The 115,343-nt window shown below is 65.8% G+C and carries 88 protein-coding genes, 1 tRNA gene and 2 pseudogenes (2 of these 91 only partly in view); 42 read left to right on the top strand and 49 right to left on the bottom strand.

Going from position 1 to position 115,343, the window contains the following annotated elements; translation table 11 throughout:
* Together JOF56_RS49560 and JOF56_RS49555 are read left to right on the top strand one after the other, a co-directional pair.
* A protein-coding gene (locus JOF56_RS49560; protein WP_209646403.1) for a trypsin-like serine peptidase crosses the window boundary here: on the top strand, positions 1-195 show its 3' end. 1,341 nt of this gene lie to the left of the window's left edge; the window shows 195 of its 1,536 coding nt (coding positions 1,342-1,536); its start codon lies beyond the left edge, outside the window; its stop codon occupies positions 193-195.
* A 227-nt stretch (positions 196-422) separates the two neighbouring features.
* A complete protein-coding gene (locus JOF56_RS49555; protein WP_209646402.1) occupies positions 423-1,379 on the top strand; it encodes a lactonase family protein in 957 nt (318 codons plus the stop codon).
* Positions 1,380-1,425: 46 nt separating this feature from the next.
* Here the strand turns inward: JOF56_RS49555 and JOF56_RS49550 are convergent, their stop codons facing one another.
* The 5 genes from JOF56_RS49550 to JOF56_RS49530 all read right to left on the bottom strand — a co-directional run bounded on the left by JOF56_RS49550 (position 1,426) and on the right by JOF56_RS49530 (position 8,764).
* Entirely contained in the window at positions 1,426-2,610 is a 1,185-nt protein-coding gene (locus tag JOF56_RS49550; protein ID WP_307855622.1) for an FAD-dependent monooxygenase, read from the bottom strand.
* The gene (locus tag JOF56_RS49545; RefSeq protein ID WP_209646401.1) at positions 2,603-4,126 is read right to left on the bottom strand and encodes a class I adenylate-forming enzyme family protein; all 1,524 of its coding nucleotides are present in this window, start codon (positions 4,124-4,126) and stop codon (positions 2,603-2,605) included. The genes JOF56_RS49550 and JOF56_RS49545 overlap by 8 nt, the downstream gene beginning before the upstream one ends.
* 29 nt (positions 4,127-4,155) lie before the next feature.
* Positions 4,156-5,631, bottom strand: coding sequence for an AMP-binding protein (locus JOF56_RS49540; protein WP_209646400.1), 1,476 nt, complete (start codon positions 5,629-5,631; stop codon positions 4,156-4,158).
* A complete protein-coding gene (gene pabB, locus JOF56_RS49535; protein ID WP_209646399.1) occupies positions 5,631-7,811 on the bottom strand; it encodes an aminodeoxychorismate synthase component I in 2,181 nt (726 codons plus the stop codon). The genes JOF56_RS49540 and pabB overlap by 1 nt, the downstream gene beginning before the upstream one ends.
* 62 nt (positions 7,812-7,873) lie before the next feature.
* Positions 7,874-8,764 (bottom strand): antibiotic biosynthesis monooxygenase, encoded by an 891-nt coding sequence (locus tag JOF56_RS49530; RefSeq protein ID WP_209646398.1) that lies wholly within the window; start codon positions 8,762-8,764, stop codon positions 7,874-7,876.
* Between the two features lie 331 nt (positions 8,765-9,095).
* Between JOF56_RS49530 and JOF56_RS49525 the strand changes: the two genes are divergently transcribed.
* On the top strand, positions 9,096-10,280 hold the full coding sequence (locus JOF56_RS49525) for a 3-deoxy-7-phosphoheptulonate synthase (RefSeq protein ID WP_307855621.1): 1,185 nt from the start codon (positions 9,096-9,098) through the stop codon (positions 10,278-10,280).
* A gap of 50 nt (positions 10,281-10,330) precedes the next feature.
* Here JOF56_RS49525 and JOF56_RS49520 read toward each other — a convergent pair whose 3' ends face one another.
* A complete protein-coding gene (locus JOF56_RS49520) occupies positions 10,331-11,674 on the bottom strand; it encodes a glycoside hydrolase family 10 protein (RefSeq protein WP_209646396.1) in 1,344 nt (447 codons plus the stop codon).
* Between the two features lie 330 nt (positions 11,675-12,004).
* On the opposite strand from JOF56_RS49520, the gene JOF56_RS49515 reads away from it, so the two are divergent.
* Complete coding sequence (locus tag JOF56_RS49515) at positions 12,005-13,006, top strand: DUF2278 family protein (protein ID WP_307855620.1); 1,002 nt, start codon at positions 12,005-12,007, stop codon at positions 13,004-13,006.
* A 52-nt stretch (positions 13,007-13,058) separates the two neighbouring features.
* On the opposite strand, the gene JOF56_RS49510 is transcribed toward JOF56_RS49515, so the two are convergent.
* Genes JOF56_RS49510 through JOF56_RS49500 form a run of 3 tightly spaced genes read right to left on the bottom strand, consistent with a single transcriptional unit; the run spans position 13,059 to position 14,867 of the window.
* Positions 13,059-13,718 carry an extensin family protein gene (locus JOF56_RS49510; protein ID WP_209646395.1) on the bottom strand — a complete coding sequence of 220 codons (660 nt, stop codon included), beginning with the start codon at positions 13,716-13,718 and terminating at the stop codon, positions 13,059-13,061.
* A 9-nt stretch (positions 13,719-13,727) separates the two neighbouring features.
* Positions 13,728-14,591 carry a hypothetical protein gene (locus JOF56_RS49505; RefSeq protein WP_209646394.1) on the bottom strand — a complete coding sequence of 288 codons (864 nt, stop codon included), beginning with the start codon at positions 14,589-14,591 and terminating at the stop codon, positions 13,728-13,730.
* Between the two features lie 15 nt (positions 14,592-14,606).
* Positions 14,607-14,867 carry a hypothetical protein gene (locus JOF56_RS49500; protein ID WP_209646393.1) on the bottom strand — a complete coding sequence of 87 codons (261 nt, stop codon included), beginning with the start codon at positions 14,865-14,867 and terminating at the stop codon, positions 14,607-14,609.
* Between JOF56_RS49500 and JOF56_RS49495 the strand changes: the two genes are divergently transcribed.
* Positions 14,851-15,426 carry a Rossmann-fold NAD(P)-binding domain-containing protein gene (locus JOF56_RS49495; RefSeq protein ID WP_209646392.1) on the top strand — a complete coding sequence of 192 codons (576 nt, stop codon included), beginning with the start codon at positions 14,851-14,853 and terminating at the stop codon, positions 15,424-15,426. The two genes, JOF56_RS49500 and JOF56_RS49495, sit on opposite strands and share 17 nt — an antisense overlap.
* Here JOF56_RS49495 and JOF56_RS49490 read toward each other — a convergent pair.
* Entirely contained in the window at positions 15,423-15,977 is a 555-nt protein-coding gene (locus tag JOF56_RS49490; protein WP_209646391.1) for a TetR/AcrR family transcriptional regulator, read from the bottom strand. The two genes, JOF56_RS49495 and JOF56_RS49490, sit on opposite strands and share 4 nt — an antisense overlap.
* A gap of 93 nt (positions 15,978-16,070) precedes the next feature.
* Between JOF56_RS49490 and JOF56_RS49485 the strand changes: the two genes are divergently transcribed.
* Positions 16,071-16,586 carry a VanZ family protein gene (locus JOF56_RS49485; protein ID WP_209646390.1) on the top strand — a complete coding sequence of 172 codons (516 nt, stop codon included), beginning with the start codon at positions 16,071-16,073 and terminating at the stop codon, positions 16,584-16,586.
* Here the strand turns inward: JOF56_RS49485 and JOF56_RS49480 are convergent.
* Positions 16,583-17,536 carry a helix-turn-helix domain-containing protein gene (locus JOF56_RS49480; RefSeq protein ID WP_209646389.1) on the bottom strand — a complete coding sequence of 318 codons (954 nt, stop codon included), beginning with the start codon at positions 17,534-17,536 and terminating at the stop codon, positions 16,583-16,585. The genes JOF56_RS49485 and JOF56_RS49480 overlap by 4 nt on opposite strands.
* 124 nt (positions 17,537-17,660) lie before the next feature.
* On the opposite strand from JOF56_RS49480, the gene JOF56_RS49475 reads away from it, so the two are divergent.
* On the top strand, positions 17,661-21,584 hold the full coding sequence (locus JOF56_RS49475) for a S8 family serine peptidase (RefSeq protein ID WP_209646388.1): 3,924 nt from the start codon (positions 17,661-17,663) through the stop codon (positions 21,582-21,584).
* A gap of 46 nt (positions 21,585-21,630) precedes the next feature.
* Here the strand turns inward: JOF56_RS49475 and JOF56_RS49470 are convergent, their stop codons facing one another.
* On the bottom strand, positions 21,631-22,662 hold the full coding sequence (locus JOF56_RS49470; protein ID WP_209646387.1) for a LacI family DNA-binding transcriptional regulator: 1,032 nt from the start codon (positions 22,660-22,662) through the stop codon (positions 21,631-21,633).
* Between the two features lie 196 nt (positions 22,663-22,858).
* Here JOF56_RS49470 and JOF56_RS49465 point away from each other — a divergent pair, with 196 nt between their 5' ends.
* From JOF56_RS49465 to JOF56_RS49440, 6 genes are all read left to right on the top strand, one after another.
* Entirely contained in the window at positions 22,859-23,806 is a 948-nt protein-coding gene (locus JOF56_RS49465) for a carbohydrate ABC transporter permease (protein ID WP_209646386.1), read from the top strand.
* Positions 23,803-24,624 (top strand): carbohydrate ABC transporter permease, encoded by an 822-nt coding sequence (locus JOF56_RS49460; RefSeq protein ID WP_209646385.1) that lies wholly within the window; start codon positions 23,803-23,805, stop codon positions 24,622-24,624. Before JOF56_RS49465 ends, JOF56_RS49460 begins: the two co-directional genes overlap by 4 nt.
* Positions 24,621-27,335, top strand: a complete 2,715-nt coding sequence (locus tag JOF56_RS49455; protein ID WP_209646384.1) for an alpha-L-rhamnosidase — start codon at positions 24,621-24,623, stop codon at positions 27,333-27,335. Before JOF56_RS49460 ends, JOF56_RS49455 begins: the two co-directional genes overlap by 4 nt.
* Positions 27,336-27,337: 2 nt before the next feature.
* Positions 27,338-28,597: an ABC transporter substrate-binding protein gene (locus JOF56_RS49450; RefSeq protein ID WP_209646383.1), complete on the top strand. Its 1,260-nt coding sequence runs from the start codon at positions 27,338-27,340 to the stop codon at positions 28,595-28,597.
* Between the two features lie 3 nt (positions 28,598-28,600).
* Positions 28,601-31,720, top strand: a complete 3,120-nt coding sequence (locus JOF56_RS49445) for an alpha-L-rhamnosidase (protein WP_209646382.1) — start codon at positions 28,601-28,603, stop codon at positions 31,718-31,720.
* A gap of 331 nt (positions 31,721-32,051) precedes the next feature.
* The gene (locus JOF56_RS49440) at positions 32,052-33,653 is read left to right on the top strand and encodes a PQQ-dependent sugar dehydrogenase (RefSeq protein ID WP_209646381.1); all 1,602 of its coding nucleotides are present in this window, start codon (positions 32,052-32,054) and stop codon (positions 33,651-33,653) included.
* A 45-nt stretch (positions 33,654-33,698) separates the two neighbouring features.
* Here the strand turns inward: JOF56_RS49440 and JOF56_RS49435 are convergent, their stop codons facing one another.
* The 3 genes from JOF56_RS49435 to JOF56_RS49425 are packed head-to-tail and all read right to left on the bottom strand — an operon-like array spanning position 33,699 to position 36,315.
* Positions 33,699-34,361 (bottom strand): methionine ABC transporter permease, encoded by a 663-nt coding sequence (locus tag JOF56_RS49435; protein WP_209646380.1) that lies wholly within the window; start codon positions 34,359-34,361, stop codon positions 33,699-33,701.
* Positions 34,361-35,371 (bottom strand): methionine ABC transporter ATP-binding protein, encoded by a 1,011-nt coding sequence (locus JOF56_RS49430; protein ID WP_209646379.1) that lies wholly within the window; start codon positions 35,369-35,371, stop codon positions 34,361-34,363. The genes JOF56_RS49435 and JOF56_RS49430 overlap by 1 nt, the downstream gene beginning before the upstream one ends.
* Positions 35,368-36,315: a MetQ/NlpA family ABC transporter substrate-binding protein gene (locus tag JOF56_RS49425; protein WP_209646378.1), complete on the bottom strand. Its 948-nt coding sequence runs from the start codon at positions 36,313-36,315 to the stop codon at positions 35,368-35,370. Before JOF56_RS49425 ends, JOF56_RS49430 begins: the two co-directional genes overlap by 4 nt.
* Before the next feature lie 274 nt (positions 36,316-36,589).
* Here JOF56_RS49425 and JOF56_RS49420 point away from each other — a divergent pair, with 274 nt between their 5' ends.
* From JOF56_RS49420 to JOF56_RS49410, 3 genes are all read left to right on the top strand, one after another.
* The gene (locus JOF56_RS49420) at positions 36,590-37,780 is read left to right on the top strand and encodes an acetyl-CoA C-acyltransferase (protein ID WP_209646377.1); all 1,191 of its coding nucleotides are present in this window, start codon (positions 36,590-36,592) and stop codon (positions 37,778-37,780) included.
* Positions 37,777-38,751, top strand: a complete 975-nt coding sequence (locus JOF56_RS49415) for an LLM class F420-dependent oxidoreductase (protein ID WP_209646376.1) — start codon at positions 37,777-37,779, stop codon at positions 38,749-38,751. Before JOF56_RS49420 ends, JOF56_RS49415 begins: the two co-directional genes overlap by 4 nt.
* A gap of 134 nt (positions 38,752-38,885) precedes the next feature.
* Complete coding sequence (locus JOF56_RS49410) at positions 38,886-39,779, top strand: M23 family metallopeptidase (protein WP_307855619.1); 894 nt, start codon at positions 38,886-38,888, stop codon at positions 39,777-39,779.
* A 53-nt stretch (positions 39,780-39,832) separates the two neighbouring features.
* Here the strand turns inward: JOF56_RS49410 and JOF56_RS49405 are convergent, their stop codons facing one another.
* A complete protein-coding gene (locus JOF56_RS49405) occupies positions 39,833-40,948 on the bottom strand; it encodes an acyl-CoA dehydrogenase family protein (protein ID WP_209646374.1) in 1,116 nt (371 codons plus the stop codon).
* An 88-nt stretch (positions 40,949-41,036) separates the two neighbouring features.
* Here JOF56_RS49405 and JOF56_RS49400 point away from each other — a divergent pair, with 88 nt between their 5' ends.
* Positions 41,037-42,251 (top strand): amidase, encoded by a 1,215-nt coding sequence (locus JOF56_RS49400; RefSeq protein ID WP_209646373.1) that lies wholly within the window; start codon positions 41,037-41,039, stop codon positions 42,249-42,251.
* A 13-nt stretch (positions 42,252-42,264) separates the two neighbouring features.
* On the opposite strand, the gene JOF56_RS49395 is transcribed toward JOF56_RS49400, so the two are convergent.
* Positions 42,265-42,630, bottom strand: a complete 366-nt coding sequence (locus JOF56_RS49395) for an RNA-binding S4 domain-containing protein (RefSeq protein ID WP_209646372.1) — start codon at positions 42,628-42,630, stop codon at positions 42,265-42,267.
* Entirely contained in the window at positions 42,630-43,964 is a 1,335-nt protein-coding gene (locus tag JOF56_RS49390) for a M20/M25/M40 family metallo-hydrolase (protein WP_307855618.1), read from the bottom strand. Before JOF56_RS49390 ends, JOF56_RS49395 begins: the two co-directional genes overlap by 1 nt.
* 84 nt (positions 43,965-44,048) lie before the next feature.
* Here JOF56_RS49390 and JOF56_RS49385 point away from each other — a divergent pair.
* The 3 genes from JOF56_RS49385 (at position 44,049) to JOF56_RS49375 (ending at position 45,197) form a co-directional block, all read left to right on the top strand.
* Positions 44,049-44,135, top strand: a tRNA-Leu gene (locus JOF56_RS49385).
* Positions 44,136-44,370: 235 nt separating this feature from the next.
* Positions 44,371-44,694 carry an AbrB/MazE/SpoVT family DNA-binding domain-containing protein gene (locus tag JOF56_RS49380; RefSeq protein ID WP_209646371.1) on the top strand — a complete coding sequence of 108 codons (324 nt, stop codon included), beginning with the start codon at positions 44,371-44,373 and terminating at the stop codon, positions 44,692-44,694.
* A complete protein-coding gene (locus JOF56_RS49375; protein WP_209646370.1) occupies positions 44,691-45,197 on the top strand; it encodes a hypothetical protein in 507 nt (168 codons plus the stop codon). Before JOF56_RS49380 ends, JOF56_RS49375 begins: the two co-directional genes overlap by 4 nt.
* Before the next feature lie 1,026 nt (positions 45,198-46,223).
* On the opposite strand, the gene JOF56_RS49370 is transcribed toward JOF56_RS49375, so the two are convergent.
* The 6 genes and pseudogenes from JOF56_RS49370 to JOF56_RS61040 form a co-directional block, all read right to left on the bottom strand.
* Positions 46,224-46,481 carry a Rieske (2Fe-2S) protein gene (locus JOF56_RS49370; protein WP_245378740.1) on the bottom strand — a complete coding sequence of 86 codons (258 nt, stop codon included), beginning with the start codon at positions 46,479-46,481 and terminating at the stop codon, positions 46,224-46,226.
* A complete protein-coding gene (locus JOF56_RS49365) occupies positions 46,478-47,320 on the bottom strand; it encodes an iron-containing redox enzyme family protein (protein WP_209646369.1) in 843 nt (280 codons plus the stop codon). The genes JOF56_RS49370 and JOF56_RS49365 overlap by 4 nt, the downstream gene beginning before the upstream one ends.
* Positions 47,320-48,105: a dihydrodipicolinate synthase family protein gene (locus JOF56_RS49360; RefSeq protein ID WP_245378739.1), complete on the bottom strand. Its 786-nt coding sequence runs from the start codon at positions 48,103-48,105 to the stop codon at positions 47,320-47,322. The genes JOF56_RS49365 and JOF56_RS49360 overlap by 1 nt, the downstream gene beginning before the upstream one ends.
* Position 48,106: 1 nt before the next feature.
* Entirely contained in the window at positions 48,107-48,607 is a 501-nt protein-coding gene (locus JOF56_RS49355; RefSeq protein WP_209646368.1) for a DUF6190 family protein, read from the bottom strand.
* Positions 48,597-49,796 carry an aminotransferase class I/II-fold pyridoxal phosphate-dependent enzyme gene (locus tag JOF56_RS49350; RefSeq protein WP_245378738.1) on the bottom strand — a complete coding sequence of 400 codons (1,200 nt, stop codon included), beginning with the start codon at positions 49,794-49,796 and terminating at the stop codon, positions 48,597-48,599. The genes JOF56_RS49355 and JOF56_RS49350 overlap by 11 nt, the downstream gene beginning before the upstream one ends.
* An 81-nt stretch (positions 49,797-49,877) precedes the next feature.
* Positions 49,878-49,982 (bottom strand): annotated as a pseudogene (locus tag JOF56_RS61040) (SSI family serine proteinase inhibitor); the annotation flags it as partial.
* Between the two features lie 1,179 nt (positions 49,983-51,161).
* Here JOF56_RS61040 and JOF56_RS59865 point away from each other — a divergent pair.
* From JOF56_RS59865 to JOF56_RS49330, 4 genes are all read left to right on the top strand, one after another.
* The gene (locus tag JOF56_RS59865) at positions 51,162-51,470 is read left to right on the top strand and encodes a response regulator transcription factor (protein ID WP_307855617.1); all 309 of its coding nucleotides are present in this window, start codon (positions 51,162-51,164) and stop codon (positions 51,468-51,470) included.
* Between the two features lie 324 nt (positions 51,471-51,794).
* The gene (locus JOF56_RS49340) at positions 51,795-52,268 is read left to right on the top strand and encodes a cupin domain-containing protein (protein ID WP_209646365.1); all 474 of its coding nucleotides are present in this window, start codon (positions 51,795-51,797) and stop codon (positions 52,266-52,268) included.
* A 139-nt stretch (positions 52,269-52,407) separates the two neighbouring features.
* Positions 52,408-52,953 carry a flavoprotein gene (locus JOF56_RS49335; RefSeq protein ID WP_209646364.1) on the top strand — a complete coding sequence of 182 codons (546 nt, stop codon included), beginning with the start codon at positions 52,408-52,410 and terminating at the stop codon, positions 52,951-52,953.
* Entirely contained in the window at positions 52,950-54,218 is a 1,269-nt protein-coding gene (locus tag JOF56_RS49330; protein WP_209646363.1) for an MFS transporter, read from the top strand. The genes JOF56_RS49335 and JOF56_RS49330 overlap by 4 nt, the downstream gene beginning before the upstream one ends.
* Positions 54,219-56,579: 2,361 nt before the next feature.
* On the opposite strand, the gene JOF56_RS49325 is transcribed toward JOF56_RS49330, so the two are convergent.
* Both JOF56_RS49325 and JOF56_RS49320 read right to left on the bottom strand, forming a co-directional pair.
* Positions 56,580-57,146 carry a hypothetical protein gene (locus JOF56_RS49325; protein WP_209646362.1) on the bottom strand — a complete coding sequence of 189 codons (567 nt, stop codon included), beginning with the start codon at positions 57,144-57,146 and terminating at the stop codon, positions 56,580-56,582.
* A gap of 1,055 nt (positions 57,147-58,201) precedes the next feature.
* Entirely contained in the window at positions 58,202-58,654 is a 453-nt protein-coding gene (locus JOF56_RS49320) for a DUF2867 domain-containing protein (protein ID WP_209646361.1), read from the bottom strand.
* Positions 58,655-59,246: 592 nt separating this feature from the next.
* On the opposite strand from JOF56_RS49320, the gene JOF56_RS49315 reads away from it, so the two are divergent.
* The 4 genes from JOF56_RS49315 (at position 59,247) to JOF56_RS49305 (ending at position 65,596) form a co-directional block, all read left to right on the top strand.
* Positions 59,247-60,338 carry an IS701 family transposase gene (locus JOF56_RS49315; RefSeq protein ID WP_209648948.1) on the top strand — a complete coding sequence of 364 codons (1,092 nt, stop codon included), beginning with the start codon at positions 59,247-59,249 and terminating at the stop codon, positions 60,336-60,338.
* Between the two features lie 858 nt (positions 60,339-61,196).
* Positions 61,197-64,205 carry a helix-turn-helix transcriptional regulator gene (locus JOF56_RS49310; protein WP_209646360.1) on the top strand — a complete coding sequence of 1,003 codons (3,009 nt, stop codon included), beginning with the start codon at positions 61,197-61,199 and terminating at the stop codon, positions 64,203-64,205.
* Between the two features lie 440 nt (positions 64,206-64,645).
* A complete protein-coding gene (locus JOF56_RS59860; protein ID WP_281065605.1) occupies positions 64,646-64,768 on the top strand; it encodes a hypothetical protein in 123 nt (40 codons plus the stop codon).
* Between the two features lie 171 nt (positions 64,769-64,939).
* Positions 64,940-65,596 carry a trypsin-like serine peptidase gene (locus JOF56_RS49305; protein WP_209646359.1) on the top strand — a complete coding sequence of 219 codons (657 nt, stop codon included), beginning with the start codon at positions 64,940-64,942 and terminating at the stop codon, positions 65,594-65,596.
* Here the strand turns inward: JOF56_RS49305 and JOF56_RS49300 are convergent.
* Positions 65,567-66,346: a transposase family protein gene (locus JOF56_RS49300; RefSeq protein ID WP_209642021.1), complete on the bottom strand. Its 780-nt coding sequence runs from the start codon at positions 66,344-66,346 to the stop codon at positions 65,567-65,569. The two genes, JOF56_RS49305 and JOF56_RS49300, sit on opposite strands and share 30 nt — an antisense overlap.
* 205 nt (positions 66,347-66,551) lie before the next feature.
* On the opposite strand from JOF56_RS49300, the gene JOF56_RS49295 reads away from it, so the two are divergent.
* From JOF56_RS49295 to JOF56_RS49285, 3 genes are all read left to right on the top strand, one after another.
* Complete coding sequence (locus tag JOF56_RS49295) at positions 66,552-66,920, top strand: trypsin-like serine peptidase (protein WP_209646358.1); 369 nt, start codon at positions 66,552-66,554, stop codon at positions 66,918-66,920.
* A gap of 829 nt (positions 66,921-67,749) precedes the next feature.
* A complete protein-coding gene (locus JOF56_RS49290; protein ID WP_209646357.1) occupies positions 67,750-69,846 on the top strand; it encodes a tetratricopeptide repeat protein in 2,097 nt (698 codons plus the stop codon).
* Entirely contained in the window at positions 69,843-70,316 is a 474-nt protein-coding gene (locus JOF56_RS49285) for an IS3 family transposase (protein WP_209646356.1), read from the top strand. The genes JOF56_RS49290 and JOF56_RS49285 overlap by 4 nt, the downstream gene beginning before the upstream one ends.
* Positions 70,317-71,036: 720 nt before the next feature.
* Here JOF56_RS49285 and JOF56_RS49280 read toward each other — a convergent pair.
* The 3 genes from JOF56_RS49280 to JOF56_RS61150 form a co-directional block, all read right to left on the bottom strand.
* Positions 71,037-72,269, bottom strand: coding sequence for a TrmH family RNA methyltransferase (locus JOF56_RS49280; RefSeq protein ID WP_209646355.1), 1,233 nt, complete (start codon positions 72,267-72,269; stop codon positions 71,037-71,039).
* Positions 72,270-72,282: 13 nt separating this feature from the next.
* Positions 72,283-72,723 (bottom strand): Tn3 family transposase, encoded by a 441-nt coding sequence (locus tag JOF56_RS59155; RefSeq protein WP_307855616.1) that lies wholly within the window; start codon positions 72,721-72,723, stop codon positions 72,283-72,285.
* A 151-nt stretch (positions 72,724-72,874) separates the two neighbouring features.
* Positions 72,875-73,423: a hypothetical protein gene (locus JOF56_RS61150; RefSeq protein WP_443667636.1), complete on the bottom strand. Its 549-nt coding sequence runs from the start codon at positions 73,421-73,423 to the stop codon at positions 72,875-72,877.
* Between JOF56_RS61150 and JOF56_RS49265 the strand changes: the two genes are divergently transcribed.
* From JOF56_RS49265 to JOF56_RS49245, 5 genes are all read left to right on the top strand, one after another.
* Positions 73,422-73,685, top strand: coding sequence for a hypothetical protein (locus JOF56_RS49265; protein WP_209646353.1), 264 nt, complete (start codon positions 73,422-73,424; stop codon positions 73,683-73,685). The genes JOF56_RS61150 and JOF56_RS49265 overlap by 2 nt on opposite strands.
* Before the next feature lie 238 nt (positions 73,686-73,923).
* Positions 73,924-74,115, top strand: a complete 192-nt coding sequence (locus JOF56_RS49260) for a hypothetical protein (protein WP_209646352.1) — start codon at positions 73,924-73,926, stop codon at positions 74,113-74,115.
* Between the two features lie 1,344 nt (positions 74,116-75,459).
* Positions 75,460-76,803 (top strand): IS630 family transposase, encoded by a 1,344-nt coding sequence (locus JOF56_RS49255; protein ID WP_209643729.1) that lies wholly within the window; start codon positions 75,460-75,462, stop codon positions 76,801-76,803.
* 1,191 nt (positions 76,804-77,994) lie between these two features.
* Positions 77,995-78,147, top strand: coding sequence for a hypothetical protein (locus JOF56_RS49250; protein ID WP_209646351.1), 153 nt, complete (start codon positions 77,995-77,997; stop codon positions 78,145-78,147).
* A gap of 763 nt (positions 78,148-78,910) precedes the next feature.
* On the top strand, positions 78,911-80,122 hold the full coding sequence (locus tag JOF56_RS49245; protein WP_209646350.1) for a hypothetical protein: 1,212 nt from the start codon (positions 78,911-78,913) through the stop codon (positions 80,120-80,122).
* A gap of 134 nt (positions 80,123-80,256) precedes the next feature.
* On the opposite strand, the gene JOF56_RS60535 is transcribed toward JOF56_RS49245, so the two are convergent.
* Positions 80,257-81,204: a GNAT family N-acetyltransferase gene (locus JOF56_RS60535; RefSeq protein ID WP_209646349.1), complete on the bottom strand. Its 948-nt coding sequence runs from the start codon at positions 81,202-81,204 to the stop codon at positions 80,257-80,259.
* Positions 81,205-81,224: 20 nt separating this feature from the next.
* Between JOF56_RS60535 and JOF56_RS49235 the strand changes: the two genes are divergently transcribed.
* Positions 81,225-81,914 carry a DUF1349 domain-containing protein gene (locus JOF56_RS49235; RefSeq protein WP_209648947.1) on the top strand — a complete coding sequence of 230 codons (690 nt, stop codon included), beginning with the start codon at positions 81,225-81,227 and terminating at the stop codon, positions 81,912-81,914.
* Here the strand turns inward: JOF56_RS49235 and JOF56_RS49230 are convergent.
* Positions 81,806-82,774: a phosphotransferase family protein gene (locus JOF56_RS49230; RefSeq protein WP_209646348.1), complete on the bottom strand. Its 969-nt coding sequence runs from the start codon at positions 82,772-82,774 to the stop codon at positions 81,806-81,808. The two genes, JOF56_RS49235 and JOF56_RS49230, sit on opposite strands and share 109 nt — an antisense overlap.
* Before the next feature lie 523 nt (positions 82,775-83,297).
* Complete coding sequence (locus JOF56_RS49225) at positions 83,298-83,915, bottom strand: WD40 repeat domain-containing protein (protein WP_209646347.1); 618 nt, start codon at positions 83,913-83,915, stop codon at positions 83,298-83,300.
* A 236-nt stretch (positions 83,916-84,151) separates the two neighbouring features.
* Here JOF56_RS49225 and JOF56_RS49220 point away from each other — a divergent pair, with 236 nt between their 5' ends.
* Positions 84,152-85,441, top strand: coding sequence for an IS256 family transposase (locus JOF56_RS49220; RefSeq protein WP_245378459.1), 1,290 nt, complete (start codon positions 84,152-84,154; stop codon positions 85,439-85,441).
* 616 nt (positions 85,442-86,057) lie between these two features.
* On the opposite strand, the gene JOF56_RS60530 is transcribed toward JOF56_RS49220, so the two are convergent.
* The 10 genes from JOF56_RS60530 to JOF56_RS49180 all read right to left on the bottom strand — a co-directional run bounded on the left by JOF56_RS60530 (position 86,058) and on the right by JOF56_RS49180 (position 94,079).
* Positions 86,058-86,486, bottom strand: a complete 429-nt coding sequence (locus tag JOF56_RS60530) for an integrase core domain-containing protein (protein ID WP_307855615.1) — start codon at positions 86,484-86,486, stop codon at positions 86,058-86,060.
* 159 nt (positions 86,487-86,645) lie between these two features.
* The gene (locus JOF56_RS49210; RefSeq protein ID WP_209646346.1) at positions 86,646-86,891 is read right to left on the bottom strand and encodes a helix-turn-helix domain-containing protein; all 246 of its coding nucleotides are present in this window, start codon (positions 86,889-86,891) and stop codon (positions 86,646-86,648) included.
* 179 nt (positions 86,892-87,070) lie between these two features.
* Complete coding sequence (locus JOF56_RS49205; RefSeq protein WP_209646345.1) at positions 87,071-90,688, bottom strand: nSTAND1 domain-containing NTPase; 3,618 nt, start codon at positions 90,686-90,688, stop codon at positions 87,071-87,073.
* A 367-nt stretch (positions 90,689-91,055) separates the two neighbouring features.
* Complete coding sequence (locus tag JOF56_RS49200) at positions 91,056-91,196, bottom strand: hypothetical protein (protein ID WP_209646344.1); 141 nt, start codon at positions 91,194-91,196, stop codon at positions 91,056-91,058.
* A gap of 200 nt (positions 91,197-91,396) precedes the next feature.
* Positions 91,397-91,876 carry an ASCH domain-containing protein gene (locus JOF56_RS49195; RefSeq protein ID WP_209646343.1) on the bottom strand — a complete coding sequence of 160 codons (480 nt, stop codon included), beginning with the start codon at positions 91,874-91,876 and terminating at the stop codon, positions 91,397-91,399.
* A gap of 205 nt (positions 91,877-92,081) precedes the next feature.
* The gene (locus JOF56_RS49190; RefSeq protein ID WP_245380939.1) at positions 92,082-92,378 is read right to left on the bottom strand and encodes a hypothetical protein; all 297 of its coding nucleotides are present in this window, start codon (positions 92,376-92,378) and stop codon (positions 92,082-92,084) included.
* A 189-nt stretch (positions 92,379-92,567) separates the two neighbouring features.
* Entirely contained in the window at positions 92,568-92,795 is a 228-nt protein-coding gene (locus JOF56_RS61035) for a transposase family protein (protein ID WP_372448408.1), read from the bottom strand.
* Entirely contained in the window at positions 92,746-92,973 is a 228-nt protein-coding gene (locus JOF56_RS61030) for a hypothetical protein (RefSeq protein WP_372448407.1), read from the bottom strand. The genes JOF56_RS61035 and JOF56_RS61030 overlap by 50 nt, the downstream gene beginning before the upstream one ends.
* Positions 92,927-93,238 (bottom strand): hypothetical protein, encoded by a 312-nt coding sequence (locus JOF56_RS61025; RefSeq protein ID WP_372448330.1) that lies wholly within the window; start codon positions 93,236-93,238, stop codon positions 92,927-92,929. Before JOF56_RS61025 ends, JOF56_RS61030 begins: the two co-directional genes overlap by 47 nt.
* A 253-nt stretch (positions 93,239-93,491) precedes the next feature.
* Positions 93,492-94,079, bottom strand: a complete 588-nt coding sequence (locus JOF56_RS49180) for a hypothetical protein (protein ID WP_209649144.1) — start codon at positions 94,077-94,079, stop codon at positions 93,492-93,494.
* A 1,470-nt stretch (positions 94,080-95,549) separates the two neighbouring features.
* Between JOF56_RS49180 and JOF56_RS49175 the strand changes: the two genes are divergently transcribed.
* The gene (locus JOF56_RS49175) at positions 95,550-97,394 is read left to right on the top strand and encodes a hypothetical protein (protein WP_209646342.1); all 1,845 of its coding nucleotides are present in this window, start codon (positions 95,550-95,552) and stop codon (positions 97,392-97,394) included.
* 706 nt (positions 97,395-98,100) lie between these two features.
* Here the strand turns inward: JOF56_RS49175 and JOF56_RS49170 are convergent.
* Entirely contained in the window at positions 98,101-98,688 is a 588-nt protein-coding gene (locus JOF56_RS49170) for a transposase (RefSeq protein ID WP_209646341.1), read from the bottom strand.
* 164 nt (positions 98,689-98,852) lie between these two features.
* Between JOF56_RS49170 and JOF56_RS49165 the strand changes: the two genes are divergently transcribed.
* Positions 98,853-100,334, top strand: coding sequence for a toll/interleukin-1 receptor domain-containing protein (locus tag JOF56_RS49165; protein ID WP_209646340.1), 1,482 nt, complete (start codon positions 98,853-98,855; stop codon positions 100,332-100,334).
* A 67-nt stretch (positions 100,335-100,401) separates the two neighbouring features.
* Here the strand turns inward: JOF56_RS49165 and JOF56_RS49160 are convergent, their stop codons facing one another.
* The 5 genes from JOF56_RS49160 to JOF56_RS59855 form a co-directional block, all read right to left on the bottom strand.
* Complete coding sequence (locus JOF56_RS49160) at positions 100,402-103,062, bottom strand: PKD domain-containing protein (RefSeq protein WP_209646339.1); 2,661 nt, start codon at positions 103,060-103,062, stop codon at positions 100,402-100,404.
* Positions 103,059-105,353 carry a transglutaminase TgpA family protein gene (locus JOF56_RS49155; RefSeq protein WP_209646338.1) on the bottom strand — a complete coding sequence of 765 codons (2,295 nt, stop codon included), beginning with the start codon at positions 105,351-105,353 and terminating at the stop codon, positions 103,059-103,061. Before JOF56_RS49155 ends, JOF56_RS49160 begins: the two co-directional genes overlap by 4 nt.
* Positions 105,350-106,516, bottom strand: a complete 1,167-nt coding sequence (locus JOF56_RS60525; protein ID WP_209646337.1) for a DUF58 domain-containing protein — start codon at positions 106,514-106,516, stop codon at positions 105,350-105,352. Before JOF56_RS60525 ends, JOF56_RS49155 begins: the two co-directional genes overlap by 4 nt.
* Positions 106,517-106,525: 9 nt before the next feature.
* Entirely contained in the window at positions 106,526-107,491 is a 966-nt protein-coding gene (locus JOF56_RS49145; protein ID WP_307855614.1) for an AAA family ATPase, read from the bottom strand.
* Positions 107,492-107,589: 98 nt separating this feature from the next.
* Positions 107,590-109,884, bottom strand: a complete 2,295-nt coding sequence (locus JOF56_RS59855) for an NsdA family TPR-like regulatory protein (RefSeq protein ID WP_209646336.1) — start codon at positions 109,882-109,884, stop codon at positions 107,590-107,592.
* 876 nt (positions 109,885-110,760) lie between these two features.
* On the opposite strand from JOF56_RS59855, the gene JOF56_RS49135 reads away from it, so the two are divergent.
* Together JOF56_RS49135 and JOF56_RS49130 are read left to right on the top strand one after the other, a co-directional pair.
* A complete protein-coding gene (locus tag JOF56_RS49135) occupies positions 110,761-114,375 on the top strand; it encodes a S8 family peptidase (protein WP_209646335.1) in 3,615 nt (1,204 codons plus the stop codon).
* A gap of 264 nt (positions 114,376-114,639) precedes the next feature.
* Positions 114,640-115,343, top strand: a pseudogene (locus JOF56_RS49130) (IS1634 family transposase) (its annotated part continues 320 nt past the right edge of the window); the annotation flags it as partial.

The raw sequence follows: 115,343 nt of genomic DNA, 5'->3' as shown, positions 1-115,343 counted from the left end.
ATCTACGGCGACGTTGCCACGGCGGGACTCGGCCAGGAACACCGAGTCCAGGCACCCAACGATCTCTGGACCCACGCGACCGTCACCGCCGGACGTGGCAACGCCATCATCGTCCGCTGGAGCGACGGTGAAGTCAGCCTCTACCCAGGCGTCGACGGGCAGCTGCACCGCGAGATCCAGCTCGTGGTGCCGTAAGGGGATGTGGGCGCTGCCCGACCGTCGGCTCCGACGAGGGTCTGCAATGTTCTTGCAATGCCCAGGCATAACGTCGACGGCACATATCGGGAACGGGGGTTCTCATGGTTCGTGTTGTTTCGACGGCTGTCCTGCTCGCCGGATTGATGGTGGTGCCAACGGCTTCAGCCAGCGCATCGGCCGCGCCCACCTTGTATGTCACGAATGGGGTCAGTAACAACATTTCCGTGTTCACGATCCGGCCGTCCGGTCTCCTCGACCCAGTGGGTGACCCGGTCCCGACACCGGCCCTGCCACGCGGCATCGTCCTCTCACCGAGAGGTGACGTCGCCTACGTGGTCAACGGCGGGGCACATAAAATCTCGTCGTACCGGGTCGGTGTCCGCGGTGAGCTGACGCCGCTCGGTCCGCCCGTCGACACCGTGGACGAACCGTTCGGGATCGCCGTCGCACCTGATAGTCGTGCGGTCTATGTGACGGCCTTCGACGCGACAGTGTCGGCGTTTGCCGTGCGGCGCGATGGCACGCTCGAGCCGATTGGCAAGCCGCTGCTCGTCGATGGGGGCAGGCTGACTGCCAGGGGCGTCACAGTGAGTCCGGACGGTAGGTACGTCTTCGTCAGCACCGGCGACATAGATGACCCCGCGCAGGGCGTGCTCGCGACGTATGCCGTGCGTGCTGATCACACGCTCGAACTGCTGCGCACGAAACAGATCGAGCCGGGCGCGTTCGACATCGGTGTGACGCCGGACGGCCGGTTTCTGTATGTGGCCTGCTCCGGCACGAACCACATCCTGCCGTTCCGAATCGGGCCGGGTGGTGTGCTGAGCCCGCTGGCGGCTGCCTCCGCACCGGAATTCCCGATCTCCGCTGTCATCCACGATCACCTGATGTTCGTCACGGCAGGCGGGGACGACGCCGGCGCAGGCAAGGGTGTGTGGGTCTTCGCGCTTGGCCCCGACGGCACACCGAGGCCGACGGGCAAAGCGCCGGCAGCGGCTGGGGAAGCACCGGTATGGCCGGCGTCCGACGGCCGCCATCTCTATGTGTCGAGCGAGGATCTCAGTGCCGAGTTGTTCGGGTTCGACGTGTCACGCACCGGAGCGTTGACACCGCTGGCTTCCTCGCCGTTCCCGGCCGGCGGCCAACGTTCCATGTACCAGTCGACCGCGATCCGGTACTAGCGGCTGACAGGTCCGGATCGGGCCGCACGGTCGGACGTGACCGAAGTCAGTAACCGGTGACCATTGTGGACACTGGACCGTAGGGGGCCCGCTCCAGCCACTCACCGAACCTGGGTACCACAGGAGCCAGGAGTGCGGCGGTGAGCTGGCGGCCGCGGGCGACGCTGCCGGAGGGGCGCATGTGTTTGAGCGCCGCTCCGGCAGCGGCACTGTTGGACATGGCAGCTGTTCGCCTGCGCTTGGAGAACTCGGAGATCGCGCTCGTGGCAAGCTCGCGCCTGGTATACGCGATCGCTGCGGCTGCCGCGTCCGCGTCGGCGAAGCCGCTGTTCATGCCTCGTGCGCCGAACGGCGGGAACAGATGCGCGGCTTCGCCGACGAGCAGGACGCGACCTGTTTCGTCGGCGAAGCTGTCGGCGATCAGCTGGCGGAACTTGTACACCGAGATCCAGGTGATGCGTTGCTCGTCCACGGCACCGATCACGCCGGGCAGCCACTCCCGCACCGCCTCGGGCGACGCCATGATGTCCGGCCGGTCGTCGGCCTTGCACTGCAGATCCACCTGGAACCCACCGGTGTACGGCACGGTCAGCACGTGCCGGCCGGCCATCGCCGGGTGCCGGTAGTGGAAAACCCGTTCCAGGCACTGTTCTTCGCCGTTGATGTCGATCACCACGTGGAATCCGGGCGAGGTCGAGCCCTGCAGCCCGATCCCGGCCTCCATCCGGATGACCGACCGGGCTCCGTCGGCGGCGACCACATGGCTTGCGGTCCACGAGGTTCCGTCCGCGGTGGAGACGGTCACGTCCGTCGCACGGGGAGCGACGGACGTGACCCTGGAATCCCACTGCACTGTGACTCCGGCCTGAACGCAGGCGTGCAGCAGGATCCGTTCGGTGTCGGCCTGCCGGAGGCTGGTGAACGGCGGCAGGCCGGTTTTCTTGTCGTACGGTGGATAAGTCCGGGCGTACACCTCACGCCCGCGGTACGTCGTGCGGCGCACGTTCCAGATGATTCCGTGTTCCGCCAAGCGTTTGCCGACGCCATCGCGCAGGGACTCGAGTAGTTTCAACGAATCGTGGTGCACGTACAGTGCCCGGCTGCCGGGCCGGACCCGGTCCTGCGAGTCGGCCTCCAGCAGCACCACCGGGATGTCCCGGGCACGCAGAGCCAGCGCCGTGGCCAGACCGACCGGGCCGGCGCCGGCGACGAGTACCGGCCCGTCATCCACCGGCCACCTCCTTCTCAGGGGTGAGCATGTGGGCCAGCGCGACCCGTTTGATCTTCCACGTCGAGGTCCTGGGCAGATCGTCGAAGTCCCACTGCCGCGGCTCGGCCATCTCCGGCAGGTCCGCGGTGGCCGTCCGCCAGCGCTGCGGATCCATCCGCTCCCCGGTCCGGGTGCAGATCACCGGCACGGGCGTACCGGCGAGGCCCGGGATCAGGATGATCTCCCTGAGCTCCTCCAGCCGGGACATCAGCACATCCTCGACCGCGAGGTTGCTGTCCACCGACTCGATCCGGTCGATCTCGCGGTCCACAAGCGACAGAGCGCCCCACTTGTCCTGGTAGCCGAGATCACCCATCCGCCACCACTGCCCGTTGAGCTGGGCGGCATAGCGGTCCTGAGCGCCCTGGTAGGTCAGGATCCGGCCACGAGTCCGGGCTTCGATGTGCCCGACCTCGCCCGGCCGGCACGGCCGGCCGGCGTCGTCGGTGATCCGGATCTTGGTGAATCCGGGGATGCCGAACCCGACCAGGCGCCCGTTGCCGCGGGCGGCGCTGCGCCGGGAGAACCAGCGGAAGGCGACCGGTCCCGTCTCGCTCTGCCCGTAAAGCTGGGAGAGCCACGGCATCGACCGGCGTGACGCGCCGAGCAGGCGTTGCACTGTCCGAGGGTGGATGGCGTCGAACGTGCTACCGAAGCAGCGCACGTTCGCCAGCGGTGACCCGTCGGCGTGCGCCAGATCCTCCCACAGGACAAAGGTGTTCGGGTGGGTCTCGACGACTCCGGGCTGCCACTCGGCGAACAACGGACCGACCGACGCGGGGTCATGGTCGACAAGAAGGAGCAACGGGCTGCCACCACTGAGGAACACGCCCAGCGCGTGATAGAACCGCGAGTGAACAAAGGACATACACAGCGCCGCGGTCTCACCGCGGACCGGCAATGCCATGATCTTCTGCGGGATCAGCCTGTTCCACAACGCTTCCGCGCAGTGCACAGCCAGCTTCGGCACGTCCGTGGTGCCCGAGCTGTGAGTGATGAGCGCGGGCTGCCGCGAGCCGCGCCACGTCGTGGACACCTTGGTCGTCGATGGGGCCGGCGCCAGCGGCACGGTCAGAACGCCTCGGGCGCGGCCGGTGGGGTCGGTCAGCCCGGCGAGTTTGTCCTTGTCAGTGACCAGCCATGGCCGTTCGAGCCTGGTCAGCAGCGTGTCCACCACCGACCCGTCCAGCCCTGGCGACAGCAGTACGGGTACCGCTCCGATGCGCGAGGCCGCACAGGCGAGCAACGCGATGTCGACGTTGTCCGTCTTGTGGATCGCCACCTGCTGGCGGGCGCGGACACCCGCTGTCCACAGCTGGTTGGCAAGGCGTTCGACGATCTCGGCGAACGAGGTGTAGGTGTGCCGCGTGCCTTCCTCGACCGCGACGTCCAGCGGCCGGTCCAGGATCACGGGAACGTCGCCGTGCTTGCCGGCGGCCTGGCGGAACATGTCACCGATGTGGAAGCCACGAGGCATGTCGAACTCCGTTCATCTGGGTTGAGGGGTCACCAGGAGCCGGTGCGCACGACGTGGCGGCGCAGCTTCCCGGACGGGGTACGCGGCAGCCCGGGCACCACCTGGACGCTTCTGGGCACCTTGAACGCGGGCAACTGGGAGCGGACCAGGGCGATCAGGTCGTCTGGCAGTTCGGGGGTGTCGGACGCGACCACGAACGCGCGCAGTTTGGTCGCCTGCCGGTGGTCGCGTACGGCCGCCACGGCCGCCTCACGGACCATCGGATGGGTGAGCAGAACCCGCTCGACTTCAAGGGGCGACAGGGAAATACCGCCGACCATCTCCATGTCGTCGGCCCGGCCGACATGCCGGTAGGCGCCGTCCTCACCAAGGACCGCCCGGTCATGGGTGGCAAGCCAGCCGTCGACAAGGGTCCGCGCGGTGGCTCTCGGCTGGTTGAGGTAGTGCGAGAACAGTGTGGGACCGCGGACCCACAGATCGCCCGCGGAGCCTGGTTCGGCCAGTCCGCCCGCCGGGTCCCGCAGTTGCAGCTCCCAGCCCGGAACGGGTTGTCCGATCGTGCCCGGCACGTTGTGGTCGATTGTGTTGGCGCAGAAGGCGTGCCCGGCCTCGGTCGAGCCGATCTGCTCCAGCGCGGTGAAACCCAGCGCGTCCGGTAGCCGTTCGGCCAACGGGAGCGGCATGGTCTCACCCGCGGACACCGCGGCTCGTACCGAGCGGAAACTGTTGCGTGCGTTGGTTTCGGCGAGCGCGGCATAGGCGGACGGAACTGAGTAGAGGACGCTCACACTGTGGCGTTCCACCAGCTCCGCGATTTCGTGAGCCGCGAGGCGGTGTCTGGAAAGGACACCGGCGGACCCGGAGAACAGGGGGAAGACCAGCGCGTTGCCGAACCCGTAGGCCCAGAACATCTTGGACACCGACAAACTGACGTCATCCGGATGGATGCGCAGCACATCGCCGCCCACGCAGGTGGCGTAGCTGATCGGATGGCCGTGCGCGTGCACCACGCCCTTCGGACGTCCTGTCGTACCGGACGTGTACTGGATGTAGAGGGGCGAGTTCGCACTGACATCGACGGCTTCGCAAGGTGCCGAGTCCGGTGCCTTGGAGCCGACCAGGTGGTCGACATCCAGCCATGTCCGCGAGGTGAACCGGTCGGCCAGAGCCGCCGTGGACAGACATAGCTTCGGATCGCAGTCGGCCAGCAACGTGTTGTGGTCGCCTGTGTTCAACTCCGGGTTCACCAGCACGGCGGTGGCGCCGAGCCGCGCGATCGCCAGGAAGGCCACGACCCACTCGATACTGTCCGGCGCTGCCAGCAGCACTCGGTCACCGGGACGGACGCCGCGTTCGGACAGGACAGTCGCGGTTCGCGCGGCGAGGTCGTGGACCTGGCCGTGGGTCCAGGAAATGTCGTCGGCGATGTAGGCGGTACGTCCCGACCAGTTGTTCTGCCGTGTTCTCGTGGCCAGCAGATCGGCGAAGTTCGATCGGTGTCTCATCAGCCTGCCTCGGTTCCGCTGAGAGTGGCGGCCGGGATGGCCGGACGACGAGGCCGGCGCAGACCCTGCCGACGTGGTTCGGAGGGGATCAGTGTCGTGGGCGGGTACGCGGCGGCTTCCCAGTACGCCCGCACCGGTGCGCCGAGCTTCAGCAACATCTCCCGGTACTCCTCGTCGGGATCGGAGTCCAGCACGATCGCGCCGCCCGCGCCGATGTGGACCTTGCCGCCGGCGAACACGGCCGTCCGGATCACGATGCTCAGGTCGGTGGAACCGTTGCAGCTCAGGAAACCCAGCGCACCGGAGTACACACCGCGGGCCTTGGGCTCCAGGCTGTCGATGATCTCCATGGTCCGTTCCTTCGGCGCGCCGGTCATGGAGCCGCCGGGGAAGCACGCCCGGATGCAGTCGAGCGCGTCCATGCCGGGCGCCAGTTCGCCGCGAACCGTCGACACCAGTTGGTGCACGGTGCTGTAGGTCTCTGTTTTCATCAGGCCCGGCACTTCGACCGTGCCTACCTGGCACACCTGGCCGAGGTCGTTGCGCAGCAGGTCGACGATCATCAGGTTCTCCGCGCGGGTCTTCGCGTCACTCGCGAGCCGGTCGCGCAACTCCGCGTCTTCTTCGGCGGTGGCGCCCCGGCGTGCCGTGCCCTTGATCGGCTTCGCCTCGACCACCCCGTCGGCACCGACCCGCAGGAACCTCTCCGGCGACGAGCCGGCCACGTCGACGTCACCGAACCGCAGGTACGCCGAATGCGGTGCGGGGTTCATCCGTCGCAGCACCCGGTAGTACTCGAACGAGTCGCACACTGCGGGGAACTCCACCGCGGTGGTCAGGCAGATCTCGTAGCTCTCCCCGGCCCGCAGCTCCTCCTGGCACTTCTCGATGTCCGCGCGGTAGCCGCCCGCGTCGCGCAGCAGCCAGCGCTCGGTCACGCCCGGCGCGTCAAGGTCCACTATGGACATCACGGGCTCGTCCAGTGGCATGGAGTGCAGGTTCTCGAGGGTGGCGTCGAGCCAGCCGATCGCCTCCGCCTCGGCGGCGGGGGAGTCCTCAGCCAGGCACAGCGCGTAGGCGGTCTGCTCGACCCGGTCGATGACGACCATGCGGTCGGCGAACAGCCAGCCCGCGTCGGGAGTGTCGCTGCGGTGCGCGGCCTGCCCGCCAAGGGCGGCCTTGAGCTCGTAGCCGAAATAGCCGACATAGCCACAGGTGAAGTCGAACGGCAGATCCGCAGTGGGGAACGCGCGGGCGGCCAGGCCCCGGCGCAGGTAGGTGAAGATGTCCTCCCGGACACGCTCGATCGGCTGGCCCGTGCGCTGCACCTCGATGATGCCGGTGTTCACGTCATAGCTGCAGAACTCGGCCAGCGGTCCAGTGTCGTCGCCCAGGTAGGAGAAGCGGGAGAGCTCGTCGTCGACACCCGCGCCGTCGAGCCAGAACGCTCGCGGTGAGGCCGTGAACAAGCTGGTGAACAACTGCTCCGGAGCAACAGGTCCATTGTGGACTGCATAGTGCAGGCGGTACCGAGGGAGTCGCGCGACTGGGGCAGGCGCCTGCTCGGCCGCCTGCGTGGTCACGACGATCGATGGACGGCTCACATCCTGCGACAGGGTCCGGAAGTTGCCGAGCAGCTCGGTTCCGTGTTCGGTGAGGATCGACTCCGGGTGGAACTGCACGCCCCAGTGCGGCCGCTGCCGGTGCCGCAGGCCCATCACGACGCCGTCCTCGGCCCAGGCCGTGGCCTCGAGGTTCGGCGGCAGTGGCTCCTCGACCGACAGGGAGTGATAGCGCACTGCCGTGAAACCCTGTGGCAGCCCGGCGAACAGCTCACGCCCGTCGTGGCGGACTGATGTCGGATGCCCATGGCGTGGAGCGGGGGCGGAGCCCACCGCCGCGCCGGCGTGCAGCCCGATCGCCTGATGGCCCAGGCAGACGCCGAGTAACGGGAGGTGTTCGTACTGCACGAAGCGGGCCGCGTGCCCCAGGTCCCTGGTGCGCCCCGGGTGACCGGGGCCTGGGGAGATCACCACGTTGTCGAACTCGTCGAAGGACACCCGGGCCAGTGCGGGGTCGTCGTTGCGCAGCACCACCGGCTCGGTCCCGTTCACCCCTGCGATGAGGTGAAAGAGGTTGTACGTGTACGAGTCGTGGTTGTCGATCAGAAGGGTACGCACAGGTCATGCTCCCGGTCTTCGTGAAATAGCGGTATTGCCTGCCACGGCGCTCATCTGCGGGCTCATCTGCGTCCGGAGGGCACCTGGCGGCCCGGCCTCGAGGGCGCGGGCTGGTTGCGGGCGCGATGGGCCGGGGCCCGGTGCCGGGGCCTGTTGGCAGGCAGCGCGGCGGGTGGTGGCATGGCGGGCGGCGGGGTGGGGGCGGGTAGCTGGATCGGGATGGGAATGGTGTCGTCGGATGGCGCCTCGCGGGGTTTGTCGTCCGTAGCCGCACGTGCCGGTTCTGAACGCACCGTTTCCTCGCGTTCGGGTTCCGTGCGGACCGGCTCAGGGGCGGGGACCGGGGCGTTCCCGCGTAGCCACGGACCTAGCAGTTTCATCAGTCGTGGCATGAGCACCCAGGTCATCAGGATGGTCACGATCACGCACAGCACGAATGTCCGGGGGATCAACGACAGGCCAGCGAACTGCGAGACGACGAGGACGTTCGTCCCGAGCACCGCGGGGAACACCGCGATCAGCGTGACCACGGCCATCTTCCAGCGTGGCGGCCCCGGCGGTTTTCCCGGTCCTGGCCCCGGCGCCGTTCTCGATCCTGTTCGGGATTCCGTTCTGGACGCTGCCCTGGCCGCCGGCCTCGGCTCTGATCTGGACCTCCGGTCCGGACCGGAGGTCCGCTGCACGAGGTGCTGCGCGCACTCGTCCAGGACTGTCGCCCACAGGGAGCGTGACGACTCGGCGCGCCAGGCGTCCGCGGCCTCGGCGGAGTCGAAGCGGTAGACGATCTGCCAGACCGAATCGTCCTCGTCGGATTTGCGTAGATCGCCACCGAGATAGCCCCGTGATCTGGCTGCCATGCTCAGCAGACTGTTGGCGGAAATCGTGAAAGTTTCCTTCTTTTCGGCCGTGACCCGGTGGCTGCTGGTGACAACGACAGGATCCTTGGTCGTCATCTAAGGGTCACCTCGTTTTCGCGCGTTTTACCTGCCGAGCAACGATGCGGGGGCGTGCTTCGGCGAGCCTCCGCACCGGACGTGGCAAAGGTGGCTCTCGCTGATCAATACGAGCACCCAGCAGGCTTGGTTCACAGGTCGGAGACAACTTTTTCCGGGCCGTTCGGCTCACGTGGAACACACGCGCGCCGGGTCATGGTTGAGCGGTCGTATTGCGCATCGTGTCGGCGCCATGAAAATTATTTGCCCCGAAAGAGCGGTGAGTAGAAAGATGCGCCCGCGAACAGCGGATATGTGCGGCAGAGATATGTGTTTACCAATCGGTGATGTTGTGCGTGGTGTCACGAATTCACCCCGGAAAGCGGCGCGGCAATGGCACCCGGCGAGCTGGCGAACCCGCTCGGCGGCCCAGCAACCGGACTGGCCGGATCCGTGTGAGCTGGCTCGCGTCCGCACCTTGCTGGGCGCCGCCCCAGCCCTGACCACCCCCGCTGAGGTGCGCGTTCTGCGCCGCGTACTCGCCGGCGTCGGCGAAGGCCGGGCATTCGTCATACAAGGCGGTGACTGTGCCGAACCTTTCGGCGAACAGACAGTGCACGCCGCCAGGGCGAAGCGGCACATCCTCAACATGCTCGCCGACGAGATCAGCCTGCGCCTGGGCGTTCCCGCAGTCGTCGTCGGCCGAGTCGCGGGGCAGTTCGCGAAGCCCCGCTCAGTCCTGTCGGAGGTCGTCGACGGCGAGGAGATGCCGGCGTTCCGGGGACTGGCGGTGAACTCGCCCGAACCGATCGCCAGCGCCCGCCGCGCCTCCCCAGAGCGGATGCTCGCGGCGTACTACTCCGCCCTGGCTGTGCGGACAGAGGTATCCGGTGGCTTGTGGACCAGCCACGAAGCGCTGCTGCTCGACTATGAGGAAGCCCTCGTCAGAACGGACCCACGAAACGACGAGTGGTACCTGTCCTCGGCGCACTTTCCGTGGATCGGCGACCGAACCCGCGAAGTCGGCGGCGCTCACGTGGAGTTCCTCTCCGGCGTGGCGAATCCGGTCGCATGCAAGATCGGTCCGACCGCGAAGCCCGACGGAATCGTCCAACTGTGCGGACGCCTCGACCCGCACCGCACCCCCGGCAAGCTGACCCTCATCTGCCGACTGGGCGCCGGCCAGGTCCGTGATCACCTGCCACGCCTGGTGAAAGCCGTCCGGCAGGCCGGTCACCCCGTCATCTGGCTCTGCGATCCCATGCACGGCAACACATACCGCACCCAACTCGGCCTGAAGACCCGTCAGCTGACCGACATCGTCAGCGAGATCACCGACTGCCGCGAAGTCCTCACCGGCATGGGAGAGTGGCTCGGCGGCCTGCACCTCGAGGTAGCAGGCGAAAACGTGACCGAATGCGTAGGCGAAGACGTCACAGAGGACGACCTCACGAAGCGATACACCTCGCTGTGCGATCCCCGCCTGAACGACAGCCAGGCCATGTCCCTGGTCTCACTCTTCGACAACGGTTTGTGAGGTTCAGCCGGCCGCGGATTGGCTGTGCGGCCGGCTGAGGTCGCTCAGGATCAGGCGGCTGCGCAGGTGGGGGTCAGGTCGCCGGCGGAACCTGTGCCCTGGAAGCCCCATTCGGTGTACTGGCCCGCGTTGAGGCGGCCGTTGTAGGCGACGTTCGTCCACTGGATGGCGCCTGTGGTGCCGCTACGGTTGACGTTCCACGAGTTGGTGACTGTGGCGCCGCTGGGCAATGTGAGTGACACGGTCCAGCTGTTGATGGCCGTGGAGCCCGCGGTGACACGGATTGTGGCGACAAAGCCGCCATTCCAAGCGTTCAATGAGACAGCTGCGGTACAACCGCCAGGCGGAGGTGGCGGTGGGGGCGGGGGAGTGGTGCCGCCGTTCAGTGCGCTGAGGACGGCGTCGTAGGCGGGTTTCTTGCCGCCGCTGTTGTTGAACAGCAAGGGGGTTTGGCTGGCGCGCCAGGAGTCGCTGTCGCGGATGCCCCAGACGGTGAGGCCGTTGCAGCGGGCTACGGCGAGGCAGTCTTTGACGACGTTGCCGTAGGTCGTGGGGGAGGCGCCTTCGATGTCGAGTTCGGTGATCTGCACATCGACGCCCAGCGCTGCTAAACTCGACAGGGTGGTGCGGTAGTTGGCTGGGTAGGGCGAGTTGTTGTTGAAGTGGGATTGCAGGCCTACGCAGTCGATGGGGACGCCGCGGGTTTTGAAGTCCTGTACGAGGCGGTAGACGGCCTGGGTTTTGGCGTGGCTCCAGTCGTCGGTGTTGTAGTCGTTGTAACAGAGTTTGGCATCGGGGTCTGCGGCGCGTGCGGCGCGGAAGGCGGCTTCGATCCAGTCGTTTCCGGTGCGTTGCAGGTTGGAGTCGCGGCGGGCGCCGCTGTTGCCGTCGGCGAAGGCTTCGTTGACGACGTCCCAGGAGTAGATCTTGCCGCGGTAGTAGGTCGCGACCTGGGTGATGTGGTTGAGCATGGCCTGGCGCAGGGCGCTGCCGCTCATGTTCTGCATCCAGCCTGGTTGCTGGGAGTGCCAGGCCAGGGTGTGGCCGCGCACCCGCATTCCTTGGGAGCGGGCGTGGTTGACGATGCGATCGGCGTTGCCGTACGAGAACTGGTTCTGGTTCGGTTCGGTGGCGTCGATCTTCATCTCGTTCTCGGGCGTCACCATGTTGAATTCACGATTCAATATGCCCGTGTAGACCGAATCGCTCAGCTTGTAGGCCGCGACCGCGGCGCCGAAGTACCGGCCGCTCTCCGCCGCCGAAGCGCCCAACGTGGTACCGGCACTGGCAACACCCGGAAATGCGACGGCGGTCGCACACAGTAACCCGGCCATGACCAAGGCCCTACTTCGGTTCACCGTCCTGCCGGCGACGGTGACAGCAGTTCTGGACATCACTTCCTCCAACTCGACTTTCTTCGGCGCGGACAGAGCCGCGCGGCAGGGGTTCGAAAGTTTCGAGATAATCTGTGACGCTTTCGTAAGGTATGACGCAGGCGGTGACCCGTCAAGAACGATGCCAGGAGTTATCCAGTTCGAAAGTATCGGCGATGTCTGGCAGTGTCTGTCCTGTCAGGACTGTGATCAGCCGTGGCGTCCACTTCGGACGGCCGCAATTTCGCTGTTTTGGAAACCGGCGAACCACTCGAGGACGCTAATGCCGGATGGTTTCTGGCCGATTTTCCTGCCAGGGGACGTCGTCCCCGGAGTGGGGAGGGCCGAGCTGTGCCGTTGAAATCGTATGGAGTGCTGTCCGGGCGCGTGGTGAACACCCGCCGGGAGGGAAGCACGGACACGCCGCACTATCAGATAGAAGTCGTCGACGACGATGCGGTCCACTACCGCGTGGCCGTGAACGTCCGGTCCCAGCAGATGCCGTCCGAGCTGCTTTACCATGTGGCAGACGACTTCCGGCATCCCATCACGGACGCACTGCCCGAGCCCGGTTCCGGATGGACGGTTCTGCCGTCCAAGCCCGGCGGTGCCAGCCTCGACTTCATCAGAGGCAATCTCTTCGACCCCAAGACGTTAAGACTGCTCCCGCCGGATCTGGCCGGCCCGGACAACGATCTGGCCGACCTGTTCGATCACTACGTTCAGCGAGCGCAGCAGGACCCGAACGCGCACCTGTACGTCTTCGGCGAACGATGGGGCCCCGAGAACAACGTGCCGGACAAGATCTTCGGCTTCCGTCCGGGCAACGGCGTGCACGACATCCACATGAACCAGGGCAACAGCGCCCAGTTCCGCCGCGACAACGGAGTCTGGCAGGACGGCGGCCTGCTGATCCGCTTCGGCGGGGAGTCTCGCTGGGTGGCGATGTTCCTCGCCTTCCAAAGCCAGTCCTGGCACACGGACGACCGCACAGGCCATGCCCTCGACGGCGAACCCGACCGCTCGGCAAGAGAGATCGTCCGAATCGTCGGCGCCCTGGTCAACCCGGTCGGCCCCGCCCCCGAAACCGAGACCGTGACGTTGATCAACGCCTCCCCTGCCCCGGTCGACCTCACCGGCTGGCAGCTGGTGGACAGGGCAAAGACCGCAAGCCCGATCCCATCTCAAACTCTCGCACCCGGCGTCACACTGAAGGTCGAACTCACCAACGGAATGAAGCTCGGCAACAACGGCGGCGCAATCACGCTCCTCGACGCCAAAGGCATCAAGATCCACGGCGTCTCCTACACCGCCGACCAAAGTCATGACGAAGGCTGGACCGTAGTCTTCTAGTGACTGCGATCCCCGCCCGTCGGCTCGTCCAGCCGACGGGCGGGGTTCCGGGTCAGAATGTGGTGTTGGCGAATCCGTGCTTGGCTATCGCGGACAGCATTTGCTGGTACGGGGCGGCGCCGCTGGTGGGGTCGCCGGTGATGCCCAGTGCTGACTTGGCGGAGTTGTACGCGGATTGGGTCAACGGGCCCCAGTCGCCGTCGATTGTCAGGCCTGCGTCGCGGAAGTTGTTGCACATGGCCTGGATGAACTTGGTGTCGCTGTTCGAACCGGTGACCAGGCGGATCGGTGTGCCGCCGAAGTCGCCGTGGATGTGGTCGGCGTGGTCGGCGTTGTACCAGCCGTCGAGGACGTATCGGAACCTGCGGCGGGTGACGGCCTCGAGTGCGAGATATCGCCTGCGCAGCGCGGCATTGGTTGAGGCGTGATGCTTGTCCAGGGGTGTGCAGACGGTTCCGCTGCTCCACTGGATGTGGTCGATGTCCACGGCTGTGCCCTCGCCGTGTTCGCCGGGCTTGTTGACGTAGAACCCGGCGGAGACCATATAGGACACAGTGCCGTACGCAGTGGACAGTGACCGTAAGTCTCGGATCCAGAGTACGAGACGGTCGTAGAATTCCTGGGTGCACTGCCAGTTGCGGGTCGTGGTGTTGGGGCGGTTCGATCGCCAGTAGTAGACCGGCGTGCCGTCGATCGCGCTGAAAGTGATCACTGGGCCTCCTCAGATCTTCGCCGTGACGAGGCGGCCGTCGACAAGCCAGTACGAGAGCGGACCGCGCCGGGTCCACACCGCGCCCACCGCGTGCGCGTCCTGCCGCACGGACACCGGTTGACGCCCAGCGCCGACTGTTCCTGTGATCGCTGCGGAGCCACCGATCGTGTTGGCGACCCAGCGAATGCCGTTCGGCTCCAGCAACAGGCCCTGGACTGCGGCGTCCTCAAGCAACGTGCTTTCGGTACTCCACGCCGAGCCGTCGGGGGAGCGGTACAAAGTGGTGCCCTCCTGCGTGATCGCGGCGGCGACCCAGCCGGAACGGTTGCCCGACACCGTGGTGATCGCCTGCTCGGCGGTCTGCTCAAGCCCGGTGACCGGAATCTCGGTCCATATGCGCTGCCATCGGCGGGCGGCGATCGTCCCCTTGGGCGCCCGTTCTTCCGAGAGGGCCGAACCCAGCGCCATCGCGGTACCCGGACCGAACCCAACGCCGGTGAACTCAGTGTTCGTACCCGTCAGTCGCATGACCTCACGCCACGCGACGCCGTCAGCCGACTGCCAGATCGTCGCCTCGGTATACGGCGGCGCCGGCCGCGAACCGACTGCCAGGACACCCCGGTCGTCAGCGGCGACGTCGATGACGTTGGCGCCCTCCAACCCGGTTGTCGGATAGGTCGTACCGTCCTCATCGACCAGGACCCAGCTGGTGTCGAGCAGGCATAACGCCTTCGCAGCCTGCCCAAGGACGGCCACGCCCGCTGCCTTGGAAAGAGTTTGTTGTGCTGTGGCGGTGCCGACGGTGGTGAAGGCAAGCCCGGCCACCCCCAGAACGAAACCTCGTCGGCCTAACTGACCTGCACTGTCGTCCATTCGATCTCCGTCCAGTCATGACTTCTGCAGCAAACCGTTGGTTTTTCCTTTACTGGAGCGAAAGCGAGTGTATGAGCCACAAGCCTGTCCGGATACGTCCATTCCGCCTAAACGATGATCAGGTACTACTTGATTCATGACTACTTTCGCAGTTAATATCAAAGTGACGAAAGTACGATAATCAACAACGGCTGGGGAGGATGCTGTATTGTCGATTTCATTAGCCGGACGGCTAATGAAATCTGGAAGGGCCGCTGTGATGATGGTTCTGATCACCGGCGGGACGGGGTATGTCGCGGGCTGGTGTGTCGCGGAGCTGCTCAAGCGCGGGTTTCGCGTGCGGGCAACGATACGGTCAAAGTCCAAAGAGGACATAGTGCGTCAGGCGGTGGCGACCGAGACGGACCCGGGGAATCGGCTGAGTTTCGTTCTCGCCGACCTCAAAGGCATGCCTGGCACACCGCGGATCGGCTTCGAGGTGGTCGACGTGCGCGATCTCGTCGACATCCACATCCGGGCGATGACGGCACCCGAAGCTGCGGGGCAACGATTTCTTGCCACCGGTGAGTTCATGTGGATGAGCGAGGCCGCGAACGCCTTGCGCGACGGGGTCGGCGACGCGGCCGGAAAGGTGCCCACGAGGAACCTGCCGGACTTCGTGGTTCGGGTCAGCGGTGTCTTCGACCGTTCGCTACGGGAGATCATGCCCGCGTTGGGCCGTCGTCACCGCCACAGCACCGCCAAAGCGAAGGAACTACTCGGCTGGCAGGCGCGGCCTGCCGCGGAAACCGTTGTCGCCTGCGCGAAAAGTCTCATTGAGCACAACGCTGTCTAGACCCGGAGCATGTGCATGCAGAGTCGCTTGAGCACAGCGCGCATCTCGTCGTCGGGCAGGTCGTTCAGGCGTCGCATGGCCGGTCCGAGGTCGTTGAGCATGGCGTAGGCGGCTTGCTGGTCGAGTGTTGGGTTGTCGCCGAACAGCAGTCGCATGCCTCGTTCGGACAGCTCGTCAAGCCTCTGGCTGATGCCCTCGTGGCGGCGGATGATCGGGTCCGTACGGTTCATCGGCGCGAGGGTGCGGTGCGCGGTCACGACCTGGTCGACGAAGCCCTCGGCCAGGAACTCCGTCCGGGCACGCTTGCCCTGGATCGTCTCGGCCTTGTCGAGCAGGTCTGCAAGCCCCGTGACACTGCCCTCGAACAGGGCTTCCAGTATCTCGATCTTGGTCCGGAAGTAGTAGTAGACGTTGGCCTTGGTCACGCCCATGGTGTCGGCGATCAGCTGGAGCGATGTCGCGTCGAACCCATGCTCGACGAACAGCCGGCGCGCGGTCTGCAGAACGGCCGACTTCGTCTTCTCCGCCTGTTCGGCCCGAGTCGGCGACATGCCTGGATGCTATCCCAACGGGTGGTCAGGACCGGGCTGGTGCAACACCGGCCGCCCTCGGGCCGATCGATGGGCAGGAGGTGTTTCTGCCCGATGGAGCTGCTGGGGACGCATGTCCCGATCTCGTGGTCGAGCCTGCTCGTGCTGCTGTGCGGAATGCTGCTCAGCCATCCGGTCGGGCGCTGGCTGGCCAGGTCGCTGGGGTGGCGTCGCCGGGCAAGCGTCGTGGCCTGGGCAGGGCTCAGTGCTGTCGTGGCGCTCACGGTCACTCCGGACGGGGTACTACCGGGTGATCAGGGACATTGCTCGCCCGGTGAGATAGCCCAGTTGTGGAGCGAGCCGCTGCACGGGAGCGGAGGTATCGGCGGCGGCATGCTGAACGTCCTGCTGTTCATGCCGCTTGGAGCCGCGTTGGTGGTGGCGTCTGGACGGGCCTGGATCGCGGCGAGCGTCGTTGTCGTCCTTCCTGTGGCCATTGAGGTCGCGCAGCGGTCCATACCCGGCCGGATGTGCAGTTTCTCGGACTATCTGACCAATACCGCGGGCGGTTTGCTGGGCATTGTGCTCGGGGTTCTGGTGTTCACGCGGCGTTCCACAGTGGACCATTAGATCCAGCCCTTGTCCCGCGCGGCGAGGGCGAGCTGGAAGCGGGTGACGACGTTGAGTTCCCGCATGAGGTCGTGGATCCGGCGCTGAACAGTGCGCAGGCCGACGTCCTGAGCGCGGGCGATGCTCTCATCTGTGAGACCGGCTGCGAGCAGCCCCAACAACGTTCTGGTGGCCCGGTCCTGGTGCGCTGTGGGGGTGCGGATGGGTGTGGCGCGGCGCCATTCCGACTCGAACAGCGCGATGACGGCGTCGAGCAGCGTGGACGGGTGCAGCACGAAGGCCGCATCGATCGTGTATGTGTCGCTGCGCATCGGGAGCAGCGCGCTGGTGTCGTCGGCTATCCACACCTTCAACGGAGCGTCGGTCACCGCGCGGGCCTGTTCGCCGCAGCGGATGGAGCCTTCGATCTCCTCGAACTTTTCCGGCATGCCGACCACCGCGCGGTCGTAGATGACCCGGTATTCGATGCCGTCGGCGAGGCGGCGCTGCTCGTTGGCTGTGTTGGCGTAGGAGCCGATCATGAGGTGCGGCAGTTTGTCGATGCCGCGAATGCTGACCTTCGCGCTCTCCTGGAGGGCGAAGACCCGGCTCAGAATGTTGTCGGCACCGGTGACGACCTCGACCTGTTCGGCCGGATGGGTGTATCGCGACGCCCGGCGGAACATCTGAGCCAGCTCGTGCACGGCCGTACGCACCTGGTGCAGTTCCTCCTCCCGCCTGCCGAGCAACGGCTGGAGGGCGATGTCCGGCGCGACCGCGAGGTAACTCGACGGCCGCCCAGGTAACCGGCTGGCCATCCCCTTACGCACGAACAACGCGAGCGCGCGAGCGGCCTGTGTCGTGGAGACTTCGCAGTGCAGCGCGAGTTCCGCGGCAGACGAGCGCGGGTGCTGGATGAGCGTCACATACAGGCGGCTCTCCAGTTCGGACAGACCTACGGGCTCCAGCACGGCAAGTCCTCCTTGTGGCGGGATACCGCCAGGTGGCGGGTATCAGCCTCGTTGGCGTACTTGTGTGACGGATCACGCCACCAGCAAGGTTAGGCCGGTTGATCAACTCTTTCTGGAGGACGCCTTGCGCTTACCCCGTCCCCTCAGACCCCGGCGGCTCGTGGTCATCCCGGTCGCCCTGGCCGCCACGATGGCCGTCGTGCCGCCGGTCGTCGCACCTGCCGCCGCCGCGCCGGCCGGGTTCCAGGCCACCCGCCCGGTCGCGCCCACCACGATCACGCTGATCACGGGCGACACCGTGACTTTCTCGAAGGATGCTGCCGGCCGAGCCTCGGTCAACGTGCAGCTACGGCCTGGAAACGACGCTCTCACCTACACCACCGAGCAGAGCGGCGACAAGTACTTCCTGATTCCCGACGAGGCCGCGCCGCAGGTGGCGTCGGGACTGCTGGACCGGCAGCTGTTCGACCTGAACTACTTGGCGGTCAACGGCTACGGCGACGACAGGACGAAGGCCGTTCCGGTCATCGTGCAGTACCACCAGAAGCTGACTGCCACCCAACTCGACCTTGAAGCAGGAACGATCCCCGGCAACACCGACCGGCGGACCCTGCCGAGCATCAACGGCGCCGCCCTTGAGGTGGGCAAGGACCAGGCTCGAGCGTTCTGGGAGAAGGTCCGCGGCCCCGCCGCGAACACGCTCGGAGCCGGTCTGACCAAGGTATGGCTGGACGCCAAAGTCAAGGCCCTCGACGACGTCAGCAACGCACAGATCGGCGCCCCGACCGCATGGGCTGCCGGGTACGACGGAACTGGCGCCACCGTCGGCGTCATCGACTCCGGTGTGGACGCCACCCATCCTGACCTGGCGGGCCGGATCGCGGTGGCACGCAACTTCGTCGAGGCCGGCTCTCCTGGCGGAGGCAACCCGGAGGACGTCACGGACCGGCACGGCCACGGCACCCACGTGGCCTCCACTGTCGCTGGATCCGGTGCCGCGTCAAACGGTCGCTACAAGGGAGCCGCGCCCGGCGCGAAACTGTCGATCGCCAAGGCACTCGACGACGCCGGCTACGGCACCAACTCCGCGATCATCGCGGCGATGGAGTGGCAGGTGACAACCGGGCACGCCGACGTTGTGAGCATGAGCCTCGGCGGCGGTCCCACCGACGGCACCGACCCGCTCAGCCAGGCCGTCAACGAACTCACCGCCCGGTACGGCACGCTGTTCGTGATCGCTGCGGGCAACGCGGGCCCTGGCCAGTTCACCGTCGCCGCACCAGGTGCCGCCTCCTCCGCGCTCACCGTCGGCGCGGTGGACGCCAACGACCGGATGGCCGACTTCTCCAGCCGCGGTCCGCGGGTGGGTGACCTGGCGATCAAGCCGGAGATCACCGCGCCCGGGGTCGGCATCGTCGCTGCCCGTGCCGCGGGTACGAAGATGGGCCAGCCCTTGAACGATCGGTACACCGCCGCGTCCGGTACGTCGATGGCCACGCCACACGTCGCCGCTGCTGCGGGCATCCTGGCTGCGAAGCACGCGGACTGGACTCCGGAGCAGCTGAAGGCCGCGCTTGTGGGCACGGCGAAGGACGGCGGTTTCAGCGTCTACGAACAGGGTTCCGGCCGGCTCGACATCGGGCGGGCGGTGACCCAACCTGTTGTCGACGACGTTGCCGCGGTTTCGGCGAGGGTCACCTACCCGTACGAAGGCCAAGCCCTGACCAAGACGGTGAACTACCGCAACACCGGGTCGGCCCCAGTCGCGCTGGACCTGTCGGTGAAGCTGACCCACAACGGATCCGCGGCCCCGGCAGGGATGGCCAAGGTCAGTCGCCCGTCGCTGACCGTCGAACCGGGGGCCACCGCGAGCATCGACGTCACCCTCGACCCGACCGTGGCCCAGGCAGGCTGGTACGACGGCAAACTGACCGCGACCGGTGGAACCAGCACACTTACCGTGCCCATCGCCTTGTGGCTGCAGGCCGAGCAGGACACTGTGACTGTCCAACTTGTCGGCGACCCCGGCTGGCTGAACATGACCAGCACCTTCGTGAACGCGGTACTGCTCAGTGACACGGACATCCGGTTCGCCGGCGAGCCCAGCACCCGGGTGATGAACTGGAAGGCCACCGGCAAGCCCAACACCCTGGAAGCGAAGATCTCGCTGGCCCGCGGGGCGACCTACTCGCTGAGCTCGTCGCTGTTCTGGTCGAAGGCGGACCGCCAGATCCAGTACGGCCTGCTGTTCGAACCTGAGTTCACTGTGGACGGTGCCGGGACGGTCGTGCTCGACGCGACAAAGATGGCGCGAGTCGACATCGGCACGCAACAGCCGTCCGAAGCGGTGATCGCCAGCTACTTCCACTACCGGTCGAGCGCGGCCGGCCAGCTCTACACCGGTGGCTCGGTGTTCGGCTACCCAGCCGTCGCACCCGGTGGCTTCTGGGTCTCGCCGACCAAGAAGACCGCGCGCATCGGCATGGTGGGCTTCATCGCCGACCAGACCCGGATCGCGCCGCAGGTGACGCTTACTGTGCCGGGATATTCGCTGCATCCCCGGTATGTCAGCGACCGCCACGAACTCGTCCCGAAGTTCGACCGTGACCGGTTGGCAGGCTTCGCGAGCGAGCAGGATCTGCGCGGTGGCAAGGATGTCCGTGGCAAGCTGGTCTTCCTCACCCCGGCACCGCTGCAGACTTTCCTCGCGGACATGGATTCGGCGATCGCCCAGGGTGCTGCCGGGGTGCTGACCAACAACCACCTCGCCTGGGTCATGCACGCGGACGCCTACGTCAAGCACATGAAGATCCCGTTGCTGTGGCTGGACAGTGCCGAGGCCGCGCAGCTGGCCAGGCAACTCCCGCGGTGGCCGGCTGTCCTGCAGGCCAAGCCGACCACGCCGTACGAGTACAAGGCGGTCTACTACCTGCGTGACCGCATCCCTGACCGGATCAACCTGTTCTCGTACGACCGGGACACGGCACAGGTCGACACCACCTACCACGCCCGGTTCACGCCCAAGCAGGGCAAATGGGGACCGGTCTCGGCCTTCACCGAGGTCCAGCACACTTTTATCCCCGGGCAGACGCTGAGCATCCGGGCATCCCACGAGTTCACCGCACCCGACACCAGAACGGAGTACTACACCGTTCCCGGCAACGACGTGCTGTGGAGCCGTGCCTACCGGTTCACCGACCCCGCATCGGGTGCGTCCCGGCACGGAACCTCCTCGCGTGGTTTCACCCGTGGCGCCAAGGAGACCGAGGACTGGAACGAGGCCGTCCTGCCGATGCAGGCGCTGTCCGGAAAGGACACACCGGCGAACGGGCTGGCACTGTACGCCTGCGACAACTGCCGGCAGGGTGACCGGCTGCGGCTGCGTTCGCTCAGCCCGGTCGGAATCGGCCAGTTCGCCGACGCCTCTGACCCGAACCATCAGTACACGGGCGAACCTGGCACTGAGGAAGTCCGATTGTACCGCGACGGAAAGGAAGTCCCGCCCGAGTACGACTCGTTTGGCGCGCGTTACCACTCGGTTCCGGCCGACGCGGGTACGTATCGGCTGACTGACGTCTACACCAATGGTTTCGGTGCACCACACGGCGCAACAACCGTGACAACCGACTGGACTTTCCGTTCCAGCCGGCCTGCCGCGAGCACCGTGAGCGATCCGTACACCTGCGTGGACACAGCATTGTTCAACGACAAGCAGCCGTGCGCCTGGCAGCCGCTCATCCAGTTGGCGTACCAGCTGGACGTGGCCGGCGACGACACCACGCGGGCCGGTCGCCCGTTCACTTTCACCATGACAGCGCGAACCAGCTCGGCCAAGCCGATCGCACTACGCGACCTGCGGGTATGGACCTCCGCTGACGGCGGCAAGAACTGGACCAAGGCCCTGGTGACGCGGTGGACAGGTAATGCGCACTATGTCTCGGTCATCAACCCGCGTAACGCCGGGCCAGTCACGATCAAGGCTGAGGCCACTGATCGGGACGGCAACTCGGTCAGCCAGGTGATCGTCGACGCCTACCAGGTGAAGTAGGCACATCCACGGGCTGGTGGGCACTGGCTCACCAGCCCGTCTGGCTTTACTGGGGCGGGGGAGCGGTGGTGCTGCGGGCGATCAGCGTGGGGGAGAGCTTGATCTGCGCCGACGGCGTGTGCCGGTCTGCGATCCGGTCCAGCAGCAGCCGTGCGGCGTTGCTGCCGATCTGCCGCCCGGCCTGATCCACGCTGGTGAGCGAGATCGGGCCGAGGGCGGCGAACGTGGTGTTGTCGTAACCCGCGACGGAAATGTCGCCGGGGACAGTGAGACCGGCCTCGGCGACCGCCTGCAGCACGCCCATGGCGACGATGTCCGCGCCGGCGAAGATCGCCGTGGGCCGGTTGGTGCGGGCGAGCAGTTGCTTCGCGCCGTCGTATCCCCCTTGCTGTGTATAGGAAGTGGACACGATGTCGGCTTCGAGGCCGTGGGCGCGCATAGCCTGCCGGTAGCCCTGTGCCCGGATCGCGTTGGGCATCTCCGCGAGCCTGGCGGAGTCGGTCTCGTGGTGCTCGATGTGCGCGATCCGGCTGTGCCCAAGCCCGGCCAGATGATCGACCACGAGTCTGGCGCCCGTGATGTCGTCGTCCACGACCGTGTCGTACACGGCGGAATGCCCGTGCCGGCCGATGACCACGGTCGGCACGATGCCGGCGACCTTGTCGAGGCGGGATCGCGGTGCCATCGGGGCGACCAGGATCAGCCCGTCCATGCCGCGATCGATCATCGCGTCGGTGACCTCGGCCTCCGCCTGTTCGCCTTCGCATCCGCCAGGCCCCAGCAGCACGTGGTAGTCGGTGTCACGCAGCCGCTCGGTCACCCCGTCGAGGATCTCGGGGAAGAACGGGTTGCGGATGTCGGGCAGCACCACGCCGATGGTGTACGTCTGGCCGCGCATCCCCCTGGCGGCAGCCGAAGGCCGGTACCCCAGTTCGGCGATCGCCTGCTGGACCTTGGCCCGCGCGGTGGGGCTGGCCCCGTAGGCGTTGCGGAGCACCTTCGACACGGTCGTGGTGGACACCTGGGCGTGCCGTGCGACGTCCACAATGGTGACTCGCCGGGGTGCTGAGGGACTCATCCAGCCTTCCTTCGGGTCACAAATGGGAAACGTTACCTACGGATCATAGGTGATCAGGCCTGCGTCACGTCCAGTGAAACATCCGACATCTTGACGTAATGCCACGACGGCTCCTAGGGTCGTCCGCACCATTTAGGAAACGTTACCCATTGCGCACAGCTGTCGAGTGAAACGTTTCAAGAAGGTGGGCCGGTCAATGGTGATAGCCCCGAACGACCAGCTTGCAGGCCGGGCACGAGCCGTGCCCGGCGGCGAGATCCCCGTACGTGGTCGCCGCCGCGCGGCCGCGCCCTGGTGGTTCGCGGTGCCCGCCATGCTGTTGTTCGCCTTTGTGGTCCTGGTGCCCAGCGCCCGTGGCGTGTACTACGCCTTCACCGACTGGGACGGCCTCGATCCGAACTTCTCCTTCGTCGGGATGGGTAACTTCGTCGAAATGTTCGGCGATCCCGTTGCCGCCCAGGCGATCTGGCATACGTTGCTGATCGCGGTGGCGGTCACGGTCATCCAGAACGGGTTCGGGCTGCTGCTCGCGCTCGGGGTCAATTCGATGATCAAGTCGCGCAACGTCCTGCGGGTGTTCCTGTTCGCCCCGGCGGTGATCACCCCGATCGTCACCGCGTACCTGTGGCGCAACCTGTTGAGCCCGAACGGCGCGGTCAACAGCCTGCTGGCGAGCGTGGGCCTGGAGTCGTGGCAGCAGGACTGGCTGGGTGACCCGGACCTGGCGCTCTGGTCCGTGGTCGCCGTGGTGGTGTGGCAGTTCGGCGGTTACTCCATGGTCATCTTCCTGGCCGGCCTGCAGTCGGTGCCCAAGGAGATCTACGAGGCCGCGGCGATGGACGGCTGCGGGCCGGTACGCCGGTTCTGGTCGGTCACGCGGCCGTTGCTGGCACCGGCGTTCACCATCAACCTGATGCTGTCGATCATCGGCGGGATCAAGCTGTTCGACCAGGTGTACGCGCTGACCGGCGGCGGGCCGGGACACGCCACCGACACCATCTCGACGCTGATCTACCAGGAGGGCTTCACGCTGGGCGAGTTCGGGTACAGCATCGCGCTCGCGGTGGTGCTCACGATCATCGTGGCGGTCTTCTCCTCCGGGCAGTACTTCGTGTTGTCCCGCAACGAAAGGGCTGCCTCGTGAACCGCTACCGCTGGCGCACGTTCGGCCTGGAACTGGTGATGGTCGCCATCGCCCTGGTGGTCGGCTTCCCGCTGTACGTGCTGATCAACCTCGCGGTCCGGCCGCCGTCGGACACGTCCTCGCCGATCACGCCCACCCTGTCGCCGACCTGGGACAACTTCACAGAGGCCTGGCAACAGGGCGCTCTGGGCGGCGCGCTGATGAACAGTCTCCTGGTCACAGCGGGCAGCGTGGTCATCGTGCTGGCCGTCTCGGCACTCGCGGCGTACCCACTGGCCCGCGTCACCGCGCGGTGGTCGAAGTGGACGTTCCTGCTGATCCTGCTGGGCCTGGTGCTGCCGTTCCAGCTCGCTGCTCTGCCGCTCTACCAGACCATGCGCGATCTCGGCCTGCTCGGCTCCGCGTGGGCATTGATCCTGTTCTACTCGGGCCTGCAGGTTCCGTTCACCACGTTCCTCTACGTCGGCTTCATGCGCGCGATGCCCGGCGAGTTCGAGGACGCGGCGGTCATCGACGGCTGCTCGCCGTTGCAGGTCTTCAGGTATGTCGTGTTCCCGATGCTCAAGCCGGTCACGGTGACCGCGCTTGTGCTGAACGCGGTCGCGGTGTGGAACGACTTCTTCACGCCGTTGCTGTACCTCAGCGGCAGCGCGCAGCAGACCATGCCGGTCGCGGTGGCCGGCTTCGTCGGTCAGTACGTCTCCGACTGGAACCTGATCTTCGCGGCCCTGCTGATCAGCGTGGTGCCGGTCCTGATCGTCTACTTCGCACTGCAACGCAGCATCATCAACGGTTTTGCCGGAGGACTGAAGGGATGACGCAGTTGTCCTTGATACGGCTGTACGGACTGCAGACCGAGCAGCGACACGAACCTTTGGGAGTAGGTGAACCGCGCCCCCGGCTGTCGTGGCGACTCGACAGTGCCCGGCGCGGGGCGGCCCAAAGCGCCTATCGGATCACCGCGGCCGAGCGCACGGCGGATCTCGACGACAACAGCCGTCTGCTGTGGGACAGTGGCCGGCGCGAGTCCGGTGACAGCCTGCTTGTGCCTTGGGACGGACCGGTTCTGCGATCGGCCACGCGCTACTACTGGCGGATCGAGATCTGGGACGAGACAGGGGCCCCGGCAGCGGTGGCGCAGAGCTGGTTCGAGACAGCCCTGTTGCATCGGGACGACTGGGAAGCGGTGTGGATCGGCCGCGATCCACACGGTCTGCCGCTCGTCGACCCGCCCAGCGACGAAGATCCGCATGACGGCCCGCCGCCGTTGCACCTTCGCCGCGAGTTCACTGTGGAGCGTCAGCCGGTGCGAGCCCGGTTGTATGCCACGGCTCGGGGAATCTACGAACCAAGGCTCAACGGCTTCAAGGTCGGCGACATCGAGCTTGCGCCGGGCTGGACGGAGTACCACCACAGGCTGCAGTACCAGACCTATGACGTCACCGAGCTGTTGCAGGAAGGCCCCAATGTTCTTGGCGCGACCGTCGCCGACGGCTGGTGGAGCGGGTACGTCGGGTTCGACGCACGCCGTCCGGCCAAGCACTACGGGGACGACACCGCGTTGCTGGCCCAGCTGGTGGTCGACTTCGCCGACGGCTCCCGGCAGGTGGTGGCCACCGACGCCACCTGGGCTGAGGGCCCCGGCGCGGTCCAGTCCGCCGATCTGCTGATGGGCCAAGGTGTCGACGCGCGACGACAGGTGTCCGGATGGGACACTGCGCGCATATCAGGCGAGGAGTTCCAGCCTGTCGCGGTGCTCGACACAGACCCCGGACCGCTGGTCGCCGAGCCGGATCATCCCGTACGCGTCACCCGGGACGTGGCGCCGATCAGTGTGCGGCAGGCCGAAGCGGGCCGATTCATTGTCGACTTCGGACAGAACCTGACCGGCCGGGTACGGCTCACCGTGCGGCAGGCCGAGTCCGGGCAGCGGATCGTTCTGCGGCACGCCGAGATCCTGGCCGACGGCGAGCTGTACGTGGACAATCTGCGTAGCGCCAAGGCCACAGATGTGTACATCACCTGTGGTGACAAGCGTGAGGTATTCGAGCCGCAGTTCACCTTCCACGGCTTTCGGTATGTCGAGGTCGCCAACTACCCCGGCGACCTGGACGCCGCCGACGTCGCGGCACAGGTGATACACAACGACACGCCCTGGACTGGTCACTTCGAGTGCTCGGACCCGATGGTCAACCAGCTGCAGTCCAACATCACGTGGGGACAGCGAGGCAACTTCGTCGCGGTGCCCACCGACTGTCCCCAGCGCGACGAACGCCTTGGCTGGCTGGCAGACGCCCAGATCTTCGCCCCGACAGCCACGCGCAACGCGGACGTCTCAGCGTTCTTCGCGCGGTGGATGCTCGACGTGCTGGACGGCCAGGACGCCGACGGAGCTTTCCGCGATGTCTCCCCGGTGATCACCATGCGTCGTGAGGCCGCACCGGCCTGGGGCGACGGCGGAGTGATCATTCCCTGGGTGCTGTGGCGTACCTACGGCGATTCACGTGTGCTGCGACGTTGCTTCGGCGGGATGGCGGCCTGGATCGAGCACATCCGCAGGCACAATCCCGATCTGCGGTGGCGTCATCGCACAGGAAATTCGTACGGCGACTGGCTGCAGGTCGACGCGGTCACGCCACGAGACGTGCTGTCGACCGCGTACTTCGCCCGCAGCACCCAGATCGTGGCCGAGGCGGCCGAGGTCCTGGGACTGCGGTCCAAGGCGGCCGAATACCGGGACCTGCACACCGCGATCCGGGCGGCGTTCGTCGAGGCATACGTCGGTGAGGACGGCACGGTCGAAGGAGGAACCCAGACCGGCTACCTGCTGGCACTGGCGTTCGGCCTGCTTCCCGAGGACTTGGTGGCAGGCGCGGTCGAGCATCTGGCGGCCGACATCGAGAAGCGCGGGACCCGGCTGACGACCGGGTTCGTGGGCGTGGCCCTGCTCTGCCCGGTGCTGGCCGACCACGGCCGGGCCGATCTGGCCTACGCCCTGTTGCACCAGGAGGAGTTTCCGTCCTGGGGCTACTCCATCCGGCACGGCGCCACCACGATCTGGGAGCGCTGGGACGGGTGGACCGATCACGGCGGGTTCCAGTCCGCCGCGATGAACTCGTTCAACCACTACAGCCTCGGCAGCGTGGGGGACTGGCTCTTCGGGCGGGTGGCCGGTATCGACCAGACGCCTGCTTCGGTGGCGTACAGCGAACTGCTGCTGCGCCCGCTGCCCGGCGGCACGCTCACATGGGCCCGGGCAGTGCAGGACACCGTGCGCGGACGTATCGCGTGTGGATGGTCGCTTGCCGATGGCCGGATCACGGTGACCGCGACGGTGCCGCCAGGGTGCACCGCCGTGCTGGAGGTACCCACCGCAGAGCCGGACAGCGTGCTCGAGAACGACCTGCCGGTGGCCGATCAGCCAGGGGTTCTGAAAGCCGAGACGTCGGCTGGGGGTGTGACGTTGCGGCTGGCATCAGGCCGTTACGTCTTCAGCGCTGTCGCACCGATCCCTTCTATGCGGGAGTAGTCATGAAGTCCTCAGTAGTACGAGTCCTGGCGGCCGTCCTTCTGCTGGCTGGTTGCAGCGGTGGCACCAATGCCGGCACCGGTGGCAATACCGCCGAACCCAGCGTCCTGACCGTCGCCTCGGTGGACCAGGGGTCGGTCGAGGACGTGGTGAAGGCGTTCGAGGCGGCCAACCCCGGCGTCACGGTACGTCTCAGCACGAGCGGCGCCGACCAGTACCAGCAGCAGATCCGGACCCAGCTCGCCTCCGGCACCGGACCGGACGTGATGTCGGTCTGGCCGGGCAACGGCAACCCAGGCGCGACCTATGTCCTGGCCAAGCCCGGGTACTTACTCGATCTGTCCGGCCAGCCCTGGGCCGCGAAGTACCCGGAGTCGGTCAAGACGGTGACCCAGTACGAAGGCAAGACCTACAACGCGGTCTTCGGCCTCAACGCCATCGGTGCCGTCTACAACCAGCAAGCCATGGAGAAGGCCGCTCTCACCCCGCCGACGACCTACACCGAACTGCTGGCTTTCTGCCGTGCGGCCGCCGCGAAGGGAACTCCGGCATTCGCACTGGGCATCCAGGACAAGTGGGTGACCCAGTTGGTGCTGTACAGCTTCGTCGCCACGACCGTCTACGGCGACGACAAGAACTTCGACAAGAAGATGCAGGACGGCCAGGCCACTTTCGCGGGCTCGGCCTGGAACACCGCCCTGGCCAAGTACATCGAGATGGACAAGACCGGGTGCTTCCAGCAGAACCCGCTCGGCACCAGCTACGAGGCCAGCCAGCAACTGGCCGCGACCGGCAAGACGCTGGGCATGATCCAGGGCAACTGGGTGATCGCCCTGCTCAAGAAGCAGAACCCGGCCGGCACGTTCACCATCAAGGCACTTCCGGCCACGGACGACGCCTCCAAGGCCCTTATGCCCGCAGCGGCCGGCGCCGGTTACGGCGTCAACGCCAAGACGAAGAACAAGGACCTCGCGCTGAAGTTCGTGAACTTCGTGATGTCCCCGCAGGGAATGAACCTGTTCGTCACCAAGCAGGGTGGGTTGCCTGCCCTGACCGACACCGGCTTTGGCGCCGACCCGTCGCTGGCCGAGGTCGGCAAGTTCATCAACGACAACCGTACTGTCCCGTTCATGGATCAGCTGTGGCCCAACGCGAAGGTGCAGCAGACGATGCTCACCGGGCTGCAGGAGATCTTCAGTGGACAGTCGACCCCGGACAAGATGCTCGTCGCGATGGACGCCGACTACAAGGCAGGAGCATGAACCATGTCAAGGCATCTCGCTGCCGGACTGGGATTGTCACTCGCGTTACTTCTTCCTGCCGCACCGGCCATGGCATCAGGTAGATCCGATGTGGACGTGACCGCTCTGCGGGTCAACGACCGGCACGACGAACCGCTGGGCATCGACGACGGCAACCCCTTGCTGTCATGGCAGATGGTCGCCGCGCATCCTTGCCGGCAACGGGTGTGTCCCGCCGACCGGCAGACCGCGTACCAGATCCAAGCCGCGTCCACCGAGTTGGACCTGAAGAAGGGGCGGCTCATCTGGGACACGGGCAGGGTCAAGTCCGCGACCCAGTCCGGAGTTCGTTATTCGGGCCGGAAACTCGGTTCGCGGGACCGGGTCGTGTGGCGCGTGCGAGTCTGGGATGCCGACTCGCGGGCGTCGGACTGGAGCCGGTCGGCCGCATGGGAAATGGGGCTGCTCCAGCAGAGCGACTGGGGAGCGGCCCGGTGGATCGAGTACCCGGGCCGGACCGAGGGCCAGCCGATGCCGATCTTCGCCCGGCAGTTCACCGTGGGCCGGAACGTCAGCCAGGCCCGGCTGTATCTGTCCGGCGTCGGGTTGCAGCTGCCGACGCTCAACGGAAACAAGCTCACTGACGAGGTACTCGCGCCAGGGAACTCGAACTACCAGCTCTCCAGCGAGTACCGGACCTACGACATCACAGATCGCTTGAACAAGGGAGACAACACACTCGGCGTTCAACTCGGGAACGGTCCCGCGTACGTCCGGCGAAGCGTCACCAACGCGGCTGTCGGTAGGAATTCTCCGTACTCGTGGTGGCAGAGCCAGCTCAAAGGCAGCGGAGTGCTCGCTGCCGATGCTGCGGCTGGTACCACCGTCGTGCAGCTGGACAACGTCGCCAACTACCATGTCGGCGGCACGGTCAACATCGACACCGGCAATGGCGGCGAGAACCTGGAATCCCGCACCATCACCGGAATCGAAGGCAGCGGCATCACATTCACTCCCGCACTGTCCAAACCGCACACAACAGGTGCGGCGGTGACTGGTTCGGGCAACAACATCGCCGCGAGTGACCCCAGTGCCGGTGCCGCGGTCACGCCGCGGTTGATCGCGCGGCTGGAGATCTCGTACGCCAACGGCAAGAACGACGTCATCGTCTCGGATCGGTCCTGGCACACCGCGCTCGGATCGCTCGTCACCGACGCCTGGTACTCCGGAGCGGACTACGACGCCCGCCGCGAACAGCCGGGCTGGGATCTACCGAGGTCCGACCTCTCGGCGACCGCGAAGCGCCGGGACGGATCAGCTATGTCATGGGGCGCGGCCGGTTTCGCGCCGCCGCCGAATCTCGCCACCAAACTCGTGGCCAGGACGGCCGAGCCGGTCAAGATCGCTGAGACGTTCACGCCGGTCTCGGTGACCAACCCGGTGCCGGGCACATGGGTGTTCGATTTCGGACAGAACATGGTCGGCTGGCCTCAGCTGAATCCCGACAGGCGAATCCCGGCGGGGACGACCATCCGCGTCGCGCCAGCCGAGTCCCTTGCCGCGAACGGGACTGTGGACCAGACGTCGCTGATGGGTGGAGGTGGTAGTCGGGGCACCGACCTGTTCAATACTTACACCACAGCCGGTTCCGCGCGGGAGAGCTGGCATCCGGAGTTCAGTTACTTCGGTATGCAGTGGGTTCAGGTGACTGGTCTGCCCGAGGGATTCGTACCCACCAAGGACCTGGTCAAGGGTATTCGGTTGCAGGCGGCCACACCTGTGGCGGGCGAGGTTTCCACGTCCAACGCCCGCATCAACCGTATTCACACGATGGCCAGGTATTCGTTCGCGTCGAACATGATGTCGGTGTTCACCGACTGTCCGGGGCGGGAAAAGCTGTCCTACCCGGCCGACTACACCATGCCGATGGGCGCCATCCACCGCAACTTCGAGCTCGGCGCGTACCTCCGGACAACAATGCGCCATCTCGTGGAAGGCCAGTCGATGGCTGACACGCCGATGCGTGGCAACGTGGCTCTGAAGACTCCCGTCTACGACTGGGGCTACAGTGGACGCTTCGGTGATGAGATCAACTGGGGTAACGCGATTGTTCTTGTCCCCTCGATGTTGTACGAGATGTACGGCGACACCGAGACAATGACGCGATACTACGACCAGATGGTGGCGTTCGCGGACTACATTCAGCGGCAGAAAGCGAGCCCGGCGCACATCGTCGACGCCGCCCTCGCCGACTGGATCTCCGCCGAGCAGACCTCAGGCCGGATCACCGGGACGTGGGGCTACTACGTCATGATCAGCAAACTCGCGACGATGGCGGAGCTGACCGGCCACCAGGCCGACGCCCGGAAATACCGGACACTGGCCCAGGACATCAAAACGTCTTTCAACGCCGCCTTCTACAACACCACCCTCCGCCGGTATACAGCTGACGGAAACGCAGGAACAGTTGGTGCGACGCAGGCTGCGCAAGCGTTGGCCCTGGATGCTGGGCTGGTGCCGGACAGTGAGCGGCAGGCTGTCCTTGCCGCGCTCGTTGAGCTCGTGTACGCGTTCCACCCCAACGGGGATGGGCCGCATTTCAGTGGCGGGACAATCGGGATGGCTTCGACTGTCCGTGCGCTTGCCGCTGGTGGCCGTGACGACGTGTTGTGGGAGTTGCTGCAGGAAGACGACCAGCCCAGTTATGGGTACTTCATGCAGTCGACTACTGCTAATCCCGGCGGGATGACCACCATCGGTGAGAACTGGGGTCGTGGGGCTTCGAAGAACCACATGATCCTTGCTCAGATTGAGGAGTGGTTCCATACCGGGTTGGCTGGGATTCGTGTTGAAGGTCCCCAGTTGGTGGTTATTCAGCCCAAGGTTGTTGGTGACCTTACTCATGTGAAGGGTAGCTTCCAGACGAGGCAGGGTGCTGTTGGCTCTGAATGGTTCCGGTCGGGTCGTTCGTTCCGGCTGACAGTGGATGTTCCGGCTAATACTGTTGGTGAGGTTTGGGTTCCGGTGCAGGCTGGGGAGAAGGTTCGGAAACCTGACCGGGCTGAGTTCCTGCGTGTTGAGGGCGGGTATTCGGTTTATCGGACCGGGGCTGGGTCTTTCGCCTTTACCGTTGTTCCGGGCTGATTGTTCTTGCGAGCTGTTCGCAGAGCGCGCCACCCTGCGAACAGCTCGCATCCCGGCTTTGGTGTCTGTGGCTGGGACGGCTCGATTTGACACGAAGCCTCTGAGGCGGCCACGTCAGGACTAAAGGGCAGGCCCATGGATCAAGGTGGGGTTCTCGGTCAGAGCCATGAGGGGCCTGCCGCTGTCGTTCACCCAGGACGACATCCGGTCGCAGGGCTCTGCCTTGCCTCTGTCGTCGGCGTCTGCATCGGGTCTGGTGTCTGACTTCTGTCCGGGCAGGTGATGTGGTATGCCTGTGTTCGCCGCCGCAACGGCCTTTTAGGAGAGGTTTGTGATCCGTCGGATCAGCGTTGCGGCTGTGGCCGCCTGCATGCTCCTGACTGTTGTGCCGGGTGCTTCGGCGTCAGCGCCGCCCTCTGCGCCGGTGAACCTGCGTGTTGTGGATGTGACGCAGACGAGTGTCACCTTGGCGTGGGATGCGGCTACTGATGATGTTGGTGTGTTCTCGTATGAGATCAACCAGCGCGGCAGTATGTCCAGGATTGTTGGGGGGCGGACCACTACCAAGGTTGTGGACAACCTGCAGCCTAACCGTGAGTACCGCTGGACTGTGCTGGCCAGGGATACTGATCGGGCGCTTTCCTTACCCAGCAACGAAGTGGTCATGACTACTGCGGTTCGTGCGCCGGATGTCACGCCGCCGACTGTGCCTGCCAATGTGCGAGTTGTCCGGGCTGGGGCCAACAATATTGAGCTGGCTTGGGATGCCTCGGCTGATGATGTCGGGGTGACTGGGTATGAGGTTCGGCTGGGGGACAAGAGGGTGGCTATGTCCACCGGCACGACTGGGTCGGTCAATGGGCTGCCTGACCGGACGAGTTTCGATTTTACTGTGGTGGCCAAGGATGTTGGCGGCCACTTCTCGGCTCCGGCGGCGATCTCGGCTCGCACCAGGCCGGGGGCGGACCCCGTGGGCCGGGCTGACCGGCTTGCCGTGAGTGACGATATTCCGTGGGGGCTGACGTTTCTGCCTGATGGGTCGGCTCTTTTCAGCGAGCGGGATGCGTTCAAGATCTATCATCTGACGCCTTCGGGGACGAAAACCCTGGTTGCCGTAGTGCCGGATGTCGCGGGTACGACGGGGGAGGGCGGCCTGATGGGCCTGGCGTACCGGTCAGGCTGGTTGTACGTCATGCACACCACGCTCACCGACAACCGGGTTGTCCGGTTCAAGTACGCGAACCAGACCCTTGATCTTGAGTCTCGGCAGGTCCTGGTGTCCGGCATCGCACGCAGCAAGTTCCACAATGGTGGGCGCCTGCGGTTCGGGCCGGATGGCAAGCTTTATGCCTCAACCGGTGATGCCCAGAACAGTGCGAATGCCCAGGATCTCAACTCGCTCAACGGAAAGATCCTGCGGATGAACCCGGACGGCACTGTCCCCGCGGACAATCCGTTCCCTGGCAAGTACATCTGGAGTTACGGTCATCGGAACCCGCAGGGTCTGGCGTTCGACTCCCGGGGACGCCTTTGGCAGTCCGAGTTCGGCAATTCCGAGCAGGACGAACTGAACCTGATCCGTAAGGGCGGCAACTACGGCTGGCCATACTGCGAAGGTCCATGTGGCGCGCACGACCGCAACCTGATCGACCCGGTCCAGACCTGGCGCACCTTCAATGCCTCACCCAGCGGCCTGACCATCGTGAACGACACAATCTACCTCGCCGGTGAGGCAGGGCAACGCCTGTACCGCATGCACATCGTCGGCGACCGGACTACCGCCCCGCAGACCTATTTCTTCGGTGCCTTCGGTCGTCTTCGCACCGTCGAAGCAACCCGCGACGGCAATCTCTGGCTGACAGCAACCAACGGCGACAAGGACAACACTCCCGGCAACGACGCCAACCAGGTCCTTCACATCGCTCTCTGCTGACCTGACAAAAGCCCTGCGCTTAACCGAAGCGCAGGGCTTTGTCGGTTAGCGGCGCATCACGCGCTGTGCCAGGCGGTTGCCGGCGAACTGCGCTACCTGGACCAGCACGATGATGATCGCGACTGCGACTGCTGTGACTGTCCAGTTGAATCGCTGGTAGCCGTAGACGATCGCGAAGTCGCCCAGCCCGCCGCCGCCGATTGCGCCCGCGACCGCGGACATGTCGACGACCGCGACGAAAACGAATGTGTAGCCCAGGATCAGCGGCCCGAGTGCCTCGGGTACGAGCAGGGTGGTGATGATCCGGAGTGGACTCGCGCCCATCGCGCGGGCCGCTTCGATCACGCCTGGGTCGATGGTGACCAGGTTCTGCTCCACGATTCGTGAGATGCCGAATGTGGCCGCCGAGATCAGGGCGAACGTCGCCGCGCCGGTGCCGAGCTGGGTGCCGACCACGGCGATGGTGACCGGTCCGATCGCTGTGATGAAGATGATGAACGGGATCGGCCGGACGATGTTGACCGCCACGTTCAGCACAGTGTGCACCGGCCGGTTGGCCAGGATGCCGCCGGGCCGCGTGCTGTAGAGCGCGATGCCGAGCAGCAGTCCCAGAAATCCGCCCACCACAAGGGTCGCGGCCACCATCCACAGTGTCTGGCCGATGGCGTCGAACAGCAGCGGCCGCAACGTCTCCCAGTTGGTGCCCATCAGGCCAGCTCCTCCACGTCCGTGGCCGCGCGCAGGTCGGCGATCAGCTTGTCCACCGACGCGTCCTCGCCGACCAGTTCCAGCGTGAGGCTGCCGAACGAGGTGCTGCCCAGTTCCTTGACACCGCCGTGGACCACCTCGAACCGTACGTCGTAACGACTCTGTGCCTCCGAGAGCACCGCGCCGATTCTCCGGTCGTCGCTGATTCGCGCGGTGACCAGCCGTCCAGGGTGCCGTTGCCGGATTCGTTCCAGGTCACCGGGTTCGGGCCGGGCACGCAGCACAGTTTCGACGAATCGTTTGGTGGTCTGTTCCCGTGGTGCGGCGAACACCTCCCGCACTGGACCGTGCTCGATGACTCGCCCGTCTTGCAGCACGGCGACGCGGTCGGCGATCTCCCGGACGACCTCCATCTCGTGGGTGATCACCACAATCGTCACGCCGAACTCCTGGTTGACGCGCTGCAGCAGGCGAAGGACCTCGCCGGTGGTCTCCGGGTCGAGCGCGCTGGTGGACTCGTCGGCCAGCAGGATCTTCGGGTTGGTGGCCAGCGCGCGAGCGATGCCCACGCGCTGTTTCTGCCCGCCGGAGAGCTGATCCGGGTAGTGCCAGGCGCGGTCGGTGATGCCGACGAAGTTCAGTAGTTCGGTGACCCGCTTCTCCCGGTCGGCCTTGGTCCAGCCGGCGACTTTCAGGGGGTACGCGACATTGCCGAACACCGTACGCGAGCGCAGCAGGTTGAACTGCTGGAACACCATGCCGATGCCCAGCCGCACCTGCCGTAGCCGCCGCTCCGGCAGGTTGGTGATGTCGGTCCCGTCGACCAGGACGTTCCCGGACGTGGCGCGTTCCAAGGCGTTCATCAGCCGTACCAGGGTGCTCTTGCCGGCGCCGGAATGGCCGATCACGGCGTAGATCTCGCCGGCCTCGATGCTGAGATCCACGCCGTCCAGCGCGGTGACACCGCCAAAGGTCTTGCCGACGCCGCGGAACTCGATCAGCGTGGTCACGACCGGGTCGAGCGGATCGTGCCGGACAGCCGGGTGAGGATCGCGGTCAGATCGGCCGGCTTGCGGTCCACGAGCACGGAGGTGTTCTTGGCCTCCGCACGGACCTTCTCGGCCACTCGTGGGTCCTTGTAGATCTGCGCGACCTTGGCGTACACGGGGTTGTCCTTGTCGGCTGCCCTAGCGACGATCGCGTTGATGTACGGCTCGGCCGCCGGATCCGCGGGATTGTCAGCGAACAACGCCTTTGACGGGTCCAGACCACCGTTGAGCGCGAAGTTGTTGTTCACGATCGAACCGTCCACAGAGGGCAGTGAGGCCACGGTCTGCGCCGCGTCCACCGGGGTGACGGTCACCTTGGAGCGTCCCTTGTCGATCTCTGCCGGGGTGGAGAGAACGTTGCCGCCGCCCTTGAGCGTGACCAGGCCCGCCTTCTGCAGTACCAACAAAGCGCGCGCTTGGTTGGTCGGGTCGTTCGGGATGGCGACCGTGCCGCCTGCCGGGAATTCGGCCACAGCGCTGTGCTTGCGCGAGTACAGCGACAGCGGGACGACATAGGTGGACGCGATCGGCGTCAGCGTGTCGTTGTTGGCCACGTTGTAGTTGGCCAGGAACAGCAAGTGCTGGAACAGGTTCAGGTCGATCCGGCTCTGCGACAGGGCCGGGTTGGCCTGGGTGTAGTCACTGAAGCTGACCACCTGCAGGTCGATGTTCTCCTGGGCGGCCAGATCGCGGAAGGTCGTCCAGTACGCCGCACCTGCCTCGGTCGTGCCGATCCGCACTGTCGTCCTGCCGGCTGCCGCGTCGTCCGACCCGCGAGTCGTGAACACGATCACTGCCGCGATGGCGACGACGACAACGACCGCGATTCCAACGGGAAGCCCGCGATTGCGCTTCGGCCGCTCCGGGAGCGCGGTGACGTCTCCGGAGGTGTTCTGCTCAGCCATGACTGCCTTTCACTCCGAGGAGGGGATGACCCGGCGGTCACTGTCCATTCGGGGTACCGGCTGATCCAAATCGTTCCACCATCCGGTCAGGGCGTCCGCGCGATTGGAAATCGCATTCTTCTCGTGCTACAGAAAGGATGGTGACGAGACCGCGATCACATTCCTGCGGTACTTACCAAGCGATAGGCATCGCCACCATGGTTCGGACGGAGAAACCGCCCTTCCAGCTGACTTTCGCTATGATAGTTTGTAGGTCGCCTGGGAAGGGATGCCGATGACACGCGCCTACCTCTATGAAGCGATCCGTACCGGGCGTGGCAAGGCCAAGCCTGGTGGTGGGCTGGCCCAGCACACGCCATTGCAGCTGCTGACCGCCCTGTTGACGGAGATCTCGGCGCGGCACGGCCTTTCGGGCGACGCGGTGGACGACGTCCTGATCGGCACGGCGACGCAGACCGGTGCACAGGGCGGCAACATCGCCCGGACTGCGGCGATCCTGGCAGGATGGGGCGAAACAACACCGGGTATGACGCTGAATCGGTTCTGCGCGTCGGGGATCGATGCGATCAACACCGCTGCGGCGTACACAAATGCCGCTATGGCCGAGCTGATCGTCGCCGGGGGAGTGGAGTCGGTCTCGCACACGCCGATGTACTCCGACCACGCCCCACTGTTCGAGGACCCGGATGTCGTGGAACGTACCGGCTCGGTCGCCATGGGCATCGCCGCGGACCTAATCGCGACGCTTGAAGGCTTCGACCGGCCCGAACTCGATGCATACGGAGTCCGTACGCAGCGCCTGGCGGCGGAGGCCTGGCAGGCCGGACGGTTCGACGGCGATGTCGTCCGGATCGGTGATTTCGCGTCGGACGAGGCGATCCGGCCGGCTACGACACTGGAGTCCGTCGCCCAGTTGCCGGCGTTGTTCGCCCAGTTCGGTGCCGACGGCCAGGACGATCTGGTCCGGCGTCACCATCCGGACGTGGGCGAGATCCGGCACGTGCACACCGTGGCCACATCACCGACCATTGTGGACGCCGCAGCGATCACGCTGATCGGCGGCGAGGCCGCCGGTGCTCGACACGGCCTTCGGCCCCGGGCCCGGATCGTGTCCGCCGCCAGCGTCGCGGGGAACCCGGTCATCATGCTCACTGCCGCTCAACAGGCCGTATTGACCGCTCTTGAACGGGCCGGCCTGCATCCGGATGACGTCGCGGTATTCGAAGTCGCCGAGGCGTTCGCGGCGAGTTGCCTGAAATTCCAGCGAGATCTCAAAGTGACGGGCGACCGCTTCAATCCGAATGGCGGCACCATCGCGATGGGGCACGCTTTCGGAGCGACCGGGGCGATCCTCGCGGCCAACTGTGTCGGGGAACTCGAGCGGCGCGGCGAACGTTATAGCGTGATCGCGGTCAGCGGCGCCGCCGGCCTGGGCAGCGCCACCGTTCTGGAGAGGGTGGTATGAACCCGTCCCTTGCTGTGTCGCTAGGTTTCTGGCAGGACCGTCCGCCGTCCGAAGCTCTGCTCACCGCACGCCTGGCAGACGAGACGGGCTACCGTCGCTTGTGGATCGGGGAGATGGCGACGTACGACTCGTTCGCCCTCGCCACAAGGATTGCGACAACTACGACGAACTTGCACCTGACCATCGGGCCACTGCCGGTCGCGGTCCGTGACCCGATGCTCATCGCCCGTGGTGTCGCCTCGGTCGCTGATCTGTCCGGAAAGGACATTGACGTCGCCCTGGGAACGTCCAGCACGCTTGTGGTCCGTGACTGGCATGGCCGCGAATGGTCCGGCAGAGCGCTCCGGGAATCCGTCCAGGCGGTGCGATCACTGCTCAGCGGGCAGAAGACGGTTTTCGAAGGAAAGGCCGTCAGCACAAAAGGCTATCGGCTGCGCCTCGACCCACCGAAGTCCGCCATCGCTGTCGCGGCCTTCGGTCCTGCCGCGGTGCGAACGGCGGCCCAATTCGGGGATCGGATGGTCCTCAACCTCATCACGCCCCGTTCCGCCGCGGCCCTCGTCGAACAGATGCGGCACGACGCAGCGGAAGCCGGCCGCGAACCACCGAAAGTGACCGCATGGGTGATCGCCGCGGTGGACTCGGCGCCGGACGCGATCGAACAGTTCCGCCGCGGCGTCGTGGGCTATCTCGCCGCTCCGGGGTACGGCGAAATGTTCAATGAGGCGGGTTTCGAAGACCTGGTCACCTTCGCCCGCACCCGTCCCCACCCTGCCGAACTGCTCGCCGCGATCCCCGAGGAGCTGATCCACTCCATCGGCCTGACCGGTGATGCGGCGAGCATCAAAGCGCAGCTTGCCGCCTATGCCGCCGCAGGTATCGACGAAATCGCCGTCGTTCCAGCCAGCGTCGACTCCGATCCCGGCGGTCGTCGTACCCTCACGGCTCTCCAGCGGATCACCGGGGAGTGAACGCCCTCCGGTTTGTACGTGTCTTGTAGGTGGGGTTGTCAGCATGTCCGCGGCTTCGACGATCGATCACGGGCCCGTCATCGATGGCGGGAGAAGCGAGGTGGGCGATGACATCACCAGGCAGGACTTGGATCGTGAGAGGGTTGTCCGCGGCCCTCGGCGCCGTGCTCATGGTCGCCTTCGTCCCGGGCGCCTCACAGGCGCAGACCGAGGATGTCGGCATCATGGCGGCGCACAAGAGCCCGTTCAACTGCGGCAAGACCTTCTACGCCAACAACTGGACGCCCGGCCACAACCCGTCGGGCTCAATCGACTGGCAGAGCTACGGCAGTGACGCGATCAGCGGCGAGACAGTCCGCGCGACGGCGGGCGGCACCGCCCGGTTCTACTCGACCCTCGCGGCGGCCGACGAGATCGGCATCATGGCGTACGGAAACTACGTGGTCATCACCCACAGCGACGGCACCAAAACCCGGTACGCGCACCTCGCCAGCATGGTGCGGAGCGCAGGGTCGTCGCTGACGGTGAGCCAGGGCACCGTGATCGGCACAGTCGGCGGAACCGGCGGCGACTACCCGCCGCATCTGCACTACGAGCAGATCACCTCAGGCGGCGCCATCGACAGCAGCCCTACGGTCGAGGGCGTCACCGTCTCGCTCGGTCAGAAGAAGACCATCACCAGCACCAACGCCTGCAGCGGCGGCAGCAACCCGTACACACCTGAGGAGGTCTGCGGCAGCGGCTACAGCGTCATCGACTCGTCGGCACTCACAGGCGGCACCGTCTACCTGCTCTACAACTCAAGCAACAGCACCAACTGCGTCGTGACGCTCAAATCCACAAACCTCGGCACACCAACGGCAGTCTCGGCATTCGTCGAGCCAGAGGGCGGCGTCAGAACTACTGATTCAGGCAACTACGGCCACTACGCCGGCCCCGTACGCAAATCCGCACCAAACGTCTGCGTGCGGTGGGGCGGCTCAGTCGGCAGCAGCGCCTACACCAGTCCCTTTGAACACTGCGACTGAAGCAACCGGCGGGTGTGGTGCATCGCGTCACACCCGTCACCGCTTCCAGTTGTTCAGCGGAAACCAGGAGAGGTAGGCGGAAGTCCCATCAGCACGGCGCCGGCCGCGTCGAACATCGCCGGGCCGAGGAACGCGTGCTGTTTGGGGACAAGGGCGTCGCCGAACAACAGCTGCAACGGATGATTGTTGCCGATCGGTGCGGCGCCGGAGATCTCGACGAGCTGTCCGACGACGTCCGACGCAGTCCTTGCCAAATGGGCAGAGGCGAGCCGCAGGTGCGCGTTCTGCTTGTCCGTGGCAGGATTCCCCGCCACGACGGTTGCCCAGACTTCGTGGCTGAGCTCGTAGAACCAAGCCCTTGCCGAACGCAACGCGGCCTCGGCGGCAGCGATCCCGGTCCGGTAGTAAGGCCGGTCAGCCAGCTTCGGGGCGCCGGTCACACCGGTGTATTCCGCGCCCACTTCCTCCGCATAGTTCAAGGCGGCCCGCGCAACACCGGCTCCGACGACAGCGAGCACCTGTGAGGCGTACGCGATGGTCGGATAACGGTAGAGCGGTTCGTCCACTGTGGGCTGTCCGCCGCGGATGAACGTCCACTCCCGGGGGACCTCGACATCCCGGACCGCAAGATCGAATGAGCCGGTACCGCGCATGCCGACGACGTCCCAGTCGTCGATGATCTCGACCTGATCCGGGCGCAGCACGGCGACCCGCGGCTTGCCCGCCGACGACTCGTCACCGGCGATGCCGACGCCGAGCATGTCGGCCCCCATACAGCCGCTGGCGTACTTCCATCGGCCGTTGACCACGAACCCGCGCTCGGTGGGAACGACTGCCTGGACCGGAAAGAGCCCGCCCGCGAACACTACGTCCGGCCCGTCCTTGTACAGCGCCGCCTGGGTCTCCAGCGGCAGCGCGGCGAGGTAGATCAGCGCGGAGCCGAAACTGGCCACCCAGCCGGTGGATCCGTCGACCATCGAGATCCGCTCGATCTTCTCGAGAAACTCGGCCGGCGGCAGCGGCTCGCCGCCGAACTTGGCGGGTGCGGTGGCCCGGTAGAGCCCGGTCTGCTTGAGCCGGGTGACGAAGTCCTTCGGAACATAGCGCTGCTCGCGGAACTCCGCCCGCCGCTCGGCCAGCTCCGCCAGCACATCGTCGAACGTGACCATTCGTGCTCCTCGTGGGTCCGGGATACCTACGACGTTACGGAGCGTGCCAAGGGCGCGGAATCCGGGAGCGGCATGGACTATGGGAACCATGAATTTTTGGCAGCCGTGGTCGCTGCGTGAACTCGTCTCCGGGAACTCGGCGCTGGAACGCTCGTGGGCCAGGATCGCTGAGACCGAACCCGAATTGCGCGCCTGGGTGGTGGACATTCCCACGCCGGAGGTCACCGCGGGACCTTTGGGCGGCGTTCCGTTGGGAGTCAAGGACATCATCGATGTCGCCGGCATCCCGTCGAAGTGCGGAACGCGACTACGCGCCGGCGCCGCGCCCGCAGAGGCAGACGCCGCGATCGTGTCCGCGTGGCGCCGCGCTGGGGCAGTACCGGTCGGGAAGACCGTCACCACCGAATTCGCCTATTTCTCGCCCGGCCCAACGCGTAACCCGGCTGCCCCCGGCCACACTCCAGGCGGCTCGTCCAGCGGATCTGCCGCCGCCGTCGCCTCCGGCCAGGTACCCCTCGCGCTCGGAACACAGACCGCGGGATCAGTCACACGGCCGGCGTCGTTCTGCGGCGTCGCGTCGCTCGTGATGACCCACGGCCGGTTCCCGATGGACGGAGTCGTAGGCCTGAGCCCGAGCCTCGACAGTCACGGCGTGTACACGGCGACTGTCGATGACCTGGCGCTCGCTTGGTCCGCGCTCACCGGTGAGCCGGATCCCGCGTTGGCCCAGCAGCGCCCACCACGCCTACTCGCGCTGACCGCGACACCTGCCGGTCCCGAAATGGCCGGAGCGCTGGAAGAAGCCCGGAAACGGCTCGCCGTCGCGGGCGCCGTGGTCGAGGACTTCCCGCTTGAGGAGGTCGTTGCCGACATTGCAGCGGCCCATCGCGTGGTGATGGCCTACGAGGCCGCCCGGGAACGTGCCGCAGAACTGGCCGTCGCGCCGCAGCTGAGCCCACAACTGACCGAGTTGCTGCGGACCGGGGCGGAAACTCCGGAACACGACTACGTGGCTGCCCAGGAAACGGTGGCTGCGGCAGGCACACGTGTGACGGAACTGCTAGCGACCTACGACGCCGTGTTGAGCCCAGCCGCCCCAGGCCCAGCGCCGCACGGGCTCGACAGCACTGGAGATCCGATCCTCAGCCGTCCGTGGCAAGCGCTCGGGCTGCCCGCAGTGACCGTGCCCGGTCTACGCGACGAGGCCGGACTCCCGCTCGGAATCCAGCTGATCGGCCCCGCACAGGCAGAGGCCGCGCTGCTCACAGTCGGCTGCTGGGTCGAGGCCGCGCTCAGACTGTGACCTGGCGCACGCCTCAAGCCTGGCCGGTGCGGAACTTGTCGAGGACGCGGCGCTCCCGTTTCGTGGGACGGCCGGCGCCGCGGTCCCGCCGGGCGACCGGAATCATCGACTCAGGGGGAGGAGCGGGAGTGCGATCGATGAAGCACGTGGCCGCGTCGGCGGCACCGACCCGTTTCTGGATGACCCGCATCACTTCAACGGTCTTGGTCGTGTCATAGACGCGGGCACGAACCTCGTCGCCCGGCACGACGGTCGTCGCCGGTTTCGCCGGGCGGCCGTTGATCCGCACATGGCCGGCCCGGCACGCGGCCGCGGCGTCCGGCCGGGTCTTGGCCAGCCGGACCGCCCACAGCCAACGGTCGATACGGGTCGATTCCATCAGCAGTTACGCAGGAACCGGTCGAGGACGCGGGTGCCGAACTTCAACGCGTCCACCGGGACCCGTTCGTCCACGCCGTGGAAAAGGGCAGAGAAGTCCAGGTCTGCCGGCAGCTGCAGCGGGGCGAACCCGAAACACCGGATTCCCAGCTGTGCGAACGACTTCGCGTCCGTACCGCCGGACAGCATGTACGGCAGAGTCTTCGCGGCGGGATCCTCGGCGATGATCGAAGCAGTCATGTGGTCGACCAAGGGGCCGTCGAACGTGGTCTCCAGCGGCGGCAGCCCCACCCATTCCCGCTCGACGTCCGGCCCCAGGATCTCGTCCAGCTCGCGCTCGAACGCCTCCTGCCGCCCAGGCAGGATCCGGCAGTCGACGGTGGCCTCGGCCAGTGAAGGGATGACGTTCGACTTGTACCCGGCGTTCAGCATCGTCGGGTTGGCCGTGTCCCGGAGGGTCGCGCCGATCATCCGGGCGATGTTGCCCAGCTTGGCGACAGACCCCTCGAGGTCGTCCTCCTCGAACTGGATGCCGGTCAGCTCGGAGATCCCGGCAAGAAACTCACGCACCGAATCGGTCAGCACCAGCGGGAACCTGTGCCGACCCAGGCGTGCGACAGCCTCGGTGAGCTTGGTGACAGCGTTGTCCTCGTGGATCATCGACCCATGCCCGGCCCGGCCCCGGACCCGGAGGGTCATCCACGCGATGCCCTTCTCGGCGGTCTCGATGAGGTAGGCCCGCACGCCGTCCTTCACGGTGATCGAGAAGCCCCCGACCTCGCTGATCGCCTCCGTGGCACCCTCGAAGAGGTCAGGCCGGTTCTCCACCAGCCACTGGGCCCCGTAGTGGCCGCCGGCCTCCTCATCAGCGAGGAAGGCGAAGATGATGTCCCGCTTCGGCGTGATGCCGTCCCGCTTGAGCCGGCGGGCCAGAGCCAGGGACATGGCGACCATGTCCTTCATGTCGACGGCGCCGCGCCCCCACACATACCCATCCTGCACAGCCCCGGAGAAAGGATGGACCGACCACTCCGAAGCATCAGCCGGCACAACATCAAGATGCCCATGCACCAGCAAAGCGCCCCGACCCGGATCACTCCCGGCCAGCCGGGCGACGACATTGCCCCGCCCAGGAGCCCCGGACTCGACATAAGTGGTCTCATACCCAACCTCAGCCAGCTTCGCGGCCACATACTCGGCGGCCGCCCGCTCCCCGACCACAGTCTCCGGATCCCCGGTGTTGGTGGTGTCGATCCGAATCAGCTCAGACGCAAGACCGACCACCTCCTCCTCAGCAACCCCAGTGTCCGGAATGTCCCGCGCGCGCTCAGTCACAAGCTCTTCCTATCACTCCCGACCCCCGATTTGGGATGATCATCGACCATCCGCTACGCTATGCGCACTGCAGAAACAACGCAGGTCCGGGTGGCGGAATGGCAGACGCGCTAGCTTGAGGTGCTAGTGCCCTTAACGGGCGTGGGGGTTCAAGTCCCCCCTCGGACACCAGAAACGGTGAGATTTCCCCAGCAGCGACTGGTACTTGAACACCTTAATGGTGACGTCGCCACAGGCTGGATGCAAGCCCTCTCTTGGGGCGGCCATGATCAATCATGTCGTGGCCCCTGTTATCCCCACGTCGGTCGTCAGGACCTCTCGGTCCGCCGATCCGGCCAGGTCCCAGGCTCTCCCTCTGGCGACTCCGTCGGCGCCTCCAACTGCGCCAGCGCATGTGATCTACGGCATGGGCCGGATCGACGCCTCGGGCCGAGTCTCCGACCGTGTCGTTACGCAGGCCCGGGGCTGGAAACTTGGTGACCGGCTCACCCTGTCCGGCACGTCTGGCGTCGTCCTCGCTCGCCGCGACCCGGCTGGCATGCTCGCCTTCGGCCAGAAGCCGTACATCACTATCCCCGCTGTGCTTCGCACCCGCTGCGGCCTGCAGGCGGGAGATCGGGTGCTGCTGGCCGCCGCCCTGGATGAGGACCTGCTGACGGTCTACCCGCTGAGCACCCTGCACCAGGCCATCTGCGAGAACCGACCGGCTGAGGGCGGTGCGTCACGATGACCACCACCTCTCCCGACACAGCCGCAGGACGGCAAGCCGCGCTCGACGCCGCGAGGCTCGTACTGGCCGGGATGGGCCTGTCCGCACAGGACCTGCTCACCGAACCCGACACCCGCTCGCCGGCCGCGCTCTGGTCCAGGGTGCGCCAGCGCTGGTCGAGGTCGGTCAGCCGGCGGATCAGTTCGCCGAGCGGGATCCCGGCCAGGGCGAGGGTGTCGTCGCGCAGCGCGACCAGGTCGGCCAGCGGCTCGGTCGCGGCCAGCCGTTCACCGGCCTTGCGGCGCCGGGAGGCCTCGTCGGCGTGCGGCTTGGCGCAGTACTTCTTCCCGCCCTGCTTGCCCTTCGGGAACCAGTTCGGGCACTCGGGCAGGGCGCATGGCTGCAGTCCGGCGTCGCGGCGCTCGTCGTCGGTCCACCGCGGGTCGGCCGGGCCCTCCTGCGGCCCGGATCCGCCCGGCCCGGCTGGGTCCGGTGTGTCCGCAGCTCGCGGTCCGTCGTCCTGACTCACTCGCGCTGTGTAGCATCTCGCTTATCGCGTACGCGATATGAAAAACGCGTACGCGATAAGCGAGATAAGCATTCATGGTGGTTGTGGAGATAATGTCTCTTATCCTCACCACCGGCCCGCGGCCTGGGACACCCCCGCCGGGCCGCCGGACGGCGCGGCCCGGCGCGCGGACCTGGCCGGAAACTGGGAGGTCGTCACCGTGACGAAACCCGACCGGGTCTGGGGGCCGGGCCATACCGTGATGTGACGCGCAGCCGTTCGGTCTCGGCGAACGCAGGAAACTCAGTGCTCGCGCAGCGAAGTGTCAGCTGTCGCCCACGGAAGTGTCAGTGAACGATTCAGACGCCCGGTTGTCAGCGGCTGACCTGCGGCGATGCCCGGAGACGGCCGATCGCGGGACGCGGTAGGCGGACACCACGGGACTGGTGAGCGGCCGCTCTGAGAGGCCTCTCAGACGGTTTCGCCTGGTCAACGCGTGGTTTGCCGGCCGGCCTGCCGGTGCGCGGCTTGGGCCAGTCGGGCCGGTGGCTGCCAGGGAGTGGGGCAAGGTTGCGATGGTCGAGAGGCGCTGCCACGTCGGCGGCGAGCGGTCACGGTGCCCGCGGCTCTTTCCCGATCAGGTGTCCTTCAGCAAGATCATGGTCTCAGGCCGCTGCGGGCACCCCTCACATCCCAGCCGGGCTCGACACGCCGATGTCGCCATCACCCCACACACGCAAGGTGATCACCCCGTCTGTAACACATAGTCACTGACGATCATGCAATCCCGACCAAGTTTGAAGAGCCCCTTAAGCGTGCTCCGCAGCCATCCCAGTAGATCAACATTCCCCGATCGGAAATAGTCCGGCGGACGTAATGAGCCGCCTCCCGGAGCAATACCGCACGAACCCCTGGCCAAGCGTGATCTTCGCGAGCGGGAGTCCAACGATGTCGAAGATCCGGTCACGGCCACGGCGGCGCCCCCGGCCTTGAGCACCGTCCGCCTCTTGTGTTCCTGACTCGGTAGTCGAGAGTAATCCGGTCATCTGTATCCCACCGTCTCATCATCCACAATGGACACGCGAAGTCCGCCGCAGGCAGGGCCGCTGAGCTTGCGGCCGGTTCGCAGGTCGAATGTCGAGTGATGCAGCGGGCACGTGATGGTCATGCGCCGTGGGTTCACCATGCCGAACCGCAGCTTGCCCTTGCGGTGCGGGCACTCGGCCTGCGTGATCACCTTGGTGGAACCTAGTTCCACAAGGATCTCGTCCTCGCTGACCGGCTTGATTACCGGCGTCATGCCGACACCATGGCCCGCGCCCGGCCGATGGCTGCCTTAGTGGCCTCCGCGACCACCGTGCTGGTCAGCTCCACACCGGTCCAGACCTTCGCGAGGTCAACCGGGCGATGCCGCTCCAGCGCACTGATCGATCCCCGCATCTGCTTGCTGTGGTAGGCATCTATGTAGAGATGCTCGGTGTAGTACTTGTCATTGACTATGCCGAGCCGCTTGCTCGCCTTGGCGTAGCTCCGGAACGCGTACAGCACACTCGACTCGAAGTACGCGTACGCGCCGAGGAAGTACTCGGGTGCCGATGCCCGGTCGGCGAACCAGTGGAACAAGTTGACGTAGGCGAAGCACTCCTCTGGCGCCACGCCGACGTAGTACTCTAGCTCGGTCGGCATGCCCAGCTCAGTCACCAGCCTGGTGTACAGTTGGGCGTGTTCTTGGTCGTCGTTGCCACAGCCGAACTCGTCGATCAGCACCCGCAGCACTGTGGTACGCGCCTTGGCCGGCAGCCGCCGGATGATTCCCAGGTGTGACTGGGACTCCACCAGACCGTCCACCGCGAAGTCCGCGACCACCGACTTGAACTGGTCCAACGTGGCCTGTTCGGCGAGGAACCGCTCGTCGTCGCTCGGCCCGCTGCGTTCCTCCTCCTCTAACCGGGCACGCAGCGCCTCAAGCACTTCCTCGCGGGAGGAGAACCTCGGCGCTCGCGCCTCGTGCTCCGCAGCCAGCCGCACCGCCCAGTCCCGCTCGGTCTCGAGCATCTCGGCGTAGTCATCGTCGTCGGGCACCGTGCGATTGTGGATGTAGAGCCGCTTCTGCGGGCCGTCCCCGGCTGAGACCCTCATCAGTCCTCCTTGGCTACGACGTCGGTGCTGATCACCTTGCGCTTGCAGAGCTCCTGCTTGACCTGCCGGTACCAGTCGTCCTCGAGCACGCCGTAATGCAGGCAGGCATCATCGACCTCGGCTTGGCGTTCCGGCGTCGGGTCGACAAGCATCGCGTTGCACAGCTGCGGTTCCAGGTTCGCCAGCGGGCCGATGAAACCGGCGATGCCGTGCGCCTCCAGCAGCAGGTTCTCCCAACCTTCGAACACAGGCACCAAATGATCGGTCCGCACGATCCGCCGGGTCAACTCGGCGGACCCGCTGGACTCCTTGATGCCCACGACGTCAGGCAGCTCGAAGATTCGCAGCAGCGCGTCCAGTCCGATGGTGTTGCCGGACACCGCTTCCTCGTTGTACACGAACAGCGGAATGTCCACAGCGGACCGCAGCGAGCGGTAGTGCTCGTAGATCTCATCTTGGCTAATCTCGACCCGGAACGGTGTCGTGACCACAACAGCGTTCGCGCCAAGCTCCTTGGCCATCTGGGCACGCTCGATGACCTGCGCGGTCTCCGGCAACTGAATTCCGACCAGCACGTCAAGACCGCGAGAGTGCTTCCTGGCCGCGGCCACCATGTCGCGCCACTGCCGCTCGGTGAGCTTCCAGCCTTCCCCAGAGCTCAGCGTCGGCATCAGCGCGGTGACGTCCTGGTGTACCGACTCGATCAGCCGGTCCACGCTCGCCTCGTCCACCGCGCGGTCCAAGTCGAGCGGGGTGACTAGCGGAACGATCGTCCCCGAGTACATGTCAAAGATCCTTTCCGGGCACGCGGAGCGCGAGAGACCGCTCGTAACGCCATTCCAGATAGCACGGGAAATGCCGCTCGGTTCCCCCTTTGGGCCTGCGCACCGGCAAGTCGTCGCGGCCCGCCAGCCGGGGGTTCACGGTGACCAGTTCACCGCCGCGGTTGAGCACCATGCCCAGGGTCAGCCGGTCGGTCAGCTCGAGGCCCGCCAGGCTTGAAGCCGTCAGTGCCGCCTTGATGTCCTGCTCCTCGTACGGGATCCGGCCCATGGCCATATCAGTGTGCAGGACGTCCATGAACGGGTAGTAGCTGTCCTGCTCGTCGCGGCCGCACCGCCCCCAGATCAGTGCGTCGCACCGGCCGACCTGCTCGAGGCTCATCACAACCGCGTCGCCGCCGGACAGCCGGTCGACGAAGAAGTTCTTGCACGCCACGCGGACCGCGTCGTCATCGGCGTGCATCCCCATGAACAGCGCGGCGTCGACGTACACGTCAGCGGGCATCGTTCAGCAGCACCTTCCGCATCGCCGTCATCGCGTCGGCGAACTCCTCCGGCCTGCGGGCCAAGGCGATCCGGACGTACTCCTCGCCCTTTTCCTTGTCGTCCCAGTAGAAGTAGGTGCCGGGCAGGACGTAGATCTCGTTCTCGAACAACTTGGCCTGCAACTGGGTGGCGGTCAACCCAGGCTTGACGATCTTGAACCACGCCACGCTGGTGTCCACGACGGGCGGCACATACTCCAAGATCCTGCCTTCCAGCGCCTCCCGCGCGGACGCCCGGTTCTCCGTGATCACGTCGCGCACTGAAGCGAAACCGTCCGCAATGGAGTCCTCGACGTAGCGGGTCAGGAAGCTCAGCACGAACGGCGAGACGTTCAGCAGGACCGCAGTGTGGATATTGTAGACGTCCTCGTGTATATCCTCGCTCGCGGTGATCATCGCGCATTTCGCGTCCTGCACCGGCCAGGTTTTGCCGGTGTCCTCGATCACCATGTAGGTGACGCCGGACTCCTCGAGCATCTGGTAGATGTCCACCCGATCTATGCCTTCCGAGCACAGCACGAAAGACGCGAAGCAGAAATCCATGATCAGCAGCTTGCTGGTTTCCTTGCACATCCTCAGCAGTTCGGCGAAGCCGCTCCTGCCATCCTTGAGCAGTGTGAACCCGGTCGGGTTGTTCGGGTCGACGAGATAGATGGCGTCGGTGCCGACCTGCGACATCCGCTCGTGGATTCGGGCCACGTCGTGCAGCCACTCCTCCGGGAACGAGGCCAGCTCGACCCTCATGTGCCGCAGCAGGTCGACCAGATTGTCGAAGCACGGCGTGACCAGCGAGACCGACATGTTCCGCTGCTGTAGGTACATCGCGGCGACCATCGTGGAAACGCTGGCCGAGTACGATAACAACGTCTTGTTCATCGCGGCCGCAGTCGGCTGCTCGTGCAGCCGGAAGAATGCGTCCAGGAATCGCTGTTCCAGGTGCGACTGCAGGTTGTCCTCGGAGTAGTGCCAGAGGTCCGACAGGTCGGTGACGATGCGCTCCTGCCTGGGCGACTGCCGCTGGTGGGTGTGCGCATCTGCCAGGTTGTACCTGGTCTTCAGCGCCTGGATCTCGTGTTGCGTGAGGTCGACGAACTTGCTGACGTCCGGGACGGCTGACTCGCCCTCGGCGATGACGTCATCGTTGATCATCTGCGGATCTCCTTTCAGAGGCGTAGCGGTATACGAGTGACCAGAAAGCAGGGGCGGAGAGGCAACGCCGGTCGTAAAGCTGATGAGGCGGCCTTGCCAGGTCCCGTCTGTGGTCGCAGTGACCGGCGCCCAGACCGCTGGGCATCCATCGGTGCTCCTGCGCAACGTCGTGAAGTCGCCATCCACTTTCCTTGGCCTGTACAGGTCTGGGTGGCGTGCGGATGACGACCGCCGTCGGGATTACACCGCAGCATTACAGTCGCATCCGGGGTCTCTTGACGGTTTCGCCGTTGCTGATTGTCAGGACATGTACCAAACCCGTGACGACGCTGGGGGAATCCGTGTTCCTGTGCCCGATGGTGGAGGTATTCACGCCTATACCGCTGATCATGATGGCCGCGACGACGGCAAGGTGACGACGGCAAGAAGTATTTGGACATCACCTGTTTCATGATTTTCCTCCAATTCGCGTGACGACGGGAGATCTACACCTCTTTGTCTTCCTTGTCGCGCGCGAGTTGTTCGCTACATAATCGAATCGTTCGGTTAAAGACGGACGTGAGGCAGTGTTGAACCAGACAAGTAACTCCGGGCCGGTGCGTTTGCCGAACACGTGGCGTGCCGTGGTTTCCGTCCGTTGCGCTGAGGATCCAGTCCGCCGCCGCTCCCACGTCCGTGCTCCGCGCGTCCGATGCGACTACCCAGGAACGGGGGGCGGCGGGTACGCGCCGAGCTATCAAAGTAGCGATCCGCAACCAGCCCGCCTTCGTGCACACCTACCTCCAAAAGGGAGTACTGCCGCCCCGACGGTCGTCGTATGCGCATTTGCAGCTCGGGGATTCCTTCCGCTGTATCCGTAATCATGCCTACATAAGTACATATGTCACGACCTATAACTGTCAGCGCTTGCCGGGGCCGCAGAAGCGATCCCCCACCGCGAGCAGGATCACCATCCAGTCCACCTCGACCGGCGCCGTGCCGCAGCTGCAGTCGGACGTGTCCCCATTCTTTTCCTGCACCGCGCACCACAGCGTCAGGGCAATCCCTTATTTCTAGCCCTTATTTCTGACCCTTATTTCTGATTCGTGATCGCCTTGGTTGCGGTGTAGAGAGGGGTGCTGGCTTGCCCGCGTGCGACTGGATCACCAAGGAGATCGCCGCTGCGCTGTTCGTCAGCCCGCCACGGTCGAGATGAGCTGCGACAGCACTTTGATGTCGGCGGCGGCCTATGGTTCTTCGGCTTGAACAGCGGCAGCAGCGGCTGGGGCAACGGTCACGCCTCCTACACGTGGAACAACCGGCCCTATTTCGGAGATGCGGCGCAAGATCTGTACCTCCAGGTCGGCACCTTGCGGTATTGGGAGGGTGAACACGTACGGGCGGGTTATGACCGCATTTCTTTGCAATGGCAGCTCACGGCGGTCCAGGGAACATGCGATCCTCTGCCGGGCGGGGCGACCCGTCAAGATCGCCCCGCCCGGGGAGTTGACCCGCCGAGAGTTCGAGATCGCACGACTGATCGACACCGGCATGACCAACCGTGAAATCGCCAAACACCTGCATGTGAGCCACAAGACCGTGGAAGTACATCTCTCCCGCATCCTTGCCAAGCTTGGTGTTCCCACTCGCTCCGCGGTGGAAAGTGCGCTGGCGCGGGCCGACAACGGCGGCTGAGAAGATGATGGCGCCGACCTCGAGCCAGAAAAATAGGGGATTGCCCTGACGCTGTGGTCGGCGGTGCCGCAACAGGATAAGGGCCATGTCTGATGCACCGTGTCCGCGCCGCTCTCCGTTGGACGCGCATTGTTGGCTCGGAATTCGGAAAGGAGGAAATGGTCGGGGCGCCACACGCCCGGAGTCTCGTAGTTTGCTATGCCGGCTCCCGCGGTCCGTGGCGTCCTCGACCAGGGTTCGCCTGCCGTGGAAGCGATGTTCGCTGGCAATGAGAGAGACATGGTTGTCGGCATCCGGCAGCCACACCAGTCCGAGGGGGAAGCCATGTCCCGACCAGTCCCACGTATTGCCGCCTGCGCCGCGGCGGTCGCCATGGTGGTGACCTTCGGCGCGTTGATGATGCCTGCCGCGCAGGCGACACCGAACGTCGGCGTGACCGGCAAAGTGCTCAGCAAAGTGCTGGTCGATGGACGGATGCACCTCAACACGCACGGGCCGTCCGACCTCCAGCTGACTGTGCTGACTGTCGCGCCGCACGGCCAGATCGGCTGGCACTCGCACAACGGCAACGCGCTCGTGTCGGTCGTCGAAGGCATCGCCACCCGGTACATGGCCATGGATCGGCGTTGCCGTCCGGAGCACTTCGGCCCCGGCCAGGGATGGGTCGAGGTACCGCACCACGTGCACACGGTCCACAACGAGACCGACCAGCCGCTGATCCTCAACGTCGTCCTGATCACCCCCACCGGCCAGGCGCCGGGTGTGGACGAACCGGACCCCGGCAACTGCCGGTTCTGAACCCAGCGTTTCATCAGGCGAGAGGAGGTGCGCCATGATCACGGTCATCGACCCCGGCAACACCTGCTGAGTCGCGGGGACCGCCCGCGTACACCGGGCGGTCCCTTGCCCGTGTCCGTCGACAAACCGAGGGGGAGCGATGCGCGAGGACGCACTGGTCGTGGTCGCAGGAGGATCGAGCGCTTCGCTCGTGCTGGCCGCCTATCTGTCCGAGCTCAGACGAACGGTCGATGACGAGATCGTCGTGTTGCTGACCAAGAGTGCCGAACGGTTCATGCCGTCACAGGTCGCGGGCTGGTTGGCCGACGAGGTACTGACTGCCGACCTCCCGGACCTCAACCCGGTCGAGGTGGCGTTGAAGGCGAAGGCGATGGTCGTGCTCCCGGCGACCGCCCATCTGCTGGCGTGCGCCGCGCTGGGCCTGGCGTCAACGCCCGCCACCACGGCGCTGCTCGCGTCACCGAGGCCCGCACTGTGGTTCCCTCACATGAACAAGGCCATGTGGGGCAAGCCAGTGATCCAACGACACGTCGCGGACCTGCGCGAGTCGGGGGAGACGGTGGTGGAGCCGGAAACCCGCGAGGTGTACGAGATCTGGCGGGGCGAGCGTAGCCCAGGCGTGTCGATGATCGGGCCTGACAAGGCGGCCGCCGTGGTCCGTGACTGGCTGGGCGTACAGACATGATCATCGCGTTGCTGCGGCAACGGGACTTCGGGCTGCTGTTCTTCGGCCAGACCGCCTCGATGGCAGGTGACGCGCCCGCCGCACTGGCAACGGCGTTCGCCGTGCTGGAGATCGGCGGGTCACCGACCGCACTCGGCGTGGTGCTCGCCGCACGATATCTCCCGCTCGCGGCGTTGCTGCTGCTCGGCGGTGTGCTCGCCGACCGGTTTCCGCGCCGCGGGCTGATGATCGCTTCGGATGTCGTGCGTGCCAGTACGCAGGCTGTGCTGGCCGCGATGCTGTTCGTCGGCGATGCCGAGTTGTGGCTGTTCATCGTGGTACAGATCGTCTATGGCGGTGCGGAAGCCTTGTTCCGGCCCGCGTTGGCCGGACATCTGCCCCATATCGTTCCCCGCGAGTCGCTGCGGGAAGCGAACGCGCTCGTCGCCATGTCGGCCAACCTGTTGCGGATCACCGGCCCGGGCTTGGGCGCGGTGGCGATCAGCGCGCTGGGGCCGGGTGCGGTACTAGCGATGGACGCGGTGACATTTGGCGTCAGCGCGCTGCTGCTGGCCGCGATGCGCCATCGGCCGGAAGCCGCGCGGACGGTTCCAGAGCGGCTATTGCCCGCCTTGCGCACCGGTTGGCGTGAGGTGCGGTCGCGGACCTGGTTGTGGGCGTCGATCCTCAACTTCACCGTGTTCGGCGCGGTGACCGTGCCGGCCATGCTCGTGCTCGGCCCGGAAGTCGCACGGTTGGAACTCGGTGGCGCCGACGGCTGGGCAGTGATCATGGCGACCTACGCCGCAGGCGCGCTTGCGGGCAGCGTCATCGCGATGCGGGTGCCAGTGGCCCGGCCTGCCGCTGCCTGTGCGGTACTGCTCGTAGTCGCCGCGGCCCGCCCCGCCGTGCTCCTCAGCGGGCTGGGCCTGGCTGTACTCGGCGTCTACAGCCTGCTCTCCGGCGCTGCGGTGGCGATGACCTATGTGTACTGGCGGACGGTGCTGCAGCAGCGGGTTCCGGCGACCGCGTTGTCGCGGGTCAGTTCCATCGACGACTTCGGCACGATGCTGCTCACCCCCGTCGGCTATCTCGGCGCCGGCCCGCTGGCTGCGGCCGTCGGCATGCATGGCGCCATGGTGTTACTGGCCGCGGTGCCGGTGGCGGCGAGTCTCGTGACGTTCGCAGTGCCAGGTGTGCGTGCCGTCCGTGCGGCAGAGGAGCAGTCACCCATGAGCAGCGGCGTGACGACACCAGCGGCAACCAGTCGCGCACCTTCACGTTGACCGAGAAGAAAGGGGATCGACCGTGCCGCAGAAGGATCAGCCGGACACCAAACCCGGGGTCTCGGTGGAGTCGTCGCCTACTGTGGCCAGGATTTATCCTGCTCGGCATCCAGGCCATCGTGATCATGCAGTTCAGCAGCGAGTCGGCGCTGTCGTTCGGGAGGGTCGATGGGGTTCCCCCTTGCTGCTGGGAGTCGCCACGGTCATTCCCACCATCACGACGGCCTTACTCATCGCGGGTTTCATCAGTCTCGTTCTGGAACGTCACGACAAGGAATAGGTCCGTCATCCGCGCGGGGCAGTTCGAGTCTCGATGAGAACCTGGGTCAGCCCAAAGAAAGTGAACGGAGGGGGCCGTCGACGGGCCTCCCTAGAGGGTTCGCGCGGTTTGCCGGGACGTTGGACGGAGACGGCGATGCCGCGGGCAGTATCCGCGTCCGCCTGTTGGGCCTGGCGGAGATGGTGTGCACATTCGCCAGTGACGCACACTGGCCACGGCTCCGGACAGGTCTACTAGGGGCTCGTAGTCCTGATCTGCGGTGAGGCCGATCGACCGGAGCGACTCGGACGCGCAGTGTCAGGCGCGTCGTTTGAAGAACAACGTGTAAACCACGCCGGCTACTGAGCCTGGCCGTCCCCAGTCGCCACGCGGATGGGTGGTAACGCTTACCAGCTCCCAACCCTGCCGTCCCAGGAGTTCGCAGCCGTCGCGCAGGGAGGCATCCTCAGGAACCTGCGCCTGCGCTGGGCAGTCCCACCGACACCAGGACGGTTCGTGAGCGTTCCCCAACCACTGGGGGTCATTAAGTGCCGACATGTAGACCACCGCGTAGTCCCACACATTCGTGATGGTAGTGGTTGTTCGAAGATTCACGTTGTGAAGATTCCTCCCCGGCGCCCGCCCTGGTCTCCGTGTCCTGCCGCGCGTCTGCTGGGCGAACGGGCGGTCAACCGCCTGCGGCGACTGATCATCGGCGTTGTTTGTCCTGTGGTGTCGTTTTGGGCCGGCCGGTCGACCGAAGTGTGTCAGGTGCCGCAGTTACGCCAGCAGATCGGCACTTCCTGTGTCGGGGTAGACGTGGGCCTGTCATCGAGATCGCAGTCCTCGCTTGCGAAGATGGTTGTTGTATATGCTACCACTTACGAATCCGATCCCGACGGCCGCCATTGTTACGGGCAATTGCAGCTGTGGGTACGGTATCGCCCAGGGGAGGCCGAGGATCAGCAACCAGCCGATACTGTTGATTGTCATGCGCACATCTTCGGGCATGACTCTGTCACGTCCTGGTTCTTCCGCGTCTTCGAACTCAGTCACTTATTATCTCTCCGTCGAAACAGCTTTACGGCAACACGTGCAATTTCGTCCGCGAAAACGACCAGGCAGGTTCCCGTCGTTATGAGACCGACGTCCATCGCGATGAGAAGCGCAATGGTGTTCATGTCTCGGCTCCACTTAAATGACGGTGCGGCCGAAACCTTCCAGGCTCATGTGACAGACGCGTCCACGGCTGTGCAATATTGTATGGTGCCCGTCTTTCTTGAATGAAAGTCCTTTTGTCACGCTGCCGGGTACGTTGGCCACTGTGTGGGGAGATTGCCCGAGTGGCTTATATCCGGTCCGCGGCGTTGGGCATCGTCCAGCCCGCATGGATATCTGTCGTCGCGTGGTGGCGGCTGGTCATCCACCAGAGTCCCGGGGCGAGGACGGCCCGAATGCCGACCAGCGCTGTCGCGATGAACCGCACCCGTCCTTTGTTTCCCCAGTGCCGGCATGACGTCGGTCACGAATACCCCCTTCGGTTGCGCGCCCTTGCGTCCCACTCCTGGCGAGCAGGCGGTCGAAAGAGCGGTAGAGATCGCGCGGCAAATAAATCCCCTAATCACCACACGCTGCCCCCTAGCATGGACGACATGCAACCATGGCTACCGAGCTGCCGGAACAAATTCCGCTGGCACATAAGCGACATCGACACGCTTTGGCCACCTCAAGTGGCCCCTAGCGGTAGTTTGTTAACTTCACGGGGGGTATGTAGAGGTTGGTGCCCTGTCCTTGTGCGAGGGTGTCGAGTAGTTGGTGCAGGTCATTGGGCGGGGGCCTGTCTGACCATGCTCTCCACCAGCGCTGCAGCAGTAGCCATGGGGTCAGCTAGGGCCGGACGGCGCGTAGGGGCCTTGGGCCAACAGGAAAGTCGTGCTGGCTGGAGAGGTTGGGTGCCCCCTCTCTCCGGGGTCGTCGGCAGACGGCCCCGGAGACAGCGCATCCAGACTGTCGCGTGTAGACAGTTGATCGAACCATGTGTTCCAGCAGACTGGAGCATGATCTACATCTTGCGACCGGTATGCCCCAGCTGGAACGTCGCGTCAATCGCGACAACGTTGCGCGGTCTGGAAGAAGGCGGCGGAAACCGGAAGCCAGAGCAGCACGGCGGTGGACAAACACACGATGAGCGCGAACACGGTGAGCAGCCACTGTGCGGGCCCAGCCAGAGTCACCCAGCCACTGCTTGCCGCAAGCAGGATCACCACGCTGCCGATCGCCCCGAATGCAGTCAGCACCACAAGCACCACCCGCGCCCAGTTTCGTCCTGCCCTCATCTTGACCAGCACCAGGACGCCCAGCGCTACCAGGCCCAGGAAAAGCACGGAAATCCTGACGGTAAGGAGTGATGTCCACTCCACGAACCCGTCCGGCAACAATCCAGCTTCTAAATACTGCCGCTTGTCGACCGGTTTGCCGAAAAATTGGAATCCTATATATACTCGCGGTCGTTCTGGGGTGCCGAAGAATCTGGACTCTCGTATCGACCATAGCACTGCTATCCAGGCGAACAGCAGTTCTATCCAGACCAGGACGCTTAGCGCCACAATGGTGCTGTTAAGCCAGAACGCGATTCGAATCGGCAGCGGTGGCCGAAGTGACCCATCCACCCCTCCGTACGTCCGGTCTAGTGTATCAGGATTTGGGGGGTTAGTCATAACCTCGACACTAGCGGCTGTACGGGGATAACGTCGCACAATAACCGCCTGAATGACTGTCCAACAAGTGACAGTGGTGACTCGCGGCCACGTGGGTAGTTCCTCTTCCTTTGAATGTTGATTAGCATCGCTGATCCCGCCTTCGATTCTCACGGCTCGCGTTTCGCGCACCATCTCGAACCCGGGGGTGACGACCTTCCAAGGGGGAGGGTCTCACCGCTCTACCTCTATCAAAGCCTGGAGTGATCTGCGGACCGCCCGCTCAAGGTTTGGTGGTCAGCGACGACGTTAACCCCTCCTGGGGTGCACCGCGAAGCAGGACTTCGTCGAGTTACGTAGCGTTTAACATTCCCGGTGTTCGGACATGTCAACCCGTTGGCCGGGCTCGCGCCCGGGGTCGTCAGCACCTCGCACGCACTACAGCTGAAGAGGGCCGGCAGTAATATGCGACCCTCGTCAGCTAGGCGGCATTGCTAGTTATTAACAACGCCCTCATGGGGAGGGTCCCCGGGCACCAGTGGGGGCGACACGGCTCCGGCGGGCACCAGTCGGGGAGACACGGCATCGGAATCGGAGGCCATGTTGCCGGCTCTGCCTGATCAGTCACGAACTTGTGAACCGCTGGCGATCCAGTTAGATCTCCTGTTGCGGCATTAGCAATCTGCGTCGGGCGATTGCGTAACCGAGAATGGCAATGATGCCAGCAGTCACGGCCGTGATCCAACGCAGATACTTCTGTCGTTGTTCCGTCATGTTTCTGGCCTTCCAATTGCGTAACTGGTCAGGTGGGGTCAATGGGGGATGACTCGCTGCCAGAAGAACGTCCCTTGATATCGAACCAATCGACATCGTGACACTGGCGGTCGCGCCATGATTTCGTTATGGCCCCTGGCGGCAAAGAGGAGGATGCCGCCGGTCGAGGCGGGAGAGTCCGGGGAGGCTCGTGTGTCGCCGTCGGTCTCTCGACATGATTCTGACCTCACTTTGAGTCAGCGGCTTGGTCGGTGTCATGTGATGGCTGGGTGCGCTGCGGCTTGATGGAGCATGGTGTGGATGATCAAGGCGTGGAGGGGGCGGACTGGCAGGAAGTACAGCCGGCCGAAGAGGTTGTGGAAGTGCACTACGGTGCCGATGGTGAGCTGCACGCCGTCGTCCGTTTCTTCGACGTGTATACAGGACCGGAAGTCTAGATGGCGGTCATCGAAACCGCGGATGACTTCCCGCTCGGTGTGGGCCTGTTCCGGAAAGGGCATTGCCGCCTTGTTGTTGGCCATGCGCCCGGCAGCCTTGAGCCCGACGACGCTGACGAGTCGGTCGCGGAGAACCATTGCGCGGTGGACCCATCGGGGCGTGTTCGCGAAGAGGCGCTGTGCCCATTCTCGCGGATCGGTGCTGGTGTCGGGTGGTAGCCGTACGGCGTAGGCGTCGGCGAAGTCGGTTCGTGTCAGCTGGGTGGGCAACCGTGAGTCGGCCGGGATTGGTACTGCACGAACGTGGATATGGGCCATGCGGGCTTCCTTCGAACGCATCTCGAGTTGCTCTGGACGGCGAGCGACGCGGAGGTGCGCTCGGACGTGTCCCCGATTCTTTTCCAGCGCCGTGCACCACAGCGTCAGGGCAATCCCTTATTTCTGGCTCTTATTTCTGGTTCGTGACCGACGTGATCGTCTTGGTTGCGGTGTAGAGAGGGGTGCTGGCTTGCCCGCGGGCGGCTGGATCACCGAGGAGATCGCCGCTGCGCTGTTCGTTACCCCCGCACGGTCGAGATGGGCTGCGGCAGCACCTGGTGTCAGCGGCGGCCTATGGTTCTTCGGCTTCAACAGCGGCAGCAGCGGCTGGGTCAACGGTCAGGCCTCCTACACGTGGAGTAACCGGCGCTGGCTAGTACGGCAACCGCACAGTGTGATCATCTGCGGTGGGTCGTGATCAAGAAGACGGCCACCGCGTGATCAACTTCAAGGTGTGTTGGATCTCGAAGAAGACGCGGCGGTGGCCGCGTCATGGACTGTAGTTGATGATCGTCTGGCCCGGTGGCGGGCCGGGTTCGATGACATGTTCGCGCTGGTCGCGGGTCGTTTCGCGCAGGCCGACTCGCGGCGGCGGGCCCGGATGTACCTGCTGGGGCTGCTCTCGGGTGCCGAGCGCAAGAACTCCTGGACGTTGGCCGAGCAGGCCGGTGACCTGACTCCCGACGGGATGCAGCGGTTGCTGAACTTTTACCGTTGGGACGCCGAGGCGGTGCGCGACGATCTGCGCTCCTATGTGCTGGACCACCTCGCTGATCCCAGCGGGGTCTTTGTGGCCGACGAGACCGGTTTTCTCAAGAAGGGCACCAAGTCTGCCGGGGTCCAACGCCAATATTCCGGCACCGCCGGGCGGATCGAGAACTGTCAACTCGGCGTGTTCCTGGCCTACGTTTCCGCCCGTGGCCGGGCGTTGATCGACCGGGAACTCTACTTACCGGCGTCCTGGACCGAGGATCGGGAACGCTGTGCGCAGGCCGGCATCGGTGCCGAGGTCGGGTTCGCGACCAAACCCGTGCTGGCCCAGCGGATGCTCGAACGTGTGCTGGACGCCGGTGTCGAGCTGGGCTGGTTCACCGCCGATGAGGCCTACGGCGACAACCCGGGATTGCGGGCATGGCTGGAAGACAACGGCCTCAACTACGTCATGGCGGTGTCCTGTGACCAGCGGTTGGCCACCCCGAAAGGATCTGCGCGGGCTGATGAGCTGGCTCGCAGTGCACCTCGCAAGGGCTGGCAGCGCCTCTCGGCCGGACGGGGCAGCAAGGGCCATCGCCTCTATGACTGGCTGCTGATCGATCCCGGCGCCGATGAGCACCTGCTGCTGGTGCGGCGGTCGATCAGCAAGCCCACCGAACTGGCCTACTACATCTGTCACACCCGCCACCCGGTGCCGCTGGCCGAACTGGTCCGCATCGCCGGATCCCGGTGGGCCGTCGAGGAAACGTTCCAGTTCGCCAAGAACGAGACCGGGCTGGATCACTATCAGGTTCGCAAGTACGACGCGTGGTACCGGCATATCACTCTGTCCATGCTCGCGGCGGCGTTCCTCGCTGTCACCGCCCACGCTGAACGTGTCCGTGAGGAAAAAGGGGCACCAGCGGTCAGGGAAGCGATCTGATCGCCCTGTCCTGCAACGAAATCAGACGACTCTGGGCCAACCTGACCCGTCCCGCGCACCCCCGGGCACACACCGATCACTGGTCAGACTGGCGACGACGCCACCAAACCCGAGCCCGCCACAGCCACTACCAGCGACAACGCATCAAACATCCCAGACTGCTGCTGCCGCACTAGGCCCTTGTTCTCGCCCTATTTCGGAGACGCGGCGCAAGGTCTGTACCTCCAGGCCGGCGCCTTGCGGTATTGGCAGGGTGAACTCGTACGGGCGGGGCGGTCTTGACGGGTCGCTCGTTCCGGCGAGGGGACCGCATGTTCCCTGGACCGCCGTTAGCTGCCATACAAAGAAACGCGGTCATTATGACCCGGTTGGTGTCGTGGTCACGCAACGACGTGGCCAGATCGTGCCGGTGGCGATGCTGCGCCGTGCTCGTTCCTTGCATCAGGGAGATAATGGGCGGAATCTGGGGGCGGGTGCTTGATGGGGCTGGCGCATGCCCGTTTACTACGCTGGTAAGCCGGGGGGGGGGGCTTGGCCAGTCATCGTGGACGGTTTTGAGGTAGTTCTCCCGACGTATTGCCTCTCATCGCTACCTAACGTCATGTCTGCAGACGGCAGTTTCCCATACGGTGCTGCCTGGTCAAGGAGCGTCGACGGTCAGTACGACGAGGTCGTCTGGTTTCGATGCTAGGGGGAAGGTTCTCGTGCAATGAGCACAGCCGTTCAACTCGCCTGATTAGTTACCTGCGGGGTGAAACAGCAATTTCATCAGGCGACGCTGCGGGGTGTTGCGCGCCTGTTGCCCTTTTCGCCGTTTCGGCGTCGGGCGTACGAATACATGTTTTGGGGAGGAACATCATGGGAGCTGCCGCGGGGCAGCAGTCACCTGGGGATGCGATGGGTACCGAGGGGGCGGTCTGGGCTGGGTGTGAGGGGTGCTTGGTCGGGCGGCGCGAGGAGGTGGACCGGCTGCGGCGGCTACTGATGTGGCCGTCGGGGCAGGGGGCCGCACGCTTTGCCCAGGTGGCGGGCGAGCCGGGGATCGGTAAGACCCGGTTGTTGGAGGAGGTCGCTGGGCTCGCTCGGCACGTGGGTGTCCCGGTGTTGTGGGGGCGTGCGGCCGAGTTCGAGCGAGACCTTCCGTTCGGCGTATTCGTTGATGCTGTCGCGGACCACCTGCCCGAGGTGTCGGCGGAGCGGCTGGCGCAACTGGGCGAGGAGTCTCTGGGTTTGCTACGCGCGGTTTATCCCTTGCGTAGGGGATCGGCGCGCGACCAGGCTGTGATGGATGTCGAGCGGTACCGCCTGCATCGGGCCGCGCGAGCGCTGTTGGAGGTGCTGGCCGCGCCAGAGGGTCTGCTGCTGGTGCTGGATGATCTGCATTGGGCCGATGACGGCTCGATCGAACTGCTGGATCATCTGATCCGACATCCGCCCGCGGCCCGTGTCGTGTTGGCCGTGGCCTACCGCCAGCGGCAGGCATCCACGCGGCTGAGCGCCAGCCTGTCGCAGGCGATGCGTCGTGACGACACCGAGTTGATCGAGGTTGGCCCCCTCACCGTCGGTGAGGCCGAGCAGCTGCTCGGCCAGGACGGGCACAGCCACGGCATCACCCCAGGCCGATGGACGCGGCTGTATCAGGCCAGCGGCGGAAACCCCCTGTACCTGCAAGCGCTGGCCCGAGACAGCAGCGGGGAACACGGCATCGATGAACACGATCGCATCGACCCGGCACAGGACATTCCCACCCCGGTGCGGGCCGCCCTGTCGGCCGAGCTGACCGCCGTGGCGTCCACCGAACTGCGGGTCGCGCACGCGGCAGCGGTCGCCGGCGAGGAGTTCGACCCCCCTTTGGTGGCGGCGATCGCCAAGTGCGAGCTGGATGAGGCCTTGGCCGCCTTCGATCGGCTCGTGGAGCGTGATCTGCTGCGCCCGGCCCGCATAGCTGGTCATTTCCGCTACCGGCACCCGCTGGTGCGCAATGTCGCCTACCAGAGCGCCGGGGCAGGCTGGCGGGTGGCTGCACACGCCCGCGCGGCAACAGCGCTGCAGCAGCGCGCGGCCCCCGCAACCGCACGCGCGCACCACGTGGAACGTTCGGCGGCCTACGGTGACCGGCAGGCCGTCGATGTGCTGCTGGAGGCCGCGTCCACGACCCTGAACACCGCCCCTGCCACGGCAGCGCACTGGCTGGCGGTGGCGCTGCGCCTGCTGCCGGATGAGGTCGAGCTGGAGCCCATGCGGCTGAGCCTGCTCAGCATGCGCGCCAAGGCCCTGGGTGTCACCGGACGGTTGGCTGACAGCCGGGATCTGCAACACGAAGTACTCCGCCTGCTGCCAGCCGAGCCCGCCGAGCAGCGCGCCCGGGTCGTGGGTTTCTGCGCGGTGATCGACCGCCTGCTTGGCCACCACGCCGAAGCCCGCGCCCTGCTCCTGCACGAGTTGGACGGCCTGGCGGACCCGGACAGTGTCGCGGCGGCGCTGCTCAAGCTGGAACTCGCCTCGGGCCGCCTCACACGCGGTGAGTTCACGACACACCACACCTGGGCGCGGGAGGCCCTCGCGATCGCACGCCACCAGACGGATCGGGCCCTGCTGGCCACCGCGCTGGGCATGTGCGTGCTGAACGACCTGCTCGACGGAACCGTCAACGCGGACACCTTCACCATGCTCGATCAGACCAGTGCCGTGGTGGATGCCCTGCCGGACGGCGATCTCTCGAGGCACCTGGAGGCCACGGTCTGGCTCGGCCTGAGCGAAATGTTCCTCGAGCGGCCGGCCGAGGCGTTGCGGCACTTCGATCGTGGCCTGCGTCTGGCCCGCACGACCGGGCAGATCCTCTTGGTGGCCTACCTACGCCAGGGCCAAGGCGCCACATACAGACTGCTGGGACGCCTTCAGGACGCCGCTGACTGCCTTGACGACGCGCTGGAAGCGGCACTACTGACCGGCAGCGACGAACTACGCACCTTCGCCCTGGCTCAGCAATGCTGGATCACCACGTGGCGAGGAGACATCCCCCGAGCGCTGCAACTGGGCGAACAAGCCGTCGCCACGGCGGGAGCCGTCAAGGACTGGCCCGCGGCCGTCGCACACGCCCTGCTCGCGCAGGCCCACTTGTATGCCGACGATCCACACGCCTGCATCCAGACCCTGCTTCAGGCGGGCGGCGGACCAGCACTACCCAACCTCGACCCACTGTCCCGCGCCTGCTGGTTCGAACTGCTTGCCGCCGCCGAGGCAGCCCTCAACCGCACCGACCGAGCTACGGAATGGGCCGACCACGCAGAAGCGCTCGCCACCACACTGGGGCTATCGACGCGCACCGGATTCGCGCACCTCGCCCGGGCTCACGCGCTACGGTCGACCGACCCGGCAGAAGCCGTCGCACACGCCACGGCCGCCGCCGAGTCCTTCGCCCAGGCAGGCGACCGACTGGACGCGGGGCGGTCACATCTGCTGGCCGGTGTCCTGCTCGATACCTGTGGCCACACCGAACTGGCCGGCAAGCAACTGGCCAGCGCGCATGCACTGTTCACCGCATGCGGAGCGGGCCTGTTCCAGGCCTGGACACTGCGGGCGCAACGACGCGTCAACGCGCGAGGACCCCGCAATTCCCGCCACTCCGACCGGACCGGGGACTTGACCCGCCGAGAGCTCGAGATCGCACGACTGATCGGCACCGGCATGACCAACCGTGAAATCGCCAAACACCTGCATGTGAGCCACAAGACCGTCGAAGTACACCTCTCCCGCATCCTCGCCAAGCTTGGCGTTCCCACCCGCTCCGCAGTGGCAAATGCGCTGGCGCGGGCCGACAACGGCAGCAGAGACGACGATTGCGCCGACCTCGAGCCAGAAAAGTAAGGGATTGCCCTGACGCTGTGGTCGGCGGTGCTGCAACAGGATAAGGGCCATATCTGACGCACCATGCCCCACGCCGCACTCCGTCGCACATTGCTGGTTCGGACTCGGAAAGGAGGAACGGTCGTGGCACCACACGCCCCGACTCTTGCAGTTTGCTATGCCAGCTCCCGTGGTCCGTCGCGTCCTCGACCAAGGGGCGCGCCTACCGTCGAAGCGATGTCCGCTGGCAATGCGGTTGAGACCGGTTATCCGTGAGACCAATGCTGACAGGGCATGCGCCCCACTCGGGAATCTCGCTACATAGGGCCAGTAGAACCCTCAGCGTGACAAAGGGACCCTTGTTCGCAACCGATGGTGCTACACAATGCTGAGGTCGGGACCGCTTTCACAATGAGTCGGGAAGGTTTTCGCTCATGTCATTACCTAAATGGAGTCGCGACGTGAATCTGATTGTACTTCTCGTTGCGATCGGTGTCGGCTTCATTGCGGTAGGAACCTGCCTGGTGGTCTTCGCCGATGAAATTGAAAATGTTGTCGTAACAACTTTTTTGACGGGCATATGACACGCGTGAATGAACCTCATTATCGCCCTGTCACCCCGTGGCCTGACAGGTTCATAACGCTCAGGAGGGGCCCGGACGATGTGCCACTCCTCGAATCTCGAAACGTGGCAACAGAATGGTCGGTACACGATTTTGAATAGCTTCCAGAGGTTTGCATATATACTCGCGATATTGTCCGTCCTCGGCCTGACAATATCGCTCTCTGCTGATTCGCTGCCGCTGGGCGGTGCCGCAGCGACGGGGCGGCACGGTCATGGCGAATCGGTCGACAGACATTCCGTCGGAACAACGGAAGCGAATCGGGCAGGTGACTATTGGACACCGGATCGCATGCGGGCGGCGGTGGACGCCACCAAGCCGGCGGTGCCGAACTCCGCACCGACGTCACCCGTCGCGCAGCCCTCACCAACAGGCAAACCGTATAGTGTCGCGGGCGCTCCTCCCGTGGGCCGCCGAGTGCGTCACGCACAGCCGGACATGGCCTCGCGATCGCATGCTGACCGTCCCTATCCGTTCACGGCGTGGAACCCTGATTCGACGGCCTGGCCTTACTCGACCGTGGGTCGGCTGTTCTTCACAGGAAAAGATGAGCGTGGCGTCGAACGTGAATTCTTCTGCTCGGGATCCGCGGTGGTGAGCGCCAACAAGAGCACAGTGGACACTGCGGGCCACTGCCTGTACGACCGTAAACACAAGGAATGGCGTAAAGACTGGAAGTTTTGCCCCGCATACCACAACGGCAACTGTCCGCATGGAACCTGGGTATCCAAGGCTGTGTTTGCCCACAGCGAGCCTTTTTCATCCTGCGGTGACCTCGTAGTTCTGTAGGACGTGGATGGCCTTGGCGAGTCGGCCGATGCGATGCGGGCTGACACGGACTTTGTGCAGGATGCGCCAGTACTTGAGCTGGGCGTTGGCGCGTTCGCCGGGGCCGCGCAGCCGAGCGTGAGCGCGGTTGGCATCCTTCTGCGACTCGGGTTTGTTCTTGCCCTTGTACGGGGTGATCACCTGTTGGCTGGTCTCGTCGTAGCCGTGGTAGCCCTTGTCACCCAACGCGATCAGCCCCGCATCGCGCAGCGCGGCGAGGATGTTCCAGATCCGGGCGGCCGCGGTGTCGTGCGTGCTGCCCGGCAACTCGCCGGACACCCACAGGATCGTCCCATCCGGAGACGCGATCACCTGCAAGTTCACCCCATGGCGCTTGTGCTTGCCGGAGTAGAACGGCCGGTCGACGGCGATCCGGTCGATCGGGATCAGCGTGCCGTCGATGATCACGTACGCCATCTTCTCGCGTTTGGCCTTCCGCAACGCCGCCCGGAGCTTGGGCGCCCGAGCAGCCAGCAACTCGACGGTTTCGTTGACATACCGCCAGCAGGTCGCGGTGGAGATGTCGAACCCGGCGCCGACCTGCGCGAACGGTTCACCCTTACGCAGATACACCAGCACCGACAGCGCCTGCTGGCCTGGGTTGAGCTTGCGCCACGCCGAGCCCAGCTCTCGGCGGTGAGCGCGGATGAGATCGGACACGAAGGTCAGGGTCTGACGTGACAACGGCAGCGCGGCACGGTAAAACAGCATCTGAAGCCCTTGGTTGTACGGACATGGATCTTGGTCGATTGCTGTCCTACCAAGGGCTTCGTCACGTCCGCGGTAACGACACGCCGATGAACATCACCTTGTCACCTCGGATCCCTTACCCACCAACATATCCACACCAGGATGAAAAGCGCTCAGCGAGTGGATCAACAACGGGCGGTGGGAATTCGACCTCGGCGACATCGTCATGCGACACAACGAGCGCGGTCCGCTGACCGACATCGTGGGCAGCGCGGGCGTTGCCTGGAACTTTCCTCGAAACCAGAACTTTCAGGCACTGGGCTACCCGACCGGGCCGCCGTTCAACGGACAGCACCTGCTTGAGTGTGATGCCCCGTACGCGGCCAGTGAGGGCGCTGCTCCGCAGAGGATGAGCATCGGCTGTGACAGCACGTCCGGAGTCAGCGGAGGCCCATGGTTCTTCGGCTTCACCAGTGACAGCAGCGGCTGGGTCAACGGTCACTCGTCCTACAACTATCTAAGCAAACCCAACACGATTTACTCTCCCTATTTTGGCGACGCGGCACACGATCTGTACATGCAGGCAAGCACCTGAAGGGACGCGGACGGAAGCAGGTATGACGGCGACTTCGGTGTCGAGCATGCTGGCACTAGTGACAATCCGCACAGGCTGGCAAGCCATCTCCCGATCTTCTGGTCCGGCGTGAAGTTGTCGTTGTCAGCCCGCCCATGGCCCGGTGTGGGGAATCCGAGACGTGTTCTCAGTGCGGAGCATCTATTTCGTCGCCTTCGTTGCCTGATCGCGTGCCACCTCAACCTTCGCGTGCACCTCGTTCACTCGGCCCGGTGTCCAGTGCTGACACGCCGCCGTGGCGCTTTGGCGCCAGCAGTACGGAGTCGCCGGCCTATGCCCTTTTCGGTCTCGCGTCGGTGGACGGGCTTAGCAGGGATCTGGTCCTGTGGCTGGCAGTTGGTGTCCGCGGCGGAATATGCGTCCGTGGGTTCTCGTCCCCGCGGGAATGCGCGGACATGACATCATTCAGGGGCTTGGGGCTGTCCCGATGGGCAGATCAGTTGAGCGTGTTGCCTCGGCCGGCCGAGCCCGTCAGGGAGGACGCCTGAGCTGGCTCACAGGTCGAGTCTTGATCAGCCTCAGTTGGATCAGTCCTCGGACAACAAACCCGCAAGGGAGCGGCCGGCAGAGAACGGCCTATGGGTTGCGACAGGCTCCTTCCTCATGCGCGAGCCGTGAGACTTCATGTCCGCGCTGATGCCCCCCGCTAGATAGAGAAGCCAGGTGAAACCGTGTCTGAACAGGAGCTTACGCCGGTGCTGGAGGAAGGTTCTGGCCGCTATGAGCGCTGGTCTGGACGACGTGGAGGAGAAGGTCGAGACAGCGGCTTTCGTCGTGAGGTGGTAACGCGGTGAAGCCCGAAGTTTCACGTGTGGCTGCAGCGGGCCGCTGGAAGCGTTTACCGGTCGGCCGCAGTTCGCCACTCGACCCGATCGCAGTGGGCACACCGAATCGACCCGTTGGGGACGATATGACGGGGAAAATCAGCACTGCGCTGCCGTTGGTGCCGTCCGACGAAGAAATCATGTTTCCCGGCCGGCAGCACCCAGCCTTTGTGATCGCGGCCGGTGTGCGGGGGCGAGACGCCGACAATGCGATGTGGGAAATCATCCGAACGGCCGCACCGAATGCGCAGCGTATGTCGCCGGTCGGCCCCGGGTTTCTTACTCTAGATGCTATTTCCCAGGTGTGCGCCGCGCTGCTGCCGACGGTGCGGCGGGAAGCGCCGGAACTGCTCACCGACGAGCGCCTGCCCGAGGGGCTGTTCGCGATCGACCCGTACCGGGTGCGGCAGATCGGGGTTGGCCACCTGGCCGAGGCGGTCACCTTCGCGGTGACGCGTCGCATCAGCCGCGAGTCGCACCACGCCGCGCTGGTGATCGACCGGATCGCGCGCACCATCCTGGAGATCCGCCGACGCTGCGCTTCCTTCGCGGACGGGCTGACGCTGGTGATCCCCGGCCTGGAACGCTGGGACCGGCCCTCCCTGCGTTGCCTCTACCGCGTCGTGTTGCTCGCCGAGCCCGACGACCGACTGTCGGTGGTGGCCACCGCCGGACCGGCCAGCGTTGACGCGACCGAGGACGATCCGCTGGCCCGCATCGGTCCGGCGCGGGAGCGGTTCTTCGCCCGCCTCACGGCCACCGGCATGGTGCGCGCCACCGACCTTCCGCTGCCCGCCGAGCCCGCCGAGCCCGAGCAGGCCCCGGATCTGCCGGACGAGCACCGCGAGCTCCTGCTGGCTATGGGCGACGCCCTGGTGTTTCAGAACTACGAGCGGGTCTACTACCTGGCCTGGCACGCGCTGGACCGGGCGGCGGACGCGGAGGAGCGGGCGCAGGCGCACCGGTTGATCGGCATCGCCGACGCCCAGCTCGACGAGTTCGCCTCTGCCGCACGCGAGCTGGCGCTGGCCGCCGGGCTCACCGGCGACCCGGCGTTCAAAGCGCACCTGCACTACCTGCGCGGCCTGATCGACACCAAGCGCAACTACAACCTCGACGGCGCGGACGCCCACTACGCCAACGGTCTCGCCGTGCTCGACGCGGACGGCGCGGAATCCGTAGAGCGCGAGGTGGAACGGGCCTGGCTGCACACCGGACAGGCGTTGGTCAACACGCTGCGCGCTAAGGCGGCGACCGACCCGACCGAGCGACAAAGGCTGCTCGCCGACGCCTTCGCCCTAGAGATCCTCGCTTTCGCGCTGGTGCGCGAGACCCCGGGTGCCGCCCCGGCGTACCTGCGGCACAACCTGATGGCGAACCTGACGTTCCTGCTGGAGATCTCGAAACGGTTCCGTGATGCGGTGGGGTTCTGGCGCCGGGCATTCGAGCCGTATCTGGCCGGCGACAGCAAGGAGTTCCGCACCTCCTTCGACGCCCGCATGGGCGTGCTGCTGGCCAAGGCCGGTGAACGGGACCGCAGCGCCGCCGTGCTGGAGGAGGCCCGCACCCGGTGCCAGGCCAGCGGCGACCGCTTCGGCGAGGAAGAGCTCTGCCTCAAGCTGGGTTTCGTCTACGCCGCCGCGGGGGAATTGGAACGGGCGTATCACGCCTACCGCGACGGGCTACGGATCGCGCACGGGCTGCGCGAGGCCGACATCTGTCTTGAGGCCCTCTCCGGGATGCTGTGGAGCCTGGCGGAACTGGGCGCGACCGAGGAGTTCGACGCCCTGCGCTGCGCGGTCCTGCGCGCGCTGCCCGGCACAACCGTCGCCAAGCGCCTCGGCGCCATCACCGACGGCGAAGCGCTGACGCAAGCCCTCGCCACGGCGGGGATCGCCCGGCCTGTGCCCTCGCCCACGCTGCGCGCCTACATCCCCGGGGTGGACCTGGAGGGCACACCCACCCAGGACTTTAACCGCTATCTCATATGGAGCGAAGGCGCCCTGCCCGCCGCGCTCTGCGGACACCGAGACCAGCCGATGAACTCCAGGGGCTGCCCATGACCCACCCCCGTACTTTCTCGCCATCTGCGGCAGCCGCCAGCTACTACGCCTGGCGCGACCGCGCCCCCAGTGAACGCGAGCGGGCTGACCAGGGCCTGGTCGCGGTGATCACGCAGGTGTACGAACGGCTGCGCGGCAACCCTGGCGTGCGGCGCGTGCACGCCGAGCTGATCACGCTCGGGCACCCGGTCTCCCCGAAGCGAGTCTGGTGGCTGATGAAGGCCGCGGGCCTGCAAGGACGTCACCCCAAACCGTGGAAACGCACCGCCATCGCAGGTCAGGCACCAGTGCCGGCGCCGGATCTGATCGGCCGCGACTTCACCGCCGAGGCAGTCGACCAGCGCTGGTGCGGCGACATCGAGCGCCACGAGGCGCCAGTGCGCCGTGAGGCGCTGAGGCCCGAAGGAGGTGTGAGACCTTCTCGCCGGGCTGTCGCAGCAGCCTGGTGGAAGCTGAGCGCAGTCGACTGACCCGGGAGACGCCGGGGAGGGCGGGAAGCGGCTGGGGGATGGCACCCTTATCGGCCGCACTACCCCGGTACCAGTGTGCGCGGTCGGAGAAACCGCCCCGTGCAGCCGCCTCCTTTCCGGGGTCACGAAAATCGCCGCAGGTCTTCGCCGTAGCCTTGCCGTCGTTGGATAGGACGACGACAGCCTGGCCGTGCGCTTGCCGAAGATGTCATCCGTGCGGGTCAAGCTGCGTGGTGGTATTCGTTGAGGATGCCGCCCAAACGTGGGCGTCGGTGGACATCGAGACGGGTGATCCAGGCCTGCTTGGTGAGCGGCGTCGGCAATGGTTGTAGTGGTCGCGGACGTTGGCGATACCTTGGTGCGGCCTGTGAAAGTTGTGGTACTGCTTGTTGCCGACGCTTAGTCCAAAGTGACCAGAGCTGATCGTTGAAAGTGACCATCCCGGGCGACTCGCCGATGGAGATCCATCAGAAGTTGGCGGACCCCTTCCGTGGCCCGGCAAACGTGCTCGGCGTTGCCGCGTGGATGCTGCACTCTGATGCCGGCTGTGCAAGGCAATGTCGGCCGAGTTGTTCTGACCGTGCGGTTCGCGACCGGCTCTCCTGCTGCGTAGAGCGACGCAAGGGAGCATGGGGCATGTGGACGTGATCAACCCAGCGTGCGGTCTCACCGAAACAACGGCTTCCCGTGAAGGCACGGGCCAAACAGATGTCGCTCTCTTCATATTTGCTTGGATTCCAGGGGCACAGCGGTGTCACCGACCCGGATCGCGTTGTCTTGGATCCTGCGCAGCAGCGACCGCAGTTGGTGCCGTTCTTGTTCGGAGAATCCGGCGTATAGCTCCTCCTCGACGCGCTCTTGCACCGTCCACAGCGCGGCGATGGCCTGCTCGCCGTGCGCGGTGATCATGGCCTGGCTCGCGTCGATGGTGAGGTATCCACGTTGAGCCATCGGGGCCAAGGCGGCGTCCAGGTCCTGCACATCGACTCCAACATCCTTGCGTAGTTGAGTCAACGCGGTCGTTCGCTCGCAGGCCAGCACCATCAGCAGCACAACCTGGGTGCTGTCCAGATCGCCGACCTCGCGCAGGCGCGCGTCGAACGCCCTGCGCACCAGCTTGCCGGCAACGCCCAGGTCACGTCCCAGCGTGTTCCGGATCCGGTCGGTCAACATGGCCAGGACCATCCTCATGCGCAACTCGTAAATGCTGATGCCGGTCGCCACCCCGACGTTGAGCGACTCGACGGCGCCGGCCATCGGGATCTGCACCACCAGGTCGGCGGCAGCGACCGTGGCCTCATCCACCCCGTCGGTTTCGTTGCCGACCACCAGGGCCACCTTGCCGCCACGCAACGGCGCCAGCGACTGAAGATGGGGTCCACGAGGACTGGTCACCACGACCTGGAACCCGGCCCCCTGCAACGACTTCACCGCGTGCAACGGATCGGCGAAGCGCCGCACGCGCGCACCGAGAACAGCGCCACGGGCCGCGTCCAGCACCCGGCGTGATCCCAGATCGGTCGACTCGTCGGTCAGCACGATGTCCCGCACACCCAGGGCACGCGCGGTGCGCACTATCGTGCCGAGGTTGCCCGGGTCGGCCACCTTGTCGCACACCAGAGCGAAGTCCCCGTACGGTTCGCTGCGCCCGACCTCAGGAGGCAGCACTGCCACAGCCAGCCAGCTGACCGGCTTAGCGCTACCGATGACTTTGCGCAGCAAGCCTTCGCGCGCAACGTGCACCGGCACCCCGGCGCTGAGTAGTTCCGCACGAAGGTCGGTGTCTTCCTCGGCGTGCAGCGCGTAGCACAGGCTGGCGCCTGCGTCCAGTACCTGCCTTATGAGGCTGGCGCCTTCGATCAGGCAGCGACCGGCGGCGAGCCGTCCCGCCCGGGTACTCAACGCGCGGGCTGCGGCGATGCGCTCGTCTTTGATCGAGTCAATAGTGTGCATAGCGACTACCAGATTAGGCGACCGACGCACTCCGACCGCGGCGCTGGTCGGTACCGGAAGGACGTTTGCTCACCGCGCCTGCATGCGGCCTGGTTGAGGTCGAGGCGGCTATCGAGGTCGAGCCGGAATTTCCGTACGGGTTCACATTTGTCCAGAACAACGCGTTGAGCCCGCGGCGGTCGTCCTCAGTCAGCTTGTTCGCCCACGTCGGATCGACCAGGACCCGTTGCAGCAGCGGGGTGTTGATGTAGACCAGGCATGACTGGAGCAGGTGGAGTGCGAGCATCGAGACTTCGATGGTCTCCCGGTCGGGGCCGGTGAGTTTGCCGTCCTTGCCGTAGAAGGCGACCTCGTTGGCCGAGTTCCAGTTCTCCACCACCTGCAGGCCGGAGTGGATCTTCCGGCGCCGTGCCTTCTTGGCCGGAAAGTCGCTGGCGAAGATCGTGCGTATCACCCGGCCGAGTTTTTTCCATCGCCAGGTAGGCGGGGCTTTTCGGGCCGCCGCCCTTGGTGGACCGGCGCAGCAACTGCTCGGCCTCGGTCGTGCCCCGCCGCAGCGCGGTGGCGTACTTGACCATCTGGTCGTACTGTTCGGTGATCTTGTCCTAGTCGATCGGCCGGTTCACGATCACGTCTTTCAGCTTCTTCAAGGTGTTCGGGCTCTCGTCTGGGCTGCAGAGCTTGATCGCGCCGATGTTCTTCAACCGGGCCAGCAGCCGGACCCCAGCAATTCGGTGAACGCGAGACCGACCACTAACGCCCCGTGCGTGTCGGTGTAGTTCGCCTCGCTCCGCGCGTCCGGGCAACGCCGCAACAGGCCCTGGATCATGGCCGCGACCTCGGACAATGAGCAGCTCTTGACCTGAAAATAGATGCACACGCGGCTCATTTCCATGTGCCAGTGGATCATGATCCCGTTCGAGCCGTACCGGGCGTGAAATTGGGTCAGCGAATTCGAGTCCCACGAACCGAAACGTTTCGAGTCGCTGGCGGTGGTGGTCGCCTTGCCCCACCACTTTGGGGTCCCGCGCGGCCAGGGTCTCGTTGATCACCTTCACGATCGCGCGACGCAGGTTTTCCCGGGTGATATGCGAGACCCGGACCCGGACGCGGCGCAGCGCGGCCTCCCGGTTGTCCTCGAAGGTCCCGGGCATGTCTTGCTCGGTCCCACCACACCCCGGCGACCTGGCCACCCACACGGTGGGGACCGGCATGTTCCTCATTCTGGTCGCCCGCGCGTCCGCGACCGTGTGGGAGGTCCACCGCTCTGCCCGAGGCGCGATCCGCAACCTGACCAAGAAGTACGCGTTCGTCACCCACTCGCCCCACATCAGCCGGGACTACGAGACCCTCCGCATCGACATGCAGAGCTTGTTCGGCCACCTCGGCATCACCACGAAGGCGGCCGCCGCATAGACAATCTTTTGTCGACCGGACTCCGCAAGTCGCTACATAGCGCAATACCGTGACGCGGGGTCCATCGCCGACTCGCGCAGGAAAAGGGGTGTGGCCAAACAATTGGCCCCTTGTTTGAAGACGTTATCTTAGATAACTCTGATACTGGTCGAGAGTAAGGACTGACGCAGTCCCTGCTTGAACGGTGGTCGAGAATTGCACTGTTTTCGTCGTCGCTGAAAGTTGCAGGAGGATCGTCATGACCACACCCGATGGGGCAGGCTTGACTTCCGATCTTGGCTTGATCGGCCCCTATATCAGCTTTCCGGGAATTCGACACCTGGTGTCCGGGATGCCTCCTGCGGAGATTATTCCCGTTCCTGACTCGCAACTAATAGATATTGAACAGCGAGAACTGCCAACGTATGAGCAGTTGTGGCCCATGCTGTGAATCCGAAGGCCGGTCAAAGTTGAAACAGGAGTGATGAATAATGAGTAGGTGGGCTACATTTGTCGACAGTCCTCATGAGCTGCGTACGCGAAGTAGCGACAACCGGGACATCGTATTTTTGACAGGCACGGCCGGTGTAGATATGCAGGGAACCGGCCCCGATTGGCTACACGATGACCTGCTTATCCCAGTGGGACCTCGGTGGAATCGAATCGACAGTGTGGCTCCGGCAGCAAGTTTGGCCGCCATATCTAACGCCGGCGCGGCCAATAATGCCGGGTGGGCTGTAGACAATTGTCGATGGGCTACCTTCAATAATCAGGTCCTTCTCGTTGCGGCACTGGCGGTGAATGATAGTGACGGATTTATACACAGGGTGTCCTTCCAGGTGACCGTTATAGGTGTTTTGGGGTGATAATTCATCCTGTGGGTTCCGAAACTGTGCACTGCGGCCTTGGCTGCGGTGATCGCAAGCATGTGCATTAGGGCATGATTGTGGGATGTGTGGTTGCGGCTGCTGTATTTGATATTCGTTCGGCTGGGTGGTCGGCTGGTTCTGCTCGGGCGCTCCACGGCGTCGAAGGATTTGGAGTTGCCGGTGTTGCGGCATGAGGTCGTGGTGCTGCGTCGGAAGAATCGTCGTCCCCGCCTGGACTGGTCGATCGTGCCGTGCTTGCCGCTTTGGCACGGCGATTGTCGGCCGTGTTACGCCGACACGATTGGTCACGCTGGCCACGCTGCTGCGATGGCATCGGCGTCTGGTGGTCAGGAAGTGGATCTACCCAGATCGGCCTGGCTGCCCGTCGGTTGACGCGGAGGTCGTCGCGTTGATCCGGCGTATGGCAAGGGAGAACCGAGGTGGGGTCACCGAATGATCCAGGATGAGCTGCTCAAACTCGGTCACCGGGTCGGTGCCCCGACCATCCGGTGGGTGCTCAAGCGTTTGCGGATACCGTCAGTCCGGACTCAAGCCTCGGGCACGTCATGGCGCCAGTTCTTGCGTGCTCCGGCGTCCACCATGCGTGCGATGTCTTTTATGTGGACTGCGCGGTGACGCTCCAATCGCCGGAATGGCGCAGTTTCCGCGTTTGGCCCAGCGGGTCCCCGGACGAGCTGGCGACGGAGCGGGGTGCACTGACCTTCGGTCCCCGTTGCCGGTACTGTCCGGCTTGTCCATCAGATGTTGCCACAGCTTGCGTAGGGCTACGTGAGGTGGCCAAAGAGCGTCACTGTCGCTTATCTGCCAACGAATTTGTTCTCGGCAGCTCGGTAGCCATGGTTGGCTGTCGTTTAAACTAGTGTCCTGCGCCTGAAATCTTGAGTGTAGTTCTGTAGGGTGTTTCTATGTCGCATCGTGGTCCGCGGGCTATGGAGATCGTGTTGTCCGATGTGGAGCGTTCGGAGTTGCTGCGCTGGGCGGAGGATGAGGCCCGGCCACGTTTGACCGAGCGAGCGCGGATAGTTCTGGCGTGTGCTGGCGGGGCATCGAATACCGCGGTGGCCGCCGGTTTGGGGTTGACCACGATGACGGTGGGCAAGTGGCGGTCCCGGTTCGCGGCTGATCGGTTGGCGGGCCTGGCCGATCAGCCACGGCCGGGCCGGCAGAAACCCGATTTGGTGCTCAGCGAGGCCGAACACGCGCAGTTGACGCGCTGGGCGCGGCGAGCCAAGACCACGCAGTCGTTGGCGATGCGCGCGAAGATCGTGCTGGCCTGCGCGCGGGGCGGGACGAATAAACAGGTCGCCGCCGAGTTGAGGGTGGGCCAGTCGACGGTCAACCGCTGGCGCTCCCGGTTTGTCGCCACCCGCCTGGAGGGTCTGCTCGACGAGCCTCGTCCGGGGCGGCCACCGTCCATCCTGCTTGATCGGGTGGAGGATGTCGTGGTGGCGACGTTGGAGTCCACGCCGGGCCGCGACACGCACTGGTCGCGCGCGTCGATGGCTGCCCGCACCGGGTTGTCCAAGTCCACGATCGGGCGGATCTGGCGCAAGTTCGATCTCAAGCCGCATCTGCAGGACTCGTTCAAGCTGTCGACCGATCCGCAGTTCGTGGAGAAAGTCGTGGATGTCGTTGGCCTGTATCACAATCCGCCGGAGCGGGCGGTGGTGTTGTGTGTCGATGAGAAGGCGCAGATCCAGGCGCTGGACCGCTCCCAGCCGGTCCTGCCGATGATGCCCGGCACACCCGAGCGCCGCACCCACGACTACCTGCGGCACGGCATCACCAGCCTGTTCGCCGCGTTCAACATCACCGACGGCACCGTCATCAGCGAACTGCACCGCCGCCACCGCGCGGTGGAATTCAAGAAGTTCCTCATCACCATCGACAAGGCCGTGCCAGCCGAACTCGAGGTGCATCTGGTGTGTGACAACTACGGCACGCACAACACCCCTGAGATCAAGACCTGGCTGAGCAAACACCCCCGGTTCCGCATCCACTTCACCCCGACCGGTTCCTCGTGGATGAACCAAGTAGAGCGCTGGTTCGGCCTGCTGACCGACAAACTCATCCGCCGCGGCGTGCACACCTCCGTCGCAGCCCTGGAAAAAGCCATCAAGGAATGGATCGACACCTGGAACCAGGACCCGAAACCGTTCACCTGGACCAAGACCGCCGACGAGATCCTCAACTCCCTCGCCGACTACCTCGCCAAGATCACTCCACCTACCCACACCAAAACAACATAACTACTTAAACTCGAAACCTCAGGCGCGGCACACTAGGGGCGGCATGTGACGATTAGGGGATCACTCACCGCACGATCTTTACCGCTCGTTCGACTGTCTGCTCCCAGGAGTGGGACGCAAAGGCGTGCAACCGAAGACGGATGATCCCAGACAGGGAAACGGCCACATCACCCCGGCGCATCGTGCGTGCAACCCGTGACGACGTGCGGCACAACAGGGACGACCTCCGGACGAGGAGCTCGCTGAGGATGCGGCGGTACCCTCTTTGCCAGGCGCAGGACCAGGACTCGCACAGACCAGATGGTGCGGGGCCGTCCGGGACGTTTCGGTTGGAACACTGCGGCGTGGCGTTCGTGGTGAGCATGTTCCGGTGCCAGTGCCGGATGGTGTCCGGGCGCACCAGCAGACGGGGTCTGTGCAACGTTTGGCGTGGTAGTCGGTGCAGGAGCGCGGCGGGCAATGCCCGGTCAGCCGGAGCGAACCGTACCTTGGTGTCACCGAGTTGCTGTTGCAGTACTGCGATCTGGTGGCGCAGTGCGAGGATCTCGAGGTTTTGTCGCGGTTGCTCATGGGGAGCAGGCAAAGCAGGGCGAAGGTGTTTGTCAGGCCAAGGTAGGCCAGTCGCTGCAGCACGGCCGGCCATCCTGCCGTGGTGGCTGCGTGGGCTGGAAGGCGGCCGGAGTCGATGTCGGTAACACGGTCTGACCAGCACGGATGAGGTTTTCGGCAAGCGCAGGCGGGACACTGGTCGTATCGGTCGGGCGCGGAATGGTTGTGGGGACGTGGATTATTCCCGTGCCGCGCCACGGGAATCGGCCGGAGGACAAGGTCGACGTGGTGATCGCGGTCAGTCAGCTGGCCCGTCTGATGGTGCCAAACCATGGGGTCGCCTATCACCGATTCCCCGCACTACCCGCAACGGTCTCAACCGTCGGCTCGACAGCGGCTGACAACGCGGTCACGAACCCATCTCGTTCACACCAGAGATCATATTCACCGACCGCTGTCCCTTTCGGACAATGGCCACTATTGGACACAGCGTGCGAGGCGGCAGTCAGCTGGCTGGGGCACGATCGCAACATGAGGATTCTCGTGGCGGAGCGGGACGCGCAGGCGTCCCATGCCTGCACAAGGCGGGGAAAGTTCGGGTGGCCTCGCTTGCGGGTTCGGCGAGGGTGATCAGCTGTGTCCATGAAGCGGATTGTCATCGCTGTCGGCGGGACCCTGGGATTCGTGGTTGGTGCGACAGTCGTGGAGTACAGCCTGCGGCCAGTCCGTGACGAGCGGCCGATCGAGCTGAGCGCGGCGAACGCCTTGTTCGACGAGACAGTGCGGCGGGCATGATCCGGCGACTTCGATGGCATCTGCCGGGACCTGGCCGACGTCAGCGCTATGTGCCGGTTTTGCTGGCCGATACTTATCGGCGGGGTGGCGGCCAGGACCAGCGAAGGCCTGGAATCGTTGGCGTAAGCCGCTATCAAGAGGGCACCGGCCCGATGCTGGTCCTGCGCATCGTAGGTGTTCGTGCGGACGGAAGCAGGTATGACAGCGGCTTCGGCGTAGTCCGCACCAACATCGGAGACGATCGGGACAGGCTGGTAAGCCGGACCCCGATCTTCTGGTCCGGTGTGAACTTGTGGTCGTCGGCCCGCCCATGCCCCGCTGGTGGGAACTTTGACGTGTGTTTTCGGTCGAGGAGTCGATTCCGCCGACTTCGTAGCCTGATCGCGTGCTACCTCACCGTTGCGTGTACCTCGTCTGATCGGTCTGGTTCCAGTGCCGACACGCCGTCTCAGCGCCTCTCACACAGGTCGGCGCGGCGGTTGTCCTCCCTGTTGGCGGTGTTTCGAACTTGGCGTCCACCAGAGGGCTTCGACTGGATTGCTCCGATGTGGACAGACCAGGGGGTTCAGTTGACTCGAATCCTGTCGTACCGTTGTCACTTGACCTTGACCGAGCAGTCGACTGACACATGGTTCGGTTCACACCGGGATTTTCGGAAGGAGCGGCCACTTGGCGGGGGGTGGGCCGAGCAGTACCTTGCTCAAGTGGATCCCAGTCGGGCCGCGGTGCCCGCGCCCCACTGTGGATCAGTGCTGGAGGACGCATGACGACGACGGATCGGGAACGTTATGCGGCGGAGCAATGGTTCTGGCGTAGAGGGTTGCCGACGGTGGTCCGGGGCAGGCCGACGACGCAGGTGCTGGTCCGTGGGGTTGGGGCGGTGGCGTTCCTGGCGGTGTGGGAACTTATCACCGATGTCCTGATCGTGATCGATGGTTCCTCGGATCAGGAATTCGAGCGGTTGATGGACAATGATCTGTTCGCGCTCGGCTACAACGGTCTGCTCGTGGGGTTGGTGGTGCTACCGCCGCTCGCGGCCTGGCTGGGGGTGAGGTGGTCGCGGCGGCACACGACCGATGGCCGGGATACGAGCCTGCCCGCCCAGGTGGTCGCCGTCACGGCTTTCGCCGGGTATGTCGTGGTGTGGCCGGTGATCGGGTACCTCATCGACTCCGCTGACGACATCGCGTCCGGCGTGTTGACCAACCTGGGCCTGGTCGTGGCGATTTTGGTGGTGACATTCGCCGGTGGCGGTTCGATCGTGTGCTGGGCTGTCCGGGCGGCGTTCCGGCAGGTCCGTACGCTGGGGACAATGACCAGCCGGGCGGCGCTGTCGTTTCTGCTCCTGGTTACCATCTTCGGGTTCTTCACCGCGGAGATCTGGCAGGCGAACTCCGCGCTGGCGCGTCACCAGATGTGGCTGGTGGTCGGCTTCTTCGCGGCACTGTCGGTGTGGTTGCTGTCGGCGATGATGTCGGACGAGCTGCATGAACTGATCGGGTCCCGGCCACCGGAAGCCGGTGCGGACAAGCTGCGCGGCAGCCCGTTCGAGACCTATGTAGACGATCCGCTCGTTGTCGGGCGCGAGCATGTTCCGCTGCGCCCGGTCGAACGGGTCAACATGGTGCTGGTGTTGCTGCTCGCGCAGGCGTTCCAGGCGTTGGTCTTCGCGGTGCTGATGTTCGGCTTCTTCGTGACCTTCGGCATGCTCGCTGTGCGCCCCGAGATCATGAAGGCATGGAGCGGCCGTGATCCCTCGGTCGGCGAGCTGTTCGGCATCCAGGTGCCCGTGCCCAACGAGTTGCTGCAGGTGTCGATCTTCCTGGCCGCGTTTTCCGCGTTGTACATCGTCGCGTCCACGGCCACCGACGCACGGTACAGGCAGGCGTTCTTCCAACCGCTGGCTGAGCACATGGCGGTGAGCCTGTCGGCCCGGCACATCTACCTCACCCGCTGGGGCGGGGCAACCCGGTAGGCCGACGAAGCGGCGACGTCGACCCCGCCGGCTGATGTCGGCCCACACGCGCTACTTCACCCGTTGCGCGATGATCAGCACGTACGGTTTTAGCTTGGTCGGCCGGAGCGCCAGCAGTGGTGAATGACTGAGCGCTATATGGTACGCACGACGCTGTATCCAGTCGGTCGAAACCCGACGCCGAGCCAGAATGGCCGAGACAGCGAGTTGGCGGGCTCGAAATCAACCGATACCCATCGATGGCCTTGGCTGTGCGCCCAGTCGAGTGCCACGTCGACGAGTGCGTGACCTACGCCGCGCCCCCGGGCCTCTGGCAGGGTCGCGGTGGGGCCGATGAACGGCTCAGCCTCCGGGCACAGCCGCGGCGCCGGCGACGTCGCCTCGATGGTAAGCAGCCCAACGTCTCGTGCGTCGAGACTGGCGATGAGGTGTCTGGCCCCTCGCTCACGTAGCGCAAGGTGGTCCTTCACCAGATCGTCGGGGGACCGGCCGTCCGGCGCGCCGAAAATGGGCGGCGCGGCACGGTGGGCGTTCATGACCTGCGTGAGGCGGGCGATGGTGTCGAAATCCGCGAGTCCGGCCGCGCGGACCTGGACATGCGTCGGACGGGGCCTGGGCGCGGCTGGTCGTACCGCGTAGACGTTGCCGCGTCGGAACCCGAGATTTGTCAACACCTCGTGCAGCGGCGGCAAGGCCACATGTTCCAGGTAGTGCCGCAACACGCCCGCACCGACGAACTCCCGCACAAACTCGCCATAAAGCAGGGCGAGCACCGGAGTCGCATCCTCCAGATCTGGGTCGACAGCGAACCCGTCGGCAGGCAGACGCAGGTAGCCACCGAGCACACGCCCCGCGTCCATGGTCCCGGCTATCACTGCACGCAGGCGGCCGTCCTCAACCACCACGATGCCGCTGTGGCCGCTGTCGCGAAGCTGTTGCAGTGCAGACGTGCACACCGCCGCGTCAGCAAAGGATTCCGGCAGTCCGCCAAGCAACCGGTGGGCAGCGGCGTGCTCGCGCGCCACCAACGCGCCGGCAGACTCAACAGTGGTGTCGTCGAGCTGCGCAACCGTGAACACCACGACCGCTCCCATCCACCCCGCTGCCTGGCCGTTTACTTGATGCTACGGAGCGGGACGGCATCTGGCTGAACCGGCCGCCGGACGCCCGGTTCGAGGGCGCGGAACTGCTGGTCACCACGGCCAGGGAGAGCGACTTCTGGCGCACCACCAGCTACGGGTTCGTCCGGGACAGCGGCCACGCACTGCTCACCCCGTTCCCGGTCGGCAGCACGGTCGAGGTCGGCTTCGTGGCCGCGTTCGAGGAACTGTACGACCAGGCCGGCCTGTTCATCCGGGTCGACCCGAGGACATGGCTGAAGGCCGGGATCGAACAGACCGACGGCGCCCCGCACCTGGGCGCGGTGGTCACCCACGGCCAGTCCGACTGGTCGCTGGCGCCAGTCCAGGACTGGGCGGGCCGCCCAGTCACCGTGCGGGCCAGCCGGACCGGCGACGCGGTCACCATCAGGGCGCGGGTGGCGCGGGAACCGTGGCGCACCATCCGGTTGACGCCGCTGGCCCCGGACGCGGTCGCCACGGCAGGCCGGTTCGCCTGCTCCCCGCAGCGGGCCGGCCTGCCGTGCGCTTCACCCGCTTCGCCGTCAGCCCGGCCGACGCGGCCCTACACACCGAACCACTGGTCGGCCAGTTCGTCCATCGTGGACGCCTGCGGGGCGGGAATGGCGCGCAGGTACCAGGGCAGGTTGCACTGCTGGTGGATCAGCGTATAGCCGAGCAGGCGGCGGGACAGGTCGTGGTCGAGGTCGGCGGGCCGGTAGCCGTAGCCGGTGAGCACGGCGCGCAACAACTCGGCGTCCCCCATACTGCCGAACAACCCGACCGCGACGAACTCGTACTCGGCCGCGCCGAACATGGCCGGCTCGAAGTCGAACAGCCCGGACAGCGACCAGGCGGGGCCGTCGGTCACCAGCAGGTGCTGGCGCATCACCTCGGTGTGCAGCAGGACGGGCGTGGTGGTCGTGGGCAGATCGACGGCGTTTAGGAAGGCGGGAAGCTGGCCCAGCCAGTGCGGGTCCAGGCCCAGTTCCTGTTGCGCGGCAACACAGTTGACCCGCTGGGTGGCCAGGAAGGTGGGCCAGTCCGGGATCGGCAGCGGGCTCTGCCGGGAGGGAGTGATGGCGTGCAGCTCGGCCAGCGCCTCGCCCAGTTCGGAGGCCAGGCGGAGGTGCGTGGCGCGGTCGATGCGCGGCCACGCGGTGGCCAGGGATTCGCCGGGCAGGCGGGACATGAGCAGGTACTGCCAGCCCGGATCGCCGGGCACCGGGCCGGCATCGTGTACGCGCGGCGTCGGGATCGGCAGGCGGTCGGCGATGGCGTTCAGCGCCGCCGTTTCCAGGTCGCATTCGTGCCGGTAGAGATGCGGATAGAGCTTGAGCACGTGGCCCGCGCCGAGCGCGTACACGGGCAGCGACCCGTCCGCGAACCGGGTGACGGAGTCGTTGGCGAAGCCGAGTGCGGCGGCAAGGCCGAGCACCCCGGGCCGCAGCAGCTCCTCGTCACGGCGGACGGCCTCGTAGCGCTCCTCGGTGTCCACCACGGGCAACCGCACGTCGCCGGGTCGGCTCGTCATGCGCCCTCTGTAGCAGGGCAGCCGGGTCGCTGGCGAGCGCATTTCGGGCGGCGGCCCCCGGGCCCCACTTCGAACGAAACCACAAGCCGGCCGGGGACACCGGTGTGGCCGACCCGTTTGGGTCGGCCACACCATGGGCTGGCAGCTCAGTGGTAGGTCTTGCTGGCCTGGGTGGCGAATTCCGTTGTGTAGGTCTGACCCAGGCTGCGGATGTCGAAGTTCCGGAAGCCGTGGGGAAGTGGCTCGCCTCGATGTTCGCATAGGAGTTGGTTGTGGAAGCACAGGCACTACGAAGTCAGGGTTGGTCGATCAGCGATCGCGCGGCATGTGGGCGTGGCCCGGGTGACGGTGCGCGGCTATCTGTCCGGGAAACGGACCCCGGGCGTGCGGGCCCGGGTCGGTGCCGGATGCGTTCGAGGAGTTCGCTGACTTGTGAAACCCACACGTCTGGGTGTGGGTGGGTACAGGTTCGTGTTGATGGACTCGAACGGGCATCGTGTCGGTGCCCGTTCGAGGTTTCGGGTCAGCGGCACGTGGGCGGTATAGGCGCGACCGATGCGAAGCCGTTGGTGAGGGTGTCGCACAGACGGCGAGCCGCCTGGTCGGGCCGGACCATCCATGGGGTGATTGCCTGGTCCTGGCTGCCGGTCAAGAGAACGCTGCCGTCGGGACCGAAGCTCGCGCTGGTGACCGGCGCGGTGTGACCGGAGAGTGTCGCCCACCGGGTGCCTGTCGCGACGTCCCACAGGGTGACATTGTTGTCCTCGTCGCCAGCTGTGGCCAGCAGGTGTCCATCGGGACTGAGCGCCATGGCCGCGATCTGTCCCCTGTGTCCAGTGAATGTGTTGATCAACGACCTGGTGGACACATCCCAGACGAAAACGGATCCTCGTCGGTCGGCTGTGACCACTCGGTTCCCGTCGGCACTGAATGCCATCGCGTCAAGAGACGAGGAAGAGGAACCGCCGCGAATCTCAGCGATGCGGGCATGGGTGGCCAGATCCCACAACGTCACGCCATCTGCCCTAGCTCCGGCGAGATATCGGCCGTCGGGGCTGAACGTGATGGCGGAAAGCTGCAACCCGCGTGTATTCAGCTCGCCCACCGGCTGACGTCGGCCCGTGTCCCACAGGGTGGTCATTTCCCTGTTGTCGAGGGTGGCCAGCGTTCGACCATTAGTACTCAAACTCAGCTTGAACAGTCCGGTCTCGTGAGCGGCGATCTCGCCAATGCGGGTGCCACCAGAGCAATGATCAGAACCTGTGGATGGTTCTCGGCGAGGTGACCTGGATGGGCGCACCTTCCCGAGGATGATCTGAAAGGTCTGGAGTTCTGATCAGGGCCAGCGTTGGCGCGCTGGCTCGGGAAGGTACGCCCATGCTCACCGTAGTCCCTGGCCCCGCATCCGGTGACGATGACCGGCCGCCGGTAGGCGATTCGGCATCGTTGATCGACCAGATCGTTCGGGAGGGCGCCCGCCGGATGCTGGCCGAAGCTCTGCAAGCCGAGGTCGATGCCTACATCGCCGTCTACGCCGGCCAGTGCGACGAGCACGGCCACCGCCTGGTGGTGCGCAACGGCTACCACGAACCGCGCGAGGTGCTCACCAGCGCGGGTGCGGTAGAGGTGACCGCGCCGCGCGTGAATGACAAGCGCGTCGACCCCGACACCGGCGAGCGGCAACGATTCTCCTCGGCGATCCTGCCGCCCTGGGCGCGCAAGACCCCGAAGATCACCGAGGTGCTGCCGCTGCTGTACCTGCATGGCCTGTCTACTGGGGACTTCGTGCCCGCGCTGGGCCAGTTCCTCGGCTCAGCGAAGGGCTTGTCCGCGCCGGTGATCACGAAGCTGACCGAGCAGTGGAAAGCCGAACAGCGCGCGTTCTGCGAGCGCGATCTGTCCACTGTGGATTTCGTGTATCTGTGGGCGGACGGGATCCACGTCAACATCCGTCTGGAGGAACACAAACTCTGCCTGCTCGTGATGATCGGAGTGCGCGCTGACGGCCGCAAGGAGCTCGTCGCGCTGACCGACGGGTACCGCGAATCGGCCGAGTCGTGGGCGGATCTGCTGCGGGACTGCAAGCGCCGCGGGATGCGCGCCCCGATCCTCGCGGCCGGCGACGGCGCGCTCGGGTTCTGGAGCGCGCTACGTGAGGTCTTCCCCGAAACCGCCGAGCAGCGCTGCTGGTTCCACAAAATCGCCAACGTCCTCGCCGCGCTACCCAAATCCGCCCATCCCGGCGCGAAGAAGGCCCTCGCCGAGATCTGGAACGCCGAAGACCGTCGCCACGCCCTCGACGCCGTGACCGCGTTCAAAGCCTTGTACGGCGCGAAATTCCCCAAGGCCGTCGCGAAGATCACCGACGATGTCGAGGAACTGCTCACGTTCTACGACTACCCGGCCGAGCACTGGATCCACCTGCGCACCACCAACCCGATCGAGTCGACCTTCGCCACCGTGCGCCACCGCACAAAGGTCACCAAGGGCCCCGGCTCGGCCGCCGCAGGCCTCGCCATGGCCTTCAAGCTCATCGAGTCAGCACAGGCCCGCTGGCGCGCCGTGAACGCACCCCACCTCGTCGCGCTCGTCCGCGCCGGAAGCCGCTTCGACAACGGCAAACTCGTCGAACGACCCGACGACCACGCCCCACCCACCGCCGCCTAACGATCTTCATCCACAGGTCTTGACAATTTCTCGTGCCACCAGCGACATCCCATAGCACGGCTCTGTCACTGTCACTCTCACTCCTGAGTAGGAGCGCTAGCTCCCGTCCGTCGCGACTGAGCGATGACTCGGTATTCACCTGACTTCCGGGCGGTAAGTCCACCGAGACCCGGACTGTCCGGCGCTCCGTGTCCCAGGTCATGGTGCCCGAGATCATGAGAACATCGGGGGTGCCTGTCGATGTCACGGAGCGCCCGTCAGTGCTCCATGCCACGCCTCCGACCGGGCCGATATGGCCCAAGTAGGGCAGCCGCGCCCGCTCCCACAGGAGGACGGTGGATTCGCCGATTGGTTCCGTGTTGATCGCGGCAATGACACTGCCGTCGGGGCTGACGGCCACCTTTCTCAACCCTGTTTGTTCACTGATCGGGATGCTCATGAGGCGAGCGTGATGCGGGACGTCCCAGATAATGAGGTGTGTGCCTGCCGAGACGAGGCGCTGTCCACTGTGGTCGATGGCAAGCATATCCCCACCGAGGGAGAAGAAGGTCCCTTTCTCGTCGCCGGGCTGCACTGTACTGGTCGGAAACTGGGTTACCGGTTCTGGCCTGGACCTTCATGCGGCGGGTCGGTACTCGTTGAGCAGTCCGCCGAGACACTGCCGGCGTCGGATCGTGTCGATTTTGGCCGGGAACGGGATCGGGTTCGGTTTGTCGTCGGGAGCATGTAGAAGCATTCCGTGGCCTTGGTGGCTGCGCCCGGCGTTGTGGTGGACGACGTAGACGTCGAGCACGTCGTGTAGGTGTCTTTGTCCGGTAATGAGGATCCGGTCGGTGCATTCTCGACGGGCGGAGCCGATCCAGCGTTCGGCGAAGGCGTTCATCTGCGGGGCTTGCGGTGTGGTGAGCACGATCTGGATGCCGATAGAGGCGAAGACTGCGTCGAAGGCGGTACCGAACTTCGTGTCCCGGTCGCGAATGAGGTGTGTGAATCGGTGGCCGGCGTCCTCTAGGTCGCTGGCAAGTCCGCGGGCTAGCTGAGCCACCCGGTCTGTGGTCGGATGATCGGTAATGCCGAGTAGGTGGACCCTACGTGTCTTGATTTCGATGATGAACGCGACATATAGCCTCTTCAGCGTCACGGTGTCGACGTGGAAAAGGTCGATCGCGAGGAGGCTGTGGGCTTGGGCTCGCAGGAAGGTGCGTCAGGTGTCATCACGGCGTGTCGATGGCGGGATCCCGCTGGCGCGCAGGATTTTGCGGATGGTCGAGGCGGCGACTCGGTGGCCGAGGCGACGTAACTCGCCCTGGATACGCACCACGCCCCAGGTCCGGTTTTCCCTCGCTAGGCGCACGATCAGAGCGGTCAGTTCGTCACCGATCGGCGGACGACCTGGCGGCTTCGGCTGTCGCCACCGCGCGGCGATCAGCCTGCGGTGCCAGCGCAACAACGTTGCGGGTGTGACTATCCGGGGGCGCGCAGGGCCTTCGCAGATCGTCGGACGTCACGATCGACCAGGTCAAACCGGTTGGCGGCATTCTCGACCGGGACAGCCCTACAGGGGCGTTGTCACACCTGTGGACTGTCGACTACGTAATAGTTCATCGGCGATTCAGGAGCAAGTGGGATTCAGGAGCAAGTGGGATGGTAGGGCAGTTCGGGCATGAGCTGTTCCCATCGGGCTTGGGTGACGGTCCCGATCAGCCGGCAGTTGCGGGCAGTGACACGAGCTGGGTCCGGATCCCACAGCCGTATCGTGCCGTCCTTGCCGGCAGTGGCCAGGGTGTGGCCGTCGGGACTGAACGCCACCGCCAAGACTTCGCTGGTGTGGCCGGTTAGGGTGGCGATCAGGTTGTGGTTGGCCACGTCCCACAGCCGCACCGTCTGATCCCGGCTAGTGGTGGCCAGGGTGTGGCCGTCGGGACTGAACGCCACCGCCAAGACTTCGCTGGTGTGGCCGGTTAGGGTGGCGATCAGGTTGTGGTTGGCCACGTCCCACAGCCGCACCGTCTGATCCCGGCTAGTGGTGGCCAGGGTGTGGCCGTCGGGACTGAACGCCACCGCCAAGACTTCGCTGGTGTGGCCGGTTAGGGTGGCGATCAGGTTGTGGTTGGCCACGTCCCACAGCCGCACCGTCTGATCCGCGCTGGCGGTGGCCAGGGTGTGGCCGTCGGGACTGAACGCCACCCCGTACACCTCGCTGGTGTGGCCGGTCAGGGTGGCGATCAGGTTGTGGTTGGCCACGTCCCACAGCCGCACCGTCTGATCCCGGCTAGTGGTGGCCAGGGTGTGGCCGTCGGGACTGAACGCCACCCCGTACACCTCGCTGGTGTGGCCGGTCAGGGTGGCGATCAGGTTGTGGTTGGCCACGTCCCACAGCCGCACCGTCTGATCCGCGCTGGCGGTGGCCAGGGTGTGGCCGTCGGGACTGAACGCCACGTCGGAGACTGCGCCGGTGTGCCCGGTCAGGGTGGCGATCAGGTTGTGGTTGGCCACGTCCCACAGCCGCACCGCCTGATCCGCGCTGGCGGTGGCCAGGATGTGGCCACCGGGACTGAACGCGACGTCGAATGCGGGCGCGGCTGGGTACGGGGTAAGTATCGGGCTGTTCATGCCCCATAGCACTGCGGTGTTGTCCCGACCAGCGGTGGCCAGGGTGTGGCCGTCGGGACTGAACGCCACCTCGAACACCTCGCTGGTGTGCCCGGTTAGGGTGGCGATCAGGTTGTGGTTGGCCACGTCCCACAGCCGCACCGCCTGATCCGCGCTGGCGGTGGCCAGGGTGTGGCCGTCGGGACTGAACGCCACCTCGAACACCTCGCTGGTGTGCCCGGTTAGGGTGGCGATCAGGTTGTGGTTGGCCACGTCCCACAGCCGCACCGTCATGTCGTCACTGGCGGTGGCCAGGATACGGCCGTCGGGACTGAACGCCACGTCGGAGACTGCGCCGGTGTGCCCGGTTAGGGTGGCGATCAGGTTGTGGTTGGCCACGTCCCACAGCCGCACCGTCATGTCGTCACTGGCGGTGGCCAGGATACGGCCGTCGGGACTGAACGCCACCGCGAACACCTCGCTGGTGTGCCCGGTTAGGGTGGCGATCAGGTTGTGGTTGGCCACGTCCCACAACCGCACCGTCATGTCGTCACTGGCGGTGGCCAGGATACGGCCATCGGGACTGAACGCCACGTCGGAGACTCCGCCGGTGTGCCCGCTCAAGGTGGCGATCAGGTTGTGGTTGGCCACGTCCCACAGCCGCACCGTCTGATCCCGGCTAGTGGTGGCCAGGGTGTGGCCGTCGGGACTGAACGCCACCCCATACACCTCGCTGGTGTGGCCGGTTAGGGTGGCGATCAGGTTGTGGTTGGCCACATCCCACAACCGCACCGCCTGATCCGCGCTGGCGGTGGCCAGGATACGGCCGTCGGGACTGAACGCCACCCCGAAGACTGCATCGGTGTGGCCGGCGAGCCGGGCGGTGAAGTACTGGCTTTGGCTGCTCAGCAGCGCACTGCGGGCCTCGACCAGGGTGGGGTCTTGATGGAAGGCTTCGACGGCCAGCAGCATCGACGCATCCGGTTGCCCCACGACGGCAAGCGTGGCGGATTTGGCAGCCAGTTTGCCGGCGAGAGCGGTCTGGCGTTGGTCCAGTGCGGTCTGGCGTTGCTGGATAGCCACCACGCTCGCGGCCATTGCCAGCACTAGCAGGGTAGCCAGCGCGGCGACCAGCTGCCTCAGGCGCCGGGTGCGCCGCTGGGCGGCGTGGTTGCTGGCGTCGAGGAATTTCTGTTCGAGGGCGTTCATGTGGGCACGCTGGGGGGGAGTGTTGGCCCAGTCACGGGCCAGGTCCAGGCGCGTGCCCTGGTACAGCGCCCCGGGATCCCGATCCAGGGCATCCCACGCCTGGGCCGCCTCGGTGAGCTGCCGGTGAATCCGTAGCCCGTCGCGGTCCTCGGTCAGCCAGTCCCGCAGCCGTGGCCAGCAGCGGATCAGCGCCTCGTGGGCGATCTCCACATTATCGGCGTCCACGGTGAGCAACCGCGCCAGCACCAGGGCGTCCACCACAACGGCGGTGTCGGGGTTGCCGTGGTCGAGTTCGCTGCGATCGATGCGTCTCTTGGTGTCCTCGGTACCCTCGCCCAGGGCGACCAACCGACCGAAGATCTGCCGGGCAATCCGCTGCTGCTCACCATCGAGGCTGGCGTAGGCCTGCTCGGCGGTCCGGGCAATCGCGCGCTGGATGCCGCCAGCCGCGTCGTACCCGGCCAACGTCAGCGCATTACCGCGGCGCCGCCGCCAGGTCTCCCGCAGGGCGTGCGAGACCAGCGGGAGTACCCCGGGCTGGCCGGTGGCATCGCCGATTAGCCGGGCCGCCAGCGCACCCTCCACGCTGTAACCGAACCGGACCGCCGGCCCGGTGATCACCGCGCGCAACTCGTCGGTGTTCATCGGCCCGACCAACACCTGCGCCTCCCGCAACGCCTCCACCAACCCGCCATGCTGGGCGCAATGCGCGTAGAAATCCGCCCGCACACCCAGCACCACCTGAGTGCGGCTACCCGGCTGGCGCACCGTCTCCAGCAATCCGGTGATGAACCGCTCCTGGGCAGCGCGGTCGGGACACAGGGTGAACAGCTCCTCGAACTGATCCACCACCAACAGCACATCCGTCCCCGCCGGACGTGCCTCCAGCGCCCGCTGCAGCCGCGACACCGGATCGGCCCCCGGCGTGATCACCACGGCCGCGCACTCCTCGCGTACCGCGGGGAGCAACCCAGCCCGCAGCAGCGACGACTTACCCGACCCAGATGCCCCGACAACCGCCACGAACCGATGCCGCTCCAGCTTGCCCACCAGCTCAGCAACCAACTGCTCCCGGCCGAAAAACCGATCAGCATCCTCCAGGCCGAACGCCGCCAACCCCACATACGGCGCGACAGCGTCAGCCTCCCGGGCGTCGGTGACACCCGCCAACGCCCCCGGCGCGGCCTCAGCGGCCGCCTCGCGCCACCGCGCCTCCCACTCCTCTGTATCGCCACCGCACGCCCGCACGTACGCAATGGTGACCGCCAGACTGGGCAGATCCCTGCCCCCGGCGGCTTTGGCCAGCGTCGCCTGCGAGTAGTGCGCGCGCCGCCCAAGCTCCCGATACGGTGGGCTGCCTGCTTTCTCCCGTAATTGGCGTAGCTCCCAGGCGAACCGCTGCACCACTCCCGCATCCGGGTCCAACGGACCCTCCGGCCGCGGCATCCCACTACTCCTCTATCCCGCTAGCAACCGGTCAGGCAAGTCGATCGGATGGATTCGCTGCACCAGAAATCCCTGACATCGAACTGACCGCCGAGTAACCCGACAACGGCCGCCCCAACGCCCAGGACCGCCGCAAACTACGCACACCGCGCCCTCGCTCCAGTTTCTGCCGAGAGACACCCAATAGCGGTCCATCAGACTGGTCTGCCAGTCGAGCACTGAACAACACCAACCTGCAACAGCGACCAGCGGCGCACACCGGTCAATGACCACAACTGGCCAGGGAACCGGACCACGACTCAAAGTACCGACGGCCGTGGCCGGGCCACGTCTGACTACACCCTGATCGCCGTTTCTCGCCACCCTCCTACACCACATCCCCGAACCAATGCTGCGCAAGCCGCACCACCGGTTCCTCGGGCTCGTTGCCCGGACCGACAAGGCGTTGTTCGGCCTGAACGTGGTGCGCGGTCTGGTCGACGGCATCAACGACTACCGCCGTGATCACGAGAGCCGCACGCGGTACGAGTCGCTGTCATGGGTTCACGGGAACGACTGTGGTCGATCCATTCTTGTGAGGCTTGAGTGTGGTAACCCAATTCTCACAACAAACGGGCCGTCGTTCATGTCGGCACACGTCGAACAGGCGTTAGTTCGGCTACCGTGAATAAGCCTATTTGTGCCGGATTCGACTCGGGAAATCTGCTGTTACGGTGCTGGTGAGTCTGCCAGTTCAGGTGGCCAAACGACGGTGAACCGTTCGAAAACGGTCATGATCGAGTCCTCGAATGGGTAACCCTCGCGGGCGGCCTCTCGTGCCAGGTACCATCGGTGGGCGTTGAGCCACCACTCAACCGTGCGATCGCCTTCGCCTTCGTCCCACGCGAACTGCTCGTCAACCTCGTTTAGGGGCTTGATCTCCACGTCTATTGTTCGCCAGATACAGCGAGGCTGTCTGCTGCCATCGACGAGTACGATGTAATCCCCAACCTTTGGTACCGGTTCGTCGTCGCCGAACGAACGGAGCGCAGCGGCGGTGGCCCGTTTGGTGCCAGCGGTGACAAGGTCAGCCAGCTCGTCGGCCATCTCGTCGCTGTCGCCGAACCAGATCACGTCATAGTGGTCGTCAGCTTCGAGGTTCGCCGCGCGAAACGCGCGCCAGAGTGCATCAGTTTTGGGCGTCTTCACATTCCTGGACCCTTTTTCGTTGAATTGGATACCCCTCGGCAAATAGAACCTCACCATGGTAGCTTCACACCCCGCAGCTTTCGACATCTCGCAACAAGCCCTGGCCATCCTCGACCGACTCGGTCACCCGCGATGCCGACGAAGTCCGCACCAAACTCACCCAACTCGCCTCCAAACAATGATCAACAAGCAAGTTTGTGTGGATCTACAGCTTGACCTTGTGGGTGCCAAAAAGCCTATCCGTGCTGGTCAAGCAGCGTGGTGGTATTCGTGGAGGATGCCGCCGAGTCGATCTTGTCGTCGGATGTCGAGGCGTTCGAGTGCGTGTTTGGCGATCGGTGGCGGAAGTGTTTCTGCGGGGCGGCGGCGTGTAAGGGACGGTGGGTCGATGCCGGTTGTAGAAGTCTTCGTACTCGCGGAGTGCTTGGAGTAGGTGGGCCTGGTTCAGGACGAGGGTACGGTCGAGGAGTTCGGTTCGGCAGGTGCGGATCCAACGTTCCATGATCGCGTTCACGCGTGATACACGGATGCCGGTGGTGATTGTCGTGATCCCTCTGTCAGTAAGGACGGCGTCGAAGGCTCTGGTGTATTTGCTGTCGCGGTCTCGGATCAGATACCTCACAGCGGAGGCACTGGCGTCCTGGAGGTCCATGATGAGGTTTCTGGCCTGTTGAAGTAATCTCAGCGACTTTCACGCGATCTTGCCGTGTTCGAAATGGGTGAGTACGAGTGCGGCTTTGACGATGTCGCCGATCTTGCTGGGGCTGGCGGTGAAATGTTGCAGGGCGCGCCAGCGTCCGGTGAGCACGGCGAATCCGCGTTCGCCCAGGCAGCGCAGGCCGCGCAGCAGGACGTTGTAGGTGCGGTCGTCAGCAGCGAGGACCTGGTCGCCGGCGGGTTGTTTGACCGGGGTGTGCACGCCGATGCCCGCGCCGTCGTAGCCGCCGTCGGCCAGGCTGGGCAGGTCGAGGTGTGAGGCGGCCCAATACAGGGCCGCCGAGGACATGCTCGCGTGCCGCGGTCAAATCGTGCACCGAGCCGGGCTTGACGTCACAGACCCACAGCGGGAACCCGTCCGGTGCCGAGAGTGCTTGAATGTTGCCGCCGTGCTGGTGGGCCTTGCCGGAATACCAGAGGTCGATGAGCTGGCCTTTCGCGCTGGTGGTCTTCTCGCCGCAGCGGTCGGCGGAGAAAAACCTTCCCGTCCAGGATCACGTAGGCCACGCCCTGGTCCGCGGCGCGTTCCAACGCCTCGTGCAGGTCCTCGTCGTGGTAGCGGTAGGCGGTGGCGCGGCTGATGCCGAACCCGGCGCCCAGCACGGTCAGGTCGCCGCGGTTGCGGAACCACACCAGCCCAAACAACGCCTGATTCCATCAGGTCAACGCCCGGCTGTCGCGACGGGTGCCGCGTGCCCGCCGTTTCGGCGGCCAGTAACCGGGACACGTACCCGACCGACCAGTTCGCGGGGACGTCGAGCATGGCACGATAGGCAATCACATGGAGTCCTCTTGGTGGATGGATCTTTGTGGTGAGAACTCATCTACCGGGGACTCCACGCCCGTCTCCAGCACCGTCCGATATAGACGAAATGCCTGTGTCGCCCAGAATCAGACATCATTCCCTACTGAGATCACTTCGTTTAGTGGTCCACGCCGCTGTGGGGTGAGCGGTGGCGCCGAGGATGCGGATGCGGCGAGTGGTGTGCTCGATGACAGCCAGGGCGAACAGCCTGGCTCCTGTGAGTGTTCGGGCCCTTGACCCGGGCCGCCGCCAACGCGCCCACATCAGCACCGCAGTCGCAAGCCCCTTGCCGTGCCAAGCTCGCACGATGCCGATCGTGTCGGCCTCGCGCACCCCGGTCGCGGTGGTGTTCGCCGCGTACTCGTTGCTGACAAGCAGGCCGATGACAGCGTCGCGTCCAGCACGGCGAAGGAGATCTTCGGCCGGAACCAACTGCTGCCGGACATCCCTGCCGCCAGTCCTCGACGCTCCGCTCGGCGCTGCCCCAGTGGTCGGCGAACGCCGCGTTGCGGCCTTGCCACATCCCGTCGTCGTACCGCTCGGCGTACGGCTCGATCCGCACGCCTTTCGGTTGGCCCCGAGGTACTGGGCGACCTCGCGGCGCAACCCACCGAACTCGGTGACGCTCTCACCACACCCCCCGCTGCGGTACTCGCCTTCCGCCGCCGTTTCGCCCGACACCTGCCGAGCTGGACCCTGATCGGCATCTTCACCCGCGGGCAACTGCTCACGTCCGCACCATCGGGGTGATCAACAAGCCGGATCACCGCGCACGTGCCCGACACGGCCCTGTCTGCAGCGAACAAGTGTGCCCTTCGCCTGACGGCACCGTGAACACCACCGACCGGCACCATGAGCACGTAGCCGACACCGCGAGCATCGAGACTGGCGAAATCACCTCACCGGTCATGCTCATCACCAATGCCCGCTTCGTGCTCATCTTGAATGCCGGGCAAAACCAGGCGGACCCGTTGCGCCACTCCGGCGTCTGGGTCCAGTGGGCCGTCCGGTCCGTGGCATCTCCTGTTGCCTGTATCCCGCCTTTCACCGGGTTGTCTCGCGCCGATTCTCTAGTCCGTATGCCGACACGAAACAACCCCAGCGGCGGTACATCTGGTTCCAAGCGGCGAGATCAAGCGCCGCGATACAGTTCGGGAGGGAGCACTGGTGAACGGAAAAGACACGCCACGGCAGGCACCGGGACAGCACGGCCACCGCCGGGACACGCCTGGCTTGTCCGCACCCAGCAAGCAACGAGTGCCATAGCGCCGCTATACCCGCTGATTGGCCGGACTGTTTCGGCGATTACTCGCTGGGGGTGAGTAACCGCCGACCCCGCGTTCCGGGGTGGCCGCGTCCGGTACGCGGAGTGTAGGCGGAGCGCGGACGCAGGAGCGGGCCCAACGCTGCGGCGGACTGGATCCTCACCGCAACGGACGGGGCCGTAGCACGCCGCGTGTCAGGCACACGAATCGGCCAGGAGTTACTCGCTCGGTGAGCACTGCCTTACGGCTCTGATTGACAATGTGCCGACGTGCCGAGGGGGCACGTCGGCACGTTCTTCCAAGACTCCGCAGGGCAGAAATGTACACCAATACGAGGAGTATGAATAAGCCTCGTAGGGGTTGATTCCCTGTTTGCGGGCAGTGGAGAAATGGCCGCGGACGCGAGCCAAGGCTTTCGCGCTGGTATCGGAGCGGGACATGTCAGATCTTGGTCTGGTCTTGGTCGCGGACAAATCGCGTTTTGACGCGCGCCAACTAACAGCGTGTATCGGATCACGCGCCTGATAAATGGGAAGGAGGTGTTAATGATGTCCCGTCTGTCGAGGGACCTGGTGGTCGCGACGGACGACTGCTAGCCAAGATCCACGTTGGCGCCGACGAGTTCGAGGGCGAGGCGGAACCGCTCGGTGCATGATTGCCTGGTAATCCGCCAAGACGCGGCGTGTGATGGGGTTTACCCCTCCACGTCACCAATCCATCAGAGTATCGCCCGCCGCATATTGTGGCGACGAATGAGGAGCAGTTTCATGCCTACTGACAGTAAAAGGCCCTTTCATCGTCTGTTTGTGATCCACCTGCCACCGTTCGCTTGTCCTCGGGCAGATTCCTGCGGGACACCGACCCGGGGATGGAAAGGGTGAAGCCGATGTCCACGAGACGGAAACTGACGGCCCTCTTGTTAACGTTGTTAATAGCCGTGGCCGCGGGCGCGCTGACCGGAGCGCCTGCCCAGGCAGGGGATGGCAGTGACAACAACCAGGTGCTGGTGGATTTTTACGTACTCGACAAGTCGGGGGCTCCGGTGCGGCTGCCGTACGACGACGGCCGCAAGGTAATCCACCGCACTTCCGAAAAGGATCCGACGGACAAGCGCAAGAGCGAGGTACTGCTCGACCCGGACACCCTGGAGGCGCTTCCCCGCAAGGAGGAGAACCGGGTGTCGGTGATCGACGATGACGGTCACCTGCGGCTGGCGTTCACACCGCGGAAACTGCCGTCGGGCAAAGGCCCGGCGCTGGCGCTGGCCTGGCCGACCGGCAAAGGCTATTCCTATGTGGTGATGGACAACGGCGGCCAGGGATACACCCAGGCCCCAGACAAACCGGTGGTATTCAACCACCAGGCGGCCACGGACATCCAGGGCCAACTACAGGCCCGAGTGGCCGGCGTCCCCGGCTACCAGCCGCCGGAGGCGTACACCCATGCGTTCGCTCGGGCCACGGGTGAACTCCGCAAGGTGGGAATTTCCTCGTCCGCGGATGATCAGGGAGGGGTCGGCGAACGCGCGCTGACTGACCTGCACACGGCGTATGACGCGTTCCTGGCCGACTACGGGCCGCGCCTCGCCCAGCAGCGGATGGCCGCGGCGCCGCCCGGCCAGGACACGCGACCGTGGCTGGGTGCCACCCTCGTCGAGTCGAAGGAGGTGCTGTTCTACGACAAGGTTTGGGGCAGCGTTGCCACGGCCACCACCCCCTCGGGGGGACAGGGAGGCTATGGCTGGGTGCGGATCGTGTTCGAGTACGACGAGAAGCACGACGACCCGACGACTGTCGACTTCGGGCAGTACGACACGGCGGTGCGCAAGGCGCACGAGGCGGGCCTGCGGGTGATGGGCGAGGTTGTCGACTCGTCCGCCGCGGCCAAGCTGACGACCCCGGAGTACGTGACGCGGACGCGGAACCTGCTCAAGCACTACGGGAGCTCGGCCGACCGCAAGCTGCGGATCGACGCGTGGGAGGTCGGCAACGAGGTCAACGGCTGCTGGGTCGATAGGGGAGAGCACTGCGACGACCCGGTGGACCCGGGTGATCGTATCCACAACAAGGCCGGCGCGGCCGCGCAGGCGGTCAAGAAGGACAGCCCGACCACGCCCGTCGCCCTGACGCTGTTCTGGGAGCTCGGTGCCCAGGGACCGGCGTACTCGCCGTTCAACTGGATCGGCTCCGCGTCCGGCAATCTCCAGTGGACAGACCGTGACGGCGTCAGGCGCGACCTGCTGGCCGACGTCGACGTCGTGCTGCTGTCGACCTTTGTCGACAACGCCCCGATGGGCATCTCGATCGATCGAGTCATGTCCACCCTGGACAGGCGAGTGTCGGAGCTGTCCGGGAAATCCGGTAAACAGGTGCGGGTCGGCATCGGCGAACTGGGCTACTGGTGCAAACACGACCCGCACCAACCTTCATCGGCGGACGATCCGGTGTACGAATGGTGTAAGGAGATGAACCGTGTGTGGCCGCTCGGCAGCACCGGTACGGACAACGCCAGTATCGACGCGGATCGCTCTTACATGGTCGGCCAGTACACCCGTGCGGCGTTGGCCACCGACCACGGTCTGGGCGGCGGCTTCTACTGGTACGCGCTGCAAGAGATGTTCCCCAAGAACACCACAACCGACCTGTGCGCAGCGCTCAAGGCAGTCGCCGACGCTGTCGGCCCCCTGCCGACCAACCAGTCCGGCACGGCAACGCCCAGGCAGTCCTGCTGACCGTCAGCGGTGAAACGGCAGAATTCTCCTGAACAGCCACGGCGTCGTGGCGGCTGCGGTATGTGTCTGCGGTGCAGCAAGAAGCTGTCTTGGACGACATCCTCGATGAAGCGGGTGTCGTGCTGGGTGGTGGTGGAGATCAGGACCGCAAGGAGTTTGGTCGCCACTGTTGGTAGAACACCAGCCAGTCGGCATCCCAAGACACAGCCTTGTCTGATACTTCTTGTGGCGCACCGGACTCAGTCATCGCGAACTGCCTGATCGGGATCCTGTACCACTCGAAAAGTCATCGCTGCAGGTCATCCCTGAAGGAGCGGGGCTTGTCAAGGGGAGTGCTGACCTTGTTGTTGGTCTTGTCCGCCGGGTTGTGAGCGCGTCGGGGTCAAGGCTCGGGCGGAGCTCGACCGCGGAGCGGCCGGAGGGTCTTGAGGCCGGCGCCGGTCGGCGCACGCTCTTGAGGGCGGGAAAGACGTGGCTGGTTGTGCAAGCTCCTGTGTGTGTCGTGGTGGGGGCGTTGCGCTCATCAGGGCCGGTGCTCCGGCCTTGGGCAGGCGGTAGCGCTGCCGGTCATCCCTTCGCCGCCGGCATGGGGTGGCATGATGGGGTGCGCTGTGTAGGGGTCGGCGGGGTCAATCAGAGCGGCGACCGCGCCACGGGTGGGGGTCATGACCTGCACGACCCGCGCCGGCCCTGCTACCGGTGCGGCTCATGCCGCACACGTCTTCGGAGGGTGCTGGCTGCGCTGCAGGGCGCGCACGTGGTGATCGCGCAGCGCGTAGTAGACGTAGCCGATCTGCTTGCGGGCGGCGGCCACGACGCCGATGTTGCGGCCTCGTTTCGCGCCGATGCGGGCCCGGAACGCGCCGATCGTGCTGGTCTTGGGCAGCACCTGTGCCGATTCCACTGCGGCCCAGCGCACCAGCCGTGAGCCCTGTTTGGTGATCCGGCCGCGGTGGACATGGGTGTCGGACTCGTGGTGTTTCGGGGTCAGCCCGCACCAGCTGGCCAGCTGCTCGGGGCCGGCGAACCGGTGCACGTCGCCGATCTCGGCGACGAACACGGCGGCCAGGGTGGGTCCGATTCCGGGGATGGTCTGCACGGCGGTGTAGCCGGGGTCGGCCGACAATCGTGCTCGTACCAGGTTGGCGAACACGTCGATCTCGAACTCCAGGGTGTCCATGACCCGCCGCAGCGAGTCGATCCGGCCCCGGTAGACCCAGGCAGCGCGACCCGCGTCAGCAGCTCGAGTCCCGCCACGCCGAACAAGTCGGTCATCGACACCTGCACGCCGCATTTGGCCTGCAGGGTTTCGGAACCCCGCAGGTATCCGTCGAGCCGATCGACCGCATCAAGGCTGGGAAGAGCATTAAACTCCGTCGTAGACGAGATAACTGGCCACGGCTAGTCGCTTCTCGACGGACGTGGATCTATGAAACTTGACTCGGCGGGGGTCGGCAGGTGGGTGGGGTTTTTCTCAACTACCGCACCGGTGATGGGGACTGGGCGGCTGCCCTGGTCAAGCGCGAGTTGAGCAGCCGGTTCGGTGCGGACAACGTGTTCTATGCCGGTAGGTCGATCCGGCTTGGTGAGGACTTCTCCCGGGAGATTTTGGGCCGTCTGCGCCAGTGCGAGGTATTGCTGGCGCTGATTGGTCCTCGCTGGGTGACGGCCGCGGACCGGCAGGGCAGCCGTCGGCTCGACAAGCCTGACGATTGGGTGCGTCGAGAGATCAGCGAAGCTTTTCAGGTTGGGTTGCGGGTCATCCCCGTGCTGCTCGACGGTATCGATCGCCTCAACGAGGCGACCTTGCCCGACGACATTGCCCAACTGGCCCGCTGCCAGTACCTGCGCATGCACCACCGGAGTGACGATTTCGACCTCACCCGGCTGGTCGACGAGCTCATCGAGCTTGTGCCAGGACTGGTCACGAATGGGACCGCGGCACAACCGGTGCCTGGCCACGTCGCCAGGCACGAGCAGCACCAGGCCGGGCCTGGTCTTGCTTCCTCGCCTTCATACGGCTCACCGCACAGGGGGCGGTGGGCCAACGGCAAGGACGGTGAGTTGCGCAGCATGGTCACTCGGCTGCGGCAGGCGTTGTCCGATCCCGCCGGGGACGTTGCTGTCCAGGACCTTGTTCAGGTCACTGCAGGGCACACTCTTGACGCGCTGAGAGCCCATGACCCGACCAACCCGCGACACGTCGACGACAGCGACATTCCGGCTGTGCTGGAGGAGCGACTCGCATCGTACGAGCGGGATATGGCGCCCGTGATGCGGCTGGTTGCCACCGGCATTTGTTCCGATGATCACCGGCAAGATGGCCTGTGGATCAGGATCGTGAAGCGCTTCCTGGACCGGCGTGACAGGCCGCCACGTTCCTCTGAGCAGGAATTTCGGATAGCCGTTGAGGGGTATCCGTCGTTGCTGTTGACCTATGTGGTTGGCATCGCGGGGATGGCCGTCGGCCGGGAAGATCTTGTCTACCGGCTGCTTGGTCAGACCATGGTGCGGGCGGTGGATGGGCAACAGGTGCCGTTGATGCGTGCACTTGCGTTGCGCCATGTGGTTGACCCTCGGTATGCGGCGGGCTTTCCAAAATGGGGTGAAAACCCCCCTTATCAGGCTTTGAGTGTGCACCTACGCCACATCCTGCGTCCAGCGTTTTCCAATGTCATGGGCGACCGTGAGTATGCATGCTATTTCGAGAATTACGAGTACCTGCGTAGCCTGTTGGAGCTCCACAACGGAGCGTTTTCCTCGCTGGGCGAGTTCGCGGTGCGACTGGACAGGGGTGACGCTGCCGTGCGCCAGCGGATGGTCGCACGACTGACGGCGGATTCTGCGCTGCTTCGGTCCGGGGCATTTGACGGTGATACCGATCAGGTCACCGCGGCGTGGTGCGCGTTGAAACAATCTACCTATGACCGTTACCCGTAACCGGTTTTGATGGAAACTCGTCACGATCGGTTCAACAATCCGACCATTCGTCATTCATATACCCCGGCTACAATGCCAAACTATGGTAGCCACCGGCGGCGATAGCGACCACACCACTGGCCGCCTCCGGCGGCACCTTCAGCTGCCCAAAACCGTTGTAGCCCCAGCCGATCACGGAACCGTCGGCCTTCAACGCCAAACTATGCCGGTCGCCGGCGGCGATGGCGACCACGCCGCTGTCCGCCTCCGGCGGCACCGACACCTGCCTCGTATCGTTGTGGCCCCAGCCGATCACGGAACCGTCGGCCTTCAACGCCAAACTATAGTCGCCGCCGGCGGCGATGGCGACCACGCCGCTGTCCGCCTTCGGCGGCACCTCCGCCTGTCCAAAACGGTCGGAGCCCCAGCCGATCACGGAACCGTCGGCCTTCAACGCCAAACTATGCCGGTCGCCGGCGGCGATGGCGACCACGCCGCTGTCCGCCTTCGGCGGCACCTCCGCCTGTCCAAAACGGTCGGAGCCCCAGCCGATCACGGAACCGTCGGCCTTCAACGCCAAACTATGCCGGTCGCCGGCGGCGATGGCGACCACGCCGCTGGCCGCCTCCGGCGGCACCGACACCTGCCTCGTATCGTTGTAACCCCAGCCGATCACGGAACCGTCGGCCTTCAACGCCAAACTATGCTCGCCGCCGGCGGCGATAGCGACCACGCCGCTGGCCGCCTCCGGCGGCACCAACACCTGCCCCCAGCCGATCACGGAACCGTCGGCCTTCAACGCCAAACTATGCTCGCCGCCGGCGGCGATAGCGACCACGCCGCTGGCCGCCTCCGGCGGCACCAACACCTGTCCCGCAGAGTTGTCACGCCAGGCTTTGACGCTGCCTAATGCGACAGTGAGGTTTTGGGAGGCGCGTGCACTATGTGCGCCGGCGGTGATGGTGAGGTTGATTGTGTAGGTTCCTGGTGTGGTGAAGACGTGGTGAAAGTCGGGTGTAGTGGCGCTGACTGTGCTGCTCGGTTGGTCGGGTTTTGAGATTGTCCAGTTCCATTTTTCTGGTGGGCTGCCGGAGACTTTGGCGCTGAAGTGAACCTTCTCACCGATCACGGGGGTTGGCCGCCGGATGGTCAGGTGGTCGATCCGCGGCGGCGTTCCTAGTGGGTCCACGACTATCGTGGTTTCGGCGATCGGGGCTTTTTCTCCGGTGGTGAGCGTGGCGGCGGCGCTGACCGGGAATGTTCCGGGCCGTTCCCCGCGGTGATGCACGGTGGTGCCGGTGGCCTCGCTGCCGTCGCCGAATCGCCAATGGGCTTGGGCGATGCCGACGGGGAGACGGGATGTCAGGGTGAGCTCGAACTGCTCTCCGACGAGACCGTGGTTGCGTGGCTTGACCACAATAGACACTGCTGGGCCGGGTGATGGTGGTTCCGTGGGGTCTGGGGGTGGCGTCCACGGGGCGCCGGATGGCCGCGCCGGGATCCCCGGCCCCGGCTTGGCTGTTACGGAGCCTGAGCCCGTGTTGGTGGGGTTTTCTCCGTCCGGTCGGGAGGGCTGGTCTGTTTGTGTCGTGGGATCCGGGATATGTGGTCCGCCATTGCCGGAGGCCGCCGGGTTGTATTTGGTGATGATCCGGACATCGCCAGCCAGGTCCAGTACCCCGGCCCGGTTGCCATTCGGGTCGTTGAAGAAGATGATGCCGTCCCGGCTGAGCAGTTCGAATCGTACGGGGTGGTCGAAGAGTTGTCGTTGGGCGACCAGTCGCATGGTGGTGAGATCGATGATGGATGCCTGGCCGGTCGCGTAGTCGGGCACCACGGCGTAGTGGTCGACCTCCACGGGGACGCCGAGGTCGCTGTGGGGTGCGCCGACCGTCAGCGGCGTCGTGCACGAGGCGGTGTCGAAGGTGCACATGATGAACGCGCCGCGAGTCCCCACTGACAAGAGCAGTCTCGACCGGTCAGGGGAACCGCTGACTGCCACCATGTCGCCGGTCCGAATATCGGGTCGTGCCGACCGAGTGACAGCACTGGTGTCGGGGTCGAGCAGTTCGGCCGTGCCCCGCGCCGGGTCCACCAAGGCCGGCTGGTCCTGGGTCGCTGTCAAGCGGGGTGTGCCGGGCAGTGCGGCGGGGCGGGTCCGGCGCTGTCCCTCGGACAGCCAGACCAGCTCACCGGTCTGTTGCCCAGCCGCCCACGGTTGCCCACGGCTGTCGACCGCGAGCCCATCGGGGGCGATCCCGGCCGCCAGCGGCTGCGGCCTGCCTTGGGGTATGAGGGTCTCCGGGTCTGTTGAGGCGAGCATTCCGCTGTGGGTGTCGAACGTGTACAAGGTGTGCGGTGTGGGCGTGAGCGTGAGCGTGCCCCGAGCCTGCGGGATGGGGGTCACCGAACGAGAAATGTCGTGGGTCGCGCTGTCGACGCGCACCAGCGTCCCGGTGGCTTGGTTGAGAACGTACACCCCGCTGCCCTGCTGGGCGACGCGCAGCGGGCTGGCCGATGCGGCGACGCGCACCTGCGCGGCCACCTGCGCGGACGCACCGTCCACCAGTGTTACCTGCCCGATCCGGTTCGACGCCAGCCAGGCTGTGCCGGCGTGCAACTGGACCCGGGAGGAACGGTAACTCTGGTCGGCGCCGAGAACCACCAAGACGGCCACGCTCGCTGCGGCTGCCAGCGCAGCCAGGGCTCGCGCGCGCCGCGTCCGCAGCCGCAATGCTAGGAGTTTCATCGGTACCTTCCCATTTCCAGACGTTTCCATGCCCGTCGCCGTTCCCGCGCGGCACACCTGTTGGTCCACAGTGGACGCGGATCCACCGCGGCGCGCAGCCGCCTCAGGGATACCTGTCGGGGGTAGAGATCGGTGTGCAGTTGTGCTGCCAGGTGCCAGGCCCGCTCGGCTGCACGCTGGTCGAGGTGGTCCGGCGCGAACACCGCCGCGGTGGCCAGTGGCGCTGCGGCCGCGACGGAACTCGCGGCGGGCCCGAGCGCGGTGTCGGCGTGCTGGGCCACTTCTCGGGCGGTCAGCGACACCGGGCAGGTGATGCCGCGTTCGGCCAGCCGATCGATCAGTTCGTGCCAGGCTCCGAGCACCCGCGCCGCGTGGTCATGGGTGTGGCGTCTTCGCCGCCGGCGGCGGGCTTTCTCAATCGTGATCACCGCCGTGGCGAGCGTGACCAGAGCGACGAGGCCGACCACTAGGAGCACCATGCCGCGCAGGACGCCGGCCCAGTCGAAACCGGGCTGGTTTCCCCCCACCGCTGGCGGTGGCGGTTCGGTAGCCGGCGGCGCGATGGGTGGCGGGTTGAGTCGTGGCGGTGGTGCCACGAGCGGGATCTCGGGTGGGGGTGGTGGTGGGTTGGCGGTGGTGTTGCTGGTGTCGGTGGGTTCGAAGGCCACCCAGCCGTAGCCGGCGAAATGCACCTCGGGCCAGGCGTGGGCATCGGCGGTGGTCACCATGTAGGCGCCGTCGCGGTAGTCGTGTAGTCGATAGCCGACCGCGACCCGGGCCGGGTAGCCCAGCGCTCGGGCGAGCACGGTAAATGCCGCGGCATGCTGTTCGGCGTATCCGGGATTGTCGGTGTTGTCGGTTAGCAGGCGGGTGATGGCGGCGTAGGAGTGTCCCGGGGGCGCGCCGAGGCTGTAGGGCCGGGAGCGTAGGTGCTGTTCGAGCGTCGACAGTTGGCCGTACGGCGTGGGCTGGGCGCCGGTGAGTCGCCGGGCCTCTACCTGCAGCGACGCTGGGGTGTTGGTGGGCAGCGCCCGGTAGTGCGCGAGTTCCGGGGACGTGCTCGGCACTGCCGGGGGCAACCCCCGGTCGTGACTGCTGATCTTCCCCACGAGCGTGTAGCGCAGTCCGTGCAGTGTGGGGGCGGTGCTGACCAGCACACCTGATCGTCCGTTGAAGCCGATGTCGCCGGTGTTGTGCTGGGCAGCGGTGAATCGGGAAGGCCAGCCCAGCACGGGCAGGAATGGGCCCGGCAGGTCGTTCACCTCGATGTGAGCCGTGACCGGCCGAGCGTTGGTCAGGGCGGGGTCGATGGCGAGGTGGCTTCCGGCTGCGCGGTAGGCGTCGGTCGTGGTCCACGTTGTGCCGTCGAACGCGTCGAGCGCCGCGGTCCGCACCCGGCTGATCTGTGAGGCGTTCTCGCGGTCGATCCGGAGGGTGAACAGTGCGCGGGGCGGGTTCTCGATCAGTTGGCTCTTGACCTTCGCCAGCGGGGTGAGGGTGGCGGCGAGCGTGATCGGCGGCGGTCGCAACTGTCGGGGGTCGAAGCGATGCTGGCCTGAGGCCAGTGGCAGTGCGTGGCCGCCGACGATGCCGGACAGCGCACTGGCCGTGATCGTCAGGCCTGCGGTGAGGAGCGAACGGGTCCTCCGCGGCGGCTGTGGGCTGTGTCGTGTTCTGCCGCCGGTGGCGGTCCGGCGGGCGCGGAACAGGATCAGGGCCAGTGTGGCGGTCAGGAATGCGACGGTTGCGGCGGTGTGCTTACCGGGCTGACTGCCAGCGGCGAGCAGGGCGAGGACGAACGCCACCAGTGGCGGGGCGACCGGTGCGAGCAGGGACCGCGTCCGCAGGGTAAGCGTGACCGCCGTGAATACGGCACTCCACACCACCAGCGCAGGTGTCACCAGCAGTTCGGCCCATGCGTCGGCTGGTGGCTCCACGGTGAGCATGCGCGCCCAGCCGCCGAGTACCCCGTGGAGAAGGTCTGAGCCGGTCCGGCTGGTCGGTAGGCCGTCCTCGATGGTGTCGCCGAAGACGGCGTAGGTGGCGAACAGAGCGAATCCCCCGGCTGCCAGGAGCATGGTGGACCACGCGTTCCAGCGGCGTCCCGCCGCTGCGGCGGCCGTCACGGCACCTCCGATGCAGGCAAGGCCGACAACCGGGAGGTATTCGATGGTGGCAAAGAACCCGCGGTACACCAGTGCCCCGACGGCCGTTGCCACCACCACGAGCGCCACCTCGGCGAGCAGAGGCCCGGAAACTCGACTCGTGAACGTCCGCCACGTCACTTTCATCGCAATACCAACCGATTCCAGGAGACGGCGAACTTCGCACTGGTCGGCGCGGCGACCGCGAGCACACCGGGGGGCCTGGCTGTCGATGCGGGTTCCGCCGTGACGAGTTGGGCCAGGCTGACCGACAGAAACCGGGGACGCACGAGCGTCAGCAGTTCCGCCTGGCCGGCGTCCACCCGGCCGGTGACCACTACCAGCGCGACGCCATGGTCGGCAGAGATGACGTCCCGCACCGTGTCGAGCAGCGCCGCCAGGCCGCGGTCGACGCCACCACTGTCTACAACAGACAAAAACTCCAGGGTGGCACTGAGGTCACGACCCCACTCCCCGTCCGGCCATTGGACACCTCCGGTCGCATCGCCGGTGGTGCGCAGCTGAGCCGGTAACCCGGCCTGTTCGGCGGCCACGCAGAACGAGGCGGCAACGCGCACCGCGTCCTCGAACATTGTCGCGGTGTAGGGCGCGGCGCTGGTGTCGAGCACCACCAGTTGCCGCGGCTCGTCAGGAACTACCAGATGGCGTGCCATCAGCGTGCCGGTGCGGGCCGTCGCTCCCCAGTGGATCAGCCGCCAGTCATCCCCAAGCAGGTACTCCCGCAGGCTGTGGAAGGCCACCCCGCCCGGTGGGGCGCTGCTCGCCGTCGGTCCCTCCGCGTCACGGGGGCCACCAGCCGTGACCATAGCCAGGGGGTGAACGCGCGGGTAGACGTGCAGCACCAAGCCCGCACCGAGCGCACGCCTGCGGTGCAGAAGTCGCAACGGGTCGGATTGACTCAGCACCAACGGAGGAATCACGTAGCGGCCGCGCCGTTCGGTCGGTAATGGATATCCGACCTGCAAGCTCTGCCCACCGACCAGCGCCGGGATCGGCACCGTGATGCAGTGTCCGCCAACGGTCTCGGTGGCCAGCAAGGGTGGGCTGCGGCGCCGACCCACGTTCGTGGCCGTCAACAGCCCTCGGGCGGCGCTGCCTTCGAACACGCGCCGCGGACGGACCTCCCGCCCGGCCGTCAGCTGGGGTCGTACGAACAGCCAGGCCACAGCGGTCACCAGGGCACCCAGGCCGGCGAACCCGAGCGTTACCAACTCTGGGTAGTCCGCCCACGCTCCAGCCAGCAACAGCCCTACCGTGGCGCCGGCCATCACCACCCCGCTTCTGGTCACCACAGTCGCTCACCGACTTCCCTGTCCCGTGGGTGCTGGCGCGGTCGTCAGGATGTCCCGGACGATCGACTCGGGCGTTCGGTGTTCAATCCGCGCGTCCGGCGTGAGTAGCAACCGATGGTTCAGGACGGGCACAGCCACCGCCTTGACATCATCTGCGGTCACAAAGGCCCGTCCTGCGCACAGTGAATAGGCCTGCGCCGCCGCGGCAAGCGCGATGCCGCCGCGGGGACTGACACCCAAGGTGACCTCGGGATGTGCCCGGGTCGCGCGGACTACAGAGGCGATGTACTCCTGGAGATTGCCAGCCACATGCTGCTCGCGCACAGCCCGGATCATCATGCGCAGGTCGTCGAGTTCCATCACGGAGGTGAGTTGCTCAGGCCGGCGCCGCGCGATCCCGTCCGCCAGGATGCTCACCTCATCGGCCAACCCATCCGGATAGCCGACGTTGATCCGCATCATGAACCTGTCGAGCTGGGCCTCCGGCAGCGCGTAGGTCCCCTGATGTTCCACCGGATTCTGGGTGGCGATACACAGAAACGGCGACGGCACCCGGACCGGGTGGCCGTCCACTGTGACCTGTCCCTCCGCCATCACCTCGAGCAAGGCCGACTGGGTTTTCGGCGAAGCACGGTTGATCTCATCCCCCAGCAGGATGTTGGTGAACACCGGCCCCTGCCGGAACTCGAACCTCCCGCTACCCTGGTCATACACCTGCACCCCCGTCACATCGGACGGCAACAGATCCGGTGTGAACTGAATACGTCTCACCGACGCGCCCGCGACCGAACGGGCGATCGCCTTGGCCAGAGACGTTTTCGCCACCCCTGGTACATCCTCGATCAACAAATGCCCCTCGGCGAGCAGACACACCAGCGCCAGCCGGACCACCTCCGACTTGCCCCGGATGAACTCGTCGATGTTCCCGCGCAACTCCTCGAAGCCACGCTGCAGAACGGCCGCATCGCGCACGTCAAGCCCCCTTCACGCCCATACCGACGCTCAAAATGGCCTCGTCAGGCACCGTTGCCTTCCAAGGTTCCCGGTTTCCGGACATTTCCCTTACGCAGTCAGGAAACCGGCGCATGCAGCGCCATGGTCAGGCGCGGCTGCAACTCGCTCACCGGCCGGTGCGACGCCCACCGGGCAAGAGTGCGGGCGAGCCTGCGCAAGTCGAGCCGAATAGTGGCCGAGTCGACCAGTTCGGCGCTGTCCAGCACCTGGTGGGTCAGCGCACAGGCATGGTCGATCTCACCGGCCGCAGCGTGCGCCAGCGCCCGCCGGGCACCGAAGCGGGCATTCGACCGCCGCGACGAGGAAGGTAACCGGGCCAGCTCGCGGTCGAGCACCTCGGCCGCCTCGGCGGGACGCCCGAGGTCGTACAGGCACCATCCATTCACTACCGGTGCGACAGCGGAGCCTGCGGCAGGACCGAGCATCATGCCGTCCGAAGGGTCGGGGCGAACGGTCTCCAGCAATCGCGCGGCCCGATCCAAGCTGTCCTGGCACAGCTTGTCCTCCCGCGCCAGCGCGTGTCCCTGCGCTTCGCGCAATGCGGCCATGCCCCGGACGCGCACCGGTGCCCTTGGATCGGTCTGCGCGCGGCGGGCCAGTTCAACGGTCACGGCGGCGTCATCCCGGTACAGCGCGACTAACGCGCGCCGGACCAGGCTGTGCGCGCTCACGTCGTGGTCCCCCACAGCACCCGCCATATCCACCGCGGTCTGGGTCCACCACATCGCGCCCCGGTCGTTGCCCGCCTCCTGCGCCATCCACCCGGTGTACTCCGCGTACCGGGCCGCCAGCCGCAGAAACCGTTCCCGCACAGGAGAACGCGCCACCCTGGCCAGCCCACGCAGGGTATGGGTCTGGGCAATCAGCGCGGGCAGTACCGTGGCTGGGCTCATCATCTGCCCGATCAGCCGGTGCTGTTCGAACATCGCCTGCAACGCCGTGAGCGTCGTCTCCTGGTTCGCCGCGGCCGACGCACCTCGCTCGGTGAGCCGCAGTGCTGGCAGCGCGGCGCCCGACGCCAGCGCGTCCCGCCGCCGCACCGGAGTGAACCAGGTGGAACCATTCGATTCCAGGTTCATCGTCCACACCTCCTTGGACCATGCCTCGTCTCGCCCGTCCGATGAGCCGCTGGAAACAGTGATGGGCGGCGCGACAAGCGCGGAGAGCCTGCCCTCTGCGCCGAACGCCGCATCGCACCGCCGGGCCAGGCCCACCCCGGCGGGCTTGCGCCCAGCCTCGATGTTGCTGAGATGAGCCTTGCTGTAGTGGACCCGCCTTGCCAGTTCCGACAGCGACAGTCCGGCGGCCAACCGGGTACGCCGCAACTGCTCAGCGAACAGTCTGGACCGCTCGTCGGTCCGGGTGATGGCGCGGTGTATGCCGCCGGCCGCCTCATATCCGGCCAAGGTGAGGGCGTTGCCGCGGCGGCGGCGCCAGGTTTCCAGCAGGGCGTGCGAGAGCAGCGGGAGTACGCCGGGTTGGCCGGTGGCGTCGCCGATCAGCCGAGACACCAGCGCGCCCTCGACGCTGTAGCCGAACCGGATCGCTGGGCCGGTGATCACCGCGCGCAACTCGTCGGTGGTCATCGGCCCGACCAGCACCTGCGCTTTCCGCAGCGCCTCCACCAGCCCGCGGTGCTGGGCGCAGTGGGCGTAGAAATCCGCACGCACACCGAGCACCACCCGGGTGCGGCTGCCGGGCTCTCGCACCGCCTCCAGCAATCCGGTGATGAATCGCTCGCGAGTGGCGAGGTCGGGGCAGAGGGTGAACAGTTCCTCGAACTGATCGACCACCAGCAGCACATCAGTCTCCGCGGGCCGTGCGCCCAGGGCCTGCCGGAGCTGCGATTCCGGTTCGGCCCCGGGAGTGATCAGCGCGGTTGCGTATTCCTCGCGCACCGCTGGGAGCAACCCGGCCTGCAGCAGGGACGACTTGCCTGATCCGGAGGCCCCGAAGACCGCCAGGAACCGGTGCTGGTCCAGCGTGGCCACCAGTTCGGCGACTAGTTGTTCCCGGCCGAAGAACCGATCGGCGTCCTCCGGGGTGAACGCCGCCAACCCCAAATACGGAGCGGGGGCGTCCGCCTGCTGCTGGGCGGCAGTGATGTCTTCCAGTGCCGCAGGCGCGGCCTCGGCCGCCGCCTCGCGCCACCGCGCTCCCCACTGTTCGGTATCGCCACCGCAGGCCCGTACGTAGGCCAGGGTGACCGCCAGGCTGGGCAGGTCCCGGCCGCTGGCGGCTTTGGCCAGCGTCGCTTGCGAGTAATGCGCCCGCAGAGCGAGTTGCCGATATGTCGGGCTGCCTGCTTTCTCCCGTAATTGGCGCAGCTCCCAGGCAAACCGCTGCACCACACCCGCATCCCGGTCTAAGGGCCCCTCCCGCCTCGGCATCCCCCACCACCCACTATCCCGCTAGCGACCGGTCAGGCAAGTCGGCATCGAACCGACCGGCGAACAACCCGACAACGGCCGCCCCGGTGCCCATGGCAGCCCACAAATTGCGCACACCTGCCCCCATGCTCTCAGGTTCTATCGAGACACCCCAGTAGAAGTTCACCAGAACTAAATGTCAGTCGAGCATTGACAACACCGAACCTGCAACACCGACCAGCGGCGCATACTGGTCAATGGCCACTATTGGCCTGCGAGTTGGATAACGACTCGAAGTACTGGCGGCTGTGGGCCGCGGGTCGTCCGGTCGGGGTATCGCCTGTTGCCCTCTATCGCTTTCGCCGGGTTGTCTCGCGTTGTTTCCTTGACGCGTACGCCGACACGAAACAACGCCAGTGGCGGTACATCTGGTTCCAAGGCGACATCTAGCGCCAGCACCGCGAGGGAAGGGCCACCGATGAACCGGACCGACACATCACATGAGGCACAGGGGACCGTGCGGCGAACGCTGGAGCGTTCCCGACTGTGGTGGTCGCGCAGGCGATGACGGTGCTTCGCCAGGCGAACCGACTAGAAGGGTGAACCGGCAGAGCACGCCACCATTGCGGCGGAATTCGGACAGCTTGTTCCTGTCGAACTCGCCGACGCCGGCCACGCCCTGCTAGCAATGTGGGCTACCCCGCCCTGACGCGTCACCGAGGCGTGGACAGCCGAATAGCTTCTTTCCCTCTTGCGCTTTTTAGGCTTTCACAATTTCGATTTTTTGTATCAGTTCGCGACATAGAAAGCGCGACCTTTGTTGCGGCTTTCGTGTCGTTTTTATGAAATGAGGTTATCGTGCGTTCCAGATCAGTTCGGCGAACGGGCACGGCACCGCCGTGGCGCCGTCGCGTGGTTGTGACTGCGCTCGGCGCGCTGGTTGCGGTGACGGTGGCCCCGGCCGCGGCCGCCGCGGTCCCGCCACCGGTCGTGTCGGGTCAGCCACATGCTTCGGCCGGTGCGCAGCAGCCGGTCCAGCGGGTCACGTTGGTCACCGGGGATGTGGTGAGCTATGCCGAAGGGGCCGGAGGGCCGGTGGTGTCGATCGAGTCGGCATCCCGGTCCGGGGCGCCTGCGGTGTTCGAGACGCGTAGCGGCCCGGACGGCTATTACGTGATCCCGTCGGACGCCGCGTCCTATCTGGCGGCGGGCGTGGTGGATGCCGAGCTGTTCAACGTGACGAAGCTCGTCAAGCAGGAGGGGCTGGCCGATGCGGCCAGTGACAGCGTGCCGGTGATCGTGAGTTATGGCGACAAGCCGTCGTCCGAGGTGCTCACCCGCCGGGCGGACGATCTGCCGGCCAGCGACCGCACTGTGACCCTGCCCTGCACTGAGGGTGCTGCGGTGCGGGTGAAGCGCTCCGAGGCAGCCACCTTCTGGCGTTCGCTGACCGGCGAGGCCCCCGGTCAGCGGCCGGGCGGGACGGCGCTCGGCGGCGGAGTGACCACGCTGCGGCTGGATCACAAGGTGAAGGCCAGCCTGGACCAGAGTGTGCCGCAGATCGGCGCGCCCGAGGCGTGGGCGCCGCCGCACAACCTGGACGGCACCGGGGTGACGGTGGCGGTGCTGGACACCGGGATCGATACCCGGCACCCAGACCTGGCCGGCCGGATCGCCGAGTCACGCAACTTCACCCCAGACCCGGACGCCAGCGATGGTCACGGGCACGGCACGCATGTCGCGTCCACTCTCGCCGGGTCGGGTGCGGCATCTGGTGACCGGTACAAGGGCGTGGCCCCAGGTGCACGGTTGCTGAATGGCAAGGTGCTCGGCAGCGACGGTGGTGGTGACGTGTCACAGCTGATGGCCGGCATGGACTGGGCGGCGCATGCTGGCGCCCGCGTGATCAACATGAGTCTCGGTGCGGGCCCGACCGACGGCCAGGACCCGCTCAGCGAGTGTGTCGACGCGCTGACCAACGAGACTGGCGCGCTGTTCGTCGTCGCCGCTGGCAACGTCCCCGAGGGCAATATTGCGTCGGTGGAGGCGCCGGCCGCGGCCACCTCGGCGCTCGCGGTCGGCGCGGTGACCAAGTCCGATCAGATGGCCGGGTTCTCCGCGCGCGGCCCGCGGCTGGGCGATGCGATGGTGAAACCGGAGATCGTCGCTCCCGGTGTGGACATCGTCGCCGCCCGCGCCGCGGGGACCAACCTCGGCAAGCCGGTGGGCGAGCAGTACACCCAGCTGTCGGGGACATCGATGGCCACGCCGCATGTGGCCGGCGCGGCCGCCCTGCTGGCCCAGAAGCATCCCAAGTGGACGGCGGGCGAGCTCAAGGGGCTGCTCACCTCCAGCGCCAAGGACATCGGCGCAGCATGGTACGAACAAGGAGCCGGCCGGGTCGATATCCCCGCCGCGCTGGCGAGCACGGTCGCCGGACCGCCGCCCGTCTCGTTCGGCCGGCTGTCCCTCGCGGACACTCAGGTGGTCCGGCGCGCGGTGACCTACACCAACAGCACCGATCGGGACATGACGCTGTCACTGACATTCTCGGCCACAGCCTGGAACGGCACCACGGCCTCGCCTGGCATGGTGAGCCTGGACAAGGACACCCTGGTCGTGCCGGCCAAGAGCACGGCCACGGCCAGCGTGACACTCGACCCGGCGGTCAGCCGCACGACCCGCCCGGCCGGAGCATACGGCGGGGTCATCACCGCCACGGACACGGCGGGTGGCTCGGTCGCGCGGACGCCGTTCAGCTTCTACGCCGAGCCCGAGACCCATCCGCTGACCCTGAAGCTGACCGACTCCCGGGGCAACGCACCCACGCCGAGCAGGCTCACGATCGTCCGGGACGACTACGACTGGGCCAACCCGAAGAACAACGATCCCTTCATCCCGGCGACCTTCACGGTGCCGGTGGTCAATGGAACCGGCACCATCTTGGTGCCGAAGGGCCAGTACTCCACGACCGCCCTTACCTATGAGGACCAGGCCGACGTCCGGCGCGCCACGCTGCTCGCGGCCGCCGAGGTCCCCGTCACCGGGCCGACCACTATCACCCTCGACGCGCGCACCGCCGTGCCCATGCAGGTCCAGACCAAGGACCCGACCGAAACCAGGGAGCGGTTCACCTCGATCCAGCGCCATCTCCCGGGCATGCCCATGCCGCACGCCGCGGGAGTCCTCACCGGGCCTGGCTGGCAGCACTACATCACGCCCACCGCCCCGGCCAAGCGCGGCACCGTGGGCTCCCAGGACCACCTGACGCTCAGCCAGCCCCAGGCCGAGCCGGCCCGCAGCCACCCCAAGTACATGTACAACCTGTACTTCCGCGACCGCAACGGCATACCAGCACCACACGTCAACAAGGCCGATCCGGCCACGCTGGCCGCGGTCGACACCCGCTACCACGCCGACAAACCCGACATCTTGTTCACCAAGAAGTGGTTCGCCCTGCCCACCGACACCCCGTCAGGTATGGCGCTGAACGGAACCCGGTTCCGGGGCCCCGGCCAGTGGACGGAGTACATCGGCCCGGTCGACGACACGGTGCTCTGGAAACGCTTCGTGGTCCAGAACGCGCCGCGCCCGGACGGAACACCGGACCCGGCGACAACGTTCTTCCAGCTCTCCCACAACGTGTACCGCACCGCCGGGCCACAGCCGCCGGAACGCTGGTTCCAGGCACCGATCCACGGCGGGGCGGCCACCCACACCGGCGACGCCCCCTTCCCCATGCTGTGCTCGCTGTGCCGGGACGCCAACGGGGATTTCCTGCCCGCCGTGCAGTGGATGGACTCCATGCGTGGGCACTTCGCCGAACCGGGGCTGGCCGGGCACTACCCCAGCAAGGTGCGCCTGTTCCGGGGCGAGGAGGAGATTCCCGGCAAGGTCGGCCCACTGCCGATCCCGCTGTTCCCGCTCGGCCAGCAGTCCGGCACCTATCGGCTGGAAGTCGAGGACACCTGGCCGGACAACCCGAAACCGTTCTGGCCCAACGGCGCGGTGCACCGACTCGCCCCGCGGATCAGCACAGTGGCGACCTTCAACTCCACGCCACCCGCCGGCAACCTCCCACCCGGCTACACCTGCTTGGACGGCGGGACCAAGTGTGCCTTCCAACCCATCATCCAGCTCGACTACCAACTCGGGCTCGACCTGCTCAACCAGGCACCGGCCGGCCGCACCCACACCTTCGAGGTCACCGCCGGCCACCACAACGCCGCCGAAGGACGCGGCGAGATCAACGAGTTCCAGCTGGAGTACTCCACCAACGACGGCACCAGCTGGTACTCCGCCACAGTCGTCCACAAGGGCGGCGACACGTACACGATCCAGATCCCTCACCCCAACCTGGAGGCCACCACCGGATTCATCTCCCTGCGTGCCAAAGCATCGGACTCGGTCGGCAACCGCATAGAGCAAACCATCCACCGCGCCTACGCGCTTACCAACAACCCCACACCATGACCCACTGATAACCACCATGTATAGGGGAACGGTGCCGCGCAACGCCAACACCGCGTTGCGCGGCACCCGCGTACTTCCAGCATTCCTTGGTTTGTGACTTGACTTGGCTCACGATCTCGGGATCTGGCTGAGCGCGGTCGCTGACCTGCGCCTTCGCCGCGTGGGTCGGGCGGATGTGCGCACTAATCGGCCGGTTCCAGGGTTGGCACGTGGCTGCGTACGTGCGCACGGTAAGACGGCGTCGGGAGCTCCTCGCAGCGCGGGTCACGGGACATCGAGCACATCGGCTCGGCGCACGACGCCGTGGAGCTTGAGGTCCTCAAGGCTGCTGCGCGGCAGCGCATGGCCGCAGGCCAGGGCCAGCTCGAACTGGGCCTGGGCGCCGGTGCTGACGCGGGTATGCTTGGTGGTGGCCCCTGGCGATCACATCCTCGCGGATGGGGCACCTGTGGGACGCACTCGGCCATGCCTACGACGAGCTCGGATTCGATGCGGCCACCGATGGTGACGAGGTGCTCCGGAGCCTGGTGCTGGCGCGGATCATCGAGCCCACGAGCAAGCTCGACTTGCTGCGAGTCCTGGACGAGGCCGGGATCGCCCACCGTCGCATGCGACGGTCAAGCGCTGTCAGCCCACGTTTGCTGAGCGGTCCTGGCGGCACGCCTTGGCCGCGGCGTGCGCGGCGCATGTCGGCTTGCAACCCTGGCCCGCCGGACCCACCGACAAACGCCGTGACCAGATCATCTATTACCAATGCCGGGCCGACCGCGCCCGCCGCACCCTGCGCGGGATCGACCAGCAGATCGCCAAGGTCGAGAAAGCCGTCGCGGGCCAGGCGCCGGTGAATCCAACCGGTTCATCACGCTCTTCGGCGGCACCCGGAAGGTCAACCGTTCCCTCGAAACCAAGGCCCGAGCCCTGACAGGGCTCAAGGGCTACATCACCAACCTCGACGCCACGGCCGAGTT

The organism is Kibdelosporangium banguiense (assembly GCF_017876405.1).
Classification (GTDB): Bacteria; Actinomycetota; Actinomycetes; order Mycobacteriales; family Pseudonocardiaceae; genus Kibdelosporangium; species Kibdelosporangium banguiense.
The sequence above is the reverse complement of the archived record's forward strand: the minus strand, read 5'-3'. Positions and strand labels throughout refer to the sequence as shown.

Excerpts from the sequence above, each read along its gene's own strand:
- JOF56_RS49545 (WP_209646401.1), bottom strand. The coding sequence starts at position 4,126 with ATGCCTCGTGGCTTCCACATCGGTGACATGTTCCGCCAGGCCGCCGGC.
- JOF56_RS49540 (WP_209646400.1), bottom strand. The coding sequence starts at position 5,631 with ATGAGACACCGATCGAACTTCGCCGATCTGCTGGCCACGAGAACACGG.
- JOF56_RS49530 (WP_209646398.1), bottom strand. The coding sequence starts at position 8,764 with ATGACGACCAAGGATCCTGTCGTTGTCACCAGCAGCCACCGGGTCACG.
- JOF56_RS49520 (WP_209646396.1), bottom strand. The coding sequence starts at position 11,674 with ATGTCCAGAACTGCTGTCACCGTCGCCGGCAGGACGGTGAACCGAAGT.
- JOF56_RS49505 (WP_209646394.1), bottom strand. The coding sequence starts at position 14,591 with ATGGACGACAGTGCAGGTCAGTTAGGCCGACGAGGTTTCGTTCTGGGG.
- JOF56_RS49495 (WP_209646392.1), top strand. The coding sequence starts at position 14,851 with ATGATGGTTCTGATCACCGGCGGGACGGGGTATGTCGCGGGCTGGTGT.
- JOF56_RS49490 (WP_209646391.1), bottom strand. The coding sequence starts at position 15,977 with ATGTCGCCGACTCGGGCCGAACAGGCGGAGAAGACGAAGTCGGCCGTT.
- JOF56_RS49485 (WP_209646390.1), top strand. The coding sequence starts at position 16,071 with ATGGAGCTGCTGGGGACGCATGTCCCGATCTCGTGGTCGAGCCTGCTC.
- JOF56_RS49470 (WP_209646387.1), bottom strand. The coding sequence starts at position 22,662 with ATGAGTCCCTCAGCACCCCGGCGAGTCACCATTGTGGACGTCGCACGG.
- JOF56_RS49465 (WP_209646386.1), top strand. The coding sequence starts at position 22,859 with ATGGTGATAGCCCCGAACGACCAGCTTGCAGGCCGGGCACGAGCCGTG.
- JOF56_RS49455 (WP_209646384.1), top strand. The coding sequence starts at position 24,621 with ATGACGCAGTTGTCCTTGATACGGCTGTACGGACTGCAGACCGAGCAG.
- JOF56_RS49450 (WP_209646383.1), top strand. The coding sequence starts at position 27,338 with ATGAAGTCCTCAGTAGTACGAGTCCTGGCGGCCGTCCTTCTGCTGGCT.
- JOF56_RS49445 (WP_209646382.1), top strand. The coding sequence starts at position 28,601 with ATGTCAAGGCATCTCGCTGCCGGACTGGGATTGTCACTCGCGTTACTT.
- JOF56_RS49435 (WP_209646380.1), bottom strand. The coding sequence starts at position 34,361 with ATGGGCACCAACTGGGAGACGTTGCGGCCGCTGCTGTTCGACGCCATC.
- JOF56_RS49425 (WP_209646378.1), bottom strand. The coding sequence starts at position 36,315 with ATGGCTGAGCAGAACACCTCCGGAGACGTCACCGCGCTCCCGGAGCGG.
- JOF56_RS49420 (WP_209646377.1), top strand. The coding sequence starts at position 36,590 with ATGACACGCGCCTACCTCTATGAAGCGATCCGTACCGGGCGTGGCAAG.
- JOF56_RS49415 (WP_209646376.1), top strand. The coding sequence starts at position 37,777 with ATGAACCCGTCCCTTGCTGTGTCGCTAGGTTTCTGGCAGGACCGTCCG.
- JOF56_RS49405 (WP_209646374.1), bottom strand. The coding sequence starts at position 40,948 with ATGGTCACGTTCGACGATGTGCTGGCGGAGCTGGCCGAGCGGCGGGCG.
- JOF56_RS49400 (WP_209646373.1), top strand. The coding sequence starts at position 41,037 with ATGAATTTTTGGCAGCCGTGGTCGCTGCGTGAACTCGTCTCCGGGAAC.
- JOF56_RS49395 (WP_209646372.1), bottom strand. The coding sequence starts at position 42,630 with ATGGAATCGACCCGTATCGACCGTTGGCTGTGGGCGGTCCGGCTGGCC.
- JOF56_RS49380 (WP_209646371.1), top strand. The coding sequence starts at position 44,371 with ATGGGCCGGATCGACGCCTCGGGCCGAGTCTCCGACCGTGTCGTTACG.
- JOF56_RS49375 (WP_209646370.1), top strand. The coding sequence starts at position 44,691 with ATGACCACCACCTCTCCCGACACAGCCGCAGGACGGCAAGCCGCGCTC.
- JOF56_RS49370 (WP_245378740.1), bottom strand. The coding sequence starts at position 46,481 with ATGACGCCGGTAATCAAGCCGGTCAGCGAGGACGAGATCCTTGTGGAA.
- JOF56_RS49365 (WP_209646369.1), bottom strand. The coding sequence starts at position 47,320 with ATGAGGGTCTCAGCCGGGGACGGCCCGCAGAAGCGGCTCTACATCCAC.
- JOF56_RS49360 (WP_245378739.1), bottom strand. The coding sequence starts at position 48,105 with ATGTACTCGGGGACGATCGTTCCGCTAGTCACCCCGCTCGACTTGGAC.
- JOF56_RS49355 (WP_209646368.1), bottom strand. The coding sequence starts at position 48,607 with ATGCCCGCTGACGTGTACGTCGACGCCGCGCTGTTCATGGGGATGCAC.
- JOF56_RS49350 (WP_245378738.1), bottom strand. The coding sequence starts at position 49,796 with ATGATCAACGATGACGTCATCGCCGAGGGCGAGTCAGCCGTCCCGGAC.
- JOF56_RS49340 (WP_209646365.1), top strand. The coding sequence starts at position 51,795 with ATGTCCCGACCAGTCCCACGTATTGCCGCCTGCGCCGCGGCGGTCGCC.
- JOF56_RS49335 (WP_209646364.1), top strand. The coding sequence starts at position 52,408 with ATGCGCGAGGACGCACTGGTCGTGGTCGCAGGAGGATCGAGCGCTTCG.
- JOF56_RS49330 (WP_209646363.1), top strand. The coding sequence starts at position 52,950 with ATGATCATCGCGTTGCTGCGGCAACGGGACTTCGGGCTGCTGTTCTTC.
- JOF56_RS49315 (WP_209648948.1), top strand. The coding sequence starts at position 59,247 with ATGTTCGCGCTGGTCGCGGGTCGTTTCGCGCAGGCCGACTCGCGGCGG.
- JOF56_RS49310 (WP_209646360.1), top strand. The coding sequence starts at position 61,197 with ATGGGAGCTGCCGCGGGGCAGCAGTCACCTGGGGATGCGATGGGTACC.
- JOF56_RS49300 (WP_209642021.1), bottom strand. The coding sequence starts at position 66,346 with ATGCTGTTTTACCGTGCCGCGCTGCCGTTGTCACGTCAGACCCTGACC.
- JOF56_RS49295 (WP_209646358.1), top strand. The coding sequence starts at position 66,552 with ATGCGACACAACGAGCGCGGTCCGCTGACCGACATCGTGGGCAGCGCG.
- JOF56_RS49285 (WP_209646356.1), top strand. The coding sequence starts at position 69,843 with ATGACCCACCCCCGTACTTTCTCGCCATCTGCGGCAGCCGCCAGCTAC.
- JOF56_RS49280 (WP_209646355.1), bottom strand. The coding sequence starts at position 72,269 with ATGCACACTATTGACTCGATCAAAGACGAGCGCATCGCCGCAGCCCGC.
- JOF56_RS49265 (WP_209646353.1), top strand. The coding sequence starts at position 73,422 with ATGTCTTGCTCGGTCCCACCACACCCCGGCGACCTGGCCACCCACACG.
- JOF56_RS61150 (WP_443667636.1), bottom strand. The coding sequence starts at position 73,423 with ATGCCCGGGACCTTCGAGGACAACCGGGAGGCCGCGCTGCGCCGCGTC.
- JOF56_RS49260 (WP_209646352.1), top strand. The coding sequence starts at position 73,924 with ATGACCACACCCGATGGGGCAGGCTTGACTTCCGATCTTGGCTTGATC.
- JOF56_RS49255 (WP_209643729.1), top strand. The coding sequence starts at position 75,460 with ATGTCGCATCGTGGTCCGCGGGCTATGGAGATCGTGTTGTCCGATGTG.
- JOF56_RS49250 (WP_209646351.1), top strand. The coding sequence starts at position 77,995 with ATGAAGCGGATTGTCATCGCTGTCGGCGGGACCCTGGGATTCGTGGTT.
- JOF56_RS49245 (WP_209646350.1), top strand. The coding sequence starts at position 78,911 with ATGACGACGACGGATCGGGAACGTTATGCGGCGGAGCAATGGTTCTGG.
- JOF56_RS49230 (WP_209646348.1), bottom strand. The coding sequence starts at position 82,774 with ATGACGAGCCGACCCGGCGACGTGCGGTTGCCCGTGGTGGACACCGAG.
- JOF56_RS49225 (WP_209646347.1), bottom strand. The coding sequence starts at position 83,915 with ATGACCACCCTGTGGGACACGGGCCGACGTCAGCCGGTGGGCGAGCTG.
- JOF56_RS49220 (WP_245378459.1), top strand. The coding sequence starts at position 84,152 with ATGCTCACCGTAGTCCCTGGCCCCGCATCCGGTGACGATGACCGGCCG.
- JOF56_RS49205 (WP_209646345.1), bottom strand. The coding sequence starts at position 90,688 with ATGCCGCGGCCGGAGGGTCCGTTGGACCCGGATGCGGGAGTGGTGCAG.
- JOF56_RS49190 (WP_245380939.1), bottom strand. The coding sequence starts at position 92,378 with ATGGAACGTTGGATCCGCACCTGCCGAACCGAACTCCTCGACCGTACC.
- JOF56_RS49175 (WP_209646342.1), top strand. The coding sequence starts at position 95,550 with ATGTCCACGAGACGGAAACTGACGGCCCTCTTGTTAACGTTGTTAATA.
- JOF56_RS49170 (WP_209646341.1), bottom strand. The coding sequence starts at position 98,688 with ATGCGGCGTGCAGGTGTCGATGACCGACTTGTTCGGCGTGGCGGGACT.
- JOF56_RS49160 (WP_209646339.1), bottom strand. The coding sequence starts at position 103,062 with ATGAAACTCCTAGCATTGCGGCTGCGGACGCGGCGCGCGCGAGCCCTG.
- JOF56_RS49155 (WP_209646338.1), bottom strand. The coding sequence starts at position 105,353 with ATGAAAGTGACGTGGCGGACGTTCACGAGTCGAGTTTCCGGGCCTCTG.